At 63.5% G+C, this 111726-nt stretch carries 114 protein-coding genes and 2 tRNA genes (2 of these 116 cut by a window edge); 47 read left to right on the forward strand and 69 right to left on the reverse strand.

The genetic code is table 11. The annotated features are described in order from the left end of the window. From H0A72_RS15525 to H0A72_RS15545, 5 genes are all read right to left on the reverse strand, one after another. Positions 1-26, reverse strand: partial view of a DUF5368 family protein gene (locus H0A72_RS15525; protein ID WP_180156953.1) — the start only. It extends 340 nt beyond the left edge of the window; the window shows 26 of its 366 coding nt (coding positions 1-26); its start codon is at positions 24-26; its stop codon lies beyond the left edge, outside the window. Between the two features lie 18 nt (positions 27-44). Then, on the reverse strand, positions 45-1340 hold the full coding sequence (locus tag H0A72_RS15530; RefSeq protein WP_180156955.1) for an NAD(P)/FAD-dependent oxidoreductase: 1296 nt from the start codon (positions 1338-1340) through the stop codon (positions 45-47). A 138-nt stretch (positions 1341-1478) separates the two neighbouring features. Further along, a complete protein-coding gene (locus H0A72_RS15535) occupies positions 1479-1682 on the reverse strand; it encodes a YgaP family membrane protein (protein WP_180156957.1) in 204 nt (67 codons plus the stop codon). Between the two features lie 36 nt (positions 1683-1718). Beyond that, a complete protein-coding gene (locus H0A72_RS15540; protein ID WP_180156959.1) occupies positions 1719-2240 on the reverse strand; it encodes a rhodanese family protein in 522 nt (173 codons plus the stop codon). A gap of 22 nt (positions 2241-2262) precedes the next feature. Further along, positions 2263-2574, reverse strand: a complete 312-nt coding sequence (locus H0A72_RS15545) for an ArsR/SmtB family transcription factor (RefSeq protein WP_180156961.1) — start codon at positions 2572-2574, stop codon at positions 2263-2265. 99 nt (positions 2575-2673) lie between these two features. Between H0A72_RS15545 and H0A72_RS15550 the strand changes: the two genes are divergently transcribed. Together H0A72_RS15550 and H0A72_RS15555 are read left to right on the forward strand one after the other, a co-directional pair. After that, entirely contained in the window at positions 2674-3579 is a 906-nt protein-coding gene (locus H0A72_RS15550; protein ID WP_180156963.1) for a LysR family transcriptional regulator, read from the forward strand. Positions 3580-3695: 116 nt separating this feature from the next. After that, positions 3696-4952, forward strand: a complete 1257-nt coding sequence (locus H0A72_RS15555) for a D-amino acid dehydrogenase (RefSeq protein WP_180156965.1) — start codon at positions 3696-3698, stop codon at positions 4950-4952. 59 nt (positions 4953-5011) lie between these two features. Here H0A72_RS15555 and H0A72_RS15560 read toward each other — a convergent pair whose 3' ends face one another. Genes H0A72_RS15560 through H0A72_RS15590 form a run of 7 tightly spaced genes read right to left on the reverse strand, consistent with a single transcriptional unit; the run spans position 5012 to position 13166 of the window. Then, positions 5012-5983 (reverse strand): CobW family GTP-binding protein, encoded by a 972-nt coding sequence (locus tag H0A72_RS15560; RefSeq protein WP_180156967.1) that lies wholly within the window; start codon positions 5981-5983, stop codon positions 5012-5014. Then, a complete protein-coding gene (locus H0A72_RS15565; protein ID WP_180156969.1) occupies positions 5955-7619 on the reverse strand; it encodes an amidohydrolase in 1665 nt (554 codons plus the stop codon). The genes H0A72_RS15560 and H0A72_RS15565 overlap by 29 nt, the downstream gene beginning before the upstream one ends. After that, entirely contained in the window at positions 7616-8707 is a 1092-nt protein-coding gene (locus H0A72_RS15570; protein ID WP_180156971.1) for an ABC transporter ATP-binding protein, read from the reverse strand. The genes H0A72_RS15565 and H0A72_RS15570 overlap by 4 nt, the downstream gene beginning before the upstream one ends. Next, positions 8704-9687 carry an ABC transporter ATP-binding protein gene (locus tag H0A72_RS15575; protein ID WP_180156973.1) on the reverse strand — a complete coding sequence of 328 codons (984 nt, stop codon included), beginning with the start codon at positions 9685-9687 and terminating at the stop codon, positions 8704-8706. Before H0A72_RS15575 ends, H0A72_RS15570 begins: the two co-directional genes overlap by 4 nt. Next, positions 9684-10595, reverse strand: a complete 912-nt coding sequence (locus tag H0A72_RS15580; RefSeq protein WP_180156975.1) for an ABC transporter permease — start codon at positions 10593-10595, stop codon at positions 9684-9686. The genes H0A72_RS15575 and H0A72_RS15580 overlap by 4 nt, the downstream gene beginning before the upstream one ends. Beyond that, the gene (locus H0A72_RS15585) at positions 10592-11560 is read right to left on the reverse strand and encodes an ABC transporter permease (protein WP_180156977.1); all 969 of its coding nucleotides are present in this window, start codon (positions 11558-11560) and stop codon (positions 10592-10594) included. The genes H0A72_RS15580 and H0A72_RS15585 overlap by 4 nt, the downstream gene beginning before the upstream one ends. A 16-nt stretch (positions 11561-11576) precedes the next feature. Continuing rightward, positions 11577-13166: an ABC transporter substrate-binding protein gene (locus H0A72_RS15590; protein WP_180156979.1), complete on the reverse strand. Its 1590-nt coding sequence runs from the start codon at positions 13164-13166 to the stop codon at positions 11577-11579. A 221-nt stretch (positions 13167-13387) separates the two neighbouring features. Between H0A72_RS15590 and H0A72_RS15595 the strand changes: the two genes are divergently transcribed. Then, positions 13388-13663 (forward strand): hypothetical protein, encoded by a 276-nt coding sequence (locus tag H0A72_RS15595; RefSeq protein WP_180156981.1) that lies wholly within the window; start codon positions 13388-13390, stop codon positions 13661-13663. On the opposite strand, the gene H0A72_RS15600 is transcribed toward H0A72_RS15595, so the two are convergent. Then, complete coding sequence (locus tag H0A72_RS15600) at positions 13656-14654, reverse strand: LysR family transcriptional regulator (RefSeq protein ID WP_180156983.1); 999 nt, start codon at positions 14652-14654, stop codon at positions 13656-13658. The two genes, H0A72_RS15595 and H0A72_RS15600, sit on opposite strands and share 8 nt — an antisense overlap. A gap of 163 nt (positions 14655-14817) precedes the next feature. On the opposite strand from H0A72_RS15600, the gene H0A72_RS15605 reads away from it, so the two are divergent. Next, positions 14818-15804 (forward strand): tripartite tricarboxylate transporter substrate binding protein, encoded by a 987-nt coding sequence (locus H0A72_RS15605; protein ID WP_180156985.1) that lies wholly within the window; start codon positions 14818-14820, stop codon positions 15802-15804. A 55-nt stretch (positions 15805-15859) separates the two neighbouring features. After that, positions 15860-16921, forward strand: coding sequence for a maleylacetate reductase (locus H0A72_RS15610; RefSeq protein ID WP_180156987.1), 1062 nt, complete (start codon positions 15860-15862; stop codon positions 16919-16921). On the opposite strand, the gene H0A72_RS15615 is transcribed toward H0A72_RS15610, so the two are convergent. After that, complete coding sequence (locus H0A72_RS15615) at positions 16918-17814, reverse strand: LysR family transcriptional regulator (protein ID WP_180156990.1); 897 nt, start codon at positions 17812-17814, stop codon at positions 16918-16920. The two genes, H0A72_RS15610 and H0A72_RS15615, sit on opposite strands and share 4 nt — an antisense overlap. 174 nt (positions 17815-17988) lie before the next feature. Between H0A72_RS15615 and H0A72_RS15620 the strand changes: the two genes are divergently transcribed. Genes H0A72_RS15620 through pcaD form a run of 3 tightly spaced genes read left to right on the forward strand, consistent with a single transcriptional unit; the run spans position 17989 to position 20110 of the window. After that, positions 17989-18975 carry a Bug family tripartite tricarboxylate transporter substrate binding protein gene (locus H0A72_RS15620; RefSeq protein ID WP_343060198.1) on the forward strand — a complete coding sequence of 329 codons (987 nt, stop codon included), beginning with the start codon at positions 17989-17991 and terminating at the stop codon, positions 18973-18975. Positions 18976-19003: 28 nt separating this feature from the next. Beyond that, positions 19004-19279: a muconolactone Delta-isomerase gene (catC, locus tag H0A72_RS15625; protein ID WP_180156993.1), complete on the forward strand. Its 276-nt coding sequence runs from the start codon at positions 19004-19006 to the stop codon at positions 19277-19279. Between the two features lie 39 nt (positions 19280-19318). Beyond that, the gene (gene pcaD, locus H0A72_RS15630) at positions 19319-20110 is read left to right on the forward strand and encodes a 3-oxoadipate enol-lactonase (protein WP_180156996.1); all 792 of its coding nucleotides are present in this window, start codon (positions 19319-19321) and stop codon (positions 20108-20110) included. Between the two features lie 14 nt (positions 20111-20124). Here the strand turns inward: pcaD and H0A72_RS15635 are convergent, their stop codons facing one another. Further along, positions 20125-21243, reverse strand: coding sequence for a muconate/chloromuconate family cycloisomerase (locus H0A72_RS15635; RefSeq protein ID WP_180156998.1), 1119 nt, complete (start codon positions 21241-21243; stop codon positions 20125-20127). Between the two features lie 234 nt (positions 21244-21477). Between H0A72_RS15635 and H0A72_RS15640 the strand changes: the two genes are divergently transcribed. Next, positions 21478-21903 carry a PAS domain S-box protein gene (locus tag H0A72_RS15640; RefSeq protein ID WP_180157000.1) on the forward strand — a complete coding sequence of 142 codons (426 nt, stop codon included), beginning with the start codon at positions 21478-21480 and terminating at the stop codon, positions 21901-21903. 48 nt (positions 21904-21951) lie between these two features. On the opposite strand, the gene H0A72_RS15645 is transcribed toward H0A72_RS15640, so the two are convergent. From H0A72_RS15645 to H0A72_RS15655, 3 genes are read right to left on the reverse strand one after another with little or no spacing between them, the layout of a single operon-like run. After that, positions 21952-22422 (reverse strand): carboxypeptidase-like regulatory domain-containing protein, encoded by a 471-nt coding sequence (locus tag H0A72_RS15645; protein ID WP_180157002.1) that lies wholly within the window; start codon positions 22420-22422, stop codon positions 21952-21954. After that, complete coding sequence (locus tag H0A72_RS15650; RefSeq protein ID WP_180157004.1) at positions 22423-22914, reverse strand: GFA family protein; 492 nt, start codon at positions 22912-22914, stop codon at positions 22423-22425. Positions 22915-22925: 11 nt separating this feature from the next. Continuing rightward, a complete protein-coding gene (locus tag H0A72_RS15655; protein ID WP_180157006.1) occupies positions 22926-23138 on the reverse strand; it encodes a hypothetical protein in 213 nt (70 codons plus the stop codon). Positions 23139-23441: 303 nt separating this feature from the next. Here H0A72_RS15655 and H0A72_RS15660 point away from each other — a divergent pair, with 303 nt between their 5' ends. Further along, positions 23442-24422: a Bug family tripartite tricarboxylate transporter substrate binding protein gene (locus H0A72_RS15660; RefSeq protein WP_180157008.1), complete on the forward strand. Its 981-nt coding sequence runs from the start codon at positions 23442-23444 to the stop codon at positions 24420-24422. A 10-nt stretch (positions 24423-24432) separates the two neighbouring features. On the opposite strand, the gene H0A72_RS15665 is transcribed toward H0A72_RS15660, so the two are convergent. Next, positions 24433-25344, reverse strand: coding sequence for a LysR substrate-binding domain-containing protein (locus H0A72_RS15665; RefSeq protein ID WP_180157010.1), 912 nt, complete (start codon positions 25342-25344; stop codon positions 24433-24435). Positions 25345-25390: 46 nt separating this feature from the next. Here H0A72_RS15665 and H0A72_RS15670 point away from each other — a divergent pair, with 46 nt between their 5' ends. Genes H0A72_RS15670 through H0A72_RS15680 form a run of 3 tightly spaced genes read left to right on the forward strand, consistent with a single transcriptional unit; the run spans position 25391 to position 29383 of the window. Beyond that, positions 25391-27079, forward strand: a complete 1689-nt coding sequence (locus H0A72_RS15670) for an AMP-binding protein (protein ID WP_180157012.1) — start codon at positions 25391-25393, stop codon at positions 27077-27079. Further along, positions 27076-27960, forward strand: coding sequence for an amidohydrolase family protein (locus tag H0A72_RS15675; protein ID WP_180157014.1), 885 nt, complete (start codon positions 27076-27078; stop codon positions 27958-27960). The genes H0A72_RS15670 and H0A72_RS15675 overlap by 4 nt, the downstream gene beginning before the upstream one ends. Next, positions 27953-29383, forward strand: a complete 1431-nt coding sequence (locus H0A72_RS15680) for an amidase (protein WP_180157016.1) — start codon at positions 27953-27955, stop codon at positions 29381-29383. Before H0A72_RS15675 ends, H0A72_RS15680 begins: the two co-directional genes overlap by 8 nt. Before the next feature lie 27 nt (positions 29384-29410). On the opposite strand, the gene H0A72_RS15685 is transcribed toward H0A72_RS15680, so the two are convergent. From H0A72_RS15685 to H0A72_RS15720, 8 genes are all read right to left on the reverse strand, one after another. Further along, on the reverse strand, positions 29411-30115 hold the full coding sequence (locus H0A72_RS15685; RefSeq protein ID WP_343060196.1) for a 2OG-Fe(II) oxygenase: 705 nt from the start codon (positions 30113-30115) through the stop codon (positions 29411-29413). 42 nt (positions 30116-30157) lie between these two features. Beyond that, positions 30158-30805, reverse strand: a complete 648-nt coding sequence (gene alkB, locus H0A72_RS15690) for a DNA oxidative demethylase AlkB (RefSeq protein WP_180157229.1) — start codon at positions 30803-30805, stop codon at positions 30158-30160. A gap of 16 nt (positions 30806-30821) precedes the next feature. Continuing rightward, complete coding sequence (locus H0A72_RS15695) at positions 30822-31586, reverse strand: 2OG-Fe(II) oxygenase (protein WP_180157018.1); 765 nt, start codon at positions 31584-31586, stop codon at positions 30822-30824. A 118-nt stretch (positions 31587-31704) separates the two neighbouring features. Then, entirely contained in the window at positions 31705-33198 is a 1494-nt protein-coding gene (locus tag H0A72_RS15700) for an amidase (RefSeq protein WP_180157020.1), read from the reverse strand. A 69-nt stretch (positions 33199-33267) separates the two neighbouring features. Continuing rightward, positions 33268-34290, reverse strand: a complete 1023-nt coding sequence (locus H0A72_RS15705) for a D-2-hydroxyacid dehydrogenase (protein ID WP_180157022.1) — start codon at positions 34288-34290, stop codon at positions 33268-33270. A 48-nt stretch (positions 34291-34338) separates the two neighbouring features. Then, the gene (locus tag H0A72_RS15710; RefSeq protein ID WP_180157024.1) at positions 34339-34875 is read right to left on the reverse strand and encodes a ferritin-like domain-containing protein; all 537 of its coding nucleotides are present in this window, start codon (positions 34873-34875) and stop codon (positions 34339-34341) included. A gap of 103 nt (positions 34876-34978) precedes the next feature. Further along, the gene (locus H0A72_RS15715; protein ID WP_180157025.1) at positions 34979-36280 is read right to left on the reverse strand and encodes an amidase; all 1302 of its coding nucleotides are present in this window, start codon (positions 36278-36280) and stop codon (positions 34979-34981) included. A gap of 6 nt (positions 36281-36286) precedes the next feature. Beyond that, entirely contained in the window at positions 36287-37270 is a 984-nt protein-coding gene (locus H0A72_RS15720; protein ID WP_180157027.1) for a Bug family tripartite tricarboxylate transporter substrate binding protein, read from the reverse strand. Between the two features lie 193 nt (positions 37271-37463). Here H0A72_RS15720 and H0A72_RS15725 point away from each other — a divergent pair, with 193 nt between their 5' ends. Beyond that, entirely contained in the window at positions 37464-38375 is a 912-nt protein-coding gene (locus tag H0A72_RS15725; protein ID WP_180157029.1) for a LysR substrate-binding domain-containing protein, read from the forward strand. Here the strand turns inward: H0A72_RS15725 and mnmH are convergent. The 3 genes from mnmH to H0A72_RS22445 all read right to left on the reverse strand — a co-directional run bounded on the left by mnmH (position 38365) and on the right by H0A72_RS22445 (position 40852). Continuing rightward, positions 38365-39468: a tRNA 2-selenouridine(34) synthase MnmH gene (mnmH, locus tag H0A72_RS15730; RefSeq protein WP_180157031.1), complete on the reverse strand. Its 1104-nt coding sequence runs from the start codon at positions 39466-39468 to the stop codon at positions 38365-38367. The genes H0A72_RS15725 and mnmH overlap by 11 nt on opposite strands. Next, the gene (gene selD, locus H0A72_RS15735) at positions 39468-40502 is read right to left on the reverse strand and encodes a selenide, water dikinase SelD (protein WP_180157033.1); all 1035 of its coding nucleotides are present in this window, start codon (positions 40500-40502) and stop codon (positions 39468-39470) included. Before selD ends, mnmH begins: the two co-directional genes overlap by 1 nt. A gap of 140 nt (positions 40503-40642) precedes the next feature. Continuing rightward, entirely contained in the window at positions 40643-40852 is a 210-nt protein-coding gene (locus H0A72_RS22445) for a hypothetical protein (RefSeq protein WP_180157035.1), read from the reverse strand. Positions 40853-41083: 231 nt separating this feature from the next. On the opposite strand from H0A72_RS22445, the gene H0A72_RS15745 reads away from it, so the two are divergent. Then, positions 41084-41995 carry a TetR/AcrR family transcriptional regulator gene (locus H0A72_RS15745; protein ID WP_180157037.1) on the forward strand — a complete coding sequence of 304 codons (912 nt, stop codon included), beginning with the start codon at positions 41084-41086 and terminating at the stop codon, positions 41993-41995. A gap of 9 nt (positions 41996-42004) precedes the next feature. Here the strand turns inward: H0A72_RS15745 and H0A72_RS15750 are convergent, their stop codons facing one another. From H0A72_RS15750 to H0A72_RS15770, 5 genes are read right to left on the reverse strand one after another with little or no spacing between them, the layout of a single operon-like run. Continuing rightward, positions 42005-43084 (reverse strand): CoA transferase, encoded by a 1080-nt coding sequence (locus H0A72_RS15750; RefSeq protein ID WP_180157039.1) that lies wholly within the window; start codon positions 43082-43084, stop codon positions 42005-42007. Between the two features lie 24 nt (positions 43085-43108). Then, the gene (locus H0A72_RS15755) at positions 43109-43840 is read right to left on the reverse strand and encodes an ABC transporter ATP-binding protein (protein WP_180157041.1); all 732 of its coding nucleotides are present in this window, start codon (positions 43838-43840) and stop codon (positions 43109-43111) included. Beyond that, entirely contained in the window at positions 43840-44640 is an 801-nt protein-coding gene (locus tag H0A72_RS15760; RefSeq protein ID WP_180157043.1) for an ABC transporter ATP-binding protein, read from the reverse strand. Before H0A72_RS15760 ends, H0A72_RS15755 begins: the two co-directional genes overlap by 1 nt. After that, positions 44637-46595, reverse strand: coding sequence for an ABC transporter permease (locus H0A72_RS15765; RefSeq protein ID WP_180157045.1), 1959 nt, complete (start codon positions 46593-46595; stop codon positions 44637-44639). The genes H0A72_RS15760 and H0A72_RS15765 overlap by 4 nt, the downstream gene beginning before the upstream one ends. Before the next feature lie 30 nt (positions 46596-46625). Then, positions 46626-47840: an ABC transporter substrate-binding protein gene (locus H0A72_RS15770; protein WP_425502521.1), complete on the reverse strand. Its 1215-nt coding sequence runs from the start codon at positions 47838-47840 to the stop codon at positions 46626-46628. Between the two features lie 323 nt (positions 47841-48163). On the opposite strand from H0A72_RS15770, the gene H0A72_RS15775 reads away from it, so the two are divergent. Genes H0A72_RS15775 through H0A72_RS15800 form a run of 6 tightly spaced genes read left to right on the forward strand, consistent with a single transcriptional unit; the run spans position 48164 to position 53918 of the window. Then, a complete protein-coding gene (locus tag H0A72_RS15775; protein WP_180157047.1) occupies positions 48164-48652 on the forward strand; it encodes an acyl-CoA thioesterase in 489 nt (162 codons plus the stop codon). Between the two features lie 53 nt (positions 48653-48705). Beyond that, the gene (locus H0A72_RS15780; RefSeq protein ID WP_180157049.1) at positions 48706-49863 is read left to right on the forward strand and encodes an acyl-CoA dehydrogenase family protein; all 1158 of its coding nucleotides are present in this window, start codon (positions 48706-48708) and stop codon (positions 49861-49863) included. Positions 49864-49878: 15 nt separating this feature from the next. Beyond that, entirely contained in the window at positions 49879-51396 is a 1518-nt protein-coding gene (locus H0A72_RS15785) for a class I adenylate-forming enzyme family protein (RefSeq protein ID WP_180157051.1), read from the forward strand. A gap of 31 nt (positions 51397-51427) precedes the next feature. Then, positions 51428-52612, forward strand: coding sequence for an amidohydrolase family protein (locus H0A72_RS15790; RefSeq protein WP_180157053.1), 1185 nt, complete (start codon positions 51428-51430; stop codon positions 52610-52612). A 51-nt stretch (positions 52613-52663) separates the two neighbouring features. Further along, entirely contained in the window at positions 52664-53305 is a 642-nt protein-coding gene (locus H0A72_RS15795) for an amino acid synthesis family protein (protein WP_180157055.1), read from the forward strand. 28 nt (positions 53306-53333) lie between these two features. After that, the gene (locus tag H0A72_RS15800) at positions 53334-53918 is read left to right on the forward strand and encodes an amino acid synthesis family protein (protein WP_180157233.1); all 585 of its coding nucleotides are present in this window, start codon (positions 53334-53336) and stop codon (positions 53916-53918) included. Positions 53919-53996: 78 nt separating this feature from the next. On the opposite strand, the gene H0A72_RS15805 is transcribed toward H0A72_RS15800, so the two are convergent. Further along, positions 53997-54071, reverse strand: a tRNA-Val gene (locus H0A72_RS15805). A gap of 43 nt (positions 54072-54114) precedes the next feature. Then, positions 54115-54843 (reverse strand): FadR/GntR family transcriptional regulator, encoded by a 729-nt coding sequence (locus H0A72_RS15810; RefSeq protein WP_180157057.1) that lies wholly within the window; start codon positions 54841-54843, stop codon positions 54115-54117. Between the two features lie 119 nt (positions 54844-54962). Between H0A72_RS15810 and H0A72_RS15815 the strand changes: the two genes are divergently transcribed. From H0A72_RS15815 to H0A72_RS15840, 6 genes are all read left to right on the forward strand, one after another. Beyond that, the gene (locus tag H0A72_RS15815) at positions 54963-56519 is read left to right on the forward strand and encodes an amidase (RefSeq protein WP_343060194.1); all 1557 of its coding nucleotides are present in this window, start codon (positions 54963-54965) and stop codon (positions 56517-56519) included. Between the two features lie 40 nt (positions 56520-56559). Further along, positions 56560-57777 carry an ABC transporter substrate-binding protein gene (locus H0A72_RS15820; protein WP_180157059.1) on the forward strand — a complete coding sequence of 406 codons (1218 nt, stop codon included), beginning with the start codon at positions 56560-56562 and terminating at the stop codon, positions 57775-57777. 72 nt (positions 57778-57849) lie between these two features. After that, on the forward strand, positions 57850-58740 hold the full coding sequence (locus H0A72_RS15825) for an ABC transporter permease subunit (protein WP_180157060.1): 891 nt from the start codon (positions 57850-57852) through the stop codon (positions 58738-58740). 42 nt (positions 58741-58782) lie between these two features. After that, on the forward strand, positions 58783-59754 hold the full coding sequence (locus H0A72_RS15830; RefSeq protein WP_180157062.1) for a branched-chain amino acid ABC transporter permease: 972 nt from the start codon (positions 58783-58785) through the stop codon (positions 59752-59754). Continuing rightward, the gene (locus H0A72_RS15835) at positions 59754-60488 is read left to right on the forward strand and encodes an ABC transporter ATP-binding protein (protein ID WP_180157064.1); all 735 of its coding nucleotides are present in this window, start codon (positions 59754-59756) and stop codon (positions 60486-60488) included. The genes H0A72_RS15830 and H0A72_RS15835 overlap by 1 nt, the downstream gene beginning before the upstream one ends. Continuing rightward, positions 60481-61215, forward strand: a complete 735-nt coding sequence (locus H0A72_RS15840; RefSeq protein ID WP_180157066.1) for an ABC transporter ATP-binding protein — start codon at positions 60481-60483, stop codon at positions 61213-61215. Before H0A72_RS15835 ends, H0A72_RS15840 begins: the two co-directional genes overlap by 8 nt. A 13-nt stretch (positions 61216-61228) precedes the next feature. Here H0A72_RS15840 and dnaQ read toward each other — a convergent pair whose 3' ends face one another. From dnaQ to H0A72_RS15865, 5 genes are all read right to left on the reverse strand, one after another. Continuing rightward, entirely contained in the window at positions 61229-61939 is a 711-nt protein-coding gene (gene dnaQ / locus H0A72_RS15845; protein ID WP_180157068.1) for a DNA polymerase III subunit epsilon, read from the reverse strand. 52 nt (positions 61940-61991) lie between these two features. After that, positions 61992-65078, reverse strand: a complete 3087-nt coding sequence (locus H0A72_RS15850; protein ID WP_180157070.1) for an efflux RND transporter permease subunit — start codon at positions 65076-65078, stop codon at positions 61992-61994. 15 nt (positions 65079-65093) lie between these two features. After that, positions 65094-66197 (reverse strand): efflux RND transporter periplasmic adaptor subunit, encoded by a 1104-nt coding sequence (locus H0A72_RS15855; protein ID WP_180157072.1) that lies wholly within the window; start codon positions 66195-66197, stop codon positions 65094-65096. Between the two features lie 68 nt (positions 66198-66265). Next, on the reverse strand, positions 66266-66739 hold the full coding sequence (gene rnhA / locus H0A72_RS15860) for a ribonuclease HI (protein ID WP_180157074.1): 474 nt from the start codon (positions 66737-66739) through the stop codon (positions 66266-66268). Beyond that, entirely contained in the window at positions 66723-67532 is an 810-nt protein-coding gene (locus H0A72_RS15865) for a methyltransferase domain-containing protein (protein ID WP_180157076.1), read from the reverse strand. Before H0A72_RS15865 ends, rnhA begins: the two co-directional genes overlap by 17 nt. 11 nt (positions 67533-67543) lie before the next feature. Here H0A72_RS15865 and gloB point away from each other — a divergent pair, with 11 nt between their 5' ends. From gloB to fabI, 3 genes are read left to right on the forward strand one after another with little or no spacing between them, the layout of a single operon-like run. Then, complete coding sequence (gene gloB / locus H0A72_RS15870; protein ID WP_180157077.1) at positions 67544-68332, forward strand: hydroxyacylglutathione hydrolase; 789 nt, start codon at positions 67544-67546, stop codon at positions 68330-68332. Positions 68333-68339: 7 nt separating this feature from the next. Next, positions 68340-69743, forward strand: coding sequence for a LysM peptidoglycan-binding domain-containing protein (locus H0A72_RS15875; RefSeq protein WP_180157079.1), 1404 nt, complete (start codon positions 68340-68342; stop codon positions 69741-69743). 30 nt (positions 69744-69773) lie between these two features. After that, complete coding sequence (gene fabI / locus H0A72_RS15880) at positions 69774-70556, forward strand: enoyl-ACP reductase FabI (protein ID WP_180157081.1); 783 nt, start codon at positions 69774-69776, stop codon at positions 70554-70556. A gap of 82 nt (positions 70557-70638) precedes the next feature. Here the strand turns inward: fabI and H0A72_RS15885 are convergent, their stop codons facing one another. Continuing rightward, positions 70639-71289, reverse strand: coding sequence for a glutathione S-transferase (locus H0A72_RS15885; protein WP_218953356.1), 651 nt, complete (start codon positions 71287-71289; stop codon positions 70639-70641). A gap of 97 nt (positions 71290-71386) precedes the next feature. After that, positions 71387-72352 carry an oxygen-dependent tRNA uridine(34) hydroxylase TrhO gene (trhO, locus tag H0A72_RS15890; RefSeq protein ID WP_180157083.1) on the reverse strand — a complete coding sequence of 322 codons (966 nt, stop codon included), beginning with the start codon at positions 72350-72352 and terminating at the stop codon, positions 71387-71389. A 106-nt stretch (positions 72353-72458) separates the two neighbouring features. On the opposite strand from trhO, the gene H0A72_RS15895 reads away from it, so the two are divergent. The 6 genes from H0A72_RS15895 to H0A72_RS15920 all read left to right on the forward strand — a co-directional run bounded on the left by H0A72_RS15895 (position 72459) and on the right by H0A72_RS15920 (position 77802). Further along, entirely contained in the window at positions 72459-72797 is a 339-nt protein-coding gene (locus H0A72_RS15895; protein ID WP_180157085.1) for an I78 family peptidase inhibitor, read from the forward strand. Positions 72798-72809: 12 nt separating this feature from the next. Continuing rightward, the gene (locus H0A72_RS15900) at positions 72810-73874 is read left to right on the forward strand and encodes a metal-dependent hydrolase (protein WP_180157086.1); all 1065 of its coding nucleotides are present in this window, start codon (positions 72810-72812) and stop codon (positions 73872-73874) included. Between the two features lie 58 nt (positions 73875-73932). Then, on the forward strand, positions 73933-74418 hold the full coding sequence (locus H0A72_RS15905; RefSeq protein ID WP_180157088.1) for a hemerythrin domain-containing protein: 486 nt from the start codon (positions 73933-73935) through the stop codon (positions 74416-74418). Positions 74419-74499: 81 nt separating this feature from the next. Further along, on the forward strand, positions 74500-75789 hold the full coding sequence (locus H0A72_RS15910) for a glycosyltransferase (protein WP_180157090.1): 1290 nt from the start codon (positions 74500-74502) through the stop codon (positions 75787-75789). Between the two features lie 24 nt (positions 75790-75813). Beyond that, the gene (locus H0A72_RS15915; protein WP_180157092.1) at positions 75814-76800 is read left to right on the forward strand and encodes a glycosyltransferase family 2 protein; all 987 of its coding nucleotides are present in this window, start codon (positions 75814-75816) and stop codon (positions 76798-76800) included. 15 nt (positions 76801-76815) lie between these two features. Next, the gene (locus H0A72_RS15920) at positions 76816-77802 is read left to right on the forward strand and encodes a UDP-glucuronic acid decarboxylase family protein (protein ID WP_180157094.1); all 987 of its coding nucleotides are present in this window, start codon (positions 76816-76818) and stop codon (positions 77800-77802) included. A 20-nt stretch (positions 77803-77822) separates the two neighbouring features. Here the strand turns inward: H0A72_RS15920 and H0A72_RS15925 are convergent, their stop codons facing one another. After that, positions 77823-78404 carry a DUF4142 domain-containing protein gene (locus H0A72_RS15925; protein ID WP_180157096.1) on the reverse strand — a complete coding sequence of 194 codons (582 nt, stop codon included), beginning with the start codon at positions 78402-78404 and terminating at the stop codon, positions 77823-77825. Between the two features lie 120 nt (positions 78405-78524). Between H0A72_RS15925 and H0A72_RS15930 the strand changes: the two genes are divergently transcribed. Beyond that, complete coding sequence (locus H0A72_RS15930) at positions 78525-79484, forward strand: 3-hydroxyacyl-CoA dehydrogenase family protein (protein ID WP_180157098.1); 960 nt, start codon at positions 78525-78527, stop codon at positions 79482-79484. Between the two features lie 67 nt (positions 79485-79551). Here the strand turns inward: H0A72_RS15930 and H0A72_RS15935 are convergent, their stop codons facing one another. The 3 genes from H0A72_RS15935 to H0A72_RS15945 form a co-directional block, all read right to left on the reverse strand. Beyond that, on the reverse strand, positions 79552-80757 hold the full coding sequence (locus H0A72_RS15935) for a GGDEF domain-containing protein (protein WP_180157100.1): 1206 nt from the start codon (positions 80755-80757) through the stop codon (positions 79552-79554). 128 nt (positions 80758-80885) lie between these two features. Next, positions 80886-82400, reverse strand: a complete 1515-nt coding sequence (locus tag H0A72_RS15940; RefSeq protein ID WP_246436967.1) for a M81 family metallopeptidase — start codon at positions 82398-82400, stop codon at positions 80886-80888. 33 nt (positions 82401-82433) lie between these two features. Then, positions 82434-83423: a Bug family tripartite tricarboxylate transporter substrate binding protein gene (locus tag H0A72_RS15945; protein WP_246436966.1), complete on the reverse strand. Its 990-nt coding sequence runs from the start codon at positions 83421-83423 to the stop codon at positions 82434-82436. Positions 83424-83580: 157 nt separating this feature from the next. Here H0A72_RS15945 and H0A72_RS15950 point away from each other — a divergent pair, with 157 nt between their 5' ends. Beyond that, complete coding sequence (locus H0A72_RS15950) at positions 83581-83922, forward strand: Bug family tripartite tricarboxylate transporter substrate binding protein (RefSeq protein ID WP_180157103.1); 342 nt, start codon at positions 83581-83583, stop codon at positions 83920-83922. Between the two features lie 32 nt (positions 83923-83954). Here H0A72_RS15950 and H0A72_RS15955 read toward each other — a convergent pair whose 3' ends face one another. From H0A72_RS15955 to H0A72_RS15970, 4 genes are all read right to left on the reverse strand, one after another. Continuing rightward, positions 83955-85211, reverse strand: coding sequence for a Zn-dependent hydrolase (locus tag H0A72_RS15955; protein WP_180157104.1), 1257 nt, complete (start codon positions 85209-85211; stop codon positions 83955-83957). Between the two features lie 36 nt (positions 85212-85247). Beyond that, on the reverse strand, positions 85248-87086 hold the full coding sequence (locus tag H0A72_RS15960; protein ID WP_180157105.1) for a phosphoenolpyruvate carboxykinase (GTP): 1839 nt from the start codon (positions 87084-87086) through the stop codon (positions 85248-85250). Positions 87087-87285: 199 nt separating this feature from the next. Next, positions 87286-88191: a 5-dehydro-4-deoxyglucarate dehydratase gene (gene kdgD, locus H0A72_RS15965; RefSeq protein WP_180157106.1), complete on the reverse strand. Its 906-nt coding sequence runs from the start codon at positions 88189-88191 to the stop codon at positions 87286-87288. Between the two features lie 127 nt (positions 88192-88318). After that, entirely contained in the window at positions 88319-89062 is a 744-nt protein-coding gene (locus tag H0A72_RS15970) for a FadR/GntR family transcriptional regulator (protein ID WP_180157107.1), read from the reverse strand. A gap of 90 nt (positions 89063-89152) precedes the next feature. Between H0A72_RS15970 and hpaR the strand changes: the two genes are divergently transcribed. The 7 genes from hpaR (at position 89153) to H0A72_RS16005 (ending at position 93961) form a co-directional block, all read left to right on the forward strand. Continuing rightward, complete coding sequence (gene hpaR, locus H0A72_RS15975; protein WP_180157108.1) at positions 89153-89599, forward strand: homoprotocatechuate degradation operon regulator HpaR; 447 nt, start codon at positions 89153-89155, stop codon at positions 89597-89599. A gap of 77 nt (positions 89600-89676) precedes the next feature. Next, the gene (locus H0A72_RS15980; RefSeq protein ID WP_180157110.1) at positions 89677-90090 is read left to right on the forward strand and encodes a 5-carboxymethyl-2-hydroxymuconate Delta-isomerase; all 414 of its coding nucleotides are present in this window, start codon (positions 89677-89679) and stop codon (positions 90088-90090) included. Beyond that, a complete protein-coding gene (locus H0A72_RS15985) occupies positions 90083-90739 on the forward strand; it encodes a fumarylacetoacetate hydrolase family protein (RefSeq protein WP_180157119.1) in 657 nt (218 codons plus the stop codon). Before H0A72_RS15980 ends, H0A72_RS15985 begins: the two co-directional genes overlap by 8 nt. Positions 90740-90770: 31 nt before the next feature. Then, positions 90771-91520, forward strand: a complete 750-nt coding sequence (locus tag H0A72_RS15990) for a fumarylacetoacetate hydrolase family protein (protein ID WP_180157124.1) — start codon at positions 90771-90773, stop codon at positions 91518-91520. A 41-nt stretch (positions 91521-91561) separates the two neighbouring features. Further along, complete coding sequence (hpaH, locus tag H0A72_RS15995) at positions 91562-92365, forward strand: 2-oxo-hept-4-ene-1,7-dioate hydratase (RefSeq protein ID WP_180157125.1); 804 nt, start codon at positions 91562-91564, stop codon at positions 92363-92365. Between the two features lie 6 nt (positions 92366-92371). Continuing rightward, complete coding sequence (gene hpaI / locus H0A72_RS16000) at positions 92372-93175, forward strand: 4-hydroxy-2-oxoheptanedioate aldolase (RefSeq protein WP_180157126.1); 804 nt, start codon at positions 92372-92374, stop codon at positions 93173-93175. Between the two features lie 84 nt (positions 93176-93259). Further along, positions 93260-93961 (forward strand): cyclic nucleotide-binding domain-containing protein, encoded by a 702-nt coding sequence (locus H0A72_RS16005; protein ID WP_180157127.1) that lies wholly within the window; start codon positions 93260-93262, stop codon positions 93959-93961. A 10-nt stretch (positions 93962-93971) separates the two neighbouring features. On the opposite strand, the gene hpaE is transcribed toward H0A72_RS16005, so the two are convergent. From hpaE to H0A72_RS16050, 9 genes are all read right to left on the reverse strand, one after another. After that, positions 93972-95435, reverse strand: coding sequence for a 5-carboxymethyl-2-hydroxymuconate semialdehyde dehydrogenase (gene hpaE, locus H0A72_RS16010; RefSeq protein WP_343060193.1), 1464 nt, complete (start codon positions 95433-95435; stop codon positions 93972-93974). Between the two features lie 59 nt (positions 95436-95494). Further along, entirely contained in the window at positions 95495-95878 is a 384-nt protein-coding gene (locus tag H0A72_RS16015) for a RidA family protein (RefSeq protein ID WP_180157129.1), read from the reverse strand. A gap of 53 nt (positions 95879-95931) precedes the next feature. Then, the gene (locus H0A72_RS16020; protein ID WP_180157130.1) at positions 95932-96327 is read right to left on the reverse strand and encodes a RidA family protein; all 396 of its coding nucleotides are present in this window, start codon (positions 96325-96327) and stop codon (positions 95932-95934) included. Positions 96328-96350: 23 nt separating this feature from the next. After that, positions 96351-97358 carry a 3,4-dihydroxyphenylacetate 2,3-dioxygenase gene (gene hpaD, locus H0A72_RS16025; protein WP_180157131.1) on the reverse strand — a complete coding sequence of 336 codons (1008 nt, stop codon included), beginning with the start codon at positions 97356-97358 and terminating at the stop codon, positions 96351-96353. Positions 97359-97456: 98 nt separating this feature from the next. Further along, positions 97457-98845 (reverse strand): amidase family protein, encoded by a 1389-nt coding sequence (locus tag H0A72_RS16030; RefSeq protein ID WP_180157132.1) that lies wholly within the window; start codon positions 98843-98845, stop codon positions 97457-97459. Between the two features lie 44 nt (positions 98846-98889). Next, positions 98890-99609 carry an ABC transporter ATP-binding protein gene (locus tag H0A72_RS16035; protein ID WP_180157133.1) on the reverse strand — a complete coding sequence of 240 codons (720 nt, stop codon included), beginning with the start codon at positions 99607-99609 and terminating at the stop codon, positions 98890-98892. Then, a complete protein-coding gene (locus H0A72_RS16040; RefSeq protein ID WP_180157134.1) occupies positions 99606-101360 on the reverse strand; it encodes a branched-chain amino acid ABC transporter ATP-binding protein/permease in 1755 nt (584 codons plus the stop codon). Before H0A72_RS16040 ends, H0A72_RS16035 begins: the two co-directional genes overlap by 4 nt. Positions 101361-101397: 37 nt before the next feature. Further along, positions 101398-102435, reverse strand: a complete 1038-nt coding sequence (locus tag H0A72_RS16045; RefSeq protein WP_180157135.1) for a branched-chain amino acid ABC transporter permease — start codon at positions 102433-102435, stop codon at positions 101398-101400. 2 nt (positions 102436-102437) lie between these two features. Continuing rightward, the gene (locus H0A72_RS16050) at positions 102438-103622 is read right to left on the reverse strand and encodes an ABC transporter substrate-binding protein (RefSeq protein ID WP_180157136.1); all 1185 of its coding nucleotides are present in this window, start codon (positions 103620-103622) and stop codon (positions 102438-102440) included. A 107-nt stretch (positions 103623-103729) separates the two neighbouring features. Here H0A72_RS16050 and H0A72_RS22235 point away from each other — a divergent pair, with 107 nt between their 5' ends. Next, positions 103730-104188 (forward strand): GlcG/HbpS family heme-binding protein, encoded by a 459-nt coding sequence (locus H0A72_RS22235; protein ID WP_246436965.1) that lies wholly within the window; start codon positions 103730-103732, stop codon positions 104186-104188. Positions 104189-104403: 215 nt separating this feature from the next. Next, entirely contained in the window at positions 104404-105072 is a 669-nt protein-coding gene (locus H0A72_RS16060) for an ankyrin repeat domain-containing protein (protein WP_180157137.1), read from the forward strand. A gap of 175 nt (positions 105073-105247) precedes the next feature. Here the strand turns inward: H0A72_RS16060 and H0A72_RS16065 are convergent. The 8 genes from H0A72_RS16065 to tyrS form a co-directional block, all read right to left on the reverse strand. Continuing rightward, positions 105248-105338: transfer RNA gene (locus tag H0A72_RS16065), tRNA-Ser, on the reverse strand. Between the two features lie 135 nt (positions 105339-105473). Then, positions 105474-107150, reverse strand: a complete 1677-nt coding sequence (locus tag H0A72_RS16070; RefSeq protein ID WP_180157138.1) for a GMC family oxidoreductase — start codon at positions 107148-107150, stop codon at positions 105474-105476. A 63-nt stretch (positions 107151-107213) separates the two neighbouring features. Continuing rightward, positions 107214-107828, reverse strand: coding sequence for a riboflavin synthase (locus H0A72_RS16075; protein WP_180157139.1), 615 nt, complete (start codon positions 107826-107828; stop codon positions 107214-107216). Between the two features lie 9 nt (positions 107829-107837). Next, a complete protein-coding gene (ribD, locus tag H0A72_RS16080; protein ID WP_425502520.1) occupies positions 107838-108974 on the reverse strand; it encodes a bifunctional diaminohydroxyphosphoribosylaminopyrimidine deaminase/5-amino-6-(5-phosphoribosylamino)uracil reductase RibD in 1137 nt (378 codons plus the stop codon). Continuing rightward, the gene (gene nrdR, locus H0A72_RS16085) at positions 108971-109432 is read right to left on the reverse strand and encodes a transcriptional regulator NrdR (protein WP_180157141.1); all 462 of its coding nucleotides are present in this window, start codon (positions 109430-109432) and stop codon (positions 108971-108973) included. The genes ribD and nrdR overlap by 4 nt, the downstream gene beginning before the upstream one ends. A gap of 38 nt (positions 109433-109470) precedes the next feature. Continuing rightward, a complete protein-coding gene (glyA, locus tag H0A72_RS16090) occupies positions 109471-110715 on the reverse strand; it encodes a serine hydroxymethyltransferase (protein ID WP_180157143.1) in 1245 nt (414 codons plus the stop codon). 171 nt (positions 110716-110886) lie between these two features. After that, positions 110887-111522 (reverse strand): YbhB/YbcL family Raf kinase inhibitor-like protein, encoded by a 636-nt coding sequence (locus H0A72_RS16095; protein WP_180157145.1) that lies wholly within the window; start codon positions 111520-111522, stop codon positions 110887-110889. Positions 111523-111555: 33 nt separating this feature from the next. Next, a protein-coding gene (tyrS, locus tag H0A72_RS16100) for a tyrosine--tRNA ligase (protein ID WP_180157147.1) crosses the window boundary here: on the reverse strand, positions 111556-111726 show its 3' end. Its footprint extends 1059 nt past the window's final position; only the last 171 of its 1230 coding nucleotides appear in the window; the start codon falls outside the window, past its right edge; its stop codon occupies positions 111556-111558.

Below are 111726 nucleotides of genomic sequence, written 5' to 3' on the forward strand. Positions count from 1 at the left end.
AGGGAGATCGGATTGAAATCGTTCATGGTGTCTCCTTGGAGGAATCAGGCGCGGCCGCGCAACATGGCCCGGTATGCCCCGATCAGGCCTTTCTCGTCGATCAGCCAGGAAATCCAGAGCTCTTCCAGCGGATCGATGAAAGGGAAAGACTGCACGAGCTTGCCGTCATAATCGAACTCGATCAGCATCGCCTTGCCATAGCGAGTGACCATGGGGCAGGAGGTATAGCCGTTGTAGACGGCGCCGGGCTGCTTGCCGCCCAGTTCGGCGATGAGATTGTCCACCACCACCGGCACCTGCCACTTCACGCTCGCGGCCGTCTTGCCCCTGGGCACGCCGGCGACGTCGCCGATCGAGAACACATTGGGATAGCGCGGATGCCGGAGCGTCGCCTTGTCGGCTTCCACCCAGCCATCGGCCGCCAGAGCGCCCGTCCGCCAGGGCAGCGGGCTGTTGCGGACGGCATCGGGCGCGCGCATGGGCGGCACGACGTGAAGGAAATCGTAGTCCAGCGCGGCCTCGCCCTGGCCCGTCTTGAATACCGCCTTGCGGGCGCCGGGATCGATGGACTGCAGCACGTGGCCGTAGTTCACGCTGATGTCGCGCTCGGCAAAGAGCGTGCGCACTTTCTGGTTGACCGGTGCGACCGAAAACACCGCGTCGTTGTGCGCGTTGTAGACCATCTTGATGGCATCGCGCCGGCCCTTGATGCGTGCCTTGTCGTCGACCAGGAAGGTGATCTTGAGCGGCGCGCCGGCGCACTTCATTTCGGTGGCCGGACGCATGAACAGGCCGACGCCGCCTTTTTCGATGAACTGGTCGATGGCGGCGGCCGACGCCTGGGCCGCCTGCGGGCCCGCGTAGATGCTGGCGATGCCGTTGCGGCCGATCAGGTCGGGGCTCATGCCCTGGATGGCGGCATAGTCGAGCTTCAGGCCGGTTGCCACGAAGAGGAAGTCATACGGAATCTTCTGCCCGCCGGCGGTTACGACCTGATTGCCGTCGGGGTCGAATTCCGCCACGGCTTCTTGTACCCACTTGACCCCCTGCGGAATATAGCTGGCGTTGCTTTCGGTGATGTGGGAAGGCGCCCAGATGCCGGCCCCGACCAGCGTCAGGCCGGGCTGGAAGTGGTGCTCCTTCTTGGCGTCGACGATGGTGATGCTGGCGTTGTCCAGCTGGCGCGCAAAGCGCGCCGCCAGGCTCAGGCCCGCCGCGCCCGCCCCGGCAATGACGATGCGCGCCCCTTTGCCCTGCGCGCGCGCCGCCGCGCCCGCCAGCCCGGAAACGCCCACAGCCGCCATCAGGGCGCCCGCTTCTAGAAAACGTCTTCTGTCCATTGTGATTGGCTCCCCTTGTGGCGTGGCGAACCCATCGCCTTGCCGATTATCTTAGATCAAGGGGTGCCTGGCTCAGGCACCCCTCGACATCATCCAATGATCCAGATCAAGAGCGTTCCTGCTTTTTGCGCAACCGGCCTATTTGCGTGATTTCATGGGGCAGGAACTGACCCCTAGAATCGAGTAGGCCGGGCAGAAGCGAAAAATGCCGGTGGCCAGCGGGATGACGCCCAGCCAGCCCCACCAGCCGACGACGCCCGTTGCCGCCAGAGCGATGAGCACCAGGCCCAGCACGATGCGCAAGCCGCGGTCTATGCTGCCGATATTGGTATTGAGTTTCATGATTTCTCCGTGGAAGTGAAAGTATCCCCGCCCTTGCTATGCCTGCATGGCCCGCCGGTTCCAGGGCATTTTCATCAAAAGGCGCGCCATGCCGCAAAACCCCGACACGCCCGCGACGATCATCCCCGCCCCGACGAAGCCCGCCAGCACGTAAAACCCCGGCGCGACGAACGCGCCGAGCAGCACCCCCGCCAGCACCAGGCTGCCCGCCGCGATCTGCGTCTGGCGGGAAAGCTCCATGGGCTGGGCGGGATCGCGGACGACGGGCAGCCCGGCCTTTTTCCAGCCGTCCAGCCCGCCTTCCATGACATAGGCCTCGCAGGACACACAGGCGCCCAGCGTGCGCGCGTTCATGCGGGTGCGATTGCCCGAACGGCAAAGAAAGACCAGCGCCGGGGCGCGGGGCAATTCCGCCTGGGTCAGCCGTTCCATGGGGATGTGGCAGGCCTGTTCGATGCGTTCCCGCGCGTATTCACTCACGCTGCGGATATCGACCAGGACGGCGCCGTGGTCGAGCAGTTGCCGCGCCGCTTCCGGAGTGATGGTTTGTATGGTCATGTTGCTTTTTTCCTGCAAGGTATCAAGGACAGAAAATGCTTTTGAGCGTGCCGACCAGCTTTTCCACATCGGGATTGGCGATGCGGTAGTGCAGGGTTTGCGCTTCGCGGCGGTACGTGACCAGCCCTTCGTCGCGCATCTTGGCCAGATGCTGGGACAGCGCCGACTGGCTGAGGTCGACCTGTTCCAGCAAGGCGCTCACGCTGAGCTCGCCATGTTCGATCAATAGGCACAGCACCAGCAGGCGATGCTGGTTGCCGACCGTGCGCAGCAGCGCCGTGGCTTTCTCGGCGCCTTCCTGCATGAAGCGCTTGGCATCTGGTTCCTGGGTCATTCTCTTGATTTAGATCTATCTAATTTAGTATATTCTAATACAAAATCCACGGAAAATGTGTATGTTGTGAGCCAAAGGCGATCCGGACGGGGGAAACACTTGCGGCTACGACACATCGAACTCATCAACGCCGTCCTGCGCACGGGCTCGCTGACGCAGGCCGCCAATCTGCTGCACATCACGCAGCCCGCCGCCAGCAAGATCCTGGCGCATGCCGAAGCCCAGCTGGGCTTCTCCCTGTTCCGGCGCATCAAGGGCCGGCTGCATGCCACGCCGGAGCTCGACATCCTGACGCCCCACATCGCCCGGCTCAACCAGGACATGGCGTCGGTGCGCCGGCTCGCCGAGAACATCAAGCGCCATCCGCAGGGGCATTTGCGCGTCGGGTGCGCGCCCGCCATCGGGCTGGGGCTGCTGCCGCAGGCCATACGCCACAGCCGGGAACGGCAGCCCGGCGTCGTCTTCGACGTCCATACCTACCACAGCGCCGAACTGGTCGAACGGCTGCACGTGCGGGAACTCGATCTCGCGGTCACCTTCGACGCCGCCGACCATCCTGGCATGGACAAGACACCGGTGGGCCAGACGGAACTGGTCTGCCTGAGCGCCGGCGAAAGCGCCGACTGCGCGGGAAAGGCCATCAGCCTGGAAGAACTGGCGTCGCGCGAACTGATCATGCTGGACATGCACGACCGCGCGGGCGCCTTGCTGGACGACGCGCTGAGCAGCGCGGGCCTGGGCATGCGGCCCAACATACAGGTGCAGACCCATTACGTCGCCTGCGCGCTCGCGCAAGCGGGCTGCGGGGACACCGTCGTGGACGCCATCACCGCGCGCGCCATGCTGCGGCCCGGCAACGTGCTGCGGCCCCTGGATCCCCCGATTCCGGTTCCCATCAACGTCATCACCCACGGTTCCGTGCCCCGGCGCGAGATCGACCTGCTGTTCATCGACCAGCTGCGCCGCCTGTGCCGCGCGCTTGCGGCCCTGTCCTATGCGGGATAGCGCGGCGCCCCATGGGCCATAGCCAAACGGCATGGGCGCCTCGCAAACAGCTATTGGCGCCGGGCCCGTCGGCCGTGTGAGAATCAGGCGTCATCCACGTTTCGGTCCATGCAACCATGCACGTATGTATTGTGGGCGCCGGGGTCATCGGCACCGCCACCGCCTGGCAGCTCGCCCGCCAGGGCATGAAAGTCACCCTGCTCGAATCCGGCGACGGCCCGGGCCTGGGCGCCAGCTACGCCAACGGCGGCCAGCTCAGCTACAGCTATGTCGCGCCGCTGGCGGAACCCGGCGTCCTGCCCAACCTGCCGAAGTGGCTGCTGGACCGCCGTTCGCCGCTACGCTTTCGCCCCCGCATGGATCCGCAGCAATGGCGCTGGTGCCTGAGCTTTCTGCGCCATTGCGGCGGCGCGACCGCCAGGCAGACTACCGCGGCCATGCTGACGCTGTCCTACCTGAGCCGCGACACCCTGCACCAATGGCTGGACGATACCCCGCTGGAATTCCACCATCGGTCCAACGGCAAGCTGATCGCCTACCGCAGCCCCGAATTGCTGGACAAGGCGCGCAAGCTGGTCGAATACCAGGCCGCTCATGGCGCCCGGCAAAAAGTCCTGGACCGCCGGGAATCGGTGGACCTGGAACCCGCGCTTGCCGGCCTGGGCCAGGCGCTCGCGGGCTGCGTCTATACACCCGGCGAGGAAGTGGGCGACTGCCATCTGTTCACCAAGGCGCTCTACGCAGCGCTGGAGCGGCATCCCCAGGCCCGGCTGCGCAAGCACGCCATGGTGGCGGGCCTGCGGCGGCGCAAGAACCGGATCGTGGCGGCGGAGCTTGCCGATGGGGAAGCGATCGAAGCCGACCACTTCGTGCTGGCCAATGGCCTGGGCGCGCGCAAGCTGCTGCGTCGCCAGGGCGGCGACGCCATGCTGTACGGGCTGAAAGGCTATAGCCTGAGCGTGCCCCGCGGCCCGGACCTCGGCGCGGCCGTCCCCGACATCAGCGTCACCGACTACGAACGGCGCATCGTGTACGCTCCCATCGGCCCGGTGCTGCGCATCGCCGCCATGGTCGACATCGGCGCGGATCCCGGCGCCTTGAGCCCGCGGCGCATCGGGCAATTGAAGAGCCAGGTCCAAGAGACCTTCCCGGCCCTGCCCGTGGACGCCGCCGCCGTCTGGTCGGGCGAGCGGCCCGCCACCCCCGACGGCAAGCCGGTGATCGGGCGCAGCAAGGCTGCCGGCAATCTGTGGCTGAACATCGGCCATGGCGCGTTGGGCTTCACCCTGGCTTGCGGCAGCGCGGCCTTGCTTGCCGCCCAGCTGCAAGGCGGCCGCATGCCCATAGACCCGCAGCCCTTCGCCGAACGCTGACGTCGGGCGCAATCGAGGAGGGCCAAGAAGGAACCAGGCCCGCAAGGGTCGGCCCCTTGTCACCCCGCTCGGGATTCCGCCGCCAAGGCATCCAGCGCCGCGGAGACGGCCGCGCCTATGCCGCGCCCCCGCAGACCGATGTAAACCAGCTCGTTGCGAGGCGCCTCCGCCGCGGCGGGCGCTTTCTCGATGCGCACCCTGCCCCCGGCCAGCTGAACGACGGCGGAGCCATGGCGATCGGTCACCACCCGGCCCTTGACCCGTATCACGTCGGCGGGCAGGCCCTTGAGCGCGGCGATCAGCCGGTCCGCGTTCAGCATGCCGGGCGCGGACCATACCCCGCCCTCGAATGGATGATCCGGATCCTCATGATGGTGCGCATCGCCGTCAGGCGCATGGCCGCCGGGGCCATGCGCCAGGATGCGCTCCAGCGGCACGCGGCCGAAGCTGGACCGCAAGAACGGCAGCGCCCCATACCGCGCGCGCAGCTCGGCCTCCACGCTTTCCGCCTCGCCGGGCCCCAGGAGATCCGCCTTGTTCATCACCACCAGGCTCGCCGCCCGGATCTGCCGCGCCACCGTATCGCCCATCAGAGGGTCGTCCAGCTGCGCGACGATGCGCCCGGCGTCGGCCATGACCACCACGGCCTCCAGCTGCAGCATCGGGTCGGACAGGCCCACCTGCGCGATGCGGCCCGGGTCGGACACGCCGCTGGCCTCGATGACGATCAGCTCGGGCGCGGGCTTGCGCTCCAGCACGCGGATCAACGCGGCGTCGAGGCCGGACCCGATGGAACAGCAGATGCAGCCGTTCGTCAGGCTCAGGGTCTCGCCGTCGTGGGAGGCGACCAGCGAGGCGTCCACATCGATGGGGCCGAAGTCATTGACCATGACCGCCACCCGCCGATCGGCCTGGCTCAGCAGGTGATTCAGCAGGGTGGTCTTGCCCGCCCCCAGGAAGCCTCCGAGGACGATCAGGGGAATGCGCGCCGCCACGGCGGCCTCAGCCCCTGCCCGGCGCGTCGAAAGCATGGCCGCCGACCATGGTGCCCTCGATCGCGACATCCTTGAGCGCGTCCGGCTCGGCCTGGCTGGGATCGCCGCCCAGCACGCAGAAGTCGGCGAACTTGCCGACTTCGATCGAGCCGATGCGGTCGTCCATGTGCAGCGTATAGGCGGCGCCCAGGGTGATGGCGCGCAGCGCGGCGGCCACGCCGATGCGCTCGCTCTCGCCCAGCACGCGGCCCGAGGCGCTGCGGCGGTTCACCGCGCACCAGGCGGTGAACAAGGGGCCGATGGGCGTGATGGGGGCGTCGGAGTGGATTGCGAAGGGCACCCCCATCCGTTCGGCCGTCGCGCATGCGTTCATCCGGTGGGCGCGGTCCGGCCCCATGGTCATCTCGAAATGGGCGTCGCCCCAGTAGAAAATATGATTGGCGAACAGGTTCACGCACAAGCCCAGCTTGGCGATGCGCCGGAACTGCGCCGGGGAAGCCATCTGGCAATGCTGCAGCGTGTGCCGGTGGTCGAAGCGGGGGTGCAGGCTGAGCGCGCGCTCCAGGGCGTCCAGCGCCACCTCGGTGGCTTCGTCGCCGTTGGTATGGATGTGCAGCTGTATCCCCGCGCAGTGGTACTGCTCGACGATGTGGCGCAGGTCGTCGGGCGCGGTCACCCAAATGCCGTTGGGCGCGCCGTTGTAATAGCCCGGCCAGAGCAACCGGGCGGTGAAGCCCTGGATGGAGCCGTCGACCACGAGCTTCACGATGCCCAGCCGCATCTTGTCGTGGTTGTGCTGCTTGAGCAGTTCCAGCTTGGCCATGCAGGCTTCGGTATCGCGGCCGAAAAGCATGCCCGAGGCCGCCGGCACGATGCGCAGCGGGTAATCGGCCGCCCGCGTGGTGGCCGCCAGCGAGGCGATGCCCTCGTCGTGCAGTTCATTGACCAGGTCGGTCGCGGTCGTGACGCCGGCCACTTGCGCCACCCGGCCGAACATCCCCAGGCATTCGGGGCTCTGGCCCAGCATGCGGAAGGGATTGCCGATCATGCGCGTCACCGGGAACATCGCGGCGAACTCGCAGAGCTCGCCCGTGGGCTCGCCGTTCTCGAAGCGGGAAATGCCCTCGATGTCGGTGTCCCGGTCTATGCCCGCCATGCCCAGGGCCTTGCTGTTCACGTTCATCAAGTGCATGCTGGCATGCATGACGACCACCGCGCGCTCGCCGGATACCTTGTCCAGGTCCTGCACCGACATGCGCCGCGTGCCGAAATAGATGGGGTCGAAGCCCCAGCCGATCAGGTGCCGGCCGGCTTCCAGCCCGCGCTGCGCTTCCCGCAGGCGCTCCACCACTTCATCTATGGTCTTCAGCCCGCGCCAGACCTTGCCGTCCGGGCCGCGGCGGTCATAGAAGCCGACATAGACGTACAGCCAGACGACGCCTTCGTGCAGATGGCAGTGCCCTTCCACCAGCCCCGGCATCAGCACTTTTCCGGCATAGCGGTCATCGCGCCGCCCCGCCCCCCACGCCGAGGCCTGCTGTTCCGTGCCGACCGCCAGGATCCGGCCGCCGCGGACCGCCACGTGCGTCGCCTCGGGCTGCGCCGGGTTCATCGTCAGGATCTTGCCCGCCCGATAGATCGTGATGTCCTGGTGTTCCGTCTGCTCGTTCATGCCGTTCGCTCCAAGTTTCCATATGCCCGGCGCCCATCCAGGGGCGCGGTGATCCGCCCGCCTTCGACCTCGACGAAATGGCAGGCCACTTTATGCCCCGGCGCCACCTCGCGCAGCGCCGGCGCCGACTGTTCGCATATCGCCTGCGTGGCGGGGCAGCGCCCGGCGAATCTGCAGCCCTGGGGAGGGTTGATGGGGCTGGGCGGATCGCCGCTCAGCCTGATGCGCTGCGCCGCTTTCTCGCGGCCGCCGCTGACCGTCGGCACCGCCGACATCAAGGCGACGCTGTACGGATGCAGCGGCCGGGAAAAGAAGGTGTTGCGCGGCCCCTGTTCGACGATCTGCCCCAGATACATGACGGCGATGTCGTCGCAAATATGTTCGACCACCGCCATGTCGTGGCTGATGAACAGGAAGGACTGCCCGCGCTCGCGCTGTATGCGGCGCAACAGATTGAGGATCTGCGCGCGGATGGCGATGTCGAGCGCCGATACGGGTTCGTCGCACACCACGAGCTGCGGGTCGGTGGCCAGCGCGCGGGCAATGTTCAGGCGCTGGCGTTGCCCTCCCGAGAACTGATGCGGGAACAGCGCCTGCTGGTCCTCGCGCAGCCCGACGAGGCGGAAGAGCTCGTTCACTTTCTCGCGCTGTTCGGCCGGCGTGCCTATGCCCATCAGCATCAGCGGCATGCGGACGATTTCGCCGGCGCGCTGCCGCGGGTTCAGCGACGAGTACGGGTCCTGGAAGACCAGCTGGAAATGCCTGCGCTGGCGGCGCAAGGCGTCGCCTTCCAGGGCGGTGAGGTCCACGCCGTTGAAGCCGATGGTGCCGGCGGTCACGGGCGCCAGCCGCATGATGGACAAGGCGGTGGTGGTCTTGCCCGACCCCGACTCGCCGACGATCGCCATGGTGCGCCCGCGGTGGATCTCGAAGCTCACGCCGTCGACGGCGTGGACCTTGTCACGCACGCCGCCCGGCCCGCGCCTGCCTATCGGAAAATGCACCTTGAGGTCGCGCACCGACAGCAAGGCCGGGCCGGTCTCCGGCCCCGTTCCGGATCGCGCACGCCGGGTTTGAGATTCGCTCATGACTGGTCCTCGTACAGCCAGCAGGCCACTTTCTGGGTGGGCCCCATCTGGAAAGACGGCGGAAACGCCTTGCGGCATTGCGCCATGACGTGGGCGCAGCGGTCGGCGAAAGGACAGCCCGCGCCGCGATTCCATATGGAGGGCACGATGCCGGGAATCTCCGGCAGATCCGGACGATGGTCGGACGGCGCCGGGTCCAATTCGGGCAGACAGGCGATCAGGCCTTGCGTGTAAGGGTGGCGCGGCGCCGCCAGGATCTCGGCGGTCATGCCTTCCTCGACCACGCGCCCGCCATACATGACGACGACCCGGTCGGACATCTCGGCCACCGCGCCCATGTCGTGGGTGATCATGATGATGGCCGTGCCGCGCCGCTGCTGCTGCTCGCGCAGCAGGTCGAAGATCTGGGCCTGCACCGTCACGTCGAGCGCGGTGGTGGGTTCGTCGGCGATCAGGACGTCCGGATCGCAGGCCAGCGCCATGGCGATCATGACGCGCTGCCTCATGCCGCCGGACATCTCGTGTGGATAGTTGTCGATGCGCCGGTCGGGCGCGGGTATGCCCACCGACTGCAGGATCTCCAGCGCTTTCTGCCGGGCCTCTTCGCGGCCCAGTCCCTGGTGCAGGCGCAAGGGCTCGCAAATCTGGTCGCCGACGGTGTAGACCGGATTCAGGGCGGTCATGGGCTCCTGGAAAATCATGGAGATCTTGTTGCCGCGAATGCGGCGCATCTGCGAGACATCCGCCTGGACCAGATCGGTTCCGCGCAGCGACACCGAGCCGGCGCTGATGCGCCCGGGCTCCGGGATCAAGCGCATGATGGCCAGCGCCGTCATGCTTTTGCCGCAGCCCGATTCCCCGACCAGGCAAACGGTTTCGCCCGGCCCGACGTCGAAGCTGATGTCGTTGAGGATGTAGGCGGTGGCGCGCCGGGTCGCCAGTTCCACGGCCAGGCCCTTGACGGAAAGCACCGCGCTCATGTCCGCTCCCGCAAGCGTGGGTTCAGGGCGTCGTTCAGCCCGTCGCCGATCAGGCTGACCGCCAGCACCGTCAAGAAAATGGCGATGCCCGGCAGGGTGACCGCCCACCAGGCCACCAGGATGTACGAACGGTTGTTGCCGATCATCAAGCCCCAGCTCATCATGTTCGGGTCTCCCAGGCCCAGGAAGGAAAGCCCCGCCTCGAACAGAATGGCCGTGCCGATCGCCAGCGTCGCGGACACGATCAGCGGCGCCATCGCATTGGGCAGGATGACCTTCCAGATGAGCCGCCCGTTCCCCGCGCCGACGACGCGCTCGGCCAGGATGTAGTCCAGCTGCTTCAGGCGCAGGAACTCGCCGCGCGCCAAGCGCGCCGTGCCCGTCCAGCTGACGATGCCGATGGCGATCGAGATCGTCCACAGCGTCGGCGAGAAAAGCGTGACCAGCACCATGGCGAACAGCAGGGTCGGCAGGACCTGGAAGAACTCGGTGATGCGCATCAGGGCTTCGTCGATCCAGCCGCCGTAATAGCCCGCCAGCGCGCCCACCACGATGCCGATGACCACCGACAGGATCGCGGCGACGACGCCCACCAGCAAGGTGGCGCGCCCGCCGTAGACCAGCCCCGTGAGCAGATCGCGCCCCAGATAATCGGTGCCCAGCAGCCCGAATTCGGACCCGGGCGCCTCCATGGGCGGCCCGACCATGTCGAAGGGATCGGCCTCCATGACCATGGGCCCGAAAATCGTGATGCAGACGATGGCCAGCAGCAGCAGGAAGCCGAAGACCGCGGAAGGATTGCGGCAGAATACCCGCAACGCCTCGCGCCACTGGCCCGGCGGCTTGGCCGGCCTGGGCTGCGGAACGGTTTGAGTTTCTTGGGATGTCGTGAGCGAGGAGCCGGTCATGATGTCTTGATCCTCGGGTCGATGATGCGATAGGCGACGTCGGTGAGCTGATTCATCACCACCACCATCAGCGATGCAAAAAACAGAATGCCCAGCAGGGTCGGGTAGTCACGGCGCAGCACCGAATCGAACGCCAGCCGGCCCAGGCCGGGCCAGTTGAAAACCGTTTCGACCAGGATCGCGCCGGCCAGCACGTTGCCGAACTGCATGCCCAGCATGGTGACCACCGGCAGCACGGCATTGCGCAGGGCGTGCTTGTACAGCACCACGCCTTCGGATAGGCCTTTGGCCCGCGCCGTGCGGATGTAGTCGGAGGAAAGCGTTTCCATCATGCTGGCGCGCGCCAGCCGGCTGTACTGCGCCAGATAGACGAAAGCCAGGGTGAACGCGGGCAGCACTAGGTGTTCCAGCACGTCGAGCATGCCGGCCCAGCCTTGCGAATCCGCGCCCGCGGTGCGCATGTCCGACACCGGGAAGATGGGCCACACGGACGCGAACAGGATGATCAGCACGATGCCGGTCCAGAACACCGGCGCGGAATAGCCCACGATGGACAGGATGGTGACCGACTGCGACAGCAGGCCGTTGGGGCGGCGCGCGGCCAGCGCCCCCAGCAGCGTGCCGACGAAGAACGCCAGCAGCACCGACACCACGACCAGCAGCAGCGTGGCCGGCACCCTTTCCCAGATCAGCGAAGCGACGGAGGCGTTGAAATAGTATGACTGCCCCAGATCGCCCTGCAGCACCTTGCCCAGGTAGATGCCCAGCTGCACGATGAACGGACGGTCGAGCCCGAACTGCCGCCGCAGCTGTTCCCGCAATTCCTCCGTCATCCCGCCCATGCTGCCCGCCAGCGTCTCGACCGGGTCGCCCGGCGAGACGTGGATGAGCAGGAAGTTCAGCGTGAGAACAGCCAGCAGCAGGATGGCGGCATAAGCGAGCCGTTTCAAAACGTAGCGCAACATCGGGAATCCGTCCGTTTTACTTCAGGTAGACCTCGTCGAGCGGCGACAGCGGCCCCCAGATGCTGGCGGGCGGGTTGCCGACGTTCTTCCTGACCAGCGTGTGGTAGGGGACTTCCGCGATGTAGACGATGGGCACGTCTTCGTTCACCATGCGCTGGAACTCGCCATAGAGCGCCTTGCGCTTGTCCTGGTTCTGCTCCACGGCCGCCTGTTCCAGCACCTTGTCCACCTTGTCGTTGCGGTAGGACTGCGTGTTGGTCCACACGATGGGGCGGATGTTGGACGACAGATAGGTGCGATGCACGCCGATGACGGGGTCGCCCCAGTTCCAGACGATGTCGGTCGACATGTCGAAATCGTGGTTGGCCATGGTCTTCGCCCACGAGGGGAAATCCGCCGAGGTGCGCAGGTCCGCCGCCACGCCTATCTTCTTGAGCTGGGTACGGGCGTATTCCGCCACGTTCTTGCTCAGGGCGACGGTGCCGGGCAGGATGTCTATCGTCATCTTGAAGCGCTCGCCGTTCGCGCCGGGCTTCAGGCCCGCTTCGTCGAGCAGCTGCTTGGCCTTTTCCAGATTCAGCTTGTATGGATTCGAGCTCGGGTCGGCGAAGGGGCTGGAACTGATGATGGGTCCGACGGCCTGCTTGGCAAAGCCCGCGGTCAGCGCCTTGGAGATGAAATTCTTGTCCAGCGCATAGGCGATCGCCTGGCGGACGCGCTTGTCGTCCAGCGGCTTGCGCGCCGTGTTGATCGCCAGCCAGGACTCGGCGCCTATGCCTTCGTAGCCCTTGTTCAGCATGACGATGTCTTTGTTGCTCTGCGCGCGCCGCAATACCGTCGGGTCGCCCGCGAACGGCAGCATTTGCAGGTCGCCGCGTTCCAGGCCGATCAGCAGCGTCGTGTCTTCCGGATTGATCTGGATGACGACGCGGTCCAGATACGGCTTGCCTTCCAGGAAGAATTTGTCGAAGCGTTCCAGCACGACCTCTTTGCCCGGTACGAATTCCTTGAGCTTGAACGGGCCGGAGCCGACCACGTCTTTGGCGTTGCGCGGGTGCGATTTCAGATCGGCGCCGTCGCCGTAGATATGCTTGGGAAGAATGGGCGACAAGGCCGGCGACAGCGCGATCAACAGCGCGGGATGAGGCTGCGACAGCTTGAACACCGCGGTATGCGGATCAGGCGTCTCCACGCTTTCCACGGCGCTGAACATGGCCTGGAAAGGGTGGTTGGCCTTGTTCGCCATGATCGAGAACGCCACGTCTTCGGACGTGATGGGTTTGCCGTCATGGAAAACCGCATTGCCGCGCAGCTTCACGGTCAGCGCCTTGCCGTCCTCCGACCATTTCCAGGATTCGGCCAGATAGGGCTGGGGTTCCCACTTGTCGTTGAAGCGCAGCAAGCTGGCGAACAGCTGCGTGCTGGGCAAGGCCGTCGCCATGCCGGACTGCACCGCGCCGTTCAAGTGCCTGGGCGCCTGATACGCGCCCAGCACCAGGGTCCCGCCGTGCTTCGGCTGTTCCTGGGCGACGGCGCCGCCCGCGCCCGCCAATGACACCAGGCACGACACCGCGGCAAACGCGATGCTCTTCTTGATATTGCGCATGTTTTTCCCCTTGTACATGGATGCCGCGCCGGGCGCGCACCGCTCTCTCTTTACTGGTCGGGGCCAACATAGCATCGGGCTATCGGACGGACATAGGTCCAAGGGCGCGTTTTCAATGGGGCCAGTTTCCGCGCCAGAGGACGGAATGCGCCACGCTTTAGGGAAAACCTTGAGGTACGCCGCTTGCTGCGCGGCTCCACCATACCGACGAGAGCCATGCCATGAACCATCCCACCGACAAAACGAAAAGCGACCGGTCCACGGAGACCCGCCGATCCTCGTTCGAGAAGGAAACCACCGAGAAGGAACACGCAAAGGTGAAGGAATCCATTCAGGGCGGGCACCGCTCCTGGATGAACGCGCCGGTGGACCCCAACTCGCCCACCACGAAAGTGAATTTCCCGCCGGGAATCGAGCCCGAGGACGCCGCCGACCCCGGCCGCGCCACGCCGGGCGCGCCGCCGGTCGACAACCGTTCGGGCAAGCGCCCTAAATAGCGGCGATGGAAGAGGCCGGGCCGCGCACGGAGCCCGGCTCCGGACGCCGGTCCGGGCGCTTTGGACGCGCCCGCTCCATTGCCCGCTGCCATATCGGCGGGCTGCCGATGTGGCGGATCAGGTGGTCGGAGAACGCCCGCAGCTTGAGGCTGGCGCGCGGCAGCGCGCGCAGTAGATAGACGCCGGTCTCCGGCTGGGGCAGCAAGTCGTCCAGCTGGAGCTCGACCACTCTGCCCGCCCCGATGTCTTCGCCGATGGACCAGTCGGGCACCAGCCCGATACCCAGGCCTTGCAGCACGGCCTGGCGGCGCGAATCGCAGTCATTGCATTGAAACGCAAAGGCCTGCTCGCCGACCTGGTCCTTGCTGAAGAGTTCGCGCCAGCCTCGCATGCTGGTTCTGTGGCCCCGGTCTATCAGGCGGTGGTGGTTCAGGTCCCGCACCGTGGCGGGCGTTCCGTGCCGCAGCAGGTAGTCGGGCGAGGCGCAGATGACGTAGCGCTGGGCGGCGATGGTCTGGCTGATCAGGGAGCTGTCGGGTTGCTGCCCCACCCTCAAGACGGCGTCCACGCGGTCCACGACGGGGTCCACGATGCTTTCCGTGAGTTCCAGCTCGACGCACAGCCTGGGATATTTGTCGAAAAGGGCCGCAAGATGCGGCACGACGTGCCTGCGCCCGAACGCGGGCAGGCAGCTGACGCGCAGCACGCCCGACACGTTCCGTTCCAGCGAGATGAGCTCGTCGCGCGCATCGGCCATGTCCTGCAGGATTTTCACCGCGCGCTCGAACAGCAGCTCCCCGGCGTCGGTCAAGACCAGCGCCCGCGTGGACCGGGTGAACAGGCACACGCCCAATTCGGCTTCGAGCGCGTCGATCTGGCGCGACACCGAGGACGCGGCCATGCCTTTGCTGCGCGCCACCGCCGAAAAGCTGCGGGCCTGGGCGACCTGCACGAACACCGACATGTGCTCGGAGAATTTTTCTGTTTCCATTTATGCGTAACCCGCAAAAGCATTTTGCGCTCAGGCCCGATTGTGCCGCCAATATGCTGGACATTAGACTACAGACTGTTTTCATCTTCGCAAAATTCACAAAAATAGACAAGCCGCCCGGCATCTCATCGGCGGCGCCGTCGCACTCGCCCGGAGGCACTCCATGTCCGCAATCCTCTTCAACAAGCTTTCCCTTCGGCTGCTCCAGGCCACCGCCGCCGGCCTGGCCCTGGCCTGCGGGGCCGGCGCCATGGCGCAGGACTATCCCTCTAAACAAGTCGTCGTGGTCGTGCCCTTCGCACCCGGCGGCACGGTCGACAATGTGGCGCGCCAAGTGCAGGAAGCGCTGGGCGACCGGCTGAAGCAGACCGTCATCGTCGAAAATCGCGCCGGCGCGGGAGGCACCATCGGCACCGGCACCGTCGCCAAAGCGCAGCCCGACGGCTACCGCGTCGGCATGGTGTTCGATTCGTACGCGACCGAAGCCCACATCTACCCGAACCTGGCTTATTCGCCCTCGAAGGACTTGACCGGCGTGTCCTACATGGTGCGCTCGCCCATGGTGCTGGTCGTGCCGGCCACTTCGCCCCACAAGACCCTGCAGGACTACATCAACGCGGCAAAAACCCCCGACACGGTGTCCTATGCCTCGGTCGGCGCGGGCAGCTCCAATCACCTGGCCGCCGAACTCTTCCACGAAACGGCCGGCACCAGCGCCCTGCATACGCCGTACAAAGGCGGCGGCCCGGCCATGACGGACCTGATGGGCGCCCATGTGGATTCCATGATCGCCAGCCTGCCCCTGGTCCTGCCCCACGTCCAGGCGGGCAAGCTGCGCGCCTTGGGGGTGACGTCGAAAGCGCGCGCCGCGCAATTGCCCGACGTCCCCGCCATCGCCGAGACCTTCAAGGATTTCGAAATCTATTCCTGGGTCGGCATGATCGCGCCCGCCCAAACGCCCGCGGCCGTCCTGAAGCGCCTGAGCGACGACGTCAACGCAACCTTGAAGACCCCGGCGATCTCGGCCAGGCTGAACGAAGGCGGCTTCGAAGTGGTGGCGGGCGGCCCGGAGCAAATGAACGCCCTGGTCAGCAGCGAGTCCCAGCGCTGGGGCCGCCTGATCGCCGACAAGAAAATCGGCCAGCAATAGAACCGCCCCATCCGACCGCCCTATCGTCCGACACGCCATTTTTCGACTGAAGGCCATGAAGAATTTCGTTTACACCAGCCACGCCCAGCGCGTGCTCTTCGGATCGGGCAGCCTGCAAAGCCTGGGCGAAGAAGCCCGCGGCCTGGGCATCGAAAAAGCCCTGGTGCTCAGCACCCGGCCGCAGCGCGATCAGGCGGAAATCGCGGCGGGCCTGCTGGGCGCCGCGGCGGCGGGCATCTTCGACGCGGCCCGCATGCACGTGCCGGTGGAAACCGTCGACGCCGCGCTGGCGCGGGTACGGGCCTTGAACGCCGACGGCCTGGTCTCCATCGGCGGGGGCTCGACCGTTGGCCTGGCGAAAGCCATCGCGCGGGAAACCGGCCTGCCCATCCTGGCCGTGCCCACGACCTATGCCGGTTCGGAAATGACGCCCATCTACGGCATCACGGAAGGCGGCCTGAAACGCACCGGCCGCGATCCGCGCGTGCTGCCTCGCAGCGTCATCTATGACCCCGACCTGACCCACGAGCTGCCGGTGTCCATCAGCGTCACCAGCGGCCTGAATGCCATCGCGCACGCGGCCGAAGGCCTGTACGCGCAGGACGCCAACCCGATCATGAATCTCATGGCGCAAGAAGGCATCCGCGCCGTGGCGCGCGGGCTGCCGGCCATTCGCGCCGATGCGGGCGACGGCGCGGGCCGCCGTCAGGCGCTGTACGGGGCCTGGCTGTGCGGAACGGTGCTGGGCAATGTGGGCATGGCCTTGCATCACAAGCTCTGCCACACGCTGGGCGGCAGTTTCGATCTTCCCCATGCGGAAACGCACACGGTCATTCTGCCTCACGCCATGGCCTACAACACGCCCGCCGCGCCGGAGGCGATGGTCGCGATTCAGGCGGCGCTGGGGCGCGCGGACACGCCGGCCGCCACAGGCCTGTTCGACCTGGCCGCCGGCCTTGGCGCGCCCACGTCGCTGAAGGAACTGGGCATGCGGGAGGAGGATCTCGACCGGGCGGCCGATATCGCGCTGGCCAATCCGTACTGGAACCCGCGGCCGGTGGAGCCGCAGCCGCTGCGGCAGCTGCTGCAGAATGCCTATGAGGGGCGGCGTCCTTAGCGGTCCTCGTCCACGGGCCCGACCCCATGCGCCAAGGCCAGCGTCGCCCGCAAGAACTCCGACTGATCGTTCTTGCGCCAGCTAAGCATCACCGGCGACGAAAAGCCCCGCTCATCGATGGGCACATACGCCACCTCGTCCCGGAACAGCCCGTGCACCGACTCCGGCACCACCGCCAGGCCAACGCCCGCGGCCACCAGGCCCAGCGCGGTCTGCAGTTCATTCACTTCCTTTACCCGGCTCGGCGACGCGCCCCCGCGTCGGAAAATATCGAGCACGTGATCGGCATAGCTCGGCCTGGGGCGGGCCGGATAAAGAATGAGCGTCTCGGGCAGCATGTCCTCGACCGTCAAGGCGGCGCGCGCCGCCAGGCCGCTTTCGCGCGGCACCGCGGCGATCAGGCGCTCGTCCCATAGCACCAGGCGTTCTATTTCCGGGTCGGTCAGCAGAATGCGCCCGATCCCGATGTCTATGCGGCCGGTTTTCAAGGCCTCGAACTGCTGGAGAGTGATCATCTCGGCCAGGCTGATTTCCACATTGGGATCCAGCTTGCGCAGGCGGCGGATGAAACCCGGCATATAGCCATAAAGCACCGACGGAACGAAACCCACCCCGAAGCGGCGCTTTTCCTGGCGGCCGATTCTTTGCGTGGCCTGTATGGTCTCCGACAGCTTGCGCGTCATCAGGTCGGTCTGGTCCAGAAAATAGCGGCCCGCCTCCGTCAGCCGGATGCCGCGCCCGGCGCGTTCGAACAGCTCGACCCCGATTTCCTCCTCCAGCATCTTGATCTGCCGGCTGAGCGGCGGCTGCGCCATGTGCAAGGCCTTGGCCGCGCGGGTGAAGCTGAGTTCGGCCGCAACCCGCTGAAAGTACCGGATCTGCCTGAGCTCCATTTCCCATACCTTATAAGTATCGATAGGAACAAATATAGTCTTAGACAAGCCATGGCCGCAACCCGATAATCGTCACATCCAATGCGATGCCGGGCGTGCGCATCGAGCATTCAGCCTGAATGCGAGCGTCCCCGAATGCCGCGCAACCACAAGCGAATACCACAGGAGCTCATCGTGAAGCAGAACCGCCTTGCGACCATCATCGGGGCCATTTCCATCGCCCTTGCAGCCGTCCCCCACGCCGCGGCGTCCAGCGCGGACAGCTATCCCGAACGCTCGATCTCATGGATCGTCCCGTTCCCCCCCGGCGGGGCCATGGACGCCATCGCGCGCGTGCTGAGCGAAACCATGAGCAAGGACCTGGGGCAAAGCATCGTCGTGGAAAACAAGCCGGGCGCCGGCGGCAACATCGGCGCAAGCTATGTGACCAAGGCCAGGCCCGACGGCTACACCATCATGATCGCCGCGAACGGCATGGCCGTGAACCCGTTCCTGTACAAGAACCTGAGCTACGATCCCATCAAGGACTTCGAGCCGATATCGCTGCTGGCGGCGGTGCCCAACATCCTGGTCACCCAGGCGACGCGCAGCGACGTCAACTCGCTTGCGGACGTGATCCGCCAGGCCAAGGAGAAGCCCGGGCACTACACCTACGCCTCGGCGGGCGTGGGCACGTCGATCCACCTTGCCGGGGCGCTGTTCACCTATACGGGCCAGCTGGACATGCTGCACATTCCCTACAAGGGCAGCGGCCCCGCCGTGTCCGACCTCATGGGCGGCCAGGTCGACTACATGTTCGACAGCATCACCTCGGCCAAGCCTTATATAGAATCCGGCAAGCTGAAAGCTTTGGCGATCACGACCAAAAAGCGCTCTTCCACCCTGCCCGACCTGCCCACGGTCGATGAAAGCGGCATGCCGGGCTACGAGCTCACCCCGTGGTTCGCCACGTTCGCGCCGGCGGGCACGCCCGCGCCCATCATCGAGAAACTGAACGCCGCCATGCTCAAGGCCATGGAAACCGACCGCGTCAAACAGATCTTCGCGACGATAGGCGCCGAGAAGATCGGCAGCACGCCGCGGGAGCTGGCAAGCTACATGGCGCAGGAAACGGCCAAATGGAAGAAAATCATTGCAGAGACCGGGATTTCGGTGGACTGAAGCCGGCTTCGATCAAAGGGAATACACTATGCTTTTCATGGTTCAAATGACCGTCAATCTCCCGCAAGACATGCCGGCCGGCACCGCCGCCGAGATCAAGGCCAGGGAAAAGGAATATTCCCAGGCGCTGCAGCGATCCGGCAAGTGGCCCCATATCTGGCGGGTGGTCGGCGAATACAAGAACGTCAGCATTTTCGACGTGGGCAGCAATGAAGAATTGCACGAGCTGCTGAGCGGCCTGCCCCTGTTCCCTTACATGGACATCAGCGTTACGCCCTTGTGCCGGCATCCATCCGCCATCTAACTCAAGCAAGCGCGGGCCGCGGCGGCCCGCCATCACTCAATGAGCATCATTCGCATCGACCAAGAAGACATCCACTACTCGCTTAGCGGCAAACCGGGGGCTCCAGTGCTGGTGCTCTCGAATTCATTGGGAACGTCCCTTGACATGTGGTCGCCCCAGGAAGCGCTGGGCGAACGCTTCCGGCTGCTCCGGTACGATACCCGGGGCCATGGGCGGTCCGCCAAGCCGCGCGGCCCGTATTCGCTGGCGCAACTCGGCACCGACGTCCTGAATCTGCTTGACCGGCTGGACATCCGCCAGGCCGCCTTCTGCGGCATTTCGATGGGCGGGCTCATCGGCCAATGGCTGGGCATCCATGCGCCTGAACGCTTCACTCACCTGGCGCTGGCGAACACCGCGGCCCGTATCGGCACCGAGCAAGCCTGGCTGGATCGCGCCGCCACGGTACGCGCCCAGGGCATGCGGCCGGTCGCCGAAGGCGCGGCATCGCGCTGGTTCACGCCGGACTACGCGCAAGCCCATGCCGATGCCGTCGCGCCCCTGCTGCAGGCGTTGGGCGCCGCGGACCCGGAAGGCTATGCGTCCTGCTGCGAAGCCCTGGCCCACGCCGATCTGCGCGACCACATCCAGCACATCAAGGCGCCCACGCTGATCATCGCCGGCAGCCGGGACCCCGTCACGACGACGGCCGACGCCGATTTCATGGCCGGCCGCATCCCGGGCGCAAGGCGCGTGGACCTGACCGCGTCCCATTTGTCGAACATCGAAGCCGCCGCCGCATTCAACGACGCGCTGCTGTCCTTTGTGGGATCGGAGCCCGCGGCGGGCTGATCCCCCTTCGAGCGTCAGCCACGCGCATAGTGGCGGACCTTGTCTTCGTCCAGCACGATGCCCAGGCCCGGCCCCTGGGGCAGCTTCAGCGTGAAATCGCTGTAGTCCAGGGGCTCCGCCAGGATATCGTCCTTCATGAGCAAGGGCCCGAAAAGCTCGGTGCCCCATTCCAGCCTGCCCACGGTCGAGAACAGATGCGCCGCGGCCATCGTCGACACCGGCCCTTCCAGCATGGTGCCGCCATACAGCGCGATGTCGGCGGCCTGGGCGATGCCCATGAGGTCCTGCGCGCCCCGCAAGCCGCCGGCCTGCTCGATCTTGATGGCGAACACGTCGGCGCCGCGCGCGGCCGCCAGCGCGAAGCCGTCTTCCCGGCCCTTCAAGGCCTCGTCGGCCATGATGGGCAGTATGCCCAAGCCGCTCAAGCGCCCCAGCCCGGCGTGGTTCTTCTCGTGTATGGGCTGTTCGACCAGATCCACGCCCGCGTCGGCCAAGGGGCGCAGCGCCCGCAAGGCCTGGCATTCGGACCAGCCCTGGTTGACGTCGATGCGCACGCTGACGTCGTCTCCCACCGCTTTCTTGATGGCCGCGATGTGCCGGAGGTCTTCCTTGAAAGGCCGTAGCCCGACCTTCAGCTTGAAGATGTTGTGGCGCCTGGTGTCCAGCATTTCCTGGGCTTCCGCGATGTCCTTGTGCGTATCGCCGCTGGCCAGCGTCCAGGCCACCTCCAGCTCTTTGCGCACCGCCCCACCCAGCAGCGCGGCCACGGGAACGCCCAGCCGCTTGCCCAGGGCGTCGTACAAAGCCGTTTCAACCGCGCTCTTGGCGAAATGATTGCTCTTGACCGCCTTGGCGACCCGCAGGGCCAGCATGCCCGGATTGTAGGCGGGCTGGCCGATCAGCAGCGGCGCGATGTAGTTGTCGATATTCACCTTGATGCTCTCGGGGCTTTCGGCGCCGTAATTCAGGCCGCCTATCGTGGTCGCCTCGCCGATGCCTTCGATGCCGTCGGACGTCTTGATGCGGACCAGCACCATGCTCTGGTGCTCCATGACGGCGACCGACAGCTTGTGAGGGCGGATCGTGGGAATATCGAGGATATGGGTGGCGACTTCGACTACGGTGGCTTGCATTGCGATTCGGCTCATGAGGGTGTTGACGATTTCCGCTCGAGTATAGATACCGGCGCGCGGCAGGTCTAATATGGATTAAGTCGCCACCCATACCCATAAGGTATTGGATTTCCAGGCATCCCGCCGCCGCGGCGCGGGCCCGCGGTTTGACGGTCGGCGGCGCGCGGGAGCACAATGAAAAGCATGCCGCGCCCCGTGCGCGCCGCCTTGCCATCAATCTCCCGGAAACACGCCATGAACGAGCCTGCCTTGCTAGCGGAATGGATCATCGAGCAAGTCTGCGATGCGCTCATCTACGCCGACCGCGACGGCAGGATCGTGCGCTGGAACCGCGCCGCCGCCGAACTGTTCGGCTACACCGCGGCCGAGGCCCTGGGCGTCAGCCTGGACCTGATCATTCCCGCGCACCTGCGCGGGGCGCACTGGGCCGGCTACCACGCCGCCATCTCCGGCGGCGCCACGAAGCTGCACGGGCGGCCGACACTGACGCGCGCCGCGCACAAAGACGGGCGCAAGCTTTATGTCGAAATGACCTTCGCCCTCGTCAAGGACGGCGCCGGCGCCGCGATCGGGTCGGTGGCCATGGCCCGGGATGTCACGGAACGCGTGGAAAAAGAGCGCGCGGCGCGGGCGCAGGCAACCGCCGCGACGGCCAAATAGCCGCGAGGCTCGTGAATAGCCCGGCAGGCAGCGCCGGCAACGCTTTCTTCAGTCCGGACCGGCGGCCGGCCGCTTCCAGGTGAACTTGAGATCCGTCGCCTTGCCCTGTTTTATGGCCACTTCCCTGGATTGCGTGACGCCTTCGTAAGTCACGTCGAGCCGATAGCTTCCCGGCTGCAGATTCGTCAGGAAATAAGGGCCGGTCGACGTCGCATTCAGCACCGTGCCGCCCTGCGCGTTGCGCACGTGCACTTGCACGTCGCCCGCGTACGGCGACGATCCGCCGTCGCCGCTGACGGCGAAGGTCAGGGCCAGCGCATAACTGGACCGCGCCTGCTTGAACGCGCTGGATTCCTCCTGGCCGAAGCCGCCGGTCACATACTGGATGCCGTTGGCCGTCTGCGCCGGCGGCAGCTGCGCATGCGCGGCGCCCGCCATGAAGACGCCCGCCAGCAACAGCGCGGCCAAAACGGCCGGGGCGCGCCTGGTATGGTTGTCCATCGTCATCGTGATCTCCATTTATTGCTTATCCAGCCCTAGCCTATCATGCCATTGGGCAATCGATTCTTCCGGATAGCCCTTGAACATCTGATCCGAAGGATGCGCCTCGATCTCGACCCACGACGCCTTGGAATCCAGGAAAACATGCGTGTGTTCCGGCGGCCTGGGCAGGGCGGTGTCCATGGCCGATGCGAAGGGGTGGATGAGATCGGGCCATTCAGGGCTGAACAGCCACAGGGCGCTGCCGCAACGGCTGCAGAAATGGCGCTCGGCGCTGCTCTCCCGCCGCTCATCGCTGCCCGGCTGTGACAGCAGCGCATGGTAAATGGAAATGTGCTCCGCGCCCGTCAATTTCATCGTACGCGCGTCGGCGCTGAGATTGATGGAATACCCACCGCCGCCTTGCGTCTTGCGGCAGATGGAGCAATAGCAGCGCTGGTAAGGGTAGGGATTGACGCTCTGGACCGCGAACTGCACGGCGCCGCAATGACAAGATCCTTCCAGTAGCATGGTGTCCTCCTTCAGCCCCGTTTCTTCCCGGGGACGATTCCTTTTTCCTCCCGGCTGCCGTCGCCCTCGGGCGAGGGATTCTGCAGCAAACTCCCCAGCAGCTCGTCCTCCCAGCGCGGCCGGTCGTCCGCCCCCGCGCTTGCGCGCCCGTCATGGCGCTCCTTGGCGTCGGGCCGGCTTGGCGCCCCGCCCCGCCGGCCTTGCGGCTTGTCCGTGTCGATCATAACTGCCTCTTCAAGTGTGCATGGTCAGAGGCGATCAGCCAGCAAATGGGATGCCTGCGATGCAATGAAGGGGCTTCGACTCGCCATGCTCGCCGCGCCGGTCGACCGGCAGCATCGGCGGCGCCTGCAGACATTCCCCAAGAAATCATTCCATGATGTTATCAAGTATATAAATAATATGATTTGACCGACTTATCACGCAAAAACATAATCTCCTCAAGCATCAGACCCTTCACACACGGGTCGTGCGTCGGCGTTCCGCCGCCACGTCCGGTTGATCAAGTGCAACGACAAGGAGACGCTATGAAACGCCGCACCCTGATTTTATTGACGCTTGCCGCGACCCTCTTCGCCGCGCAGCCGCCGGCCGCTCTCGCCGACTATCCCGACCGGCCCATCACGCTAGTCGTGCCCTGGCCCACAGGGGGAGGCACCGACACCATGGGACGCATTTTGGCCAAGGGACTGAGCCGTGTCCTGGGAACGCCCGTCATCGTCGACAACAAAGGCGGCGCGAATGGCACGATCGGAAGCAGGCATGTGTCGGAGGCGCCGGCCAACGGCTATACGCTGCTGATGGGCTCTTCGGGGCCGCTGACGGTTTCCAGCGCGGTCCGCCCCAAGGACGTGCCCTACGATCCATTGAAGGACTTCACGCCTGTCATGCTCGTGGCCAAGATTCCACTAGTCCTGGTGACCCACCCGAGCGTCCCGGCAAAGACTCTGCAAGACCTCGTGGACATCGCAAAAAAAGATCCCAAGACCCTGACCATGGCGTCGGTCGGCGTGGGGAGCTCCAACCATCTGACGGGGGAGATGTTCCAGTCCTACGCTGACATAAAGATGCTGCACGTTCCCTACAAAGGCGCCGGGCCGGCATTGACGGATCTGCTGGGCGGTCAGGTGGACGTCTACTTCGACCAGATTGCCACTTCCGCGCCTCACATCCGGAGCGGAAAGCTGCGCGCGCTGGCCGTCACGTCCATGGAGCGTTCGTCGCTGCTGCCCGAGGTCCCCACGATCCACGAGTCGGGCTATGCGGGCTTTGACACCAGTTCCTATTACGCGATCATGCTGCCGCCCCGCGCGCCCGATCACGTGGTGCGCAAACTCAATGCCGCCCTGATCGAAACAGTGCGCCTCGAGGAGACGACAGACAGCTTTGCGCGCATGGGTTTCGAGGCGGATGAAAGCACCCCGGAAGAACTGCGGGAATTCCTGGCCAAAGACCTGGCGATGTGGCGCAAGGTGGCGCAAGAAGCCGGTATTGAAATGGAAGAGTAACGGCGGACGGCTAACCGAAGTCTGGGGCTTGTATCGTCAATGCAAGCTGCCGGCTGAATTCATTCGTCAGCAAAGACCGGTGGCGGAACCTGGGAAAGAGCATATGGAAATGATAGGTCACGGCGGGCCGGAACGGCCGCACGGCCAACATGCCTCGCTGCGCATATTCCTGCGCGGTGAACGGATCCACGATGGAAATGCCGAATCCGTTGGCGACCAACGAACAGGCGGATTGGGAGGCGAAAGCCTGTGCCGTGGTCTTGCGCCCGATATTTCTTCGTTCAAAGATGGTGTCTATCGCATGCCGGATGCGGCTGCCCTGCATGAACGATATGAACCTCTCCCCTTGAAGGTCGCGCGGGGCGAGGACGGATTTCGCCGCGAGGGGATGGTCGTTGGGCATGACGCACACCGCATGCGCGGTACAGAGGGGCTCGGTGCTGACGGCGGGATGATCGACCAGCACGCTCGTGATGCCCAGGTCTATCTTTTGCGCGATGGCGAGCTCGACGACATTGTCGGCGCTGGTTATGTACAAATCGATATTGACGTCCGGCTTGGCCTTGAAGAATTGCGCGACCAGACGGGGAACGTGCTCATGGCCGAGCGTCGAGAGCGACGCGATGCTCATCTCTCCGGAACGCAATCCCTTGATCTCGCGCGCCAATCCGGCCACCTGCTGAAGGCCCACGAAAACCTTATCGACCTCGCGGTACAGCAAGGTTGCTTCGGCCGTCGGCTGCAAGCGCTTTTTCACCCGGACGAACAGTGTCAGGCCCATGGCATGTTCAAGGCTTGCAAGCAGCTTGCTCACGGCGGGCTGCGAGACGTGCATGCGCTCGGCCGCCGCGGTCACCAGGCCCGTGTCCATGATGGCCTTGAACGCTTCAATCTGTCGGGGCGTAATCGTTTGCGAGTTCATTGGACCGCCGAAAGACCATTCTCAATTTGATTCTGGAGTAAGAATTATGCCTGAAGGTATCGCATCCGAGGCCTCGACAGGAACGGATGGCATTCCGAAAGCCATGCGGGAACGAGCGCGCAGCATTGAAGCGCGCCCCTTGCCCTCCAACATCTGGGCCCTCCTGGAAGGCGCGGCCCGGGACGCGCCCGATGCACGCGCCTGGTGCTTCTTCGCCAGCGACGACAGCATCGGCTATGCGGAGCTGGCCGCATCCGTGAACCGCGTCGCGGCGGGCCTGCAGGATCTGGGCGTCGGCGCAAGCACGCATGTGGCCGTCATGCTGCCCAATATCTCCGCGATGCCGCTCGCCTGGCTCGCCCTGGCGCGCTTGGGCGCCGTGATGATCCCGATCAATACGCGCTATACCGGGCGCGAGCTGCACTATGTATTGGAAGACAGCGAGGCGCGCTACCTCATCACGGACCTGAGCGGCCTTTCGGCCTACCGCAGCATGCCCGATGCGATACCGGAGCTGAACGAGCGCATCCTGGTGACCGGAGGCGACGTCCAGAACCATCTGTCCTGGGACGCCCTGCTGCATGGCCCGCGAAGCGTTCCGGACATCGCGCGCGAGCCCGGATTGGATACCCTGCTGAACATCCAGTACACGTCCGGCACCACCGGTTTCCCGAAGGGCTGCCTGCTCACGCAACGCTACTGGCTGACATGCGCCAAGGTCTACGCGGAAGTGGACGGCCTGGCCTACCGGAACATTCTCGCAGACAATCCATTCTTCTACATGACGCCCCAATGGCTGCTGCTGATGGCGTTCTTCCATCGCGCAACCCTGTACGTGAGCCCGCAGATCAGCGCTTCCCGGTTCAGCGATATCGTCAGGACCTACGGCATCAACTATTGTCTCTTCCGGGAGGCCTATTACCACCGGGCTCCCGCGAGGCCGGAAGACGCGCGCAACGCCCTGAAGCGCATGAACATCTATCCGCACCGCCCCGACGAGCACGCCGCCATGGAGCGGCGATACCGCAGCCCCATACGGCCGGCGTTCGGCATGACGGAGATCGGCGTCGGGCTGGTCATGCCGCTGGAAGCGGATGGGATGGTGGGCTCGGGCTCCTGCGGCCTGCCGGCGCCGTTCCGCGAATGCCGCATCGCGGATGACCGCGGCAACCCGGTGCCGGTCGGCACGCCGGGAGAACTGCTGGTCCGCGGCGCGGGGTTGTTCCAAGGATACTATCGCAAGCCTGAAGCAACGGCACAGGCATTCCATGGAGACTGGTTCCGCACGGGGGACCTCGCGCGCCGCGACGCGGACGGCTACTTCTACATCATCGGCCGGATCAAGGACGTCATCAAGCGTTCCGGAGAGAACATCGCCGCCGCGGAAGTGGAAGCGGTGATTTCTTCGATGCCTGGCGTGGAGGAAGTCGCCGCGCTGGCCGTGCCGGACGCCCATCGGGGCGAGGAAGTAAAAGTCTACGTGGTTCTCGCAGCGGGATATCGCGCCGAGGACGTCCCGCCGTCGAGCATCATCGAGCACTGCAAGCGGAATCTCGCTCCATTCAAGATACCGCGATACATCACTTACCGACGAGAGCCGTTCCCAAGAACGGCCAGCGGAAAAATCACCAAGCGGCCTTTGCTGCATGCTCAGCCTGACCTGCGATCCGGCAGCTGGGACAACGTGGAAGGCCGCTGGCATCAAGAAGAATGCAACAAACCGGAGGAAGCATGATCATCGATTACACAAGCAAGCCGCCCCTGCCAGACCACCAGGTCGGCGGCTCGCACCTGGACGGCTACGACCGCGTCTACGCCAAGAGCTATCGGTCCGCGGGACGGGACAAGGGCGTGGGCGAAGCGTCTCTGGCCGACTACCTGGGCACGTATGACAGCCTTGGCGTCTCCCGGGTCGTGATCAAGGCCCGCGATGCGGAAACGACCCATGGCTACCGTGTCACGAACGAAGCGGTCGCCGAATTCTGCCGCCGGCATTCCCCGCGTTTCATCGGCTTGGCGGGCGTCGACCCGAACAAAGGGATGCGCGCCATTCGCGAGCTGGAGCATGCCGTCAAGGAGCTCGGCCTGCACGGCCTGAATCTGCATCCTTATGAGCACCAGATCCCGATCAGCGACCCCAAGATGTACCCTCTGTACGCCAAGTGCATAGAACTGGGGATTCCGCTCAATCTGCATTGCTCGACAAGTTTCTCCACGTCCGCCGCCATGGACTGCGGCCACCCGCGCCACCTGGACCAGGTCATGATGCATTTCCCGGAGCTGAGAGTCTGCGCGGCGCCGCCGGGCTGGCCCTGGGTCCTAGACCTGATCGGCGTCGCCTGGCGGCACGAGAACGTATTCATCGGCATCACCGCGGTGCGGCCGAAGTACTTGACCGTCGAGCATTCCGGCTTCGGCCCCCTGCTGCAGTATGGCAGGACCGTGCTCCAGGATCGTATTATCTGGGGATCCGCCTGGCCCATGCAGCCCGTCGACTCGGCGCTGCGCGAAATTGAAGCGCTCGGGCTCGGCGAGCCCGTGAAGCGCAAATGGCTTCATGAGAATGCCGCGAATTTTCTGAATCTGCCTGCCCAGAGAGCCGTCGACCATGAATGAAGAAATTTGGCAAAGCTCCGCCACCAAAATCGCCGCAGCCGTTTCCAGGCGCGAACTGAGCTGCCAGGAAGTCATGCGCACATTTCTCGATCGCATTGCCGCGCTCGATGGCCACACCAACGCCTTTTCCGTGGTCGAGCCCGGGCAAGCGCTGATTGCCGCGCGGGACGCCGATGAAGCCATCCGCGCGGGCAGGGCGCTGGGGCCCCTGCATGGGCTGCCCATCACGATCAAGGATGTAATACCTACGCAAGGCATGCGCACGACGTACGGATCGCGCCTGTACGCCGACCATATCCCCGAAACCGAACCGGAGGTCGTGGCACGCGTACGCCGGGCGGGAGCGATCATTGTCGGCAAAACCACCACGCCGGAATTCGCTCACAAGGTGTTGACCGACAGCCCGCTGCATGGGATCACACGCAACCCATGGTCGCTGGAGCGCAGCCCGGGGGGCTCGAGCGGCGGCGCCGCGGTGGCGGCGGCCATGGGGTACTGCCCCTTGAATGTAAGCACCGACGGCGCGGGATCCAGCCGCATACCCGCCGCAAACTGCCATGTGGTCGGCCTCAAGCCGACCATGGGCGCCATACCGAACGACGGCGGCGCCGATCTTTTTGCGATGCAGGTCCTGGGCGTCATCGCGCGGACCACGGAGGACGCCTCGCTGCTGTTCGACGTGCTGTCCGGCCCGTATGACGGCGACCCGTTTTCCCTCGGCGCGGAAAACAAACCGGACACGGAAGCCGGCTCGCGGCCCGTGCTGAAAAACCTCCGCGTGCGCTACTTCCCGAGAATGGGCAACGTGCACGTCGATGCCGAAGTGCTGCAAGCGGTGGAACGGGCCCTTGCCCTCATGGAAACCCAGGGCAGCATCGTTCTTGAAGACGGTGATATAAACTGGCGCCATGATGCGTGGCGCATCATGCTGCGCGCCCAGCAGGCCGCCCGCTTCAGGGACTCCTACCCCGGCATCAAGCACCTTCTCGATCCCTCCATGGCGCAGTGCATAGAAGAAGGGCTGTCACAGGACGTTATCGAACTGCAGGACGCCTTGCTGGCGCGAAGCGCCCTGTACAAGGATCTTCACCGCATTTTTCAAACGGCTGACGTCATCATTTCGCCGACATCCGCCACGCCCGCCTTGTTCGCCACGCATCATGCAAACGAACCGGTAATCATAAACGGCAAGGAGGCCGGCACATTGCGGCAGGCCTGGTACAACTACACCGTACCCATCAACGGCGCCGGCCACCCGGCGATTTCCTTGCCTTGCGGGTTCAGCCACGAAGGCCTGCCCATCGGCATGCAGATCATCGGGCCATGGCATCGGGAGCGCATGCTGCTGAGGCTTGCGGCGGAGCTGCAGGAATTGCTTGGATGGACCGACCGCTGGCCCGACCTCGCGTCGCAGCGCGGCTGAACCGGCCGGCACCCATGTCCCGCACCCTCACGGCCCGTCGTGGAAAAACAATTCCAGCCCCACACGCACACCCTGGCGCACGCGGCTGATGGCGTGCTTCAGGTTGACGCGGTAATAGCCTTTGCCGCCCCGGACAGGACGTTGCGCGGTGCTGATGATGGCGGCATCCCCCTGTCGCAGCGGCAGCACCATCGGACGCGACTGCATGCGCGGGCGCTGCTCCGTCATGACGAACTCGCCTCCCTCGAAATCCGAACCCGCCTCGGTCAGCAGGGCCACCACCTGCAGCGGGAAGACGTGCCCGCCTTCCCCGCGTTGATGCAAGGCCAGATAATCCGCCATGCCCAGCCGGTTCAGGTGAGAGAGCGTTCTGGCCTGACCGGCCTCGCGGCAGTGCTGAAGGAACTCGTCGAGCTCAGCCGGATAGCGGTACGGGACATCCAGCATTTCGTTCCAGCGATTCGCGATGGGCGCCAGATGGCGATAGAAATCCCTGCGCCAAGCCTGTAGCGGTACCGGCAGCGAATCCTCGAAATAGAACAGATCGCCGCGCCCCAGGTCGCCTGCGGCCAGCGGCTCGCGGCGCAGGCCGCCCATGCCCAGCCGGGCGGTCAGTTCTTGCGCTCGTTCGCGGGACAGCAGCCCCGGCAGCAAGGCGTAGCCTTCGATGTCGAGCCGGCCGGCGATGTCCGGCCAATCCAGGCGGTCGGCCGATTGCATGGGCAAGGTCACGATCCAGCTCCTGTTGACGCTAAAAGACGGGCGGCGCGGGCCCTAACCCGCCTTGCGAAAGGTGAAGTTGATGCGGGTGCTGCCGAGCAAAGGGTGGGGAACATGCTTGAGCGGCATCACACCGTGATACCTCAGACGATCCTCGCCTCCCCATACCACGACATCACCATGATAAAGCTGCACTTTCGCCGCTTTATCGGCCCGTTTGTGGCCTCCAAACAAAAAAGTGGCCGGCATGCCGAGCGATACCGATACGATCGGGGCGGAAAAATCGCGTTCGTCCTTATCCTGGTGCAAAGACATTCGTGCGCCGGGCAGGTAGCGATTGATCAGACAAGCGTCCGGTTCGAAGCCAGCGAAGCCCGCCGCTGCGGCGGCCTCGTGCGCCAGCCGGGCAAACGGGACGGGCATGGCCGGCCATGGCCTCCGGGTGGCGGGATCGGTATCCGTATAACGGTAGCCCCGCCGATCCGTCGTCCAGCCCAGAGCGCCGCAATTGGTCAAGGCGACGGACATGGTGAAGCCGCCCGGCGTCACCATGTTGCGAAACGGCGCGGCTGCCTCAATGCCGGAGATGGCCGGCAACAACTCATCCACCCATGGCAAAGCGAATCCTCGCAGGACAAAGGCCGACGGCCCGATACGTTCGCATCGACCTGAGCGGGCATCGTGAAAAAGATCGAGATTCATGGTTTTTGGGCGCTCCTCATCGAGCGTCATGGAAAATCAACCCCACGGTGTGCCGCTTGCCGCTGCGCAGGCGGCTGACGCCATGGCGCATCGCGGCCTTGCGCATGCCGCCCCGCTTTCCCGCGGCGGGCCGCTGGTTGACGGTGAACACCACCGCATCGCCCTGCCGCAGCGCCACGACGTCAGCCCGCTGGTTTCGCGCCGTGCTCTCCGTCATCACGAATTCGCCCCCGGTGAAGTCCTTGCCGGGCTCGGAGAGCAGAATAGCGACCTGCAAGGGGAAGACGTGCTCTCCATACAGGTCTTGATGCAGGCAGTTGTAGTCGCCTGGACCATACTGAAGAATGAGAGGCGTTGGACGTACCTGGCCGGCTTCGCGGCATCGCTCCAGGAAGGCGTCGAGCTCGTCCGGATAGCTGACACCGACACCCAACTGCCGGTTCCAGCGATTGGCGATCGGCGCCAGCCGCCAATACAGCGCATGGCGCAATTGATCGAGCAGCGGCGGCAATGGGTAGGCGAAATACTTGTATTCGCCGCGGCCAAAGCCATGGCGAGCCATCACGATGCGGGAACGATAGCCTTCGTCCCTGGGATAGAGAGCGGAGAGTTCCTTGCATTGCCGCACCGACAACAGGCGCGGCAATACCGCATTGCCGCTGTCATCGAGCGATTGCTCGATGGCGCACCAGTCAAAGGAATCCAGTTGCGAAGGCGCCGTACGGACCCCGCCTCCAGGCGTGCGGGATTCGTACTTGCAGTCGATGAGGGAAGGGCTCATAGCGCATCAGCCGGCGTTTTCTGAAGACAATGCCAGTGTAGGGGCTCCGGCGGCCGTTGAGATTCCCGTTCCTTGCGGTTGAATCTTCAGAATGCAGGCTAGGCCGCCGATTTCCCCCTCAAGCCGGCGTGAGCAGCGGGCTGCGCAGACGGGAATAGCCGCTTGCCTTGTCGTAAGCGTCTCCGACCTGCAACACGGCGGCCTCCGCCTGTGCGGGCCCGATGATCTGGATACCCGCCGGCAGCCCTTGCGGGCCCAGGCCTGCCGGGGCCGCCAGCGCCGGCAGCCCCGCCATGGTTGCGGGAATGGTGACCTCCATCCAGCGGTGATAGGTCGCCATGTCACGCCCGCCTATGGAATGAGGCCAGTCCAACTCGGCCTCGAAGGGAAACACCTGAGTGGCCGGCAACACAAGGAAGTCGACTTTTTCGAACAGGGCGCATAGATGCTGGTACCAGGCGCTGCGCACCTTCAATGCATCGTAGACCTGAGGAGCGCTCAGCCGCAGGCCACGCTCGATTTCCCAGACGGCTTCGGGCTTGAGCTGTGACCGAGTCTTCGGATCGGCGTACAGGGCGGCGTTCGCACCGCTTACGAAGAAGCTGCGCAAATCGATCCAGGCCTGCCATAGGCGCTCGAGGTCGAAATCCAGCGTCAGGGGTTCCACGCTGCAGCCCACCGCCTCGAAATGCGCCAGCGCTCGCGCGCAGGTTTCGAGCAGGCCGGGCTCCGTCGGCAGGCGGCCGCCGAAATCGCCCAGCCAGCCGATACGCACGCCGCGCCAGTCGCGCGACGGAATTTGATACGCCTGATTCCGCCCCGCCCCGCGGCGCGTAAGCGGCGTACGGACATCGAAACCGGCCTGGACTTCCAGCAGCATCGCCAAATCGGGGACATTTCGCGCCATGGGGCCGGCCACGCTGAATTGCTGAAAGAAGACCTCGTCCGCAGGGCCGTAAGGCACGCAGCCGAATGTGGTTCGAAAACCATAGACATTGTTGAAGGCGGCCGGCGTGCGCAGCGACCCCATCATGTCGGAGCCGTCGGCCACGGGCAGCATGCGCAGCGCGACGGCGACCGCCGCGCCGCCGCTGCTGCCTCCCGCCGAAAAAGAGGTATTGAAGGCGTTGCGCGTCGTGCCGTATACAGGATTGTAGGTATGCCCGCCCAGCCCGAATTCAGGGGAATTGCTGCGGCCGATAAAAATCGCGCCGCCCGCGCGCGCGCGTTCGAAAATGATCGCATCGGTTACAGCGACCTGCCCGGCGAAGATCGGCGAGCCGCGGGTGGTGACCATGCCCGCGACCGGCAGGATGTCCTTCGGCGCCTGCGGCAGGCCATGCAGCGGGCCCCGCCAGTGCCCGCGCGCCAGTTCGGCGTCCAGGCCTTGAGCCTGCTTCATCAGCGCATCGGCATCGACCGGCGCGACAATGGCGTTGACCAGCGGATTGAGGCGATCGATCTGATCCAGATAGGCTTGCAGGACCTCTACGCAAGACAGCGCCCGGCCGGCGATGGCGCGGGACAGGGAAACGGCGTCGAGTTCGACGATGGATGCGTAGCCGGGCCCGAGCTGTCGAGGTTCGGGCGCAAAATTCGAAGTATCAGCCATGTCGATCACCACCGGAGGATTGGACAAGGCTCTTGTATAACAAAAATCTTTCCGATACGGGGCGAATACTCACAAAGGCTTTTCGGATCCCGGCGCTGGAGGGGCGGCCACAACGTTGCGCAAAGGCTCGCCTTGCACATAGCGCTCAAGATTCTCAAAAAAAGCATTCGCCGCCCGGGCGCCATAACCCCTGGACAAGGCTGCAAGATGCGGGGAAATCAGTGTTCTCGGGGTGTCCCACCAGCCTGATGTCGCAGCCAATGGCTCGTCTTTGAATACATCGCTGTAATATCCCCCAAGGCTTCCCGATCGTAAAGCGGACTGCACCGCGTCATCCACGACCACTTCGCCACGGGCTACATTGATGAGGCAAGCGTGCGGGGCGAGTTTCGCCAAGAAGTCGCGATCGACCAGCCCAAAAGTCCGCTCGGTCAAGGGGCAGGCAAGAAAAATCCAATCCACGCCAGGCAGCGCCGACCCGCTCTGATCGAAGTCGAGCATACGATCAAACCCGGGTAACAGGTCCCGGCTTCGCCGCACGCCTGTTACGTGCATCGCCATGGCCCTCAGGATGCGAGCGATCGCTTGGCCAATCGGCCCCGTGCCAACGACCAATGCCTTGCCGCCATTGATATCACGAGGCCATTGAGCGCGCGGCGGTGTGCGCCATGTCTTTCGGGATTGAGCGGAAACCCAGTCGGGCACTCCACGCGCCAATGCAAGCATGCCGGCAATCGCTGTATGCGCCACGGTCTCGGAGGTAACGCCGGAAGACGTCGTGATGGTCACGCCCCTGCGCAGCGCATTCTGCAGCACGGGCCGATCCGCGCCGGCCGCCTGGGTATGAAGCCAGCGCAGCCGAGGCGCATGCTCAATGGCTCTTGAAAACACTCTAAGCCGGGGATGGGCTCCGGCGGCGTCCTGCCCGCCCATCAGGTCCAATGACAGGTAGGCAATGTCCGCCTCGCCCAACTCCGCGGGAAGCGCTTCTTGCGTTGGGTCGAGATAGATCAGTTGACTGTTTGCGGGCGCGATGGAGAGCGCGCGCTGCCCATATTCCCTTGCGAATTCCCGTGTCAACAGGATATGCATCGCTTTTGCTCCAGAGACGAAGCTTGAAAGTATATAGGCAGGATTCAACTACTGTGCAAGCCAGTCCGACAACTCGTCGGCGTGTTCCTCCTCGTCGGCCAGGATGCTCTTGAGCATCTGCGTCGTGGTGGGATCCTTGTCGCCGATGATGGCGATCATTTGGCGATAGACCTCGATGATCACCCGCTCGGCCACCAGATTGGCGCGGATCATGTCATTCAGATCGGTCGATTCGTCGTAGTCGGCATGGCTGCGCGCGGAGAAGCTCGCGGGGTCCAGCTTGGGCTCGCCGCCCAGCTGCACGATGCGCTCCGAGAGCTTGTCGGCGTGCTGCTGTTCCTGCGTGGCATGCACGAGGAACTCGCCGGCAATGGCGGGCGACTCCAGCCCTTGAGCCGTGAAATAATGCCGGCGATAGCGCAGCACGCATACCCACTCGGTCGCGAGCGCGTCATTGAGCAGTTTACAGATCTGCTCGGCATAGGGCTGTATGCTGGGCGTTACCGCGCCTTCGCTGAGACAGGAGCGAGCCTTGGCAATGGCTTCTTCATTGAGGCTCAGGGTCTCGGTGGCTTGATTTGACATGTCTGTGCTCCTAAGATTTGGTAGACCTCTTAAAGGGTAGCGCCATCAGCCCGGCGGTTCTTTACAAAACGTAAGAGCACGCTTCAGTACGCAAGCAAGCGAATCACGCCGCCGCCGACCCCATGAGCCAAGGGCTGAATGCCGACGCATGCTCGGCCAATTGCAGCAAGGCCAGGTCTCGATTTGGGCGGCCCACTAGCTGCGCCCCCAGCGGCAAGCCGCGGCGGCCGACGTCCAAGGGCAGCGCTACGGTAGGCACGTGCAGCAAGGTCCACAAGGCGCCGAAGCGCGGCGATCCGGATTGAAGAATGCCCTCTTCCGCTTCATCTTCCGCCGCGGGGTAGACGAGCGCGTCGACACCATCGAAAAGTCCGTCCACAAGACACCGCAAGGCCGAGGCGCGCTGCTGCATGGCCAGATACTCGTCCAGGCCGATCACGCCGCCGGCCGCCAAACGCTCGCGAAGCCGCGGGCTGATCCCTGCGTTTGCCGTGAGGCGTTCGTAGGCGAGAGCCTGGCGCGCGTCATAGGCGACCAGCCGGCTTTGGTCCGCGATCAGGGCCTCATACGCGGGAGGCAGCGCGAACTCCTTTACCCTCATCCCCGCGGCCGCCAGCTTCGCGGTCCAGCTGCGCAACGCATCGATCGCCTGCCCGCCGGCGTGCCGCCATTGCGAGGACAGGCACACTCCCACCGTGTAACGGGCATCGTTCGGGGCCGATTCGTAACGCCGGCCATGGATGCCGAGCACGAGTGCCGCGGCATCGGCCACGCTGCGGGCCAGGGCTCCCACCGTATCCTGCGACGGGCTCAGCACACCGACACCGGCGGTGGATACCAAGCCGAAGCTGGGCTTGTAGCCGACCACGCCGCAGTAGACGGCGGGCCGCGTGATGGACCCCGTCGTCTGCGTGCCCCAGGCGACCATGGCCATGCCGTCGGCCACCGCGGCGGCCGAGCCACTGGACGACCCGCCCGGCGTGTGCGCAAGGTTCAGCGGGTTGCGGGTGGGGCCGGGTGTCTGCGTGGCGAACTCGCTGGTGGCCACCTTGCCCAGCAGGACGGCCCCCTGCTCCTGGGACAAGGCGACGCAGGCGGCGTCCCGCGCCGTGCGATTGCCCGTGTAGAGAGCCGAGCCGTAGCCGGTGGGATACGCGGCGGTTTCGATGACGTCTTTGACCGCATAAGGAATCCCGCGCAGCAAACCGCGGCGCTCGCCCGCGTCTATCGCGTCGGCCTGGGCCCGTACCCGGCCGGCATCGTGCGCGATGAAAGCCTGGACCTCGGTGTCGCGGACCGCGATGCGCTCGAGGCAGCGCTCGGCCAGGTCGCGTGCGCGGAGTTCGCCCGTCTCGATTTGTTCAAGGGCCCGGGCAATCGATGGGAGGGGGCTGTCTGCGTGCATTGCGGCTTACTCGATGCGAATGTTGGCGTCCTGGATCACCTTTGCCCACTTGTCATGCTCGGCTTGCACGAACCGGGCGAATTCCGCCTGGGTGCTGTGGTTCGGCTCCGCGCCTTGCCGGCGGATCTGGTCCTGCACCTCGGGCTTGGCCAGCAGCTTGGCGGTTTCATCATGCAGACGGGCGACGATTTCAGCGGGAACTTTGGCCGGCGCGAACAAGGCGAACCAACCGTCCACCGAATATCCCGGCAGGCCGGCTTCGGCGATGGTGGGCACTTCGGGAAGCAGCGGCGAACGCTTGCTCGACGTCACGCCCAAGGCCACGAGCTTGCCCGATTTGATGTGCGGCAGGCAGACGGGCAAATTGCAGAACATGACCTGCACGCGATTGCTGATGAGATCGGGTATGGGTTCGCTGCCGCCCTTGTACGGGATGTGCACCATTTCCGTGGAAGACATGGACTTGAAAAGCTCGGCCGACAGATGCTGGCTTCCGCCCGCGCCGCCCGAAGCGTAGCTGTACGAGCCGCCCTTCAAGGCCTTGATCAGTTCCGCCACGGTGCCGACTTTCAGCTCGGGGTTCACGACCAGGACGTTGGTTACCGACGCCACGTTGGCGACCGGCACAAAGTCCTTCAAGGGGTCGAATTTCAGGTTCTTGTACAGGCTGGGATTGATGGCGTTGGTGCTCGCCGCGCCCATCAGCAAGGTATAGCCGTCGGGCGCGCTCGCGGCCACGAAGCCCGCGCCGATATTGCCGCCGGCGCCCGGCCGGTTCTCCACCACGACGGATTGCCCCAGGGCTTCGGCCAGCCCGGAGCCCACCGTACGGGCGAGCTGGTCCGTCACGCTGCCCGCCCCGAAAGGCACGATCATGCGGATGGGCTTGTTGGGATAATCGGCGGCCTGGGCGTGTGCGATCGACGCGGCGCCCAGGGACAGCGCAAACGTCGCGGCAAGCGCGACAAAACGGCTGGCATGGTTCTTCATATGAGGCTCCTCGGGGTAATGGTGACAGCGGCAGCGCCGCGGGGGCGCTTGGGGGACTGCGGCGGGTTCGCATGGGGCCTGTTGACGCTAAAAGGCCCTAGCCCTGCATCAACGATCTTATGCCGTTCGATTTGTTCTATCCAATATAAAATCCAGGCTTGATTGATATGAAAATCGACCCAATAGGACAGCCATGTCGCTCTACTCACGGCAGATGCTCGCCTTCATGGCGGTGGCGCAGGAACTGCATTTCGGGCGAGCCGCGCAGCGCCTGCACATGACACAGCCTCCGCTCAGCCAGCAGGTGCGGCTCTTCGAAGAACGCGTGGGCGTCCCCTTGCTGGAACGTTCCACGCGCAGCGTGCGCCTGACCGCCGCGGGCGAGGCCATGCGCGACGCCATGCAGCGGCTCATGGACGATGGCGATGCGGCGCTCGCTACGGTGCGCCGCGTCGCCACGGGCGAAGCGGGCCTGCTGCGCGTGGGGTTCACGCCCACGGCGGCCTACCGGCTGGTTCCGGCGGCGCTGGGCGCCTACAGGGAACGCCGGCCGGACGTACAGCTTTCCATGACGGAAGCCGATACCGGGCACTTGCGTGCCCTGCTCGCGCAGGACCGGCTCGACGTGGCCGTCATGCGGCATACGGCAGACAGCCAGGCCGAGGGGCTGCACCTCGAGCCCGTGGACACCGAACCTCTGGTGGTGGCGCTGCCGCTGCGGCACGCCTGGTCGTCTCGCCGCAGCATTCCCATCGAAGAACTGGCCGCCGTGCCGCTCATTGGTTTTGCGCGCAGCACATCGGCATACTTTCACACGCTGCTGGCCTCGCTGTTCGCGCGCAACGGGCTGGCGCCCAACTATGTCATGGAAAGCGTATTGCCCACGCTGCTTGCGCTCGTCGAGGCCGGCATCGGCGCCGCCGTTGTGCCAGGCTCGGTCAGTGAACTCCGCCCGGGCGGCGTAAAGTACCTGCCGCTCAAAGCACGCCACACCTTGCGGTCCACCCTATATTTGGCTTATAGAAAGGACGGCGCCAACCCCGCCGTTCCCGCCTTGTGCGACGCGCTGAGGCATGCGAGCCGATACAAATCCTCTACTTCCTGAAGCTGCGCGCTCGCAGGTATTCCAGCACTTCGCGCCGCGTGCCGGCGAATTCGATGCGCGCCGCCTTGGACTTGCGCTGGTAGGCGTACATGGGATCGTAGTAGTCCACGAGCAGGCGCTCGATCCAGCCCCGATGAAGGTCGACCGCGCCGCTGCGCCGCTGTGCATCCAGCGCCGCATCCATTCGTTGCGCCAGTTGACGGTGGCGCTCATCGCCCAGGCGGCGGGCGATCCTGTCCAGGCTCAGGCGCAAGCGGTCCGCGAACCGGTCGAAGCCCTGCTCCTCGCCGTGCAGCGCAATGAACTCGGCTCGCAGATCGATGACGTAATCGCGCAAGATGCGGTCCACCCGGCTTTCCAGGCCGTCTTCCAGCCAGACTATGGGGTAGCCGGGCGCGCTCTGGTAAAGCGCCAGCGGCAGGCTGCAGCTGCCGATGTGCCGGCCCTCATCCTCCAGCACGAAACCTTCCCGGCCGCTCGCGCGCTTCTTCAGGAAGTCGATGGCCAGGCGATTGTCGAAATCGATCTGCGTCGGCTGGGCGCCGGCGTGCCCGCCGAAGCTGGAGCCGCGATGATGCGCATGCCCTTCGAGGTCGATTCCGTTGTCCAGCTCGCGCAGGACCTCTGTTTTGCCGGTGCCGGTCAGCCCGCCGAGCAAGACGAAGCCGCATTCGGCGATCGCCCGTTCCAGCTCCTGCAGCAGATAGCCGCGCATGGCCTTGTAGCCCCCGATGACGCGCGGATACCGGATGCCCGTCGTTTCTTCCAGCCACTGCTGGCTGATCCGGGACCGCAGCCCGCCCCGGAAGCAATACAGGTAGCCTTGCGGATGTGAACGGGCGAAGCGGGCCCAGGCCGCGATGCGCTCGGCCTTCGCATCGCCGCTGACCAGGCTATGCCCAAGCGCGATGGCGGCGGCCTGGCCTCGCTTCTTGTAGCAAATGCCGACGGCCTGGCGCTCTTCGTCGGTCATCAGCGGCAGATTGGCCGCGCCGGGGAACGCCCCCTTGGCGAACTCGACGGGCGCACGCGTATCCAGCAAAGGGACGGCGCTTAGAAAGACCTGGCGGTAGTCGCTGGTGTCTTCGCGCATCAAACCACTTCGACCGCAAAATCCCGCTTCTCCACCAACGCGCCTATGGCTTGCAGAGACAGCGATTGCTCCCGCGCCGCGTCCAGGAACTCGGCTTCTCCTTCCGGGGCCACCGCCACCAGCAGCCCGCCGCTGGTCTGCGGGTCGCACAGCAGCTTCCAGCGTTCGTCGCCCAACGGCGCAACGCGATGGCCATAGCTGTCGAAGTTGCGGGACGTGCCGCCCGGCACGCAACCGGCGGCAAGATAGTGGTCGACCCCGGGCAGGCGCGGCACGCTGGCGTACTCGATGCGCGCGCTGACACCGCTGCCGTCCACCATCTCGACCAGATGGCCCAGCAGGCCGAATCCCGTGACGTCCGTCATGGCCTTGACGCCTTCCAGCGCGCCGAAGCGGCTGCCCGCGGTATTGAGCTTGCACATCCAGTCGCGGGCCAGCCCCACGTCGCCCGCGCGCAGCTTGCCCTGCTTCTCGGCCGTCGTCAGGATGCCGATGCCCAGCGGCTTGGTCAGGTAGAGCCGGCAGCCGGCGGTGGCGGTGTCGTTGCGCTTGAGACGCGCCTTCTGCACCACGCCGGTGACGGCCAGTCCGAAGATGGGCTCGGGCGCATCGATCGAATGGCCGCCGGCCAGCGCAATGCCGGCTTCGTCGCAGGCCGCGCGCCCGCCCCGCACGACCTCCCGCGCCACCTCGGGCGGCAGCAGGTTCACCGGCCAGCCCAGGATGGCGATCGCCAGCAGCGGATCGCCGCCCATGGCATAGATATCGCTGATGGCGTTGGTGGCCGCGATGCGCCCGAAGTCGAAGGGATCGTCCACGATGGGCATGAAGAAATCGGTCGTGGACACCACGCCCCGCTCTTCGTCCAGCGCGTACACCGCCGCATCATCGCGCGAGGCGTTGCCCACCCACAGCCGCGGATCCAGATGCTGCGCGCCGCTGCCCGCCAGGATCACTTCCAGCACCTTGGGGGAAATCTTGCAGCCGCAGCCCGCGCCATGGCTGTATTGTGTAAGACGGATGGGATCGCTCATGGGGATGTTCGTCGGGAAAAATGCAATGTATGCATTCTAATCCCTGGAAGGAGCGGCGGCATCGTTGTTCTCCGCCACCTACCCGAACACCATCAGCAACAGCGCTGCCGTTACCGAGTCTTCGGCCGGAATCAGCCCTTTCATTCTGCAGCAGCGCTGAGCTGCAATGTGCTGCTTGCCATCGATGTGGCCGCACGCGGCCTGGGCATTCCCGCGCTGCCCACATGAATGTGGAGCTGGCCCGCGAAGCATCCGTACATATCCATCGCATCGGCCGCACCGGGCGAATGCAGGAACATGGCCTTGCGTTTAAGCTTTTGCATCCCGGACAAAAGCACGTTGCAGCGCATATTGAAAAGCCTCAGGAACAAAACTGCGCGGTCTCCCCACCAAGGGAAAACGACAGCGCATGAAGTGCTGTAACGGCAATTATCCAGGCCCATAACCGCCAACCGGCTCAACTGGATATAATATGGTTACATTGTAGCGCTAAATACTGACAGATGGTGTCCCAAAACAAAAAAGGCTCTCTGATCCAATACATTTTGTAACCAATCCGCGGGCATAATTACTAATCGTATATGAGCGACTTTAATAACAATCCATCCAAAACAGAAATTGAAGAATTGGTACTTCAATATGCTTTGGAGCAACCCAAGCTCGGGCAGTTTTCTGTCGCCAATATCCTTCAGGATTTCGGAATAAAGATATCGCCATCAACTGTACGAAACATCTGGAAGCGTAATGGCTTGGAAACAAGCTATCTGCGTTTGATGGCAAAATCCAAAGGAAAAGGAAACAGCCGTAAAAAAACTCTGAGCGATGACGAAGTCAAGCTGCTTCAGCGTGAACACCACAGTCGGAGATTGGCTGAAAAGGCAAAAGACCAGAATGAAAGCATCTCTGAATTACGACGTGAAGAAACACTTCTGGCCGCGGCGAGGATTTTTGCAACCAATGGCTATGCCGAAACCTCTCTGCGCGAAATATGTGACGCGGTAGGTATGCAACCCGCCTCGCTCTACTATCACTTTACATCCAAAGAAGAACTGTTCGCCACAGTTCACCATCTTGGTATTACAAGCATCAACAGGGCGCTTGATGAAACCATCAGCCAATACAAAGACCCCTGGGAACGCCTTGAAGAAGCATGCGCAACTGCATTGAAGTTTCAATTGAACCCGAGCGAACTCGCCATTGTGGTACGTGTCGATCCGGGCATTCGGTTTCCCGCCCAGCTACAAGAAAAGATCGATGCCGACCGGGCGTCCTATGAGAACAGATTCCGCAACCTGATTGACAACCTTCCCCTGCATAAAAAAGCAGATAGAACGCTTTTACGCCTTACCTTGCTGGGGGCGCTCAACTGGACACGCATGTGGTATCAGGACTCTGGACGCCTGTCTGCCGAAGAAATCGGGCGAGAACTCATACGCATCGTCTTTGGGTATGGCTATCAGCGGGTCGACCACCGCTCTTCCTGCAAGGAGTAATTGCGGAAATTAACGTTCCAGCCAGTTTAATACCTGCTCTCTTCCCTCTATTACAGGGGCAGGCTTCACTTTATCCGCCACACGTAAATCCATACTCAGCGGCAGCGGCAATTCATTTACTTGAGCACCAGCAAGCTCTACTGATCTACCCGTAGCTGAGAATAAACCACTGCTTTGGTATTCAGCGACCGAACGTACTTGGGAGCAGCAAACATCTACTCCCTCAAAGGTGTCTACCCAGTATTGCAAGGGCTCTTGAGAAATACGCTTCGATACCGTTTCGATATCAGCGTCCAGATCGATTTTGGCTAATGCACAGAATGTCCTCCAGAAACGATCTTCGACCGCCGCCACTGCAAAGTATTGCTGGTCAGACGTTGTATATATTTGATAACGGGGGGAGCCTCCGGAAAAAACCCGCTCATCCTGGGAGTGCGGCGCTTCCAGGCGCGCCATGGCCCCATACATCAAGGGAGCCAGCCCATGGGTCATGCTGATATCGATATGCATCCCTCCTCCTCCTGCGGACCTACGCCGCAGGGCCAATAGAATATTGAATAAGGCTGGATAGCTGCCTCCCGCAATGTCGGCAAGGGGAACGTGGGGCAAGACGGGTTTTTCCCCCTCTCCGATGTTCAGTAGCAGCAGCCCTGCGGACGCAGCATAATTCAGATCATGGCCTGCTATACGCGCATGGCTTCCCTCTTGCCCATATCCCGTAATGGAGCAATAAATGATTTCCGGGTTGATACGCTTGATCGCCTCATACCCCAACCCCAGAGCCTCCATGACTCCGGGCCTGAACTGCTCGATCAAGATATCCGCTTCCTTGGCGAGAGATAAGGCCCGCTCTACCCCTTCCCGGCATTTCAAATCCAATGTCAGGCTGCGCTTTCCTCTATTGAGCTGCATGAACGGGACGCTTTGCCCATTGACGTAAGGGCCGTACTCCCGCATCTCGTCTCCAGTACCCGGACGCTCTATCTTGACAACATCCGCCCCGCATTCCGCCATCATCAGCGTTGCAAGCGGGCCAGGCAATAAGGTCGTAAAGTCTATTACTCGAATGCCATCCAAAGCTGCTATCACTGTCCCCCCCTTGCAGTATGGTGTTCATACGCCCAGATAGTCCCGTCGAACCTGGTCGTTGCTGACCAAGTCTGCCATTGGTCCCTCGTAGCGAATCTGCCCTTTTTCAAGAACATAGGCTCGATCAGAAACCAGTTCTGCGAAATGCATATTTTGCTCAGACAACAGGATGGAAATCCCCTTACGTTTAAGTTCCAGAATCATGTTTGACATCTGTTCAACAATAAGTGGCGCCACGCCTTCCGATGGCTCATCGAGCAACACCAAATAGGGATTCCCCATCAGCGTCCGGGCAACCGTCAACATCTGTTGCTCGCCTCCGCTCATACGCCCGCCCAAGCGCTCAGGCATTTCTCCAAGGTTTGGAAAAAGCTCAAACAATTGTTCAGGATTCCACTTCAATGCCTCCCCATGATCCCAATCCCTAGCGGGCAAACGCCCGACCTCCAGATTTTCCATGACAGTTAAATCAGTGAAGATACGTCGATCTTCCGGAACAAACCCCAACCCCAGCCGGGCAATATCATGGGGAGCTCGCCGAGAAATGTCATGGCCAAGGAATCGGACATTTCCCTGCTGGCGCGCCAACATCCCCATGATTCCTTTGAAGGTTGTCGACTTGCCCGCACCATTCCTGCCCATGAGCGCGATCACTTCGCCACGACGGACTTCCAGCTGAACATCAAATAGAACTTGAGCAGCCCCATACCAAGCACACAAACCATCGACGGAAAGCACTACTTTCTCGGAGCTCATTACGCGACCTCCTGAGCCATTGGTTTTGACGGAGTTGTATCAACAGGCTTTTCAAATGTTTTCCCGCTCCCGAAATAGACTTCCTGGACTTTCGGATGACCACGCACTTCCATAGGTTTACCCTCAGCGATAAGCTGCCCTCTAGCCAGAACAATCATGCGATCGGCATAAGCAAAAACCACATCCATGCTGTGCTCAGTAAACAAGACCGCCGTACCGTGCTCCACAACCAACTTCTTTGTAAGAGCCATCAACTCATTTCTTTCCCTTGGCGCCATGCCGGCAGTCGGCTCATCCATTAACAGGAGCTTGGGACGATTTGCCATTGCAACCGCCAACTCCACCCGTTTTACGTCTCCGTATGCCAGAACCCTGCACGGCCGTTCCGCCTGCTCTGCCATACCCACTTGAGCAAGCAGGCTCAGTGCTTCATCGCGTTTATAGTCAGCCGCAGCACGCCAGAACGAGAACATCTTTTTGTCTTGTGACAAAAGCGTCATCTGCACGTTTTCAATCACGGTCAAGGAAGAAAACGTTTCAGCAATCTGGAAGGTACGTCCTACTCCCAAACGCCAGATCTCCCTGGGTTTCAAACCGATGAGTTCTGTTCCGTTAAACCGGATCGAACCGCCATCCGCCTTGAGCTGACCATTGACCATGTTGAAGGTCGTTGACTTTCCCGCTCCATTGGGGCCGATCAATGCCAATAACTCACCCGGCGCAAGGCTGAATGAAACATTGTTGACAGCCCGAACGCCGCCAAAAGATTTTTGTAAATTACGAACTTCCAGCAGGCTCATCGCTCGACCCCTTTTGCAGGCATGACGTATTGATTGGAAGCGTTCGACATACCATCAAGCAGAGATGCCTTCTTGCGGCTGCGCAAATGGTCGAAAAGCTGCCGGAACGCACCTGCAATCCCTTGTGGAAACAGTAGCACCAGCAGAAGAATGATGAATCCCAGCATGGCTCGCCAATAATCCGTGCTGCGTGCGACGGTATCGTGCAGCCATGTAAAGCTGAAGGCGCCCACAACAGGGCCGATCAGGGTTTGGATGCCACCCAAAAGCACCATAACCATGCCGTCAACTGACTTATTGACCGCAAGCGCTTCGGGTGAAATGCTGCCCTTGGAAAAAGCAAACAAGGCTCCCGCAATACCGGCGACCCATCCGGCAAGAATGAACCCCATCCATTGCATGTGCTTCGCATCAATTCCTATTGCATCGGCGCGCATGACGGAATCACGGGCAGCACGCAGCGCATAGCCAAATGGCGCGAACAATACACGGCGCAAGCCAACAATGCCTGCCACGACGATGATGAGTGTCATCCAATAATAGCTGCTCTTGTCTGATAACCAGGGCGCGGGCCACACTCCGGTAAGGCCATTGCTCCCTCCTGTGAAATCATCCCATTGATAAGTGACGGCCCAGACGATCTGCGCGAAGGCCAGGGTCAGCATGGCAAAGTAAACACCAGACAGTCGCACCGCAAACCAGCCGAAGACAAATGCTCCAGCGGCAGCGACAACAGGCGCCATGATCAATGCCATTTCCATGGGGATGCCCATAGTCCTGACAATCAACGCGGCACCGTAGGCTCCCAGGCCAAAATAAGCAGCGTGTCCGAAAGAGTGCAACCCCGCCGGCCCCATGATGAAATGCAGACTGGCGGCGAAGAGTGCGGCAATCAGCAAGTCAATCATCAATACCGTGGTGTAAGGCGAATCCGCCATGATCACGGGAACAACGGCCAACAACAGCACAAAAGCGGCTACGCCCGCCAGATAGGTAGTACTGGCCGGACGCAATGGATCTTCCGCATTATTGGCATAGCGATTGACAGGCTGAGGACGCCCCATGAGACCCCATGGCCGCCAGATCAGAACCACCGCCATGACCAGAAAATCCACCACCAAAGTCAGCTTTGAAAAAGAAATGGTGAACCCGAAAACATCGACAATACCGAGCCAGATGCATAATGCTTTCAGCTCTGCAATAAGCAACGCCGCGACATAAGCGCCCGGCAACGAGCCCATTCCACCGACAACTACCACCACAAACGCGGACCCGATGGTATGAAGGTCGATCTCGAGGTTCGCTGCCTCCCGAGGCAGTTGCAAAGCGCCGCCCAGACCCGCAAGCAAGGCCCCCAATGCAAATACGGCGGTAAACAGCCAGGCCTGATTCACGCCGAGTGCGCTGACCATTTCCCGATCTTGCGTAGCAGCACGAACCAGGACGCCAAAACGCGTTTTCTTGAGCAACAACCAGACCAAACCGAGAACAACCGGCCCCACTGCCATCAAGAACAAATCATAGGTGGGGAATTTCCGCCCAAGAATCGTTATGGCACCACTCAAACCTGGCGCACGGGGGCCCAATAGTTCTTCCGGGCCCCACAAGTAAAGAACGGCATCCCTGATGATCAGCACCAACGCAAATGTTGCGAGAAGCTGGAATAATTCAGGCGCTTTGTAGATTCGCCTCAACAACACCATCTCGATCAACGCCCCAAGAAGGCTGACCGTCAAGGCGGCTAGAAGTAGCGCCGGCCAAAACCCCAAGTTCGCACCCAACAATCCTACCAGCGTATATGCCACGTAGATTCCGACCATGTAGAACGAACCATGGGCGAAGTTGATAATGCGTGTTACACCAAAGATCAGGGAAAGGCCGGCAGCGACGAGAAATAATGAAGAAGCTGCTGCCAGCCCATTAACCAACTGAACAATAAAACCCGAAAAGCTCATAGCAGCTCCAGTATGGTCGTCAGTAGTAATCTAGTTCTTGGCCCGCGCCCGTGCTATTTCGTCGCCTGATGGATGGAAAGCCGGATCAGTGCCATCTATATACATAAAGTCAACCAAAACACCTTTCCCGTCTTTCTTCTTGGTGCGCCCGACATAAGTCCCCATGGTGGACTGGTTATCTTGAGAACGGAAAGTGATTGGCCCGAAAGGCGTATCAAGAGACAAGTGCTTGAACGCCTGTATCAAGGCATCCGTCTCTGTCGTACCTGCCTTGGCAACCCCGGCAGCAATCGCATGCATCATGCTGTAGCCAACGACGGAACCCAGACGTGGGTAGTCTTTGAAACGAGCTTGATAGGCCTTCAGGAAGCTTTCATGCTGTGGGATGTCAACACCATTCCATGGGTAGCCAGTCACAATCCAGCCATCCGGTGTTTCTTCTTTGAGAGGATCAAGGTATTCGGGTTCGCCGGTCAACAGGCTGACTACCTCCCGGCCATCAAACAAGCCTCTTGTATTGCCTTCGCGCACGAATTTAAGAAGGTCGGCGCCGAAAAGCGCATTGAAAATTGCATCGGGCTTGGCATCAGTCATCGCCTGTACCAAGCTGCCCGCGTCGACCTTTCCAAGAGGAGGCGCTTGTTCGACAACGAACTCGACATCGGGCTGCGCTTCTTTTAAAAGTTGCTTGAACGCCGCAGTCGCAGCTTGCCCGTATTCATAATTAGGGTAAACGATAGCCCAACGTTTTTTATTAAGCTTGACAGCCTCGGGAATCAGCATTGCTGTCTGAGTATAGGTGCCCGGCCTTATTCGGAATGTATATTCGTTGCCGCCGTTCCAAGTCAGCCTGTCTGTCATGGGTTCGCCCACAAGAAGAAATACCTTCTTTTGTTTCGCGAAATCAGACAGAGCCAGGCTGATATTTGACAAGAAGCTGCCCGCGAGAATGTCTACGCGTTCACGCGACAGGAGCTCTTCCGCCACACGCACGGCATCTCCCGGGTTGCCGTTGTCATCCCTGATGATCAGCTCGAGTTTTTTTCCACTCACGCCCCCCGCATCATTGATTTCTTGTACTGCCAGTTCCATGCCCTTTCTATATGGCTCCAAAAACGCCGGCTGAGCCTTGTAGCTGTTCACTTCACCGATCTTGATGACCGATGATTTGGCTACTGCATTCGATGGCGCAAAAGGCGTGCATAAGGCAAGCGCCATTGCGCCGACCAGAAGTTTCTTCCTCATCTCTCTCTCCGTTGTGTGATTCTTGCCAGAACATTCTTCTATGTACAAACAACCCTTTCAACATGGGGCGACTATGCCGCTTTCAAAATTTAACTTACCAAACATTGATTAGGTAAGGTATACTTTGCCTCAAGTGAGTGCGCGTGTCAATGGGTGATCCCCTCCAGGAAGCAAGTTTTCCAGGTGAACACCGCGGCAGATGTTGGCGCGGGACATAGGACCTCACCCAGGAGCAAAATGAAAAACAGAGTGGCCGGACTCAGCCATCCAAAGAACAGGGTGGTGGCTCGGCACTCAACAGGGACAATCTGCGAGGAAACGCAATGCTATTGAAAGAAACGACACTGACAGCACCCTATACCCATAAAAGAAGAATTCGCTTTGGTGAGACCGATGCCGCAACTATTGTTTACACGGCGAGGTTCTTTGAGTATGCATTGGACGCCATAGACGCATGGTATGTGGATGTACTCACAGTCAGCCTGTACGACCTCAATATCCATCACGAAATAACTTGCCCATTCGTCCATGCAAGCATAGATTTCAAATCTGCCTTGCGGCCTGGAAATGAGCTCACAATCACAGTATTGATTCAATCTCAGGGCAGATCTTCTCTTACTTTTCAGTTGATCGGTACATGCGAAGACAGCACTCTTTCCTTTACCGGAGAGTTCACCCTTGTCTTTGTAGATGTCAAAACCATGCGCTCCATGCCCATACCACAGGCCATATCGACACGCATCGACGAGTACCAATGCAGGTGCGAGGAAAACCTCCCTGCCTCGGAGCCAAGCACGGCTCAAGAGACATAACCAAATTGAAATCAAGGCCATCCAAATTGCCATCTATCAGAGAGCGAAATCAAATGCCTACATCTGCCACCTGGGACCAAGAAATAGTTGCCGGCGTACAGACATTCGTCCAACGGTATATCACCGGAAATGCACAGAATCTTGAAGAAAGCGATCACTATCCTGAAGAGATTGTTTCCCAGCTTAAGAACATGGGCCTCTATGGAGCCGCGATTCCTCACGAATATGGCGGAATTGCTTTATCGGTTCCAACCTATGCCAAGGTCATGGAAGAATTGGCCTACGGCTGGACAACACTCAACTGCTTCATCAACGGTCACAGCTCAGCTTCCTCAATATTGGCTCAACACGGAACTGAGCACCAAAAAAAAACCTACCTGCCCCGCATGGCTACAGGCGAGCTACGTGTCGCAATCGCTCTCACCGAGCCCAACGGAGGCTCTGACCTGCAAGCCATCCGCACGCAGGCAATACGTAACGAGCAAGGTGGCTATACGCTGAAGGGAGCCAAGATCTTCATCACAAACGGTGCCCGTGCCGGAGCAGTGCTGGTTCTCGCCAGAACCGCGGCAGACAAAGGCGGCATCAGTCTTTTCATGGTTGAAAAAGGCCTGCCCGGGTTCTCTGTTGGTCCCGACGCCCGTGCAATGGGACACCGGCATGTCGATGTCACAGAGCTCATGTTTGATGATGTCCGGTTAAGTCCGGACAGCCTGGTCAGTGGAGTCGAGGGTCAAGGCCTCAAACAGATGCTGGACGCATTGGAAACCGGAAGGATTGCCATGGCCGCCACAGCAGTGGGCCTGTCTCGTTCCGCATTGAAGGCTGCACGAGATTACGCTGCGCAGCGCGTGGCATTCGGCACAGAGATCATTCACCATCAGGCCATCCAGATATTGCTGGCCGACATGGCAACTCAAACCGCAGCGGCGCAAGCTCTTGTCCAGGTGGCGGCCAACACAAAAGAAAGCGGCCAACGTTCAGATATGGTTTCAGGCATGGCAAAGCTCTTTGCTGGCGAAACGTGCGCCAAGGTTGCCCTGGATTGTGTACGCATACATGGCGGATCCGGCTTTGTTCGCGACTTCCCTGCTGAACGCTATTACCGTGAAGCCCCCTATTACATTCTCACCGAAGGCACCAACGAAATCCAAAAGATGATTATCGCGAAGCGCATGCTCAAAGGTGATGCCGAAACGCTTGGACTATGACGCATGGAGACTCTCATGACTGAACATCTCGCGGTTGCCGATGCCGAAGCGCTCAATGCATTGACCCTCATTGATCGCCACGCCGAGGAACGTCCTGATCATCCCGCCATCTTGTTTGAAGACCAGCGCGTAACGTACAAACAGCTGGTGGAGCGCGCCACGATCATGGCGCACGCCCTGAAAGCACTGAATATCGGCGCTGGCAGCCGCATCTGCCTCATAGCCCGCAACTCGCCCAACTACTATGTTGCATATCTGGGCGTACTCCGCGCTGGGGGAGCGTTGTTCCCCATCAATGCCGATCTCAGCCACGACGAAATCGCCTACATCGTCAATAAAACAGACCCGGCCCTTGTCCTGTACGACCCGGATTGCCATCAAATCTTATCGGACACGTGGAACAAGAATGGCCTCGACACGCCCCACCACCTGATCGATGATCTGTTGGCAGAAAACGTAGCGGGAGGCCTAAGCCTTGATACACACCGCGGCCCAGGAGACATGGCTGTTGTCATTCATACTTCCGGCACCACCGCGCGGCCTAAAGGTGTGGTCGCCAGCGACGCAATGGAAGTGAACTCTGCCCTGGCCCTGATCCGAGAATGGAATGTACAGCCTTCTGACATTTCTGTTTGTGCCCTTCCGCTGTCCTATACATTCGGGCTATTTACCGCTTCGTTTGTTGCCTTGACCGCCGGTGCCAGCGTACTGCTTTTCAAGAAATTCAACCCTGTACATGTTCTGGCCGGGATTGAAAGACACGGCGCCACTTACATGGTCGGCGTGCCCGCCATGTACGCCATGATGCTTGAGCATGTCGAACAAACAGGCAAGCAGTACCAACTGAAATCCGTTCGCTTCATGGCCTCATCTGGCGCGCCGATCGCCGCGCACATCAAAGAACGTTTCAGCCAACGCATGGGCCTGCCCCTGCTTGAGTATTACGCCCTTTCTGAATGCACGCCCATTTTCTCCTTCAGCCTCAACCAATCGCCACTGCCGCCCTTTGGTTCGTGTGGAAGGCTGATAAAAGGAGCTGAAGTCAAAATCGTTGATGAACACGGCAATTCGGTACCAGACGGTACAGCAGGCCACCTATACGTACGTTCTGAGCGGCTGATGAGCGGGTATTACCTGGATCCAGAACGTAATGCGAGCGCTTTCGAAGATGGTTGGTTCAACACGGGAGACCTGGCGTATCACGACTCAGAAGGCTTTTATTACCTGGTCGGCCGCGACCGCGATCAAGTGATATCCGGCGGCTACAAAATTGCCAGCGCTGAGGTTGAAGAACAAATCCTGAAGCACGGATCCGTCGCGCAGGCCGCTGTCGTCGGAAGCCCAGACGACATCCTGGGGGAGGTAGTCAAAGCCGTTCTAGTCCTAAAAGATGGATACCAATTAACGGAATCGGAAATCGTTGCTCATTGCAAGGAATACCTGGCTGAACACAAGGTGCCCAAACTTGTTGAGTTTCGAGAAGCATTACCCACCAGCCCAGCCGGCAAAGTCCTAAAGCGGCAGCTCATCTGAAGCCAAATAAGCGTTCATGGAGTAGACAATCATGCATGATGAAATTTCATCAGAAACAGGGAAAACGCTCATCAAGAATATTGGATTATTGCTGTCGGGTGACATCGATCACCCAGTTTTGGAGGCCGACACCCTGGTTGTGGAAAACGGAATCATCACGGCGGTGGGCAAAGAAAAAGACTGCGACCCCGAGGGTGTGAAAACCATCATCGACGCACGCAACACAACGGTAGCCCCTGGCCTGATAGACAGCCACGTTCACCCGGTCTTCGGGGACTGGACTCCTCGCCAGAATCAGCTTGGCTGGATTGAATCCACTCTGCACGGCGGCGTGACAACCATGATTTCCGCAGGCGAAGTCCATTTACCGGGGCGCCCAAAGGACATTGTTGGGCTCAAGGCGCTGGCCATTACCGCCCAACGGGCTTTTGACAATTTTCGGCCTGCTGGCGTGAAAGTCCTGGCCGGCGCACCCGTTCTTGAGCAAGGCATGGTGGAATCCGATTTCAAAGACCTGTCGGAGGCCGGCGTGACGCTGCTGGGCGAGGTCGGACTAGGCTCAGTGAAAGCCGCTTACGAAGCCAAAGAGATGGTTGCGTGGGCGCGCAAGCACGGTATTCAAAGCACCATCCATACAGGCGGCCCTTCAATTCCTGGTTCAGGCCTGATTGATAAAGACACAGTCCTGGAAGTGGATGCCGACATCATCGGCCATATTAACGGTGGCCATACATCGCTTCCTGAAGCCCATGTGTGCGAATTATGCGAAGTCTCATCGCGAGCGATTGAAATTGTTCATAACGGCAATGAGAAAGTTGCCCTGGCCGCAGCACGCGCTGCGATCGAATTGAAGTGTCCCCACCGAATCATCCTGGGCACCGACAGCCCGGCCGGGTCAGGCGTGCAGCCCTTGGGGATTCTGCGGGTAATCGCCATGCTGTCTTCCATCGGCGGAATTCCAGCAGAACAAGTCTTCTGTTTTGCAACGGGCAACACGGCACGTATACGCGAATTGAACTGCGGCCTGATCGAAGTCGGTCGCGCCGCAGACCTGGTCTTCATGGATCGTGCGCAGTATTCACCTGCCGGCAACATTCTGGACAGCATTCGTCTTGGAGATATTCCTGGAATTGGAATGGTCATGATTGATGGGGTTGTGCGCTGCCGACGCAGTCGCAACACACCGCCAGCGACACAAATTCCCGAAATCCTGTAAACCCCGCCTATCCATATACCCATTGGATTTTGCAATTTGCTCACGACAGCCATGATCAATATCGAACGGATCCACACCCAAATCGAACATATTTTCCACGAGTTCGGGCCGCCACCCGACACTCCCCTCATACGGGGCGCCATCAGTGTGGTCATGACCAATCCATTTGCAGGGCGTTACGAACCGAATCTCCTGACCATGATGGAACAACTCGATCCCATCGGACTCGGCTTGGCCAAACGCCTTCACCAAGCCATGGATGTACCGCTCGAAAGCATTTCCACCTATGGAAAGGGAGCCATCGTAGGAGCTGCTGGCGAACTGGAACACGGCGCAATCTGGCATGTGCCGGGAGGTTACGCCATGCGCGAACTATTAGGCTGGAAGGGCGACCGCAGTGCTTATCGGCAAGGCAAAGATGACACAAAAACCGGTCAACCAGGTAACGCGCTTGCCATCGTCCCTTCTACAAAAAAGGTCGGCCCCCCTGGAACAGCAATCGATATTCCCCTGACCAACATCAACGCCTCTTATGTTCGTGGGCAATTTGATGCCATTGAAGTCCGCATCCCCGGGGCACCCAAAGCCGATCAACTGGTTTTTATTCTTGCCATGACAACCGGCTATCGCATTCATGAACGCGTTGGCGGGCTTCGTGCTGAAGACATCAGCCAATGGAACGGATTGCGTTAAGCCCAACACGCTAAAAAAGGAAAATACAATGCAGGCAAAAATACGAAAAATCTCGGTTCACGTTGACGAAATCCAACAAGAAATGGGACAAAATATTGAACCACCCACAAGACGCGCCCTCGCAGTCGCCGTAATAGAAAACCCCTACGCAGGACGTTACAGCAAAGATCTGGACGAGCTCGTGGCCATTGGTGAAGAACTGGGCGGCCTCCTCGGACAAAAAGCCGTCCAATACCTGGGCATCGCCCCTGAGGATGTTCAAAGCTACGGAAAAGCGGCTGTTGTTGGAGAGGCAGGCGAGCTGGAACATGCTGCGGCAATCTTGCATCCAAAAATGGGGGCCCCATTCCGCGGTGCGGTCGGTGGCGGCGCCGCCTTAATTCCATCAGCAAAAAAAATGGGGACGCTGGGAACCCCCATTGACGTTCCACTAGGTCACAAGGATGCGGCCTTTGTGCGCAGCCATTTCGATGCAATGGAGGCCCGCATACCCGATGCGCCACGCGCCGGTGAAATCATGGTTGCTGTGTGTGTTACAGACAGTGGCCGCCCATTGCCCCGCGTCGGTGGCTTGCAAGTGGAAGACATTGTTGGAAAAGACGGCTTGCGTTAATTCGCCAGCTTCAAGCGACGATGGATCCTGGCTTCACAATGTTGAAGCCATGCCAGCGCACATTCAGATGTAGGGAACTGGTGGGCGGTACTGGGTTCGAACCAGTGACCCCTGCCGTGTGAAGGCAGTGCTCTACCACTGAGCTAACCGCCCCGTTTGCCCGGCGAAAGCCGGCTGCGGGATGAAGGTCGATATTCTAGCACAAGCTGGCCGGGTCCGCCGCCCCGTTCTGTATTCCCAGGCGCACGCCGGACCGATCGGCGACGTTGTTCAAATGGTGGCGCATCGCCAGGCCGGCCTTTTCGGGCGAGCCCGTGGCCAGCGCTTCGATGATCAGCATGTGCTCGTGTATGGGTTCGTTCACACGGGCTGGGTTGGCGAAGGCCACTTGCCGGCTGCCTTCGACGACGTCTTCGATGCCGGCCAGGATGTCCAGCAGCAGCGGGCTGCCGGCCAGTTCGAACATACAGGCATGGAAGGCGTGATCGCCCTCGGCCATGGAAACCAGGTCGCCGACATCGGCGGCCGCCTGCATGAGCCTGACAGTATCCCGCAAGCGTTCCAGGCCGGATTCGGTGACGACGCTGGCGGCGAGCATGGCGGCCAGCTCTTCCAGCTGGGCCCGCACCAGGTAGACGTCGCGCAGGGGGTAGCGGCCCTGGAAGGGCCAGCGGCCGTAGGCGCTGCCCAGGCCGGCCTCGCCGGGTTCGGCGATGAACACGCCGCGCCCGGCTTCGCTGCGCAGCAGGCCCAGGCCTTCCAGCATGGTGATCGCCTCGCGCAGGGATGCGCGGCTCACGCCCATTTCTTCGGCCAGCTGGCGCTGCCCGGGGAGCTTGCCCGTGGCGGCCCAATCCTTGCGCTGGATGCGGGCCTGTAGTTGCTGGGCGATGTTCTTGACGACGGTGACGGGAAATTTCGACATGGGGAAAGCGCCAATATTGACAGCGTAAGCAAGTCTGTGCATTATGGCACCAACTGGTCATACCAGTCAGGCCAGCACATACCGGATATCCAATAATATCTACCAAGGAGGGGCAGTCTGTGTTGCCAGATATTATCAGGCGCTTCGCCCAGGTCGCCGAACACCAGGCGGCCCTGCTTGCTTATCCGTTTCCGGATCGCCGCCAGGCCTGGCTGGACCGGCTGCAGCTGAACCTGGCCGAACTGCAATTCCTGGATGCCCTGTCCGAAGCCGGAGGCGCGCAATACCAGCCTCCGCAGGCCGGCGTGCGCGCCAAGGGCATTGCTCCGCAAGACGACACGGAAGGCATCGCGGCCATCGCCGCGGCGGCCAGGCGCGATCCCGCCGGTGTGCAAAAACCCGCGCTGCAGGCCCTGCAAGCGGCCCGCGCCCATTCCGGGCTGCATGCTTTCATCGACCTGGCCACTGAACCCCAGGTCGCCGAACAGGCCCAGGCCGCGCTGCATGGCTTCCACGAAGGCCGGCCCGCGCCCTTGTTCGCCGTTCCCATCGCGGTGAAGGATCTCATGTCGGTGCAGGGGTTCCGCCTTACCGGCGGTTCGGGCGGGGAAGCCGGGGTCGAGTCGGCCGACGCGCTCGCCATCGGGCGGCTGCGGTCGGCCGGCGCCATCATCATGGGCACGACCAACCTCCATGAACTCGCCTATGGCATCACCAGCAACAATCCGCACTTTTCCCCCGTGGTGAATCCACGCAGCGCCGCGCACATTCCGGGCGGTTCCAGCGGCGGTTCGGCGGCGGCGGTCGCCGCGGGCATCGTACGGGCGTCCGTCGGTACGGACACCGCCGGCTCCATCCGCATTCCCGCCGCATGCTGCGGCGTCGTGGGCTTCAAGCCCACTTACGACGCCATTCCCCGCCAGGGCGCAATGGACCTGGGCCCCACGCTGGATCACCTGGGCCCCATCACGCAATCGGTGGACGACGCCGCCCTGCTGTTCTCGGTCATGGCCGGCATGCCGGCCCAGGTGCCCGAGCGCCTTGCCGACCTGCAAGGCGTGCGCGTGGGCATACCGCGCCGCTATTTCTTCGACCCCTTGGCGCCCGACGTGGCCCGGGCCCTGGATGCGGCCATCGCCCGGCTGCGGGCCGACGGCGCCGACATCACTGACGTCGACCTACCCGGCGTGCAGAACGCGTCCGCCCTGCAGTTCGCCACGCTGTGCAGCGAAGCCACGGCCATACACTGGTCGCGCCTGCTGACGCGGCCCCACACCCTGGGCGAAGACGTCCGGGTGCGGCTGGAAATCGGCCAGCTGTTTCCGGCGGTCTGGTATACGCGGGCCCAGGGCGCGCGCAAGGCGCTGGCGCAAAGCTTCCAGGCGGCCATGCAGGGGGCCGACGTCCTGCTCATCCCCACTCTGCGCACGACCGCGCCGCCCAACGGCGCCCAGTTCCTGCGCGTGGGCGCAACGGAAATGCCTTTGCACGCGGCGGTCACCAGCCTGACCCTGCCCTTCAATCTCACGGGTATGCCGGCCATCAGCCTGCCTTGCGGCGCCGGAGACAACGGCCTGCCCGTGGGGCTGCAGCTGGCGGCCCCGCACAACCAGGATTGGCGGCTGCTGGCGGTGGCCCGGCGCACTGAAACACTGCTGAAAGATTCAAACCCATAGCAATAACTAGCGGTACCTTTCGACAACAGGAGGAGTTCTCATGAGACAGCTTCGTTTTTCGATGGCGGCGGCCGGCGCGGCACTGGCCGGCATGCTCGCGACGGCGCAGGCGGCCGACCCCATAGTCATCGGCGTCAGCATCGCGCAATCGCCCCCAGGCTCGGTGGTGCAGGGCACGCAGGTAAAGGATGGCGCGGAACTGATCGTGAAAATGATCAACGACAAAGGCGGCGTGCTGGGCCGGCCCCTGAAGATCGTGTACGAAGACAACCAGGGCATCCCTGAAAAAGGGCGCGCGGCGGCTGAAAAGCTGATTTCCCGCGACAAGGTCGTCGCCATCACCGGGGGCCATCAAAGCTCGGTGTGCCTGGCGGAAATCGAAGTCGCCCACCGCTACAAGGTGCCGTACGTCAACACCAATTGCTGGTCGGACGACGTGCGCATCAAAGGCTACCCGGAAGTCTTCAACCCGGGCAACTACAACACCCGCGTGTCTTCCGCCATGGCCGAGACCATCGCCGCCATGAAGGTGAAAGACGTCGTCGTGTTCGCCGAGAACACCGACTACGGCATCGGCCAGGCCAAGATCCTGGGCGAATTCATGAAGAAAGTCGCGCCCGAGACCAAATACAAATACATCGCGCTGGACAGGGCCGGCAAGGACTTCACGCCGGCCGTGCTGCCGCTGCGCGCCAGCCCGCCCGCAATGGTGGTCAACATCATGCTGCCGCCCGCGGCCTACATCCTGATGAACCAGCTGTATGAACAAGGCATCGCGCCCAGCGCCAAGACCTGGTTCTACGACGGCGCCGGCATTGCCGACTACCCCGACTTCTGGCAGAACGTGAAGGAAGCGGGCAAGTACATGCTGGCCTTCGGCCTGTACCATCCCAAGATGCCCATGCCGGAAATCGGCCATGCCGTCGCCAAGGCCTACCAGGAGCAGTCCAAGCATGAACCGAACCGGCTCATCTTCCAGGGCGCCGACTCCGTGCTGCAGATCGTGCGCGCCATCGAGCAGGCGCAATCCACCGACAGCCAGGCCATCATCAAGGCGCTGCGCGAAATGGAATACGAAGGGGTGCGCGGCAAGTTCCGCTTCTCGCAAGAGCCCGGATACAGCTATCAGCAGTGGGTCGACATCCCCTATGTCACCTATCAGCTGACGGACGTGAACCAGCCCCTGAGCAAGACCACGCTCATCCAGGCGACGGGCCAGGGCCTGCAAACCAATTTGCTCGTCAAGCCCGCGAACTGACGCCGTCCATTCTCGTCCTGATTGTTGTCCATGCCGGGGCGGCCGCCCGCCCCGGCTTTCCGGAGACACCCCGTGCTGGCGCTCGATCTCTTCGTCAACGGCCTGATCATCGGCTTGTACTACGCCTTGATGGCGGTAGGCCTGGCCATGATTTTCGGCATTCTCAAAGTCGTGAACTTCGCCCACGGCGAATTCTACATGGTGGGTGCCTACACCTACACCCTGATCGCCCTGGGGCTGGGCGTATCGCCATGGCTGGCGCTGCCCATGGCCGCGCTGGCCGGCGCCGCCATCGGCTGGCTGACCGAAAGATGGCTGATGCGGCCGCTGTACAGCGGCTACGGCTCCTGGGGCCTGATGAAAGACGAATACGCCGTGGTCGTCACCTTCGGCCTGTCGCTGCTGCTGATCAACCTCTTCGACAAGGTCATCGGCCCCTATCCCATGCGCGGTCCCTCGCTGTCCGACGTCACGCGCATGAATCTCGGGCCCTTCATGATGAGCGGCCAGAAGCTGATCACGGCGGCCATGGCCATCGCGCTGATCGTCGCCCTGGCGCTGTTCATCAAGCGCTCGATCTGGGGCCGGCAGATCCAGGCCGTGGCGCAGAACCGGCTGGGCGCCTCCATCGCCGGCATCAATACGGCAAGGGCCAGCAGCATCGTGTTCATGGCTTCGGGCGTGCTGGCGGCCGTCGCCGGGGCGCTGCTGGCGCCGGTCATCAACCCGGCACCCGACGTCGGGGTGTTTCCCGCCGTCAAGTCCTACGTCATCGTCGTCATCGGCGGCATGGGGTCCATACCCGGAAGCATACTGGCGGCGCTGCTGCTGGGCGTGATGGAAAGCTTCGCCGCGGTGTATCTGTCCTACGACTACCGCGACACCTACGGACTGGTGCTGCTCATCCTGATACTGCTGTTCCGCCCGCAGGGCTTGTTCGGCGAACGCGCGCGCGAGGTCTAGACCCCGTGCCGCCCTTTCTTCAACGTTAACGGGTCTCAAGCCATGCCGACTCCAAGACATCCCAATCTGCATTCCAGCAAACTGCGCAACGAGCTGTGGCTCAGCATGCTCGTGCTGGCGGTGCTGGCCGCGCTGCCGCTCGTGGTGCATTCGAACTACTGGCTGGGCGTGCTCATCGTCAGCATGTACTTCGCGATGATGTCCTGCGGCTGGAATCTTCTGGCCGGGTACACCGGCCAGTTCTCGCTGGCGCCGGCCGCCTTCGCCATGCTGGGCGGGTACGCCACGGGGCTGTTCTCGCACCACCTGAACGCGCCGCTGTGGGTGGGGCTGCCCATGGCCATCGTGATCCCCGGGCTGATCGGCCTGGTGCTGGGGCGCATCGTGCTGCGCCTGTCCGGCGCCTACCTTGCCCTGACCACCTTGTCGTTCGCCGAGATCCTGCGCCTGGTCATCTACAACTCCATAGACTTCACGCGCGGCGACCAGGGGCTGAACGTTCCCAGCCTGACCGACAGCCGCCTGGCCTATTACTATATTTTCCTTGCCGCGCTGGTGCTGGCGGTGGCCATCGTCTACTACGTGCTGCGGCGGCCGGCGGGCCGCTTCCTGCAAGCCATACGCGACGACGAAATCGGCGCGGCGAGCCGCGGCATAGACGTCGTGCGCTACAAGACACTGGCCTTCCTGATCAGCTGCGCCATCTGCGGCTTCGCCGGCGGGCTGTACGGCACCTTCGCCCGGCTGGTCAGCCCCGAGCTCGGGCTCATCGCCCAGACCGGCCTGGTCATCGCCATGGTGGTCATCGGCGGCATGGGCACGCTGGTCGGGCCGCTCATCGGCGCCATGCTCGTCTACACCGCGTCCGAGATCCTGCGCGATGTGGGCGGCATACAAATGATCGTCTTCTCCCTCCTCGTCATTGTCTTTGCGCGCTTTTTCCGGGAAGGCCTGTGGGGCCTGCTGCGCCGCTTCCTGGGCCGCCACGCCGCAACCGAAAGGAAAACAGTCTGATGGCACTGCTGCAGATCCAAGGCATAGAAAAACGCTTCGGCGGGCTGCGCGCCGTCGACGGCGCCAGCATGGACGTCCACCAGGGCGAGCTGCTCGGGCTGATCGGCCCCAACGGTTCCGGCAAGACCACGCTGCTGAACGTCCTGTCGGGCCATCTCCCGGCCGATGCCGGCTCCGTCTCGCTGGACGGCAAGAACGTGCTGGGGCTCAACCCCACCCAGCTGACCCGGCTGGGCGTGCTGCGCATGTTCCAGATGACGCGGGTGTTCAACCGCATGACCGCCTTCGACAACCTGGTGGTGTGCGGCCTCGCCCTGGGCCTGCATGAGGCCCAGGCCTACGAGCGCGCCGAACAGCTGCTCGACGAACTCAAGCTCAGCCACGTCATGTACCTGGACGCGGGCCAGCTGTCGGGCGGGCAGCGCAAGCTGCTGGAATTCGGCGCCTGCTTCATGGTCCCGCCGCGCGTCGCGCTGCTCGACGAGCCCTTCGCGGCCGTCCACCCCATCATGAAGGAAACCATGTCGGAATTCATCCGCCGGCGCAACGCGGCCGGCCAGACCTTCGTGCTGGTCAGCCACGACATGCCGGTGGTCGTCGACCTGTGCCCGCGGTCCGTCTGCATGAATGCCGGCAAGGTGCTGGCCGAAGGCAATACGCAAGACGTCCTGCAATCGCCGGCCGTCATCGAAGCCTACCTGGGCGAAGAATCCGAGGAGCGGGACCATGTCTGACGCACTGCTTGAACTGGACGGCGTCACGTCGGGCTACATGGGCGACATCGACGTGCTGCGCAATGTGTCGCTCTCCATCCGCCAGGGGCACATCAGCGGCCTCATCGGCCTGAACGGCGCCGGCAAATCCACGCTGTTCAAGACCATATACGGTTTCCTGAAACCCAAGTCGGGCGCCATACGCCTGCACGGGCAGGACATCTCCGGCCGCGAGCCCCATACCCTGATCGACGACGGCCTGTGGTACATACCGCAGGAGTCCAGCCTTTTCCCCTATCTCACGGTGGAAGAGAACCTGCTTCTGCCGCTGCAGGGCCGCCGCGCGCGCTATGGCGACGTCATGGCGGCCCGCCTGGAAGACACCCTGCAGAAGTTCCCCGTCCTGCGCGAGAAGCTGCGGGCGCAGGCGGGCGATTTGTCGGGCGGCCAGCAGAAATCGCTCGAATTCGCCAAGGCCTACATGGTCCAGCCCCGGGTCTGCCTGATCGACGAGCCCAGCATCGGGCTGGCGCCCAAGGTGGCCATGGAAGTATTCCAGTGGATCAAGGCGTTCGCCGCCTCCGGCATGGGCATCCTGCTGGTCGACCACAACGTGCGGCGGGTCGTGTCGATGTCCGACCACATCTATGTGCTGAGCCTGGGGGAAATCACCGCATCGGGCGCGCCCGAGGACTTCCAGGGCGATCTCCACGCCCAGGTCAAGGAATGGCTGGGCATCACCTTCTAGGATGCCTGCACCGCTAGGACGCCTGCAGGGCTCGCCATACGCAGGGCCCGCCCGCCGCCTTGTCCAGGTCGGCCAGGTAGGCCTCGTGCGCCTGCAGTTCGTCCGCGCCGGCCGGCACCACCCGCAGGACCGAGGCGTCGAACCGTTCCACGCGCATTCCCGGCCCGCCGCCGGCGGTTTCCTCGGCGAAATCCATCAGCAGGGCGTCCTGGCCGCGCGTCATCGCCAGCCAGACATCGGCCAGCAGTTCGGAGTCGAGCAATGCGCCGTGCAGCGTGCGATGGGCGTTGGAAATGCCGTAGCGCTCGCATAGCGCATCCAGGCTGTTGCGCTTGCCGGGATGCAGCTCGCGCGCATGCAGCAGGGAATCGGTGATCTTGGCGCACAGGGTCTCGAAGGCGGGCAGGCCGGCGCGAGACAGCTCGGCATTCAGGAACTTGACGTCGAACGCGGCATTGTGAATGATGACTTCGGCGTCCTTCACGTACTCGACCAGCTGGTGCGCCACGTCTTCGAAACGGGGGTGGGCCGACAGGAATTCCGTCGTCAGGCCGTGCACCGCCAGGGCCTCGGGGTCGCTGTCGCGGTCGGGGTTCAAATACAAATGGAGATGGCGCCCGGTGAGACTGCGGTTGTCCATTTCCACGCAGGCCAGTTCGACGACACGATGGCCCTGGGCCGGATCCAGGCCCGTGGTTTCCGTATCAAGCACTATTTGACGCATTTCATTCCTGTTTCATTCATTGCCCGCCGACCGCCCCGGCGAATCGCCGGCGTCAGGCCTCGCGGGTTTCCAGCGATGGCGCCGCCTCGCTCGCCAAGGCCTGCGATGCCTTGGGCTTCACCGTGCCGGCGATCAGGGTGTAGGCCACCGGCACGACGAACAGCGTGAGCACCGTGCCCAGGCTCAGGCCGCCGACCAGCACCCAGCCGATCTGCTGGCGCGATTCCGCGCCGGCGCCGGTGGCATAGGCCAAGGGCAGCACGCCCAGCACCATGGCGCCGGTGGTCATCAGTATAGGACGCAAGCGTAACACGCTGGCCTCGGTGACGGCCTCGAGCTTGCCCATGCCTTCCGCGCGCAGCTGCGTGGCGAACTCGACGATCAGGATGCCATGCTTGGTGATCAGGCCTACCAGGGTGATCAAGCCGATCTGGCTGTAGATGGACAGCGTGCCGCCCGTCAGCCACAAGGCCAGCAGCGCCCCCGTCATGGACAGCGGCACCGAGAACATGATGATGAGCGGATTGCGCCAGCTTTCGAATTGCGCGGCCAGCACCAGGTAGATGAAGGCCAGCGCCATCATGAACACCAGGTAGATGCCGCCGGAAGAATCGCGGAACTCGCGCGACTGCCCGTCCAGGTCCAACTGCACGGTGGGCGGGAAGACATCGCGCGCCACGGCGTTCATGTGATCGAGCACTTCCCCCAGCGCATAGCCGGGGGCGACCGAAGCCTGGACCTTGACCGCCCGTAGCCGGTTGAAGTGGTTGAGCGACTGGGGCGACACCGTTTCGACCACGCTCAGGAAGTTGGACATCTGCACCATGCTGCCGTCGGCCGTGCGGACGTAGATGTCGGAGATGTCGGTGGGGTCGGCGCGGTCGGCCTTCTTGACCTGCACGATGACGTCGTACTGTTCGCCGCTGTCGCGGAAGCGCGTGACCTGGCGCCCGCCCAGCATGGATTCCAGCGTGCGCCCGACGGCGCCGACGTCCACGCCCACGTCGGCCAGCTTGTCGCGCTGCACGTCGACCCGCAGCTCGGGGGTATTGAGCCGCAAGTCGGTGTCGATGTTCTGCAAGCCGGGGTAGTCGCGCAGCTTGGCGATGAACTCGCCCACCATCTTGTCCATTTCGGCATACGAGACCTGGCTCATGACGACGAATTCGACCGGCTTGGACGTGGCTCGCTGCCCCAGGGACGGCGGGTTGGTGGGAAAGGCGCGCACGCCGGGCAGCTTCGCGAACTGAGGCTGGAGCTCGCGGGCGATTTCCTGCTGCGAGCGCTCGCGCTCGTTCCAGTGCTTCAGGCGCAGGATGGCCATGGAATCGACGACGGTCGGAAAGCCGATGACGGCCTGGTTGCCGGACGCTTCGGGCACCGCGCTGTAGAGGTCTTCGATTTTCCTGATGCTGTTCAGCGAGTAATCGATGGTGGAGCCTTCCGGCCCGCTGACCACGCCGAACACCACGCCGCGGTCTTCGATGGGGGCGAGTTCGCTCTTGACGACCTTGAACAGCACCGCGCTGCCCAGCGCCACCACCAGCCCCAGCAGGAGGACGATGGCCCGGTGCCGCAGCGCGCTGGCCAGCCCGCGGCGATAGGCGTTGGTCAGCCCTTCCAGCAGGTTTTCCACGAAGGTGTACACCGCCCCGTGGCCGGACTGGTGCCGCAGCAGCGTGGAACACATCATGGGCGTGAGGGTCAGCGCCACGAAGCCCGAGACCAGCACGGCGCCTGCGAGCGTGAGCGCGAACTCGATGAAAAGCCGGCCCGTGCGGCCCGTCGCGAAGGCCAGCGGCGCGTACACCGTGACCAGCGTCAGCGTCATGGCGATCACCGCGAAGCCGATTTCCTTGGCGCCCAGGAAGGCGGCTTCGAGCCGGGTCTTGCCTTCTTCGATATGGCGGAAAATGTTCTCGAGCACGACGATGGCGTCGTCCACCACCAGGCCGATGGCCAGCACCATGGCGAGCAGGGTCAGGGTGTTGATGGAAAAGCCGAAGGCATACATGATGCCGAAGGCGCCGATCAATGACACCGGTATCGTGACGATGGGAATGATGCTGGCCCGCACGCTGCGCAGGAAGAAGAAGATGACCAGCACCACCAGCACGATGGCCTCGGCGACCGTATGGTAGACCGAGTTGATGGACTCCTGGATGAAGATCGACGAATCGTAGGAGATGTTGAGCTTCATGCCGCCGGGCAGGTTCTCGTTGATGAGCTCCATCTCGTTGCGCACCGCCCTGGACAGGTCCAGGGGGTTGGCCGTCGATTGCTTGGTCACGCCTATGGTCAGGCTGGGCTGGCCATTAAAGCGCGCCATGACGCGGTCGTCCAGCGGGGCGATCTGGACGTCGGCCACGTCGCTCATTCGGACCGGGTAGCCCTTCACCGTGGCGACCACCACGTTGCGGAATTGCTCCACCGTCTGCAGGTCGGTGGAGGCCACCACCGAGAACTCCCGCTGCCGGGATTCTATGCGCCCCGCCGGGATCAGCACGTTCTGCTGGCGCAGCGCCGACTCGACGTCCTGCACGGTCAGCCCGTAGGCCGCCAGCTTGGCGCGGTCGATATAGATGCGCATGGAAGGCAATTGTTCGCCGAACACGCGGATTTCCGCCGCGCCGGGCAAAACCGACAGGCGGGTCTTGATGTAGCGGTTGATGTAGTCCGAGGCCTCCATCTGCGAGTAATTGCCCGTGGTGACGCCGATATAGACGATGGGCGTGGAGTCGGCCTCGACCTTGCTGATGATGGGCTCGTCGATTTCATCCGGCAGGAAGCGGCGCGCGCGCGAGACCTTGTCCCGCACGTCGGCCGCGGCGGCGTCGGGATCGCGCGCGAGATCGAATTTCACGTTGATCAGGCTGCGCTCGGACCGGCTGCGGGAAGTCATGACGTCCACGCCCTCCATGCCGGCCAGCTGGTCCTCCAGCGGCTTGGTCACCTGGGACTCGACCACTTCCGGCGAGGCCCCTTTGTAAACGGTGACCACCGACACCACGGGCTCGTCGATGGCGGGATATTCGCGGACCGTGAGGCGGTCGTAGGAAATCAGGCCGATCAGCACGATGATCAGGGACAGCACCGTGGCGAACACCGGTCGCTTGATGCAGATTTCGGACAAAACCATGGAGGTCTCCTGGTATCAGGAAGAAGCCGGCTGGCTGCTCGACGGCAGGATTTCCACGGCATCGCCGTCACGGATCTTCTGCAGGCCGGAGACGACCACCTGGTCACCCGCCTTGAGCCCGTTCTGGATTTCCACGATGCCGCCACGGCGCTGCCCCACCTTGACGGTCACGCGCTTGGCCTTGCCTTGCTCGATACGGTAAACATACTGCTCTTCGCCCGCCGGCACCAGCGCCGTTTCAGGGACGACGGTGACGAGTTCGTCGGAGAACTGCAGCCGGACCCGGGCGAACATGCCGGGCCGCAGCGTGCCGTCGGAGTTGGGGACGTTGGCGCGCAGCAGCAGCGACCGGCCGCCCACTTCGACCAGCGGGCTGATGGCGCCGACTTCGCCTTCGCGGATCTCGCCGGGCAGCGCGTCGAAGCTCAGGGCCAGCTTGCTGCCCTCTTTGACCTGGCCGAGGTATTGCTCGGGGATGCGGAAATCCACTTTCAAGGGATCTATGGATTCGATGGGCACGAGCTCGGCGCCCGGGCTGACGTAGTCCCCCACCGACACGTTGCGCAGGCCGATCAGCCCGTCGAAGGGGGCGAGGATGACGGTCTTGTCCAGATTGGCCTGCGCCAGGGCCGCCGCCGCCTGCTGGACCTTGAGCTGGCTGGCGGATTCATCGCGCGCCTGCTTGCTGATGAAGCCTTGCTTGCCCAGTTCGATGGCCCGCCGATACTGGCTGTTGGCCAGGCTCAGGTTGGCCTGCGCCTGCTGCAGCTGCGCCTTGGCCACGCTGTCGTCCAGCCGGATCAGCACCTGTCCCTTCTTGACCTTGCCGCCTTCGGAAAAATTGATCTCGGCGATCCGCCCGGTGATCTCGGGGCGCAGCACGACGGAGTCCTCGGAACGGAGCGTGCCCACGGCCGATACGCCGCGCGGCATGGACAGCTGCTCGACCGGCCTGACCTCGACCGCGACTTTCTCGGGCCCGCCCTTGGCCGCCGCGGCGGCGGCCGGCTTGGGGGCCGCGCTCTTGGCCTCGCGCTCAGCCCACCACTTGGCGCCCCACGCACCGATACCCACGCCAAGCGCCAGCACCAATATCAAACCGAATGTGGATTGTTTCATCGAAGTAAGGACGTGGACTCATCAGATGGATTATGGACAAGTCTGCGACTGTAGCATCGTAATAAGTTTTATTGCATATTTTTATTGACAAAAGTTTTACGCACGGTTTCAACGCCCAGATTCGCCAGCTCATCCGCACGCTCGTTGCCCGGGTCGCCGGCGTGGCCCCGGACCCAGCGCCAGTGGACGTCGTGCTGCTGCACCAGCGCATCGAGCTGCTGCCACAGTTCCGCATTCTTGACCGGCTTGCGGTCGGCGGTCAGCCAGCCGCGCCGCTTCCAGTTGGCCAGCCATTCGTTCATGCCCTTCTGCACGTACTGCGAATCCGTGTGCACCACCACCGAGCACGGCCGCTTCAGGGCCTGCAAGGCCATGATCACTGCCATCAGCTCCATGCGGTTGTTGGTGGTTTGCGCCTCGCCCCCGTAAAGGGACTTTTCGTGGCGGCCCTGGCGCAGCAGCGCCCCCCAGCCGCCCGGACCCGGGTTGCCCTTGCAGGCGCCATCCGTCCAGATGTCCACCTGGCTAGAATTTGTTGCCATATGCCGCTTGAATATCGTAGTAAGAGATTGTGCCGCGCCGGCGTTCCGACGCATGCTTGCTGGTCACCACCGCCTGCCTCGGGACACGCTTGCGCACTTTTTTCCATTGCGCGCCCACCAGGCGCATGCCGGCCACCCGCTTCACCGCCGACACCACGTACACGGCCCCGCACACCGGCCACCAGCGGTCCCCCGCGTGGTCCATGAACTTCCAGCGTTCGAGCCAGACACTGGTCGTGCAGGGCGGGGCGTAGCAGCCGAAGCGGCCGCGGTCCAGGTCCAGAGACAGCAGCTTGAACCAGTCTTTCAGACGCGGCAGCGAAACCTGGGCATGGGCGGGAATGGGCAGCAGCGGGTCCAGGCCCGGAATGCGGTCGCTGGCGCCCCAGAGGCTCCAGGGATTGAAGCCGGAAATCACCACGCGCCCTTCGGGCACCAGCACGCGCTCGGCTTCGCGCAGCACCTGGTGGGGGTCGCCGGAACATTCCAGCACGTGCGGCAGGACCAGCAGGTCTATGCTTTGGGAATCGAAGGGAAGGTTCTCGGGTTCGGCGACCAGCACCGCGCCCTTGAGCGCGGCGCCGTCCGCCACGGCGCTGGTGCGCCCCTTGTACGGAATGCGGTTCGCCTGCAGCAAGTCCCAATGCGGCAAGCCGATTTGTATGGCATGATAGCCGAAGACATTGCTTACCATTGCATCTATGTGCTTTTGTTCCCAGCGCCGCACATATTGGCCGGGCGGCGTGCCCAGCCAATCGGCAAGCTCTAGAATAAGAGGTTGGTCCACCGACACGTCAACTCCTCATGGTAACTGCTCGACTCATTCCCATACCCGCCTTCACAGACAACTACATCTGGATGGTGCACAAGAACGGCCACGCCGTCGTTGTGGACCCGGGCCAGTCGGCGCCGGTCGAAAAAGCGCTGGAAGACCTGGACCTCGTGCTCGACGCTATTTTACTGACCCATCATCACGGCGACCACGTGGGCGGCGTGGCCGCCCTGAAACGCCGAACGCAAGCCCGCGTCTACGGGCCCGCCACGGAAAACCTGCCCGTCTGCGACCACCCGCTGCGGGAGGGCGATACGGTACAATTGCCGGCCGTCGCACTGGAACTTTCCGTGCTCGACGTACCCGGCCACACCGCCGGCCATATTGCGTATTTCGGCCGACTCGATACGGGTAAACCCGTAGTTTTTTGCGGCGACACCCTGTTTGCCGCGGGCTGTGGGCGCCTGTTTGAGGGCACGGCTGCGCAAATGGCCGAATCTCTGGGTAAACTTAGCGCTTTGCCGGCGGCCACCCTGGTGTGCTGCGCGCATGAATATACACTGGCGAACCTGCGCTGGGCGCTTGAAGTGGAGCCCGGCAACGGCAAGTTGCGGCAACGATGGGAAGACGCGACGCGGCTGCGCTCGGAAGGCAAGCCCACCCTGCCGTCCACCATCGAAACCGAATTGGAAACCAACCCGTTCCTGCGCGCCGGCCGGCCGGCGGTGGCGCAGGCCGCCGCGGGGCATGCGGGGCGGGCCTTGCAAGATCCGGTCGATGTATTTGCCTGTCTGCGCGAATGGAAGAACAACTTTAAATGATCTACCAATGAACTGCATACGACTATTCATTCTGCTTATCGTAGCAGTGCTGGCCGGCTGCGCGGCCAATCAGCCCAAGAATCCCTACGCCCACGACAAAAAGGTCTATTCCGCCGCCGAAACCTCGCGCACCATAGACCTCACCCACCCCCCGCGCGACATGTGGGACCGCATCCGCCGCGGCTTCGCCATCCCCAATCTTCAGAATGAACTGACCCAGCAATGGACGGACTACTACGCCTCGCACCCCGAGTCCGTGCTGCTGATGAGCCAGCGCGCCGGCAAGTACCTGTATCACATCGTCGATGAGCTCGACCGGCGCGGCCTGCCGACCGAACTGGCCCTGCTCCCCTTCGTGGAAAGCGCCTACAATCCCACCGCGCTGTCGCGCGCCCAGGCTTCGGGCCTGTGGCAGTTCGTTCCCGCCACGGGGCGCCAGTACAAGCTGGCGCAAGACTGGTGGCGCGACCAGCGGCGCGACCCCATCGCCTCGACCAGCGCGGCGCTGGACTACCTATCGTATCTGTACGACTTCCAGGGCGACTGGCACCTGGCGCTGGCCTCCTACAACTGGGGCGAGGGCGCGGTCAAGCGCGCGCTGGAAAAGAACGCCCAGGCCGGCCTGCCCACCGACTACTCCTCCATCAAGATGCCGGATGAAACGCGCAACTATGTGCCCAAGCTCCAGGCCATCAAGAACATCGTGGCGGACCCGGCGCGCTTCGGCATCACCCTGCCCCCGGTAAGCAACACGCCCTACTTCACCACCATCAAGAAGACACAAGACATCGACGTCGAAGTGGCCGCCAAGCTGGCCGAAATGTCGATGGAAGAATTCACCTCGCTCAATGCCTCGTTCAACCGGCCCGTCATCCTGGCCGAGCACGAGCCCGTGCTGCTGCTGCCCACCAACCGGGTCGACATCTTCAATGCGAACCTGGCCGCCTACAAGGGCAGGCTGACCTCCTGGAACGTGTACCGGACCCGCCAAGGCGAATCCTACGCCGACATCGCCAAGAAGCACGGCATCAGCCTGGGCCGGCTGATGGCCGCGAACGGCCTCAGCACCAGGCAGAAGCGCGCCGGCAACCAGACCCTGCTCGTACCCGCCACCGGCGGCTCGCCCGCGCCTGCGGGCGGCGGCATCCAGCTGGCGTCCTTCGATCCTTCCGCATCGAAGCCCGACACCGCGCCCCGGCGCGCCACCGGCGGCAAAAGCAAAGACGTGGTCGTCCTGAAACGGCCGGCCAATGTCCGCACCCATACCGTCAAGGGAGGAGACACGCTGTTCTCCCTGGCGAAACGCTACAACACCACTGTCACCGAACTGCGCAAGCTCAACAACCTGAAGAACGACAACCTCGCCGCCGGCAAGAAGTTGCGCGTTCCGGGCACAGGGATGCGTGGCTGATTCTCATTTCATAATCAAAGGATTTATCTCATGGGTTTCCTGGACGGAAAGCGCATCCTGATAACTGGCGTCATATCCAACCGCTCGATCGCCTACGGCATCGCGCGGGCCTGCCGGCATCAAGGCGCGGAACTCGCCTTCTCTTACGCGGGCGAACGCTTCAAAGAGCGCGTGGCGGAATTCGCGGCCGAATTCGACAGCGGCATCGTCATTCCCTGCGACGTCGCCGAGGACGACCAGATCGACAACGCCTTCAAGGCGCTGGGCGAGCACTGGGACGGCCTGGACGGCCTGGTCCATTCCATAGGTTTCGCTCCGCGCGAGGCCATCGCGGGCGACCTGCTCGATGGCCTGTCCCGCGAGGCCTTCCGGGTCGCGCACGACATTTCGGCATACAGCTTCCCGGCGCTGACCAAGGCGGCGCTGCCGATGCTGAAGGGCCGCAAGAGTTCGGTGCTGACGCTCACGTATCTGGGCGCCGAGAAGGTGGTCCCGCATTACAACACCATGGGCCTGGCGAAGGCGTCGCTGGAAGCAAGCGTGCGCTATCTGGCCTCGGCGCTGGGGCCTCAGGGCATCCGGGCAAACGCGATTTCCGCGGGGCCGATCAAGACGCTCGCCGCCAGCGGCATCAAGGATTTCTCCACGATCTTCAAATACGTGGAAACGCATGCGCCGCTGCGCCGCAATGTCACGATCGACGACGTCGGCAACGTGGCGGCCTTCCTGCTGTCGGATCTGGCCGCAGGGATTACCGGCGAGATCACCCATGTGGACGCCGGCTTTTCCACCGTCGTTCCGGGGATGGAATAAGCGAGCGGCCTGCCAGGTGCCGAAAGGCTGCGGCGTTTGCCGCAGCGGCGACGCCTGGCCGGCGGCGGGCGTGGCGAATCCATCAGCCAGGAAACCGCTCGCCCCGCGTCCCCTCGCGCCAAGGCGCATGCTTTCCCATCACCCGATCGAACAGCCCGCCTCCCAGGCACGCTTCCAGCCACGCACGCAAGCCGGGCCAATCCTGAGCCTCGAACCAATCCCGATCGGTATGCGCGAACTGCCGGACAAACGGCGCGATCGCCATATCCGCCAATGACGGCGAACGCCCCAGCAGAAACGGCGCAGCCCGCAGCGTCCCCTCCAGCTCCAGCAGCCAGCGCCCCGCCTCATCCCGGTATCCTGCGCCCGTGTCCAGCCCGAACCGCTGCGGGTACTTATACCGATCGAGCAAGGGCTTGAAGCCCACGTCGCATCGCTCGATGAGCGCCAGCGCGGCCGGCAAGCCGCCCCGCTCCGGCGTCAGCCAGCCCTCGGGGTCGTGCCCGCGCAGCGCCCACAGCATGATGTCCAGGCTCTGCTCGATGACGCGGCCGTCGGTATCGACCAGCACCGGCACCGTCCCCTTGGGCGACGCGGCCAGCAGCGAAGGCGGCTTGTCGCGCAGCACGACCTCGCGCAATTCGCATGTTGCGCCGCTCACCGCGACGGCCAGGCGCGCCCGCATGGCATAGGGGCAGCGCCGGAAGGAATAAAGAATGGGCAGAGTATCCATGGACGGCCGGCCGGGAAGCCGATCCCCTGACTTGCCGCCGGGCCCGTTGCCGGCGGGCGGGCGGCGCGCCAGGATCTGTTGACGTTAAAAGACGGGCCTAGCCCTGCTCGGCCGCGGGCGCCGCGGCCCACGGGCGTTCCGGGCGCACGCCGATGTGGCGCTGCTTGCGCCGGCGCGCGAGTTCGACCTGCTTCTGGCGTTCGCGAAAACGCCGTAACTGGTCTTCGGTGTGCGTGCCGTGGCAATGCGGGCAGCTGATGCCTTCCTCGTAGAGTTCCGATGCCTTGTCCGCCGCCGAAAGCGGCAGCCGGCATGCGCGGCAGAATTCGTAGTCGCCGGGCTCCAGGCCGTGACCCACGGAAACCCGCTCGTCGAATACGAAGCATTGTCCGTCCCACAGGCTGTCTTCGGGCCCAACGGTTTCCAGGTATTTGAGTATGCCGCCTTCCAGGTGATAGACATGCTCGAACCCTTGCGAGCGCAGGTAGGCGGTCGATTTCTCGCAACGGATTCCGCCGGTGCAGAACATGGCGACCTTGGCGTCCTTGTTCAGGATCCCGCCTTCGGCCGACTGCCGGCGCACCCATTCGGGAAATTCGGTGAAGCTGGACGTCCGCGGATTGACGGCGCGCTTGAACGTGCCGATGGAAACTTCATAGTCGTTGCGGCAGTCCACCACGATGACGTCGGGGTCGGCAATGAGCTCGTTCCATTCGTCCGGCTTGACGTAGGTGCCCGCCATGGTGCGCGCGTGCACATTGGGCACGCCCATGGTGACGATTTCGCGTTTCAGCTTCACCTTCATGCGATAGAAAGGCATGCGCTCGGCCCACGATTCCTTGTGTTCCAGGCCGGCCAGGCGGGGATTCCCGCGCAAGCGGCCGAGCACGGCCCGGATGCCGTCCTCGGGGCCGGCGATCGTGCCGTTGATGCCCTCTTCGGCCAGCAGCAGCGTGCCCTTCACGCCCTGGGCCTCGCAGAAGTCGAACAGAGGCTTCTGCAGCTCGCGGAAATCGGCGAGCTCCACGAATTTGTACAGTGCTGCGATCAGAAAATTGGCCATGGCGCGGAATGAAAATGGTATGAGTCCTTTGGGCGCCATTTTACCGTTAACGCCGCGGCGGCGTTTCCAGTATGATGAAGAACCCTCATGCAGCAAGGAAACGCATATGACCCGGACACTGATACTACCGGCCGTCCTGGCGCTTGCAGGGCTGGGCGCCTGCGCCGGCGGCACAGGCGGCGACGCAGCCCGGACGAGCGCCTGGTCCAGCGCGCCGGCCACCGCCGAAGCCAACGACACACAGGTCTGCAACGACGAACTCGCGCAGTCCGCCATCGGCAAGAAGGCCGATGCGGCCCTTATCGAAGACTACCGCAAGCGCAGCCATTCCAAGACCGCGCGGGCGCTTCGGCCGCGCAGCGTCATGACCATGGAATACAACCCCCAGCGCCTCAACTTGCGGGTCGATGACAACGACATCGTCATGAGCGTCAACTGCGGCTGATCTCGACCGCATATGGATTCACTCACCCAGGCCGTGCTTGGCGCCGGCATACAGGGCGCCATGCTCGGCCGCTTCCAGGGCCGCAAGGCCTTGCTGGCCGGCGCCGCCCTGGCGACCCTCCCCGATCTGGACGTCCTGATCGACTACGGGGACCCGGTCTCCGGCATGATCAACCACCGCGGCTTTTCCCATTCCCTGTTCGTCCTGACCTTGCTGGCGGGGGCGCTGGCCTGGGCCATGCGCCGATGGCGCCCCTCGCCCCTGTACGGCCCGGGCCGGCTGTTCCTGACGCTATGGCTGGTGCTGATCACGCACCCGCTGCTCGACGCCTTCACCAGCTACGGCACGCAGCTGTGGTGGCCGCTCCGGCCGACCCCCACCGCCTGGTCCAGCGTGTTCATCATCGACCCTTTCTTTACCGTGCCGCTGCTGCTGGTCGTGCTGGTCGGCCTGGTGGTGGGCAAGCACTGGCGCATGCAGCCGGCTTTTTGCTGGGCGCTGGCCTGGTGCGCCGCCTATCTTGCCATGTCGGTCGGCGCCAAAGCCGTGATAGAGGCCCGCGTGCGGCGCCAGCTGGAGGCGGAAGGCAAGGCCGTCGCGGCGCTGTTCTCGACGCCGCAGCCCTTCAGCATCTTGCTGTGGCGCGTGCTGGCCCGGACGGACGGCGACCGCTACATAGAGACCATCGCCGGCCTGGCGGACGGCGCGCCGGGTGAAAGCCTGGAAGCGCCCTTGAACAGCGGCCTGGCCGGCGCGGTCGGCGACACGCCGCAATTGCGCGGCCTGCGCTGGTTCACCGGCGACTGGCTGCGCTACGACGCGATCGGCAACCAGCTGGTGGTCAGCGACCTGCGCATGGGCCTGGGGACGGGTTATTACAGCTTCCGCTTCCTGGTCGCCCGGCGCAACGGGGAAGGCGCTCCGTGGACGGCCGTCACGCCGGCCTATTGGCACCGCGAACGCGGCCTGGAAGAATTCCCCGCCGTCATGCGGCGCATTCTCCGGCCGGATCCTCCCCTGCCGCTGCACGACTGGGAAGCGCTGATGACACTGCAGCGCGGCATGTCGGCACGCTAATTGCACGCCATTGGCCGCGGCGGCCATTTCACCGCCGCGCATTCAATGGAGAGCCGCAATGAACAAATCCCGAATCCCGGCCGCGCAAAAAGAAGTCCTCTCGCTCCTTCTGGACGACCACAAGCGGGCGAAACAGCTGTTCAAGGACTTCGAGTCGCAGCAGGACGACGCCGCCAAAGAAGACATCGCCCATACCGTCTGTATGGAGCTCCAGATCCACACCGAGCTGGAGGAACGGCATTTCTACCCGTTCCTGCGCCGGCAGGATCCGGAGGCATTCGGCGATCTGCTGGACGAGGCCAAGGTCGAGCACGACAGCGCCAAATCGCTGATCGGGCAGATACTGTCGATGAAACCCGGCGACGACCTGTACGACGCCAAGGTCATCGTCCTGGGCGAATACGTGTCGCACCACGTCAAGGAAGAGGAGGAAGAACTCTTTCCCCAGATCATTTCGAAGAAGATCGACCTGAGGGAAATGCTGGATCCGATGATGGAGACCAAGGAACGCATGCAAGGACAGCTCGCCCCCGCCACGGCATGAGCCGGTTCGGCGCCCGTGGGCACGCAACTTGCGAAGACGGGTCACTCGGCCTCTGCCGCATTTCTTTTTGGGAGATCAACAATGCGAAGAATCGCGATCGTCAGCGAGCATGCGTCGCCTCTGGCGCAACTGGGGGGAATAGACAGCGGGGGCCAGAACGTCTATGTCGCCAACGTGGCAAGACAGCTGTCGCGCCACGGGTATTGCGTGGACGTGTTCACCCGGCTCGACAACCCCTATCTCCCGAACGAAATGGATTGGGACGACAACGTCCGCATCATCCACGTGCCCGCCGGACCGGCGCGCCAGCTGCCGAAGGAGTCCCTGCTTCCATACATGGACGACTTCGGCGCCTACCTGCTGGACTACATCCGCGAGAACGCCCCGCAATACGATGTCATCCATGCCAATTTCTTCATGTCCGCCATGGCCGCCCTGCCGGTCGCGCGGCACACCGGCACCCCTCTGGCGGTGACCTTCCATGCCCTGGGCAAGGTCCGGCGCATGCACCAGGCCTCGGCCGATCTTTTTCCCGACAGCCGCTTCCGCATCGAGGAGGACATCGTCCGCGATGCGGACTGCCTCATCGCGGAATGCCCGCAGGACCGCCAGGATCTCATCGCGCTCTACGATGCCGACCCGGCCCGCATCCGCATGGTTCCTTGCGGCTATGACCCGGACGAGCTCCAGACGCTGGATCAGCGGCAGGCGCGCCGGCTGCTGGGCTGGGACGACGGCGTCTTCCACATGTTGCAGCTGGGCAGAATGGTGCCCCGCAAAGGCGTGGACAACGTCATCCGCGCCTTGGGCCGCCTGCGGCACAAGCACGGCATCGACGCTCGCCTGTGCGTGGTGGGCGGCAGGACGGGGAACGGCGTCGAAGGCGATGCGCCCGAGCTGAATCGGCTGGCCGACATCGCGCGGCAGGAAAAAGTTGCTGACCATGTTGAATTTACCGGAAGCCGCAGCCGCAACGTGCTCAACCGCTATTACAGCGCCGCCGACGTGTTCGTGACCACGCCTTGGTACGAGCCCTTCGGCATCACGCCGATCGAAGCCATGGCTTGCAGCCGGCCCGTGATAGGGTCCGACACCGGCGGCATACGCTATACGGTCGTGCATGGCCGCACAGGCTTCCTGGTGCCGCCCAAGGATCCGGACGCCCTGGCGGCGCGCCTGGCCACGCTGGCGCAGGACCACGGGCTGGCCGTGAAGATGGGGCTTGCGGGCGCCAGGCGCGCGCAGGAAATGTTCACCTGGAGCCGCGTGGCGCTGCAGCTGGCCGACGTCTTCGAGGAACTGGGCCACGAGCGCGAGACCGCGCAAGGCTGGAGCCGGCCGGCCGTCGAAAGCCTGCATCTCGCTTCTTGACCCTCGCACGGACGCCGCCATCCCATGAATGCCGATCGCTCTTTGCAAGTGTCGGTCGTCGTGCCGACGTATCAGCGCCCGGATCTGCTCGAACGCTGCCTCGCGGCACTCCGCCGCCAGACGCTGCCCCACGATGCCTATGAGATCATCGTGTGCGACGACGGACCCAGCGCGGCCGCCCGGCGCGTCGTCGGCCAGGCGCGCGGGCCGCGGGACGCCGGCGCTCCGATCCGGTATCTGGAAGTCCGCGACACGCAGGGGCCGGCCGGCGCCCGCAACCAGGGATGGCGGGCCGCCCGGGCCCCGGTCATCGCGTTCACCGATGACGACACGGTCCCCGACCCCGGCTGGCTGCGCGCCGGCCTGGCCGCGATGGCGCCGGACGTGCACGCCGCCACCGGCCGCCTCGTCATGCCGCTGCCGCCGGAGCCTTCCGACATCGAACGCGATGCCGCGCGCCTGTCGGATGCGGAGTTCGTGACCGCCAACTGCTTCATCAGGAAAGACACGCTGGAAGCGATCGGCGGATTCGATGAACGATTCGGCATTGCGTGGCGCGAGGATTCGGACCTGCATTTCAATTTGCTGGAGCGCGGCTGCAAGATCGTTCGCGCGAACGACGCCCTGGTCGTTCACCCGCTGCGCCCAGCCGCCTTCGGGGCGGGCATAGGCATGCAGAGGAAAATCCTCTACGACGTGCTCCTGTACCGCAAGCACCCGCGCCTGTACCGCGAACGCATCCGGCGCGGCCCGCCCTGGTTCTACCTGTCGGTGCTGGCGCTTCTGTTGGCGGGCGTGGCGGGCCTGGCCGCCGGGCGCCCCGCCTGGGCGACCGCCGCCTTCGCCGGCTGGGGCCTGGCGACGCTGGGCTTTTTCTTCTGGCGCCTGGCCCATAGCGCCATGACCTGGCGGAACGCGCTGGAGCTGCTGCTGACCTCCATCTGCATTCCTCCCTTGTCGATCTTCTGGCGCATGGTCGGCGTCCGGCGATACGGGGCCAGATTTCCTTGACGGACGGACACCACCATGAACGAGCATAACGAACAACGCAGGATATTGATCGCCGGCGGCGCCGGCTTCCTGGGCGCCCACTTGTGCCGGCGCATGCTGAATGAAGGGCACCGCGTGATCTGCCTGGACAACTACTGCACGGGCTCGCCGGACAAGGTCGCCGACCTGGCGGGGCGGGACGGCTTTACGCTGATACGGCACGACATCGTGGAGCCCCTGCCGCCCGGCCTGGACCCGACGCACATCTACAACCTCGCCTGCCCCGCCTCCCCGGTGCATTACCAGAGAGACCCCATCCAGACTCTGCGCAGCTGCGTCGTCGGCGGATACCACCTTCTGGAGCTGGCAAGGCGCAGCCAGGCGCGCATATTGCAAGCGTCGACCAGCGAGGTTTACGGCAACCCCAAGACCCACCCGCAGCATGAAAGCTACCATGGCCACGTCAACCCGGTGGGGCTGAGATCCTGCTACGACGAAGGCAAGCGCTGCGCCGAAACCCTGTTCGCGGACTACAGCCGCGCGCATGGCGTGCAGGTGAAGATCGCCCGCATTTTCAACACCTATGGGCCGGGCATGTCGGTCGGCGACGGCCGGGTCATTTCCAACCTGATCACCCAGGCGCTGGCCGGGCGGCCGCTCACCATCTACGGCGACGGCAACCAGACCCGCTCGTTCTGCTATGTGGACGACATGATAGAAGGCCTGGTCCGCCTCATGGACAGCGTCGATACCTTCATGGGCCCGGTGAACCTGGGCAACACGAGCGAGATCGCCGTCATTGAAGTCGCCCAGCGCATACTGGAGCTTACCGGGCGCGAGGAGGAATTCGAGTTCGTGCCGCTGCCGCCGGACGACCCCGCCCTGCGCTGCCCCGATACCACGCTCGCCAAGTCCCATCTGGACTGGTTTCCGGCCGTGCCGCTGGATGAGGGCTTGCGGCATACCATCGCCTACTTCTCCGAGCTCGTCGGCCACGAGCAGGCGCTGGCGCGCGCCGGCTGATTCCGCGGCCGCCCAGCGGCCTATTTGGCACCCGAGACCTTTCTTTCCAGGTCTTCCGCCATGCCCAGATGCTTCTTGAGCTGCGGCAGCGTCTTGACCGCAAACGCCTTGAGTTCGGGGTCCTGAAGCCCGGTGCCGGCGCCGCTGAACAGGCTGACCGCTTCCTTGTGCGCGGCCACGCCGATTTCCTTCGCATACAGCCGGTCGAACTCGGCGCCCTCGGCCTGGCTCAACGCCTCGAGCTTCTCTTTCTGTGCGTCGGACGGAAACAGCGGCGGCGCGACACCCTTCTTCTTGGAGATCGTCTCGAGCTCCAGATTGGCGTCCGTGTGGTCCTTGATCATGGACCGGGCGAAGGACTTCACCTCCGCGCTTTCCGCTTTTTCCTGCGCGAGCTTGCTGGCCTCGACTTCGAGGTGCCCGGCCTCGCCCGCGCGCTTGATGAAATTCTTGTCTTCTTCGCTCATGGCGATCTGGTTCTGCCGCGCTTCCGCCGGGGTTTCGCCGGCCGGCGAGGCCGGCTTGGGCTGGGCCAGCGCGCCGCCGGCGGTGATCGCCATGCCGGCCAGCAAAACGGTGAAATACAAGGGGGATGGCTTCATGTTCGCTCTCCTGAGTTGCGTCAGCAGTTCCAGCAAGGTCCGTTCCCGCGGCCCTTGCGCCAGGGGAAGGCGCGCTGCCGTATCATATCGTTCCAGCCCCACAACTTCAGGAGTCGAGCAATGAATGAATCGCAATGGCCGAGCGCACCCGGGTCGACACGCAGCGTGGTCGTCGGCGGCGGCACCATGGGCGCGGACGTGGCCGTCGTGCTTCTGCGCGCATCCAGCCCGACAGTGGTGGTGGAACCCGACGCGTCCCGGCATGCGGACATCCGGGAAAAAATCGAGGGCAACCTGCGGCACATCGGCAAGGCCGGCAACATCGACCTGCTGGCGGTCGCCGCCTCGCTCGACGGCGTGGACTGGCCGGGCGTCGGGCTGGTGATCGAATGCGTGCCTGAGTCGCTGGAGCTCAAGCGCGGGCTGTTCCGGGAGCTATCTGAAAAGGCGGCGCCCCAGACCGTGCTGGCAAGCAACAGCTCCAGTTTTCCCATCAGCCAGATCGCCCAAGGGCTGCAAACCCGCGCGCGCATGATCGGCCTGCATTTTTTCATGCCGGCCCATATCGTGCCTTTGGTCGAGGTCGTGCAGGGCCCCGACACGGACGCGGCGCTGGCGGAATCGCTGGCCGCTTTCATGCGCCGCTGCGGCTGCGTCCCCATCGTGGTGCGCAAGGACATCCCCGGCTTCGTCGGCAACCGGCTGCAGCACGCGCTGGCGCGGGAGGCGTTCGCGCTGATCCAGGAGGGCATCGTGTCGCCGGAGGACATCGACGCGGCGGTGAGGTTCGGTTTCGGTTTCCGCTATCTCGCCGCGGGGCCGGTATTGCAGAAGGAGCATGCGGGCCTGGACGTGCACGCGGCGGCGGCCGCGACCATCTATCCCACTTTGTCGAACGCCGCGGAACCGGCGGCGGTGCTGGCCGACAAGCCCAAGCAGGGGAAACTCGGCATGAAGACGGGCGAAGGGTTTTATCGGTGGGACGAGGCGAGCATCAAGGCGGAAAAACAGCGCTATGAACGCGCTTTGCAAGGCAGCCTGGCGATACTGGCCAAGGAGCTTCCGCCGATCGAGCCTTAGCGGCGCCCGCTGTCGCTGTCTGGGTTCTTGCGCGGCTCGTCTCTGGGCCGCCGCGCCGCCGGCTCGATCATGGGGCCATGGGCGCATTCGGCCTGGCCACGTCGCCCGAATCCGCCTCCCGCCATTGCGCTCCCCCGTGCTTCACCACATTCCTTCCCGCGCGCTTGGCCAGATACAAGGCATCGTCCGCCTCCGCCATCAACCGCCCGAGCGCCGCGGAGGGCTCCCGCGTCGTCGCAATTCCGATGCTGCACGTATAGGACGGCAAGAAGGGATCGCTGCGCGCCGCAACAGCGGCCTGGATCGCGCCCGCCAGTTCCAGCGAGCCGGCTTCGGACATGTCCATCGCGCCGATGATGAACTCCTCGCCGCCCAGCCTGGCAAAGGTCGCGCCCGGCCCAAGCACGCTTTCTATTTTCCGGCAAAACTCGATCAGCACCGTATCGCCCACGGCATGGCCGTTCCGGTCATTGATCGACTTGAAATGGTCGAGGTCCAGAATGAATACCGAGAACGGCTGCCGCGCCCGAAGCGACCGGCGCAGATTCTTCTCGCATATTTCCGTAAACACACGCCGGTTGATGACGCCTGTCAACGCATCGCGCGTGGCGTGCCGCTCCAGCTCCATGTTCAGCCGGTGCGTCGCCACCATGACGTAGCCGACCGCCAGCAGCAAGGACACCACCGCATAGGTGGCGAAATACACGATTTGTATGATGTCGGTCGAAAAGAACTCGCCCGATGAAAAACCGGGCAGCGCGGCGGTGACGCCCCGGACCATGAGCACGACGAGCTGGACCACGAGCGTGGCCGCCAGAAAGAACGTGCTGAAATGCCGGAAGCCGTAGCGGACGATCAGGAACAATTGGCTGCCGTACAGGCAAAGCAGGCTTGCCGTCATCACGCCCAGGCGCAGAGAATAGCTCGGCATGACCAGCAGGCCCCAGACGATGCCGCCGGCCCCGAAAGCAATGATGCCGAGGATCAGCCGATTGGTTTCACGCCGCTCGTAGAACTGCTGGGTGCCCGACAGCCATAGCGCAATTCCCGTCAGCAGGCCGACGTTGGCGACGATGATGGAGATCCAGTCGGGAAAGATACCGCGCCCGCCGAAGCAGATGCCCGACACGCCCGCGGCGAAAGAGCCCCAGGCCCAGCGCGCAACGCCCCGTATGCTGGGCGGCATGTCCCGGTGGACCGAGAACAGTATGCCCGACATGATGATCGACATCGAGGCGGCGATCATCACCACGGTCAAGGAGTCCAGCATCATCGCGGGACCCCATGGAACGAATTGATTGATGAAGCGGAAATGGTACACCTCTTGCTAGGAGGACATTGTATCGATTTCCGTGCCCGCCCGGAAAGAAACTGACCGCAATCATCGGGAACTGAAGGGTTTCAATCCGGCGCCACGCCTGGCGCATGCCTGAATGGCAACGAGGAGAGATTCAGCGCGGCCGGCCCAGGCGCGTCGATGTCGATGATCGCACTGGATAAAGGCAGGAAGGCGGCGCGGAAGTGGTTCTTCGCCTTCACGCAAAGCAGCCGGACTTCAGAAAAGTCGATGCCGTGCATGGTGAAAAACGCCGGATCATTGGCGGGCACGACCACCTCGGTCACAATAATGTGTATGTTCGGGCGGCCCGCAAGCGCGATCATGGCGGTACGGCCGCAGCGCATCAGTGCGCCGTTTTCCTTCGGGCCCACATTCCTGAACTCGCCGTCGGTCAAGGTTTCGACCCGCGCGCGCACCGGGAGCGCCGCGCCGAAGCGCTTGCTGGCCTGCCCGCCCAGCATCAGATCGAGCTCATTGCCCACGCCGGCAGCGTAAATGGACTGCACGGCCTTGGCGTCGGCAAAGCTCGCAAAGACGCAGGTGGCGTCAAAATCGACGCCGAGAACGGCTTGGAGCAAGCCGGGCGTATCAGCGATGCCTCCGGACCCCGGATTGTCGCCAGGATCCGTCACCACCACCATCCCCTCGCGCTCTCCGATGATCGCCAATGCGCGCTCCAGCCCTACGCTCGCGCTTGGAAGGCTGATCATGAACTCATGCGCCTTCTCGCGCATCGCAGCCTCCAGGCGATCCACCACTACCCTCGCGCCGGCGCCGGCGGGATCTCGCGCCGCATCCGTGGTCACCACGACGGAAGCCCCGGTATCAGGTGTATCCGCGTAAGGAAAACCGCCGAACACGGATACTTCGATGACGGGCGCATGCGTTTGGGCGGCGGCCAGGTCCTGCAAGTCCCGCATTGGGCCGCTATCCGTGCGCATGTTGAAACTGGGCAGCACCAAGCCGGGCTTGCCCACGCATACGCGCCGCCGCGCACCTTGCTCGACCATCAGTACGAGTTGATCGAGCACCCGTTCCGCAGTCCGGTATTGATCCACATGCGGATATGTTTTATAACCGCTGACCACGTCCACCAAGCCGGCAAGCCCAGGGCTCAGGTTCGCATGCAAATCGAAGCTGACGCCCAACGGCACGTGAGGCGCCACGCCACGAACGGCACGTATGAGATCCAGGTCGGGCGTTTGCCGGGCGTGCGTGATCGATGCGCCATGCAACGACAGGTAGACGGCATCCCAGGGCGCTTGGCGGGCTCCGTTGAGCAAGCCATCGAGCAGGTCCCGCTCGATCATGTCATAGACGTGGTCTTCAATCGGACCACCCGGCCAGGCCGATGCGCAGCGCAAGGCGACCACATCCCAATCGGGATGCCTGGCCGCGAAATCGACGACCGCGCCAAGTTCTGTCGCAACCCCTTTGGCAGCGGCCAGCGCGGGGGCGCCCATGCTCCATTCCTTGCGCTCGAAATCCCCCAGTGTGCAAGACAGCGGCGTGAATGCGTTGCCTTCGTACCAAAAACGTGCCACCGCCAGTCGTTTGGGTTTGGATGGAGCAAGCATGGGTGGTTTCATTCTGCAAATCCCCGGAATGAATTATTGAGCGGAAATTCCCGCAGCCTTGATGAGGGATTCGTACTTCTGCTGTTCATTGCGAAGGTGAGCCGCGAGGTCCTCCGGCGAACCGCCGACAGGCACCGCCGCCAAGTCCGCCAGGCGCGCCCGCGTATCGGGCTTTTCCAGCCACTGATTGACCGCGGCATTCAATTTGCCGATCGCATCGGACGGCGTGCCTGCCGGCGCCATCACCACAAACCAGGAACTCAGCTCGTACCCGGGAATCGTGGCCGCTATCGGTTGGACCTCCGGCAATGTCGGGTCAGCCGCCATGCTGCTCACACCCAGAGCCACCAGCGAGCCCGACCTGATCGCGGAAAGCGCGGTGGGCAGATTGTCGCCCGCCAGCTGAATGACGCCGCCAAGCATGTCGTTGCGCGCCTGGCCGGCGCCCTTGTAGGGAACGTGCGTTATATCGAGCCCCGCCTGCTGCTTGATCAGTTCAAGCGACAGGTGACCCGAGCTGCCGACTCCGGGCGTACCCCAATTGAGCTTGCCCGGTTGCGCCCTGGCTGCTTCGATGACATCGCGCATGTTGCGAAAGCCCGTGGCGGGCGTGGTGACCACGACATTGGCGACGCGGACCATATACACGACCGAACTGAAGTCCTTGACCGGATCGTAGCCTGGATTCTTATAGACCAGGCCGTTGATGATCTGTGTTCCGGGCGTCCCCAGCAGCAGAGTGTAGCCGTCCGCCGGCGCGCGGGCGACTTCCGCGGCGCCAAGATTGCCGCCCGCCCCGCCTTTATTGGAGACGACGACCGGCTGACCGAGGATCGGCGCGATCCCTTCGGCCATCAGCCGTCCGAGCATGTCGGTCGTTCCGCCGGCAGCGAAGGGGATGACGACGCGTATCGGTTTATCCGGCCAAGCGTAAGACGGATGCGCAGCGGCGAATGCCGCCACCCCGGCAAGCGCTGCGGCCATACGATTGAAACGACGCAGCATGCTGAATAGCCTGTTCATTTTGTCTCCCTTTATAAGAATCAAATGATCTATGTTTGGAGAATATAAATCATTTGAACTACGAAGACAATGTTACGGCGTTCCGGCGTGGCCGCCCGCCCCGCCAATTCAGCTCGCCCATCGCGCCGCAGCCCTTCCAGACACTGGCCGAACTGATTTGCCGCAGGTCGAAGCCGGGACCGTCCGGCTGCTCGCCGTCACGGGACCCGAACGCAGCAAGCTGCTGCCCGACGTTCCGGCCGCCAACGAAACGGTAAAGGGTTTCCAGGCGACGAACTGGTACGGCGTGCTTGCCCCCCAAGGGCTGGACCCGACGCTCAGGGAAAAAATCTGGACGGAGCTGGACCGCATCATGAAAATGCCCGAAATCGCCGAGAAAATGGCCGGCATGGGGCTGGAGTATCCAGGCCTCGGCGCCGGGCAATTCAAGGCCGAGCTGCGCCAGGACCAGCGGCGTTGGGCGGCCGCCATCAAGGAATTGGGCATCAGTCCCGATTGAAGGCGTCCCGCCGCGGTGGCGCGGTGAAAGACCTACGCGGAAAAATCCTTCAGGAAATCCGCAAACACCTCGCACGCCAACTGGGCGTCTTCCGCGGTGATGGTTTCCAACGGGTTATGGCTGATGCCGCCGTTGCCGCAGCGAACGAACAGCATGGCCACGTCGGTGATCCGGTGCATCATCATGGCGTCATGCCCGGCGCCGGATGGCAGCTCGTGGACCGGCAGGCCGCGCTTCTTCAGCGCCGCCGCAAGCTGGTCCATCAGCCGGCGCGCGCAAGGCGTGTTGGCGACGGGCGTCACGCGGTCCAGCTGGATCTTCACGCCGCGCCGCTGGGCGATTTCTTCTATGCCCGCCAGGATGTCGGCGACGGCCGCATCACGGAGGCGATCCTCGCCGGCGCGTATGTCCATCGTGAACTGGCAGGCGCCCGGGATCACATTGCCCGATCCGTTCGGCACGTGGAGCTGGCCCACGGTGCCCACCAGAGTGGGCGCCTGTCGGCAGCGGCGCTCCACCAGCAGCACCATTTCGGCCGCCGCGGCGGCCGCGTCCCTGCGCAGATTCATGGGCGTCGTGCCGGCATGGCCGGCCTGGCCCTCGACGTTCACCAGAAAACGGCTGTTGCCGGCGATCTGCGTCACCACGCCCAGAGGCAGGCCTTGGTGCAACAGCACCGGCCCCTGCTCGATATGGACTTCGATGTAGCCGAGCAGGGACTGGGGATCGATCGCCGCCGCGCGCAAGGCCTCGGGGTCGCCGCCGCCCGGCAAACCGCTGTCGGCCAGGGCCTGGCGCAGGGTGATGCCGTCGGCATCGCGGCGTTCGAGCAGCGCGGGGTCGAAGCGCCCGGCCAAGACGCTGCTGCCGAGGAAGCTGGTCTTGAAGCGCAGGCCCTCTTCTTCCGCGAAGGCGGCGACGTCGAGATGATAGGGCAGGCGCCGCCCCGAGGCATGCAGGGCGCCGGCCACCGCGATGGGCAGCAGTATGCCCAGCCGGCCGTCGTAGCGCCCGCCGTTGCGCACGGTATCGAAATGGGAACCCGTCAGCAGGACGCGCGGTTCGGCAACGGCGGGATCGGCCTCGTATCTGCCGACCACGTTGCCGATGGCGTCGATGCGGACGCGCATGCCGGCTTCTTCCATCCATTGCGCCAGCTGCGCCTGCGTGGCCCGATGCGCCGGGGTCAAGTAGGCGCAAGTGAGGCCGTCTTCCATGTCGGAATGCCTGGCAAGGCCGGCCGCGCGATCCAGAATGGCCTGGCCCAGTGCGGCGGATAGCGTCGTCATCGGGTTCCCCTGTGTTGAACGAGTGCCGCGGCAGCCTCAGCCCAGGCTTTCCATCAGGCGCCGGCAGTGCTCGCGCAACTGCGCCGGAAGACCGTGGCGCAGCTTTTCGAACAGCTCCGCATGGGAGGCGAGTTCCTGTTTCCAGGCCTCGTCGTCGACCGCCGTGATGCGCTCGAAGTCGGCCTCGTTGAATTCCAGGCCGTTCCAGCTGATGTCTTCATAGCGCGGCGTCGTGCCGAACAAGGTGTCGCGGCCTTGGCCGACGCCCTCGATGCGCTCCAGCATCCACTTCAGCACCCGCATGTTCTCGCCGAAACCCGGCCAGATGAAGCGGCCGTTTCCGTCGGTCTGGAACCAGTTGACCGCAAAGAAGCGCGGCAGCGTCGCGCCGGCGTCCTGCAGCTTTTCGCCCAGCGCCAGCCAGTGCGCGAAGTAGTCGCTCATGTTGTAGCCGCAGAACGGCAGCATGGCGAAGGGGTCGCGCCGCACCACGCCTTGCGCGCCGGCCGCGGCGGCCGTGGTTTGCGAACCCATCGTGGCCGCCATGTAGACGCCTTCCACCCAGTTGCGGGCCTCGGTGACCAGCGGCACGGTGTCCGCACGCCGGCCGCCCACGATGAAGGCGTCTATGACCACGCCCTCGGGGTTGTCCCAGTCCGGATCGATGGCCGGGTTCTGCTCGGCCGAGACCGTGAACCGCGCGTTGGGATGGGCCGCCTTGCGGCCGCAGTCGGGCGTCCAGTCGCGCCCTTGCCAATCCAGACAATGCGCGGGCGCGGGGCCCATGCCTTCCCACCATACGTCGCCGTCGTCCGTCAGCGCCACGTTGGTGAACAGCACGTTCTGGCGCAGCGACGCCATGCAGTTGTAGTTCGTCTTTTCGTTGGTGCCGGGGGCGACGCCGAAATAGCCCGCTTCGGGGTTGATGGCGCGCAGCCTGCCGTCGGCGCCCGGCTTGATCCATGCGATGTCGTCCCCGATGGTGGTGATTTTCCAGCCGGGCAGCGACGCGGGCGGAATCATCATCGCGAAATTGGTTTTCCCGCACGCCGACGGGAAAGCGGCGGCGACGTGCATCTTCTTGCCTTCCGGCGTGGTGACGCCCAGAATGAGCATGTGCTCCGCCAGCCAGCCTTCATCGCGCCCCATGCTGGAGGCGATCCGCAGCGCAAAGCATTTCTTGCCCAGCAGGGCGTTGCCGCCATAGCCCGAACCAAACGACCATATTTCCCTAGTTTCCGGGAAATGAACGATGTACTTGGTGTCGTTACAAGGCCAGGGCACGTCGGCCTCGCCCGGCTGCAGCGGCTTGCCCACCGAATGCACGCAGGGCACGAAATCGCCGTCTTCCCCCAATACGTCGTAGACCTTTCGGCCCATGCGCGTCATGATGCGCATATTGACGACCACGTAGGGTGAATCGCTGAGCTCCACGCCGATGTGCGCAATGGGCGAGCCCAGCGGCCCCATGGAGAACGGAATGACGTACAGCGTGCGGCCGCGCATACAGCCTTCGAACAAGCCGTTCAGGGTGGCGCGCATCTGCGCCGGAGCGGCCCAGTTGTTCGTAGGGCCCGCGTCCTCTTCCTTTTCGGAGCAGATGAAAGTGCGGTCTTCGACGCGCGCCACGTCGCCCGGATCGGACCATGCCAGATAAGAGTTCGGGCGCTTGGCCGGATTCAGCTTGCGCAGCGTGCCGGCGCGCACCATGGCCTCACATAGCCTGTCGTACTCGGCTTGCGAACCATCGCACCATTCGATGCGGTCGGGCTGGGTCAGCGCGGCGATTTCCGCGACCCACTCCTTGAGCCGCGCATGGCGCACCCACGCGGGGGCTTCTGATTCCAAGCTGAGTTTCGGGTGTGCTGCATTCATGGGGCGGAGTTCCTCCTGGATTTACGAATATGAGATATCGATGAGATACCGTTAGTGTAGATCGTATCGCCGGAAGGAACATCCTCAGCATAAAACCTAAGCCATATGCCGACTGCGCACCGGCCGCCGAAGGGCGGCCGGACGCCAAAAAATCAAGCTGACGGGAAGCATGCCCCGCCAGGGCTTCAGCATTGGAACCTTAGCCGCCGGCGCTGTCCATGAGGGCACGGAGCATTTCTTTTTCTTCCGCGTCGAGATTGGTGAGGGGCGGACGGACGGGGCCGGGCGTGCGGCCGATCAGTTCGACGCCCGCCTTGATGATCGACACGGCATAGCCCGGCTGCCGATCGCGGATCTCGACGAACGGGAAGAAGAAACGGTCCAGTATCCGCGCCATGGCGGCCTCATCGTTCGCGCGCAAGGCTTTATAGAACCGCAACGCCATTTCCGGCATGAAGTTGAACACGGCGGACGAGTATGTCGTCAAGCCGATGCCGTTGAAGCCCTGGGCATAGAGCTCGTGGGTGGGCATGCCGCCGATGTAGCAAAGGCGATCCCCGAGCTTGGCGGTGATGTGGCGCACGAGGTCCGTCTTGCCTGTGCCGTCCTTGAAGCCGATCAGATTGGGACAGGCGTCGGCCAGGCGCCCGATCGTGTCGGCCGTGGCCACGGAGTTCGCGCGGTTGTACAGGATCACGCCCAGCCCGGTCGAATCGCAAACCGCCTTGACATGCTGATAAATGCCTTCCTGAGGCACGTTCATCAGGTAATGCGGCAGCAAGAGCAGGCCGTCCGCCCCGGCGGCTCCGGCGCGCTGGGCGATATCCTTCGCCAGGGCCGTCCCATAGCCGCAGCCCGCGATGATGGGCACCGGGCCCGACGCTTCTTTGGCCGTGCGGGTCACGTCGGCGATTTCTTGCGGGGTGAGGGAAAACATTTCGCCCGTGCCTCCCGCAGCGAACAGGGCCGCCGCGTCAAAGCCCGAGAGCCAATTCACGTGCGAACCATAGCTGTCCAGATTGAGGCTGAGATCGTCATTGAAATGCGTTACCGGAAATGAAAGCAGCCCGGCGGAAATGCGTACCTTGAGTTCCTGCGGAGACATTGAGAACCACCCCATGAAGTTATAATACCACTTGTTGGTAAGTCATAATATAACTTTCAAAAAGGCATCAGTCAATCGTCCGCGCGGTTTCATTCGCGCAGTCAGGCACACCCGGAATGCAGGAACTTTAGCGGCGCTCGGCGGCGGCGATGGCGCGCGTCATTGCCCGATAGCGCTGCAGGCCGATCTGCAAGTGCATGCGCATCGCTTCACGGGCGCCGTGGGCATCGCCCGCGGAGATGGCTGCGGCGATGGCGGCGTGTTCCGCGAGAATCGTGTCGTCACGGCTGGGCAGATCGATGCCGCCCGTGACGGCGCGAAACCTGACGCGTGGAATCATGCGGCGGCCGATGTGCTCGAGGAAAGTCTTGAATCTTGCGTTATTGGTGGCCGCGGCGATCGCCATGTGGAAGCAGAAATCCGCCTCGTCGGTGGGTTGGTTCTCTTTGGCGAGCTGCGCGTAGCGATCGAGCTGGGCCTGGATTTCCGCTTCCTGGGCGGGAGAACGGCGCTGCGCGGCCAGCCCGGCGGCTTCCACTTCCACCCCTATGCGCAGTTCCAGTTCCTCGATGATGTCCGATATTTTGTCGGTGGCATGCGTCAGCAGCATCAGCAGTTCGGGCTGCTCCGGCGGAGCGAGCACGAACACGCCCGCCCCTTGGCGCGACTCCAGCAGGCCGTCGGCCCTCAACGCGGCAACGGCCTCGCGGATGACGGTCCGGCTATGGCCGAACTGTTGCACCAGTGTCGATTCCGTGGGCAATTTATCGCCCGGCGCATACCTGCCGCCTTGTATCTGCGAACGCAGCTCGTCAGCGACCTGGGCGGACAATGCCTTTTTCTTTGTGGCATGCTTTGCCGTCGTGGACATGACAGCCTCCTGTAACAACAACCATAGTTCGCAGTCATCGTACCATTCGCCTGCCTGTATTCCGCCTCCCGACTTTAGTACCATACCCCTATGAACGCCCCCCCCACCCGTCACCGCAACCTTCCCCACCTGCTGCTGCATGCGCGGGAGGTTTTAATGTCGTATTTCCGCCCCATTCTGCAAGAAGCCGGGGTGAGCGAACAACAGTGGCGGGTGCTCCGCACGCTCAGCGAGGAAGGGCCGATGGAGCCGAATCAAATCGCGACCCGTTGCCATATTCTGCGCCCCAGCCTGGCGCGCATGCTGGCCGGCATGGAGCAGGCGGGCCTCATCGCCAGGTCGCGTTCTCTATATGACCAAAGGCGCCAGGAAATCGGCCTGACCGAAAAAAGCCGGCTTTTGATCGCCCGCTTGCGCGCGCAAGTAGACATCCAATACCGCGAATTGGAGCAAAAGCTGGGCAAAGAACGCCTGGACAACCTCTATCGCGACATCGACACCGCCCTGACTTTACTGGCGCCAAAAAATCCGGAATAAGTTGCCATCGTGCTGGTTGCCGCGGCCGTTCTTCTCCTATATCATTAACACTGCTAACCATATCGGAGGAGGCCGCCATGCCGCACATCTGGGTCGAGTATTCGGCCAATTTATCGGACGCCTTGAACGTGCCGCGCCTATTGCAGACGGTGCAGGACGCCGTCATCGACGACGGTTCCATTTTCCCGTTCGCCGGCGCGCGCACGCGGGCCGTGCCGGTGGAAAACTACCTCATCGTCGACGGTCATCCTGACAATGGATTCGTGCACGTGCTCGTCAAGATCGGCCCGGGCCGGTCGGACGCCGAAAAGTCCGCCCTGGGGGAACGGGTGTTCGGCGCGCTGGGCGACTACCTGGACCCATTGATGGCCCAGCGGCCGCTGGGCATTTCCTTGCAGATCGAGGAAGCCCATCCGCAGTTCAACTACAAGCTCAACAATTATCGCGACTACCTGAAAGCGCGGGCCGGCCAAAGGAGCGACGATGCTTGAGCTCCCGGATGGAATCCAGCCCCGCACGGTGGTCGGCGTCCTGCTGAATTACCGCCAGGCATACGAGGCGTTGGCCGGAGCCATGTCGGAAGCTCCGTACAAGGCGCCGCCGGTGGCGCCGGTGCTGTATATCAAGCCCGCCAACACGTATGCGGCCGACGGGCAAGCCATCACGCTGCCTTCGGACGTTGCCGAGGTGGAAGTCGGCGCCTGCCTGGGCGTCGTCATCGGCCGGCGCGCCACCCGCGTAGCGCGCGCGTCCGCCATGGACTATGTGTCCGGCTACCGCGTCGTGGCGGATTTATCCGTGCCGCATACGAACTACTATCGCCCCGCCCTGAAGCAGCGATGCCGCGACGGGTTCTGCCCCATGTCCGCCATCGCGCCGGCCGGCCGGGTCCATGACCCCGACCGGCTGGACATCACCGTAAGCATCGACGGGACAACCGTCCTGCAAGCCAATACCGGCGATCTCATCCGCCCTGTCGCCTCATTGATCGAAGACGTCACCGCCTTCATGACCCTGGAGGCCGGCGATCTGTTATTGGTCGGCGTGCCCGCCAGGTCCCCGCACGCCCGCGCGGGCCAGCAGTACGAGATCGCCATCCCGGGAGTCGGAACGCTGACGAACCGGCTGCTCTTCCCATGAAGCCCTCCTTCCAAGCCGGTGCACGCTCATTATGAAACACGCTCGCATTCTCCATAACGGCGCGGTTTGCCACGCCACCCAGGCCGCAGACGGACGCCTTCAGCTATCGGACGGCACGCTGCTGGAAGAACACGAGGCCGTATGGCTGCCGCCGGTCGAACCGCGCACGACGTTCACCCTGGCCATCAACTATGCCGACCACGCAAAGGAACTGGCCTTCCGGCCGCCGCCCGAGCCTCTCGGCTTCCTGAAAGCCGCCAACACTTTCGTGGGCCATCGCGGCATCACTTTCCGGCCGGACGACGTCGCCTTCATGCACTACGAGTGCGAATTGGCCGTGGTGATAGGAAAGACGGGGCGCAACATACCGCGCGAACAGGCCTATGACCATGTTGCCGGCTATACGGTCGCAAACGACTACGCCCTGCGGGACTATCTGGAAAACTGGTACCGGCCCAACCTCCGGGTCAAGAGCCGGGACACCTGCACCCCCCTCGGCCCCTGGCTGGTGGACCGCGACGACATACCCGACCCCATGAATCTCGACCTGCGGACGACGGTCAACGGCGTGCAGACGCAAAGCGGCAATACCCGCGACATGGTCTTCGATATTGCGGCGCTGATCGAATATTTCAGCGGCTTCATGACGCTGTCGCCCGGGGATGTGATTCTTACCGGCACGCCCGACGGCGTGGTCAACGTACAGGTCGGCGACGAAGTCGTGACCGAGATTGCGGGCGTTGGCAGGCTGGTCAATACGATTGCCGCCCTGCCCCGCTGAACCGGCCCACCCATCTACTTATTTTGCCCTGATTCCCATCCATGCTAGATGATCTCACCCTACAGGCCATTGCAGAGAAGCTGCACGAGGCCGAGCGCGGCCGCAAGCAAATCCGCCAAGTTTCCCTGGACCACCCCGGCATGGACATCCATGACGCCTACGCCATACAGCAACGCTGGCTGGATATAAAGCTTGCGGAAGGCCGGGTCGTCAAAGGACACAAGATCGGCCTGACATCGCGGGCGATGCAGCAATCGTCGCAGATCGACGAACCCGATTACGGGACCCTGCTCGACGACATGTTCTATGCGGACGGCGCCGAAATCCCGCTGAACCGGTTCATCGTGCCGCGCGTGGAAGTGGAACTGGCGTTCATCCTGGGCAAGCCATTGCAAGGTCCCGGCATCACGCTTTTCGACGTCTACGATGCCGTGGACTACGTCATTCCCGCCCTGGAAATCATCGACGCCAGGTCGCACCAGATCGATCCGGAAACCAGGCGGCCGCGCCTGGTCTACGACACGATTTCCGACAACGCGGCCAATGCCGGCGTCGTCCTGGGCGGCCGCCCCATGAGCATGAAGGAACTGGACTTGCGCTGGGTCGGCGCCATCATGCTGCGCAACGCCGTGGTCGAAGAAACCGGCGTTGCGGCGGGAGTCTTGAACCACCCCGCCAACGGCGTCGTCTGGCTGGCCAATAAGCTGGCCGCCTACAACGTAACGCTGCAAGCAGGGGAAACCATACTGTCCGGCTCGTTCACCCGACCGGTCGCGGCGCGGGCCAACGATACGTTTTGCGTCGATTACGGCCCCCTGGGCTCGGTCAATTGCCACTTCAAGTGATGCATCATGGATCTACTCACCAACACTTTCAAGCGCGCCCTGGCGGCGAAACAGCCGCAGATCGGACTGTGGGTCGGGCTGGCCAACGGATATAGCGCGGAGATCTGCGCAGGCGCCGGGTTCGACTGGCTGCTGATCGACATGGAGCATGCGCCGAACACCCTGCAATCCGCATTGGCCCAGCTGCAGGCGGTGGCGCCCTATCCGGTGTCGCCGGTCGTCCGTCCCGCATGGAACGACGCCGTGCAAATCAAGCAAATCCTCGACGCGGGCGCGCAGAACCTGCTGGTGCCCATGGTGCAGTCGGCGGAAGAAGCCGCCGCGGCGGTCGCCGCCGTGCGCTATCCGCCCGCGGGAATACGGGGCGTGGGCAGCGCGATCGCCCGCTCTTCGCGGTGGAACCGCATCCCCGACTACCTGATCCGCGCGAACCAGGAAATGTGCGTCCTGGTCCAGATCGAGACCCCGCAAGGGCTGGCGGCGCTGGACGGCATCCTGGAAGTCGAAGGCGTGGACGGCGTATTCATCGGCCCCGCCGACCTGTCGGCGAGCATGGGGCATCTGGGCAATCCGGGCCATCCGGAGGTGGCGCAGGCCATCGAGTCCGCCATCGCGCGCATCGTGCGCTCGGGCAAGGCCGCGGGGATCCTGCAGGCGAACAAGGACCTGGCCCGGCAGTATCTGCAATGGGGCGCCACCTTCGTGGCGGTCGGCGTGGACGCCACCCTGCTGGCGCGGGCCACCGAAGCGCTGGCGCAGTCCTTCAAGGAAACCGAGGCCCCTGCGGCGACCGGAACCGGCCCTTACTGACCGGGCCGGCCGGGCGGCGCCGTCCGCGGGCCCATGGGCGACGGGCCTTATAATCCTGCGGTTAGACACCAAGCGAAGAAAACCGTGGCAACACCTCCCAAAGGCCCGCACAAGCTGGCCGCCAGCGAAACATGGCTACCACAGGGCGAGGAATCGGCGTACTTGAAGTCGCTGACGCATCTGGGCGCCATGGTCGAGCTCTCGGCCGGGGCGAGCCTGTTCGACCAGGGGCAGGTCTCGGATTCGTTCTACGTGGTCCTGGCCGGCAAAATGCATGTATCGATGCTGAGCGAAGAAGGCCACGAATCCATCCTGAACATCATGGGGCCCGGCAGCATCATCGGGGAAGCCGCGGCGTTCTTGAACCAGCCGCGCATATCGTCGGCAAGAGCCATCGGGCATGCGCAGCTGCTGCGCTTTCGGGTCAGTCAGGTGCGGGAACTGGTTTCCCATGACCCCACCCTGGCCCTGGCCCTGCTTTATCTGATCAGCATCAAGCAGCGGCAGATGGTGGAGCGGCTACGCCAGGCCATTTTCGATCCGCCGGAAGAGCGGATCACCCAGTTCCTGGACCAGCTGCGGGAAACGCACCAGGACCCGGCCGAACCCGACAGGGCCATCACAGTCGACCTCACCCACGAGCAGATCGGCAACCTGACGGGCCTGTCCCGCGTCACGGTGACGCGCGTGCTGAACAAGCTGAAACGGAACGGCGTGCTGGACTTCAGCGGCAAGCGGATCGTCTTGCTGAGGCCCTTGTCCGACGAGCCGCCCCGCCAGCCTTGAAACGCTGACGTCAGGCGCAGCCCCAGCGCGGGATGGGATGGCTGCCCATGGACACGCATATGTTCTTGATCTCGCAGAATGTCTCCAGGCTGGCGTCCCCGCCTTCGCGCCCGACGCCCGAGTCCTTGATGCCGCCGAAAGGCTGGCGCAAATCACGCACGTTCTGGCTGTTCACGAACACCATGCCCGCTTCGATGCCCGCGGCAAGGCGATGGGCTTTGCCTATGTCCTGCGTCCATATGTACGAAGCCAGACCGTATGTGCTGTCGTTGGCCAAGGCCAGGCCGGCGTCTTCGTCGTCGAAGGGAATCAGGCACACCACCGGGCCGAAGATTTCTTCCTGGGCGACCCGCATGCGGTTATCCACATTCGTGAGGACGGTGGGCTGGACGAAATTTCCCTTGGCCACGCGCCCCGGCAAGCCGGCGGGCACGCCCCCGCCCGCCGCGACCGTCGCGCCTTCGCGGCGGCCGATCTCGATGTAGCCCGTCACTTTTTCCCAGTGCTGGCGCGTGATCATGGAGCCGACGTTGGTGGCGGGATCGCGCGGATCGCCCACGATCAGGCGCGCGGCCCTTGCGGCGAACTCCTGGGCGAAACGGTCATAAATGGTTCGCTGCACGAAAATCCTGGAGCCGGCCGTACAGCGTTCGCCGTTGATGGAAAAAATGGTGAACAGCGCCGCATCCAGGGCGCGGTCCATATCGGCGTCGTCGAAAACCAGCACCGGCGATTTCCCGCCCAGCTCCATCGACAGACGCTTGATGCCCGCGCGCTCGGTGATGCGCCGCCCCGTCACGGTGCCGCCGGTGAAGGAGATGGTCCTGACGTCCGGATGCCGCACCAGGGCGTCGCCCGCCTCCGAACCGTATCCGTGCACGATGTTGAGCACGCCGGCCGGGACACCGGCCTCCAGCGCCAGCCGGCCAAGCCGGTCAGCCGTCATGGGGGACAGCTCCGACATCTTCAGGACGGCCGTATTGCCCAGGGCCAGGCAGGGCGCGACCTTCCACGTCGCCGTCATCAGCGGCACGTTCCATGGCGAGATCAGCCCGCATACCCCCACCGGCTGGAGCAAGGTGTAATTGAGCATGCTCCTGTCGACCGGAAAAGTCTGCCCGTTCAGGCGCGTCGCGACCTCGGAAAAGAAATAGAAATTCTCGCTGGCGCGCGGAATCAGCTGATGCCGCGTCTGGTGTATGGGCAGGCCCGTGTCGTCGGTTTCCAGCTCGGCCAGCTCGGGCACGTGGCGGTCGATGAGATCGCCCAGATTGCGCATGATGCGCGCCCGCTCTTTGGCGGGCAGGCCCGCCCATTTCGGGAAGGCGGCCTTGGCCGCCTCGACGGCGAGGCCGATCTCTTTCTCGCCGCCCATGGCAACTTCCGCCAGCACTTCGCCGGTCGCGGGGTTCAGGTTTTCAATAACAGCAGGGCTTTCAACGGTCTTGCCATTGATCAAGTGCAGAATCATCACGAATCTCTCGGGCTATCGGTATAACGGCGTAACAAGCAAAGACATTGCGGCGCAGTGGGTCAGGAAGCGCGCACGGCAAGCGCATCGATTTCTATCTTCAGCCCGGGCTTTCCCAGGTGTGAAATGCCGACGGTCGTGCGGCTGGGCGGGTCATGCGGGAAGAACTCGCGGAACACTTCGTTCATGGCGCCGAATTCGCCTGTCATGTCGGTCATGTATATCGTCATCTTCAAGACCTTGCCCGGCCCGGAACCGGCCTCGGCCAATAAGGCGCATACATTCCGCAGCGCCTGGCGGGTCTGTTCGCCGATGTCCGGCGCAAAGTCGCGGGTGCCGGGCCGGAAACCGACCTGCCCCGAGACGAAGACCAGGTCCTGCCAGACCGTCGCGGGCGCATAAGGCAGGGACGGGCTGTCGCCCATCCCGACAAGAAGCTTATCCATGGTTTTATCTCTAGCGTTGCGTGGGCGGCGGCCGCCGCCCGGATGTCGGGCCGTCAGCCGCCGGACCCGACCATTGCGACCACTTCGATCTCGACTTTCAGGCCGGGCCGGGCCAAGTGGGCCACGCCCACGGTGGAGCGCGCGGGCGGGCTGTCCGGAAAGACCGATTTGAAGACCTCGTTCATGGCCGAAAAATCCGCCGCCATGTCCGTCATGAACACGGTGGCCTTCACCACGTCCGCCATCGACGCGCCGGCCGCCTTGAGCACGGCTTCGATGTTCTCGAAAGCCAGGCGGGTCTGTTCCCTGGCGTCGCTGGAAAACTCGCGCGTGACGGGGTCCGACCCCGTATGGCCGGAGACAAACAACAAGCGGTCCACCAAAATGGCGGGCGAGTAGGGGCGATGGGGCAAGAGGCCGGTGGCCGGCACGATGACTTCACGCTTCATGCGGGAAACTCCTGAAACAGGTCTCAATCGACGTAATTGGGTATGGCGCGGGAAAGCGGCGCGGCGGTCGGCATCGGCTCGCCGGTTTCGAGCGACATGACGGCCATCGACTCTTCGAACCAGCGGCGCGGAGGCGGCGACCCCCAAAGGCTTTGGCGGCGGGGATCGTCCAGCTCCCAGCGCTTGGGAACCTGGTCGCGGTCCACCGTCAGGTAGTCCCCGGTGTAAAGCTCGAAGCGGTTGCCATCCGGATCGCGCACGTACACGAACAATGCGTTCGAGATGCCATGGCGCGCCGGGCCGCGCTCGATGTTGTCGGCATAGCCGGCCGCGGCCAGGGCGTCGCAGGCGCGTATGATGCCCATGGGCTCCAGGACGGAGAAACCGGCATGGTGCACGGTGGGACCCTTGCCGGTCATCACGGCGATGTCGTGGATGGTGGCCTTGCGATACAGCCAACCCCCGTAGACCTTGTCTTCGGGCGGCGCGGACTGCGTGTATTCCGAGCAATAGAAGCCCAGTTCCCGGGTATACCAATCGAACCCCTTCTGCGCGTCGGGGACCAGCACATTGAGATGGTCCAGCCGCGTCGGGCAGCCATGGCGATGCAGGTGGTATTGCTGCAGCATCCAGGGCGCCTGGTCCATCGATGCGTAGTACTCCACCTGGAACCCCAGGGGATCCTGCACGCGCAATGCACGGCCCTGGCCGCGCTCCTCGCCGGGCGCAAGCCACCGGATCGGGCAGCCCAGGTCGTTGAACTTCCGGGCCAGGCGATCCAGGTCCTCCTCGCAGGAAACGCGGAAGCTGAAATGCCCCACGCCCGGCGCCGCCGACCGCGTAAGCACGACACTATGGTGCTCGCGGTCTTCGATGGCGCGCAGATAGACGTGATCGTCGTCGCGCTCCGTTTCGAACAGGCCGATCACGTCGACGTAAAAATCGCGGGCCCGCGCCAAGTCCGTGACGAGATACTCGATATGGCCTAAGCGCAGGATGTTGAAGTCGGGTTTCCCCACGTTGTATTCCATCTTCTTGCTCCTCATTTCCGCATGAGCGGGTCTGTATTGGTGTCCATTCTGACCTCGGCGAACCTTGCCGTCTGTATCGTTGGATACATGCAAGGCGGTCAGTCCAAGTCTGCAACGCGTATCGGCAGCTCTGCCTGCAGCAAGCCGGCCAGTGCCAGCAAGCGGTCCTCGCAATATTTGGGCGCGACGAACTGCACGCCCACGGGCAGGCCGCCATGCCCGTCGGGCCATACCGGAAAAGACAGCGCGGGCGCCTGGGCGGCGTTGAAGGCCGGCGTATAGGGATTCCACGTCATCCAGTCATCGCCGGGCCATCCCGCCGGCGTATTGCGCCCCGCCTCGAACGCGCAGATGGGCAGCGTCGGCAGCATCAGCACGTCCACCTGGTCGAACAAAGCGCAAAGCTGATTGGCATGCATGTCGCGCTGCTGGCAGAGCAGCAAATACTCCGGCAGCGTCATCGCCGCGGCGTCTTGCGAAAACGCCAGGAGGCCGGGATCCAGCTGCGCGTGCAGCGACGGATCCACATTGCGCACCGCGGCCGCGCAGCCGACGCGATAAAAGCCCGCTGCGGCGGCCGACGCAGCGGCCACGTCGTAGTCCACCTCCCGCGGGCTCAGCCCCGCTTGCGCCAGCACCGCCAGCATCCGCGCCATGCCTTTCTTCACCGCGGGAACGCTGTCGTCCCACCGTTTCGATGCGAGCAGGCCGATGCGCAGGGATGCCGGCGGCCGGGTCGAATCGCCCGCCACCGCGGGAACCGGAAGGCTGGACGTCCAGTCGGCAGCGGACGGACCGCAGACTACACCATAGACCTCTTTCAGGTCGTGGATGTCGGAGGCGATGGGGCCGGTATGCACGACATTGGAAAAGGCTGAAGGCAGCGGAGCCACCGGCACGCGCCCGAATGTGGGCTTGAGCCCGAGCATGCCGGTAAACGCCGCTGGAATGCGTATGGATCCGCCCGCGTCGCTGCCCAGCGACACGCGCACGATGCCGGCCGCAACCGCGGCGGAACACCCGCCGCTGCTGCCGCCGGGCGTCAGCGAAAGATCCCAGGGGTTGCGCGTGATGCCGAAGCCGGGGCTGTCCGTCACGCCTTTCCAGTTGAATTCGGGCGCCCGCGTCTTTCCCAGCAGGACGGCGCCCGCGTCTTCCAGGCGCTGCACGAACGGCGTGCTTTGCTCGGCCGGCTGCGGGCTGCTGACGAGAGAACCCCGGCGCGTCGGCCAGCCCCTTACGGCGGCGAACTCCTTCACGGCCAGGGGCATGCCGTCCAGCGGGCCCGCGGGCCGGCCGCAATGCCATCGCTGCTCCGAGGCGCGCGCCGCCGCCAGCGCGGCATCCCGGTCGATCAATGCAAAGGCGTTCAAGCGGGGGTTTACCCTTTCGGCATGGTCCAATGCCGAGCGCGCCACGTCGACCGGCGACAGCTCTTTGCGCCGATAGCGCTCACGCAAACTCTGAAAACTGGCTTGATGCAACATCGATTGACTCCGTGATTTGGGCCTGCGCGCAAGCATATGAAAATCTAGCCTTGAACGCCCAGGTAGCTGCGCAACAGCTCCGGGTCCTCGGCAAGCTGGGCCCCTTCGCCGGACTTCACGATGCGGCCCAGTTCGATCAGGTATCCGAGGTCGGCATTCTTGAGGGCGATGCGGGCGTTCTGCTCCACCAGGACGATGGTCAAGCCCTCGGTCCGGCGCAGATCGACGATGACGTCCATGATCTGCTGGACGATCAAGGGAGCGAGGCCGATGGACGGCTCGTCCAGCAGCAGTATCCGCGGCCGGGCGATCAAGGCCCGCCCGATGGCGACCATTTGCTGCTCGCCGCCGGACAGCGTGCCGGCCAGCTGCTTGCGCCGCTCCTTCAGCACCGGAAACAGCTTGTAGATGCGTTCCAGCTCCTGGGCGAAATCGGTATCGTGCCTTTTGGAATAGGCGCCCAGCAACAGGTTGTCTTCGACCTTCATGGATCCGAATAACGAGCGCTTCTCGGGCACCAGGAACATGCCGCGCCGCACTCTGTCTTCCACCGGCGCGCGGCCCATGTCCTCGCCGTTCAAGGTGACGGCGCCCGACTTGGCCGGCAGCGCGCCGATCAAGGCCTTGAGCAAGGTGGTCTTCCCGGCGCCGTTGGCCCCGATGAGCGTCACGAGCTTGCCTTGCGGCACGTCGAAGCTGACGCCGTCTATCGCGTTGACCTGCCCATACGCCACGACCAGGTCTTTTACTTGAAGCGCATTCATGCATCGCCCCCAAGATAAGCGGCGATCACCGCCGGATTTTTCTGAACTTCGTTCCGGTTGCCTTCGGCAAGCAAAGCGCCATAGTTCAGTACGAAGAGATAGTCCACGCAGCGCATCACCAGGTCCATGTCGTGTTCGACGAGGAGAACGGCCATGCCGCGCTCGTCCCTCAGCGTGCGCATCAGCGCCGCCAGGGTTTCCTTTTCGGGCCCGCGCAGTCCCGCCGCCGGCTCGTCCAGAAGCAATACGTCGGGATTCGCCATCAATGCCCGCGCCACCTCCACCAGGCGCTGGCTGCCCAAAGGCAGGCTCTCCACGGAGCGCAGCGCGACGTCCGCCAAGCCGACCTTGGCGAGCGCGGCCTGGGCCTGGGCGGCCAGGGCCGATTCCTCCTCGTGGTCCAGGCCCAGGGCGGCGGCGAAAAGCCCCGCGCGGCCCTGCGAATACCCGCCTATCATGACGTTCTGCAGGACGGTCAGGCCGGGCACCAGCTGCACGTGCTGGAAGGTGCGGGCCACGCCCCGCATGATGACGTCGCAAGAACGCTTGGGCAACGGTTCGCCGTCCAGGGTGATGCGGCCTTCCGTCGCGGGAAGCACCGAGGTCATGACATTGAACAGCGTGGACTTGCCTGCGCCGTTCGGGCCTATCAAGCCGGTGATTCTTGCGGATGGGACCTCTATCGACACGCCGTTCAAGGCTCGCAGCCCGCCGAATCTCTTGCCCACCTCGTCGGCCCGGAGAACGCGCTTGGGCGCGCCGGCGCCCGGCACGAAGGGAGCGGGCGCCGGCGGTTCGCGGTAGTCGGCGGCGCTGAGCCACTGCGGCTTGAACCAGGTGAGCAAGCCATTGGGCCAGCGCAGCAAGGCAATGATCAGAATGGCGCCGAACAGCATGGTTTCCATTTGGCCCGGAATGCCCAGCAGGTTCGCGAAGACATACTCGGCGCCCAGCTTGATGGCGGTGAACGCGAGCACGCCGAGTATCGCCCCCAAGGGGTGAACGAAGCCGCCCAGCACGACCATGATCAGCAGGTTGAACGATTCGCCGATCGCAAACGAGCTCGGGCTGACGAAGCGCATGTAATAGGTGTAGAGCCCGCCCGCCAAGGCCGCCAGCGCAGCCGACAGCACGAAAATCTTGACCTTGACGGCCGCCACGTCGACCCCGAATGCCGCGGCCATCATGGGGCTGGCCTTGATCGCACGCGCGCTGCGGCCCAGGCGCCCGCGATAAATGCGGCAGAGGGCGACGAACACCAGCCCGACGGCCACCCAGACCAGCGCGGACATTTCCCGCGTCCCCATGTCGAGGCCGAAAATGCTGAGCGCCGGAATATCGGACATACCGGACGCGCCGCCGGTAAGCTCGATGGCCGCGACGAAGCAGACGTAGATCACGATGCCCCAGGCCAGCGTCGCCAATGGCAGATAGTGCCCCCTCAGGCGCAGGGTGATCCGGCCGATCACGTAAGCCATGGCCATGCAGGCGACGACGCCCAAGAGCATGGCGAGCAGGGGCGCAAAGCCGTGGTCACGCGCGAGAATGGCCGGGACATAGGCGCCCACGCCGAAGAAGGCCGCATGCCCCAGGGACAGCTGGCCCGCCGCGAGCAAGAAGGCCAGCCCCATGCATAGCAGCGCATTGATGCCCGCGAGAGCCAGGAGGCCGACATAATACGTCGGCAGCACGACGATCAACGCGGCCACCGCGGCGACGACGGCGGCAAAGCTGAATTTTTCTAGTTTCATTTGAATCATTACCGGAAAGCTGAGAAGCGCGGCCTTTTCAATGTTCTTCGTCGAGATCGGCGCCTGCGCGGCTATTGCGCCACATCATGATGGGTATGACCAACGCAAACACGATCGCATCGCGATAAGAGCTGCTCATGAACGAAGCGAACGACTCCAGCGTTCCCACGATGAATACGCCCAGAACGGTCAGGGGGTAGTCGAGCAGGCCGCCGGTGGCGGCGCCGACGAAGCCCTTCAGGCCGATGACGAAACCCATTTCATAGTGCGCCGTGACCAGGGGTGCAAGCAGCATCCCGCTGGCGCCGGAGAGCGCCGCGGCAAGAAAGAAGCTCAGGCGGCCGGCCATGATCACGGGAATGCCGCAGTACTGCGCGCCCTCGCGGTTGAGCGATGCGGCGCGCAATGCCTTGCCCGTCAAGGTCATGTGGAAGAACAGATAAAGAGCCAGGGCCGCGACGAGCGAGAAGGCCATGATGAACAGGGACTGGGCGGCGATATCCATTCCCCCGAGTTCGAAGCCGGCGTCGCTGATGGGGGCCACCGCGCGCGGATCGGCGCCCCAAAGCAGCAGCGCGAGCGGGTGCATGATCATGGAAACGCCCACGCTGATGATGACGAGCACCACCGTGGAGTTGCCCGGCTTGGGCTCCACCGTCAGGCGATAGACGATAGGCCCGACCGACGCGACCAGCGCCAGGGCCGCGGCCATCTGCAGCCCCGTCCACCGCGTTTGCCAGGCCGCGTACGTCAACAGGGCGAGCAGGCATCCCGCCGCCCCATAGGCCACCACGGGACGCAGGGGATTCCGCCGCAAGCGCAGCGACTGCATCACGTCGAGCGCCATGCAGACGGCGCCGCCGCCCGCAACCACGTAGATCAACGGCGCCAATGTTCCTTCGAGAAAGCTGGCGAACGTGAGCGCGCCGAAGGTCACGTACTCGCCCTGGGCGATGTTGACGACGCGCGTCGTCGTAAAGACCAGAACGAGGCTCAGACCGACCAGGGAATAGACGGCCCCGTTGGTCAGGCCGTCCACGAGAAGGAACAGGCTAGTGCGAAGGTCCAGATCCATCCTCAGTCACCCAGCAACTCGAATTTTCCGTTTTTCACCTGGACCAGGAAGGTGCTGCGGCTGTCCAGTCCCAAGTGATCTTCGGGGCTGTAAGAGAAAATGCCGTTGGCGCCGTGGTATTCCTTGATGCCTTCGACCGCGTCGCGTATGGCCAGACGGGTTTGCGCCAGGTCTCCGATCTTTCCGTCCTGCGCCACTTTCTTGAACGCCATCATGGCCACGTTCACGGTATCGTAGGCCTGGGCGGCAAACAGGTCCGTTTTGCCCTCGCCATACTCGGCCTCGTACATCTGCACGAATTTTTCTATCGTCGGGCGCAGCGGGTGATCGGCCGGCAGCTGCTTGTGCACCGTCAGCGCCGCGGTACCCACGATGGCGCCTTCCACCGCGTTCTTGCCTACGGCCAGGAAAGCGGGCGTCGGCGAACCGGCTCCATGAAGGACCGGCCCCTTGTACCCCACGCGGCGCAGCGCAGCGGTTGCCAAGGCGGACGACGGCGGTATGGCGTGGAAGTACACCGCATCCGGCTTGGCCTGCGCCACGCGCAAGGACTGCGGCGTAAAGTTCGTGTCGCCACGCGCAAAGCGCTCGGCCACGATGATCTCCAGGCCCTTCCGCTTGGCGATCTGGCTGAACTCCACCCAGCCGCCTTCACCGTAGGAATCCTCCAGGCCCATGAAGGCCACCTTCTTGTAGCCCTGCTTGACCATGTAGTCGATCGTGTAGTTCACCATCAGCCTGTCGGTCAGGGGCGTCTTGAACGTGAACTTGTGCTCGTGCGCGGGCTCGATGACCGACGCGGCGGCGGCCAGCGACAGATTGGGCGTCTTCTCCGCTTCGATGACGGTGTTCACGGCCAGCGACGCCGGCGTCGTCGTGCAGCAGACCACCAAGTGCGCCTTGTCCTCCTGGATCAGCTTGCGCACGGTATTGACGGCGCGGGCGGGATCGGAGCCGTCGTCGTATTTCATGAAGGTCACGCGGAACGGCAAGCTCTTGTCCTGCTCTATTTTTTTCTGCATCAAATCCATGGTGGACACGGCGCCCGCGGCAATCGCGGACGCGCCGCCGGTGACCGAGTTGACGATCCCAAGGCGCAGCTCGGGGCGGTTATCGGCGAACGCGGATTGCGCGAGGATTAGGCCAGTCAAGGCGAGGCCAACAAAAGGGGTCTTGAATCTGCTCATCGATTGCTCCTGAAAGATCACCGGTATAGGTGGCCGCAAGCACGATTGCCCCGACGGCCACCCGGTTTATGGAATGGCTGTAGTCTGGCATCGCTCGCCAGGAGACGATGTATCCGGTGATACAAACAAGCGATCGCAGGACTAGGGCTAACCCCTACAGAACCGTGCTTTTGCAGGTTCTTGGTGGACCTGGGGATGCTTCGAAAGTCGAGGCTGTCGAAGCGCTCGGCCTGCCCCGTCCTCAAGCGTCACAAAAATCAACCCTGCCGGATTCCCGGGCCGCTGGCGATAACTCCGGCCCGCACACGGTGAGCAGCGCGGAGGGCAAAGCCTTCACCTCGGCAGCCATGGGACGCGACACCGCGGGACTGGCTGATTTCATCGCCAGCAAGCCGGCCAATGACGGCATGCGCGATATGGACTCGCGCATGATCATTCAGGCGGGTGGCCTGCCCATCAAATTCGACCAGGCATTAGTGGCTGGCATTGGCGTTGGTGGCGCACCCTCGGGCGATATCGACGCCGGTTGCGCAGCTGCGGGCCTCAAGGCCATCGGCGCGCAGTAAGTCATCTGTTTTCAAGGGCGAGGGCCATCTGCGTGGAAGGCTTTGAAGGCTGCTCAGCCGGAAAAGGCGATATGCCAGCGTCGGCGCTCCCGCTCTATACGATCGAATATAGTCTCCCGATGGCGTCACCCGGCGGACAAGCAACCAGCGGGATCGGGTCGCACCACGCGTGCGTTTCGCCCTCGCTTTCAAACCATGCCATACACGGAGGTCATATGGTCAAATCACTGACCGCGATCGTCTACGCAGTATCGATGCTTGCAAGCATGCAGGCCTTTTCAGGAGAATCCATGAATCGGTATCCGCTGCATGTTGCGGCCGAGCATGACGATGTGCCGGCCATCGAGCGGCTTGTTTCGGAAGGCGTCGACATAGAGGCGCGTGACGCAACGAGCTCGACCGCCCTGCTGGTCGCGACAAGAGCGAATAACGTCGATGCCGCCAGCGCGCTCATCGCGGCCGGCGCTGATGTGAACGCAAAAGACCGGATCAACGACAGCGCCTATCTGTATGCCGGGGCTCGGGGGCACCTGGAAATCCTGAAGGCAACCCTGGCACATGGCGCCGATCTTCAGAGCACAAATCGCTACGGGGGCACCGCCTTGATTCCGGCGGCCGAACGCGGCCATGTCGAGACGGTGCAAACACTGATCGACGCCGGCGTAGCGGTCGATCATGTCAACGATCTGGGCTGGACAGCATTGCTCGAAGCCATCATCTTGGGCAGCGGAGGCGAGCGCCACCAACAGATTGTGGGCTTGTTGCTCAAGGCGGGCGCCAATCCCAATTTTGCCGATCACAACGGCGTTACGCCCTTGCAGCATGCACGCTCACAAGGCTACCGCGAGATCGAAAGCGCACTGCTGGCTGCCGGCGGACACTGAAGTTTCACAAGGAATCAACCGATGGAACAGAATACGGATTTTCTCCGGCAGGCCATCGAGCTCGCCTACGGCCATCCCTGCCCCATGCCTGGACGTCCAGATACAAAAAAACCCGAACAAACCTAGTGTTTATGCGGGTTCTGTAGATTTCCATGGAAGCCCATGGACGGTAAATTGGCGGACAGAGGGGGATTCGAACCCCCGATACGCTATTCACGTATACACGCTTTCCAGGCGTGCGCCTTCAACCACTCGGCCACCTGTCCTGTCGGCTTTGCGCGGCAATTTACCATTGCGCAAAGCGAAGTCCGCTATTCTATCAGAATTGGGCGGCCCTGTGCATGCAGGCGTCGACGGCGCTGGTCTTGACACCCCGGCCGCCGCCAGCGCAGCGGCCGGGGTCATTCTCCGGCCAGTATCCAGCGCGCGGCTTTTTCGGCGATCATGAGGGTGGGGCTGTTCGTGTTGCCGCTGGTGATGGCGGGCATGACGCCGGCGTCCACGACCCGCAAGCCCTGCACGCCGTGCACTCTCAGGCGGGCGTCGACCACCGCCGCCGGATCGTTCGCCCGGCCCATCTTCGTCGTTCCCACCGGGTGGAAGATGGTGGTGGCGATATCCCCCGCCAGGCGGGCGAGCTCTTCGTCGGACTGGAACCGGACGCCCGGCTTGTGCTCTTGCGGCCGATAGGCCGCCAGCGCGGGCTGGGCGACGATGCGGCGCGTGATCCGCAGCGAATCGACGGCGACCCGGCGGTCTTCCTCGGTGCTCAGGTAGTTGGGCGCGATGGCGGGCGCGTCCTCGGGACGGGGGCTCTTGATGCGCACGCTGCCGCGGCTGGTCGGGTTCAGATTGCAGACGCTGGCGGTGAAGGCATTGAAGCGGTGCAGCGGCTCGCCGAAGGCTTCCAGGCTCAGCGGCTGCACGTGGTACTGGATGTTGGGGTGGGGCCGCGACGGGTCGCTGCGCGTGAAGGCCCCCAACTGGGACGGCGCCATGCTCATGGGCCCGCTGCGCTTGAGGGCGTACTGCAGGCCTATCATCGCTTTGCCCCACAGGCCGGCCGCCATCACGTTCAGGGTGTGCACGCCCTGCACTTTGTACACGCTGCGTATCTGCAGGTGGTCCTGCAAATTGGCCCCGACGCCGGGCTTGTCGGCCAGCACCGCGATCCCATGCCGCTGCAGCAATTCGCCCGGGCCGATGCCCGACAGCTGCAGCAACTGGGGCGAACCAATGCTGCCCGCGCTCAGGATGACCTCCTTGCGGGCCTTCACGGCCACGGCCGCCCCGCCCCGGCGCAGCATGACGCCGGTGCATCGCAGCCCGCCGTCCGGCCGGCGTTCCAGCATCAGGCTCTCGGTTTGGGAATCGGTCCACAAGGTGAAGTTGGGCCGCGACCGGCAGGCCGGCCTGAGGAAGGCCTTGGCCGTATTCCAGCGCCAGCCGTTCTTCTGGTTGACCTCGAAATAGCCCACGCCCTCGTTGTCGCCCTGATTGAAGTCGTCGGTGGCGGGTATGCCGGCCTGTTGCGCCGCTTGCGCGAATGCGTCGAGGATGTCCCAGCGCAGGCGCTGTTTTTCGATGCGCCATTCGCCGCCCGATCCATGGAACCGGGCGAAGCGCTCTTGTTCGGGCCGTTGCTGGGCGGGGTGCTTGCCCGGGTGCGCATCCAGCCGGTAATGGCTTTCGTGCGCCTTGAAGTCGCGCAGGCAGTTGTCCCAGGACCAGGCGTCATCGCCCACGGACGCGGCCCACTGATCGTAGTCGCGCGCCTGGCCGCGCATGTAGATCATGCCGTTGATGCTGGAGCAGCCGCCCAGGGTCTTGCCGCGCGGGTAGCGCAGCACCCGGCCGTTCAGTCCCGGCTCGGATTCGGTGCTGTACAGCCAGTCGGTGCGCGCATTGCCGATGCAATACAGGTAGCCGACCGGGATGTGTATCCAGTGATAATTGTCTTTGCCCCCGGCCTCGATCAGGAGCACGCGCAGCGCGGGATCGGCGCTGAGCCGATTGGCGAGCAGGCAACCCGCGGTTCCCGCCCCGACGATGACGTAGTCGTATTCCGGCTCTGGCATGTTCACCCCCTTTTGCCGCCTACTTTAGCAACGGCGGCGGCACAATGCCATCAGGGATTCTTGCTAGCGCCCCAGGGCGGCCATCCGTTCAACGTAGCGCGCGATCATGTCCACTTCGAGATTGACCAGGCTGCCGGCGCTCAGGTGCTTCAGGGTCGTGACCTGGACGGTGTGAGGTATGAGGTTGATGTGGATTTCGCAGCCCGCCGCGTCGTCGTCCACCCGGTTCACGGTCAGGCTCACGCCGTTGACCGCGACCGACCCTTTGTACGCCATGTAGCGCGCCATGGACTGCGGAACCCTGATCCTGAGATCCCAGGATTCGCCCACCTGGCCGAAATGGCTGACTTCGCCCAGGCCGTCCACATGGCCCGACACCAGATGGCCGTCCAGCGAGTCGCCCATGCGCAGGGCATGCTCCAGGTTCACCTCGCCTTTCTGGTCCAGGCCGACGGTGCGCCGCAGGCTCTCGCGCGAGACGTCGATGCTGAAGGAATCGGCGGACAATTCCACCACCGTCATGCATGCGCCCTGGATGGCGATCGAGTCGCCCAGCTTGTTCGTGTCGCGCAGAAAGCCTGCGCCGACCCGCACGGTGACCCGCACTCCCGCCTCGTCGCCGCCCAGCGGCTTGACGTCGGTGATCCGCCCCACGGCGGCAACAATTCCCGTAAACATAAACTTCCTTCAGATTCCCACTGCCTGCAGCAATGTATTCCAGTGTTGGACATGGCGCGCACGCAGGCGCAGATCGGGCCCGACCGGATGCGTGTCGATGAACTCGAACGGCTGGGCCTGGGAAAGGTCGTCCAGCCTTGCCATGTTGACCATGCCTATGCCTTCCCCCAGCAGCATGGGCGCGACATAGACGAGGAGCTCGTCCACGCAGCCGGCGTCCAGCAAGGCGCCGCTCAGCCGCGCGCCCGCTTCGATGTGCACTTCATTGACGTCGTGCTCCCCCAGCCATTGCATCATGGCTTGCAGGTCCACGCGTTTTCCCGACGGCGGCAGCTGAATCACCCGCACGTTGCGGTCCGCCAGCCGGTCCGCCTTTTCACGGTCAGGGCGGCAGGTGAAGACCCAGGTTTCCGTGCCGTCGAAGATCCTGGCGCCTTCGTCGACTTCGAAGCGCGTGTCGACCACCGCCTTGATGGGCGGCCTCTCGGTTTCGACGTGGCGCACGTTCATTTGCGGGTCGTCGGCCTGCAGCGTGCCCGAACCGGTCAGCACCACGCAACTGCGCGCCCGCCAATGATGGCCGTCGGCGCGCGCGGCGGCGCCGGTGATCCATTTGGATTGCCCGTTGGGCAGGGCGATGCGGCCGTCGATCGAGGACGCGAGCTTGAGCCAGGCCCAGGGCGTCTTGCGGCTCATGCGCGCGGCGAAGCCGGGGTTGAGGGCCAGCGCCTCTTCCGGACAGACAGGCAGCGTGACCGATATGCCCGCCGCCTGGAGGCGCGCAATGCCCTGGCCGCCGACCAGCGGATTGGGGTCGCGCATGGCGATGACCACGCGTGCCGGCCGCGCCGCGATGAGGGCGTCGACGCAGGGCGGCGTGCGCCCGAAATGGCTGCAGGGTTCCAGGGTGACGTAGACCGTGCAGCCCCGCACATCGATGCCGCGCTCCGCGGCCTGGCGCAAGGCCATGACTTCAGCGTGGGGCCCGCCGGCCCGCTGCGTCGCGCCCGACGCCAGCAGGCGGCCATCGCGCACGATCAGGCAGGCGACGCGCGGGTTGGGCGCGGTGAGATACATGACGCTTTCCGCCAGCCGGATCGCCTGCCGCATCCACTGCGCGTCGTCGGTGTCCGCTCGAATGTTCACGTTCTGGGGGCGACCTGGATTTCGTCGATCGCCTTGACGAATTCGTCGATGTTCTCGAAGCTTTTGTAGACGGAGGCGAAGCGCACGTAGGCCACCTGGTCCAGCTTGCGGAGTTCGTTCATGACGAGCTCGCCGATGTATCCGGAATTCACCTCGCGCTTGCCGCTGACCAGCAGGCTTTCTTCGATGCGCGCGACCGCCGCGTCCAGGTCTTCGGTGCTCACGGGCCGCTTGCGCAAGGCCAGCTTCATGCTGCCGCGCAGCTTGGACGGGTCGAACTCCACGCGCGTGCCGTTGCGCTTGACCACCGCCGGCATGACCAGTTCCGCTCTTTCGTAGGTGGTGAACCTGCGTTCACAGGCCGCGCAGCGCCGGCGGCGCCTGATGGTGTCGCCCTCTTCGGAAACCCGGGAGTCGATGACTTGCGTATCGGGGCAATTGCAGAACGGGCATTTCATGGCTGGCGTGCCCCGGGACGCCCCGGGGCGGCTCCGGGTTAGCGGTAGACCGGCAGGCGCGCCGTGAGCTCGTTGACGCGAGCGCGCACGGCGGCGACCTTGGCCTCGTCGCGCGGGTGGTCGAGCACGTCGGCGATCAGGTGGCCGGTCAGTTCGGCTTCGGCTTCCTTGAAGCCGCGGGTGGTCATGGCCGGCGTGCCCAGGCGGATGCCGCTGGTCACGAAGGGCTTTTCAGGGTCGTTGGGAATGGCGTTCTTGTTGACGGTGATGTGCGCCTGGCCGAGCACCGCTTCGGCTTCCTTGCCGGTGATGCCCTTGGCGCGCAGGTCGACCAGCATCACGTGGCTTTCGGTGCGCCCCGAAACGATGCGCAGGCCGCGCTCGACCAGGGTGCGGGCCAGCACGTCGGCGTTCTTCACGACCTGGGCGGCATACTCCTTGAATTCGGGGGACAAGGCTTCCTTGAACGCCACCGCCTTGCCCGCGATGACGTGCATGAGCGGGCCGCCCTGGATGCCCGGGAAAATGGCGGAGTTGACGGCTTTTTCGTATTCGGACTTCATCATGATGACGCCGCCGCGCGGGCCGCGCAGCGATTTGTGCGTGGTCGAGGTGACGAAGTCGGCATGGGGCGTGGGGTTGGGGTATACGCCGCCCGCGACCAGGCCCGCATAGTGGGCGATGTCGACCATGAACAGGGCGCCGTTGTCGTGCGCGATGCGCGCCATGCGTTCGAAGTCGATGCGCAGCGAATAGGCCGAGGCCCCGCCGACGATGAGCTTGGGCTTGTGGGCCTTGGCCAGGGCTTCGAGCTGGGCGTAATCGAGCTCTTCGTTGGCGTCCAGGCCGTAGGAAACGAAGTTGTAGAGCTTGCCCGACGCATTGACGGGCGAGCCGTGGGTAAGGTGGCCGCCTTCGGCCAGGCTCATGCCCAGGACGGTGTCGCCGGGCTTGAGCACGGCCATGTAGACGGCCTGGTTGGCCTGCGAGCCGGAATTGGGCTGGACGTTGGCCGCTTCGGCGCCGAAGATTTCCTTGAGGCGGTCGATCGCCAACTGTTCGACGATGTCCACGTACTCGCAGCCGCCGTAATAGCGCTTGCCGGGATAGCCTTCCGCATACTTGTTCGTGAGCTGCGTGCCTTGCGCCTGCATGACCGCGGGGCTGGTGTAGTTTTCGGACGCGATCAGCTCGATGTGCTGTTCCTGGCGGACATTCTCTTGCTGGATGGCTGCCCAGACTTCGGCATCGACTTGATCGAGGGTGCGGGAACGGTCAAACATGGGGTATCCTGGATAAGATTGTTGCTGCAAGCAAAAAGGCGAGACCGCATTTTACCGCGAATGCCGGCGAGGGGTCGGCGGCGCGCCCTCCGGGGCCCGCCCCCTTTCCTGTTCAAGCGCCCGGTTCAGCGCCCCCTGTAAGGGAACGCCCGGCCGGTCGGGTAGCGCCGGTCAGCTGCGGCCTGCCAGGCGCGGATTCAGCGTATACAGCCCGGTGATCGAAGCCTGGCCGAGTATGTGGCCCTGCATGGCTTTCATGGCGTCCGCCCCGGTGAACCGGCCTTCGAAGGGCAGTTCGGCGATGTCCAGCGCATAGACGGTGAATATATAGCGGTGCGGGATGGAATCGTTCCATGGGGGGCATGGGCCGTCGTAGCCGAAGTAGTCGCCGTTCATGTCGCGGTCGGCCGCGAACCATGCGGTGTAGTCGTTCACGCCCTGGCGCGTGCCGTCGAGCGCCAGCGGCCCCGCCTTGCCCCTGGGCGTGATGCCGTTCGAGTACGCCCCTTCGGCGATTTCGGTGGTGGCGGCGGGGATGTCGATCAGCACCCAGTGGTAGAAGTCCACACGCGGCAGCGTATCGGGGATCTCGCGCCCTTCCTGGTTCACGTCGTCGGGTTTGCTGGGGACGTCCGGGTCGTGGCAGATGACCACGAAGGACTGCGTGCCCGCCGGCGCGTCCGACCAGGACAGCTGCGGATTGACGTTACCCGCCAGCGCCACATGATTCTGGCCATCGATCTTTCCAAAGGCATAGCGCTCCGGGATGTTGCCCTGATCGGTAAAAGACTCACTGGTAAGCTTCATAAGGTACTCCTGGTCAAACGGCTGGCGTGCTTGTCAGCCTGTTAACGTGACGCGGGCAAACTTGCGCTTGCCCACCTGTATGACGTAGGTGCCCGCTTCGAGCTGCAGGGATTTGTCTTCGATGCGGGCGCCGTCCACGCGCACACCGCCCTGCTCGACGTTGCGCTGCGCCTCGGCGCCCGACGCGGCGAGCCCGGCCTCGCG

Source organism: Parapusillimonas granuli (genome assembly GCF_013416525.1).
GTDB lineage: Bacteria > Pseudomonadota > Gammaproteobacteria > Burkholderiales > Burkholderiaceae_B > Parapusillimonas > Parapusillimonas granuli.

Coding starts and splice junctions, on each gene's coding strand:
- H0A72_RS15530 (WP_180156955.1), bottom strand. CDS start 1,340: ATGGACAGAAGACGTTTTCTAGAAGCGGGCGCCCTGATGGCGGCTGTG.
- H0A72_RS15535 (WP_180156957.1), bottom strand. CDS start 1,682: ATGAAACTCAATACCAATATCGGCAGCATAGACCGCGGCTTGCGCATC.
- H0A72_RS15540 (WP_180156959.1), bottom strand. CDS start 2,240: ATGACCATACAAACCATCACTCCGGAAGCGGCGCGGCAACTGCTCGAC.
- H0A72_RS15545 (WP_180156961.1), bottom strand. CDS start 2,574: ATGACCCAGGAACCAGATGCCAAGCGCTTCATGCAGGAAGGCGCCGAG.
- H0A72_RS15555 (WP_180156965.1), top strand. CDS start 3,696: ATGCACGTATGTATTGTGGGCGCCGGGGTCATCGGCACCGCCACCGCC.
- H0A72_RS15560 (WP_180156967.1), bottom strand. CDS start 5,983: ATGCTTTCGACGCGCCGGGCAGGGGCTGAGGCCGCCGTGGCGGCGCGC.
- H0A72_RS15565 (WP_180156969.1), bottom strand. CDS start 7,619: ATGAACGAGCAGACGGAACACCAGGACATCACGATCTATCGGGCGGGC.
- H0A72_RS15570 (WP_180156971.1), bottom strand. CDS start 8,707: ATGAGCGAATCTCAAACCCGGCGTGCGCGATCCGGAACGGGGCCGGAG.
- H0A72_RS15575 (WP_180156973.1), bottom strand. CDS start 9,687: ATGAGCGCGGTGCTTTCCGTCAAGGGCCTGGCCGTGGAACTGGCGACC.
- H0A72_RS15580 (WP_180156975.1), bottom strand. CDS start 10,595: ATGACCGGCTCCTCGCTCACGACATCCCAAGAAACTCAAACCGTTCCG.
- H0A72_RS15585 (WP_180156977.1), bottom strand. CDS start 11,560: ATGTTGCGCTACGTTTTGAAACGGCTCGCTTATGCCGCCATCCTGCTG.
- H0A72_RS15590 (WP_180156979.1), bottom strand. CDS start 13,166: ATGCGCAATATCAAGAAGAGCATCGCGTTTGCCGCGGTGTCGTGCCTG.
- H0A72_RS15595 (WP_180156981.1), top strand. CDS start 13,388: ATGAACCATCCCACCGACAAAACGAAAAGCGACCGGTCCACGGAGACC.
- H0A72_RS15600 (WP_180156983.1), bottom strand. CDS start 14,654: ATGGAAACAGAAAAATTCTCCGAGCACATGTCGGTGTTCGTGCAGGTC.
- H0A72_RS15605 (WP_180156985.1), top strand. CDS start 14,818: ATGTCCGCAATCCTCTTCAACAAGCTTTCCCTTCGGCTGCTCCAGGCC.
- H0A72_RS15610 (WP_180156987.1), top strand. CDS start 15,860: ATGAAGAATTTCGTTTACACCAGCCACGCCCAGCGCGTGCTCTTCGGA.
- H0A72_RS15615 (WP_180156990.1), bottom strand. CDS start 17,814: ATGGAGCTCAGGCAGATCCGGTACTTTCAGCGGGTTGCGGCCGAACTC.
- catC (WP_180156993.1), top strand. CDS start 19,004: ATGCTTTTCATGGTTCAAATGACCGTCAATCTCCCGCAAGACATGCCG.
- pcaD (WP_180156996.1), top strand. CDS start 19,319: ATGAGCATCATTCGCATCGACCAAGAAGACATCCACTACTCGCTTAGC.
- H0A72_RS15635 (WP_180156998.1), bottom strand. CDS start 21,243: ATGCAAGCCACCGTAGTCGAAGTCGCCACCCATATCCTCGATATTCCC.
- H0A72_RS15640 (WP_180157000.1), top strand. CDS start 21,478: ATGAACGAGCCTGCCTTGCTAGCGGAATGGATCATCGAGCAAGTCTGC.
- H0A72_RS15645 (WP_180157002.1), bottom strand. CDS start 22,422: ATGGAGATCACGATGACGATGGACAACCATACCAGGCGCGCCCCGGCC.
- H0A72_RS15650 (WP_180157004.1), bottom strand. CDS start 22,914: ATGCTACTGGAAGGATCTTGTCATTGCGGCGCCGTGCAGTTCGCGGTC.
- H0A72_RS15655 (WP_180157006.1), bottom strand. CDS start 23,138: ATGATCGACACGGACAAGCCGCAAGGCCGGCGGGGCGGGGCGCCAAGC.
- H0A72_RS15660 (WP_180157008.1), top strand. CDS start 23,442: ATGAAACGCCGCACCCTGATTTTATTGACGCTTGCCGCGACCCTCTTC.
- H0A72_RS15665 (WP_180157010.1), bottom strand. CDS start 25,344: ATGAACTCGCAAACGATTACGCCCCGACAGATTGAAGCGTTCAAGGCC.
- H0A72_RS15670 (WP_180157012.1), top strand. CDS start 25,391: ATGCCTGAAGGTATCGCATCCGAGGCCTCGACAGGAACGGATGGCATT.
- H0A72_RS15675 (WP_180157014.1), top strand. CDS start 27,076: ATGATCATCGATTACACAAGCAAGCCGCCCCTGCCAGACCACCAGGTC.
- H0A72_RS15680 (WP_180157016.1), top strand. CDS start 27,953: ATGAATGAAGAAATTTGGCAAAGCTCCGCCACCAAAATCGCCGCAGCC.
- alkB (WP_180157229.1), bottom strand. CDS start 30,805: ATGAATCTCGATCTTTTTCACGATGCCCGCTCAGGTCGATGCGAACGT.
- H0A72_RS15695 (WP_180157018.1), bottom strand. CDS start 31,586: ATGAGCCCTTCCCTCATCGACTGCAAGTACGAATCCCGCACGCCTGGA.
- H0A72_RS15700 (WP_180157020.1), bottom strand. CDS start 33,198: ATGGCTGATACTTCGAATTTTGCGCCCGAACCTCGACAGCTCGGGCCC.
- H0A72_RS15705 (WP_180157022.1), bottom strand. CDS start 34,290: ATGCATATCCTGTTGACACGGGAATTCGCAAGGGAATATGGGCAGCGC.
- H0A72_RS15710 (WP_180157024.1), bottom strand. CDS start 34,875: ATGTCAAATCAAGCCACCGAGACCCTGAGCCTCAATGAAGAAGCCATT.
- H0A72_RS15715 (WP_180157025.1), bottom strand. CDS start 36,280: ATGCACGCAGACAGCCCCCTCCCATCGATTGCCCGGGCCCTTGAACAA.
- H0A72_RS15720 (WP_180157027.1), bottom strand. CDS start 37,270: ATGAAGAACCATGCCAGCCGTTTTGTCGCGCTTGCCGCGACGTTTGCG.
- H0A72_RS15725 (WP_180157029.1), top strand. CDS start 37,464: ATGTCGCTCTACTCACGGCAGATGCTCGCCTTCATGGCGGTGGCGCAG.
- mnmH (WP_180157031.1), bottom strand. CDS start 39,468: ATGCGCGAAGACACCAGCGACTACCGCCAGGTCTTTCTAAGCGCCGTC.
- selD (WP_180157033.1), bottom strand. CDS start 40,502: ATGAGCGATCCCATCCGTCTTACACAATACAGCCATGGCGCGGGCTGC.
- H0A72_RS22445 (WP_180157035.1), bottom strand. CDS start 40,852: ATGCGCTGCAACGTGCTTTTGTCCGGGATGCAAAAGCTTAAACGCAAG.
- H0A72_RS15745 (WP_180157037.1), top strand. CDS start 41,084: ATGAGCGACTTTAATAACAATCCATCCAAAACAGAAATTGAAGAATTG.
- H0A72_RS15755 (WP_180157041.1), bottom strand. CDS start 43,840: ATGAGCTCCGAGAAAGTAGTGCTTTCCGTCGATGGTTTGTGTGCTTGG.
- H0A72_RS15760 (WP_180157043.1), bottom strand. CDS start 44,640: ATGAGCCTGCTGGAAGTTCGTAATTTACAAAAATCTTTTGGCGGCGTT.
- H0A72_RS15765 (WP_180157045.1), bottom strand. CDS start 46,595: ATGAGCTTTTCGGGTTTTATTGTTCAGTTGGTTAATGGGCTGGCAGCA.
- H0A72_RS15770 (WP_425502521.1), bottom strand. CDS start 47,840: ATGAGGAAGAAACTTCTGGTCGGCGCAATGGCGCTTGCCTTATGCACG.
- H0A72_RS15775 (WP_180157047.1), top strand. CDS start 48,164: ATGCTATTGAAAGAAACGACACTGACAGCACCCTATACCCATAAAAGA.
- H0A72_RS15780 (WP_180157049.1), top strand. CDS start 48,706: ATGCCTACATCTGCCACCTGGGACCAAGAAATAGTTGCCGGCGTACAG.
- H0A72_RS15785 (WP_180157051.1), top strand. CDS start 49,879: ATGACTGAACATCTCGCGGTTGCCGATGCCGAAGCGCTCAATGCATTG.
- H0A72_RS15790 (WP_180157053.1), top strand. CDS start 51,428: ATGCATGATGAAATTTCATCAGAAACAGGGAAAACGCTCATCAAGAAT.
- H0A72_RS15795 (WP_180157055.1), top strand. CDS start 52,664: ATGATCAATATCGAACGGATCCACACCCAAATCGAACATATTTTCCAC.
- H0A72_RS15800 (WP_180157233.1), top strand. CDS start 53,334: ATGCAGGCAAAAATACGAAAAATCTCGGTTCACGTTGACGAAATCCAA.
- H0A72_RS15810 (WP_180157057.1), bottom strand. CDS start 54,843: ATGTCGAAATTTCCCGTCACCGTCGTCAAGAACATCGCCCAGCAACTA.
- H0A72_RS15820 (WP_180157059.1), top strand. CDS start 56,560: ATGAGACAGCTTCGTTTTTCGATGGCGGCGGCCGGCGCGGCACTGGCC.
- H0A72_RS15830 (WP_180157062.1), top strand. CDS start 58,783: ATGCCGACTCCAAGACATCCCAATCTGCATTCCAGCAAACTGCGCAAC.
- H0A72_RS15835 (WP_180157064.1), top strand. CDS start 59,754: ATGGCACTGCTGCAGATCCAAGGCATAGAAAAACGCTTCGGCGGGCTG.
- H0A72_RS15840 (WP_180157066.1), top strand. CDS start 60,481: ATGTCTGACGCACTGCTTGAACTGGACGGCGTCACGTCGGGCTACATG.
- dnaQ (WP_180157068.1), bottom strand. CDS start 61,939: ATGCGTCAAATAGTGCTTGATACGGAAACCACGGGCCTGGATCCGGCC.
- H0A72_RS15850 (WP_180157070.1), bottom strand. CDS start 65,078: ATGGTTTTGTCCGAAATCTGCATCAAGCGACCGGTGTTCGCCACGGTG.
- H0A72_RS15855 (WP_180157072.1), bottom strand. CDS start 66,197: ATGAAACAATCCACATTCGGTTTGATATTGGTGCTGGCGCTTGGCGTG.
- rnhA (WP_180157074.1), bottom strand. CDS start 66,739: ATGGCAACAAATTCTAGCCAGGTGGACATCTGGACGGATGGCGCCTGC.
- gloB (WP_180157077.1), top strand. CDS start 67,544: ATGGTAACTGCTCGACTCATTCCCATACCCGCCTTCACAGACAACTAC.
- H0A72_RS15875 (WP_180157079.1), top strand. CDS start 68,340: ATGAACTGCATACGACTATTCATTCTGCTTATCGTAGCAGTGCTGGCC.
- fabI (WP_180157081.1), top strand. CDS start 69,774: ATGGGTTTCCTGGACGGAAAGCGCATCCTGATAACTGGCGTCATATCC.
- H0A72_RS15885 (WP_218953356.1), bottom strand. CDS start 71,289: ATGGATACTCTGCCCATTCTTTATTCCTTCCGGCGCTGCCCCTATGCC.
- trhO (WP_180157083.1), bottom strand. CDS start 72,352: ATGGCCAATTTTCTGATCGCAGCACTGTACAAATTCGTGGAGCTCGCC.
- H0A72_RS15895 (WP_180157085.1), top strand. CDS start 72,459: ATGACCCGGACACTGATACTACCGGCCGTCCTGGCGCTTGCAGGGCTG.
- H0A72_RS15900 (WP_180157086.1), top strand. CDS start 72,810: ATGGATTCACTCACCCAGGCCGTGCTTGGCGCCGGCATACAGGGCGCC.
- H0A72_RS15905 (WP_180157088.1), top strand. CDS start 73,933: ATGAACAAATCCCGAATCCCGGCCGCGCAAAAAGAAGTCCTCTCGCTC.
- H0A72_RS15910 (WP_180157090.1), top strand. CDS start 74,500: ATGCGAAGAATCGCGATCGTCAGCGAGCATGCGTCGCCTCTGGCGCAA.
- H0A72_RS15915 (WP_180157092.1), top strand. CDS start 75,814: ATGAATGCCGATCGCTCTTTGCAAGTGTCGGTCGTCGTGCCGACGTAT.
- H0A72_RS15920 (WP_180157094.1), top strand. CDS start 76,816: ATGAACGAGCATAACGAACAACGCAGGATATTGATCGCCGGCGGCGCC.
- H0A72_RS15925 (WP_180157096.1), bottom strand. CDS start 78,404: ATGAAGCCATCCCCCTTGTATTTCACCGTTTTGCTGGCCGGCATGGCG.
- H0A72_RS15930 (WP_180157098.1), top strand. CDS start 78,525: ATGAATGAATCGCAATGGCCGAGCGCACCCGGGTCGACACGCAGCGTG.
- H0A72_RS15935 (WP_180157100.1), bottom strand. CDS start 80,757: ATGATGCTGGACTCCTTGACCGTGGTGATGATCGCCGCCTCGATGTCG.
- H0A72_RS15940 (WP_246436967.1), bottom strand. CDS start 82,400: ATGCTTGCTCCATCCAAACCCAAACGACTGGCGGTGGCACGTTTTTGG.
- H0A72_RS15945 (WP_246436966.1), bottom strand. CDS start 83,423: ATGAACAGGCTATTCAGCATGCTGCGTCGTTTCAATCGTATGGCCGCA.
- H0A72_RS15955 (WP_180157104.1), bottom strand. CDS start 85,211: ATGACGACGCTATCCGCCGCACTGGGCCAGGCCATTCTGGATCGCGCG.
- H0A72_RS15960 (WP_180157105.1), bottom strand. CDS start 87,086: ATGAATGCAGCACACCCGAAACTCAGCTTGGAATCAGAAGCCCCCGCG.
- kdgD (WP_180157106.1), bottom strand. CDS start 88,191: ATGTCTCCGCAGGAACTCAAGGTACGCATTTCCGCCGGGCTGCTTTCA.
- H0A72_RS15970 (WP_180157107.1), bottom strand. CDS start 89,062: ATGTCCACGACGGCAAAGCATGCCACAAAGAAAAAGGCATTGTCCGCC.
- hpaR (WP_180157108.1), top strand. CDS start 89,153: ATGAACGCCCCCCCCACCCGTCACCGCAACCTTCCCCACCTGCTGCTG.
- H0A72_RS15980 (WP_180157110.1), top strand. CDS start 89,677: ATGCCGCACATCTGGGTCGAGTATTCGGCCAATTTATCGGACGCCTTG.
- H0A72_RS15985 (WP_180157119.1), top strand. CDS start 90,083: ATGCTTGAGCTCCCGGATGGAATCCAGCCCCGCACGGTGGTCGGCGTC.
- H0A72_RS15990 (WP_180157124.1), top strand. CDS start 90,771: ATGAAACACGCTCGCATTCTCCATAACGGCGCGGTTTGCCACGCCACC.
- hpaH (WP_180157125.1), top strand. CDS start 91,562: ATGCTAGATGATCTCACCCTACAGGCCATTGCAGAGAAGCTGCACGAG.
- hpaI (WP_180157126.1), top strand. CDS start 92,372: ATGGATCTACTCACCAACACTTTCAAGCGCGCCCTGGCGGCGAAACAG.
- H0A72_RS16015 (WP_180157129.1), bottom strand. CDS start 95,878: ATGGATAAGCTTCTTGTCGGGATGGGCGACAGCCCGTCCCTGCCTTAT.
- H0A72_RS16020 (WP_180157130.1), bottom strand. CDS start 96,327: ATGAAGCGTGAAGTCATCGTGCCGGCCACCGGCCTCTTGCCCCATCGC.
- hpaD (WP_180157131.1), bottom strand. CDS start 97,358: ATGGAATACAACGTGGGGAAACCCGACTTCAACATCCTGCGCTTAGGC.
- H0A72_RS16030 (WP_180157132.1), bottom strand. CDS start 98,845: ATGTTGCATCAAGCCAGTTTTCAGAGTTTGCGTGAGCGCTATCGGCGC.
- H0A72_RS16035 (WP_180157133.1), bottom strand. CDS start 99,609: ATGAATGCGCTTCAAGTAAAAGACCTGGTCGTGGCGTATGGGCAGGTC.
- H0A72_RS16040 (WP_180157134.1), bottom strand. CDS start 101,360: ATGAAACTAGAAAAATTCAGCTTTGCCGCCGTCGTCGCCGCGGTGGCC.
- H0A72_RS16045 (WP_180157135.1), bottom strand. CDS start 102,435: ATGGATCTGGACCTTCGCACTAGCCTGTTCCTTCTCGTGGACGGCCTG.
- H0A72_RS16050 (WP_180157136.1), bottom strand. CDS start 103,622: ATGAGCAGATTCAAGACCCCTTTTGTTGGCCTCGCCTTGACTGGCCTA.
- H0A72_RS22235 (WP_246436965.1), top strand. CDS start 103,730: ATGTATCCGGTGATACAAACAAGCGATCGCAGGACTAGGGCTAACCCC.
- H0A72_RS16060 (WP_180157137.1), top strand. CDS start 104,404: ATGGTCAAATCACTGACCGCGATCGTCTACGCAGTATCGATGCTTGCA.
- H0A72_RS16070 (WP_180157138.1), bottom strand. CDS start 107,150: ATGCCAGAGCCGGAATACGACTACGTCATCGTCGGGGCGGGAACCGCG.
- H0A72_RS16075 (WP_180157139.1), bottom strand. CDS start 107,828: ATGTTTACGGGAATTGTTGCCGCCGTGGGGCGGATCACCGACGTCAAG.
- nrdR (WP_180157141.1), bottom strand. CDS start 109,432: ATGAAATGCCCGTTCTGCAATTGCCCCGATACGCAAGTCATCGACTCC.
- glyA (WP_180157143.1), bottom strand. CDS start 110,715: ATGTTTGACCGTTCCCGCACCCTCGATCAAGTCGATGCCGAAGTCTGG.
- H0A72_RS16095 (WP_180157145.1), bottom strand. CDS start 111,522: ATGAAGCTTACCAGTGAGTCTTTTACCGATCAGGGCAACATCCCGGAG.